Genomic DNA, 115,343 nt, shown 5'->3' with positions numbered 1-115,343 from the left:
AAAAGGTAAATTCCAATCAAGCAAAGTTGAATGGAATGAGTAAAGAAATTTCTATTTTAACCCAAATGGTTTCAGAGTTTGCAGATCTTCATTTGAAAGATACAGGAATACTAATTGGTACAAATTCAACGGTTTACCAAGAAGCAAAAGAACGTGTGGAAGGAAAAATTAAATCTAATCAAACCAAAAAATATTCCCCTCAGTTGAAGAAACCTGTGAATGAATCTGTTTATGCCAGAGTAGATCCATTTGATCCAACGAAGATTCTAAAAAGATAAAAGTAGAAGGGGAACATGATGAATAAATCGCCTGCAGTCATTCTCACTTGTCAATTTACCTTGCCCAATAAAAAATCTTTTTCAACATACATTGATTATATGACAAGAGAAAAAGCGCTGGAAGAAATGGAACGACGTACGCCTGAAGAAGAACAGGAACTGCAACGAATCAAGAATGCTTTAGAGGATTTTTATATTCCTGAAGGAGAAACTTTTTCGGAGAGTAAGACGGATAAAGAATTCAGCGAAACGTCGAATGAAGCTCAATCTTTGATGGGAAATGGAATCAACTTTGACAAGTTAGAGGAACAAGATTTTACCAAATATCTTTCTTATATGACCCGTCACTATGCGTTAGAACAAAAGAAAGAACTGACGCAAAGTGAACAAAAAGAATACCAACGCTTGAACCAAGCAATAAAAAAATATCAAACAGAGCCACACAAAAAAGCTTCAGGAAACCTTCCTGGAGTTTTTTCTATGGCTTCAGACGAAGTGAAAGGAAGTGATCTGAAGGAGATTAAGCAAATCTTCCAAAGAGGACAACAAAAAGGCTCAATCATTTATCAAGATGTTGTCTCTCATGATAATTCGTATCTTGAAAAAATAGGATTGTACGATCCCAAAACAGATACTTTAGATGAAGAAGGATTAAAAGCAGCTGGAAGAAAAATGATGGAGACATTATTCGAGAAAGAGCAACTGAACGAAACAGGCTACTGGATGGCAACGATTCACCGTAATACCAAACATATCCATATTCATTTTGCAGTTGTTGAAAAAGAAAATACGCGTAAACCTTACACGGAGGTTGAAAATGGTGTGAGTTATATCGTACCGAAAGGTAAGAGAAGACAAGCAACATTAGACGCAATGAAGACCAATTATGTACATGAGTTAGAACGTTTTTCTTATGAAAAGGATCGAATGATTGGTATGGAGAAACGAAATTTATTGACGCGGAAAAGTGATTTGCGTAACACCTTAACAAAAGTGGTAAAAGAGCCAGCGCGTTACGATCGACACGCAATGAACTTATTAAATGAAGTATATAAAACCCTACCTGACAAACGTTCAGAATGGAATTACGGGGATGAAAAACGAACCAAACTTTCACCATACACAAGAGAGAAACTCGATGAGTTAACCAAATATGTTTTAACAAAAGAACCTGAATATCAAGAATATATACAGATTTCAAAAGCATTGAAAGAAGAAGCAAAAAGTCTTTATGGGGAAAGCAAAAGAGAATCAAAGGATGCAGAAAAAAACGCCCTCTTTGATTTAAAAAAGCGCACAGGAAATGCCATCCTAACAGAACTGAAGAGACAAGATAGTCAAATAAAACCATTAATAGAAGGTGTCGATCAGATGCAATCTATTTACAATGAACGATCCTTCCGAACACTTAAACAGTTGCCAACAAATGAATACAAGTATAGTTACGAAGAATTCATGAAGCGGAGGAAACAATTCCAACAAAGAGTTGTCACGCAACGGAGTTTGCGTCAATTAAATCGAACGATTAATGCCCATGAAGAAAAATACCACGCCAGTAAAGCATACGAAGAGCAACAACGAAGAATTCAAATGGAACAAGAAAGACAGTAGGAGGAATAGCAATGAAACAATATTTAGATCAATGGAAAGTTATAGAAGGATCATTAAGAGAAGAACGAATCGAACAACTTCCCGATTGTTTAGAAAAAGAGCATTTGTTTCAGATAAGAGAAATGTTGAGAAACGAACAGTTTGATCCAAATCAATTTTTAGTCGTTGAGTACCCAGCTACTGGTGTGTACTGTTGTAATCATGTGAAGGGTGAAAAATATTTTATCATTCAAGAATATGAAGGCAAGTTAGCGCCTTATTATACTACTTGGGAAATGAATGAAGAGGGGATCAATAACTTCCCGTGTAAAAGCATTGAAGAGTCTATTTCACTCACAGAATGTTAGTTGTTAAGTGAATAAAAGAAGTAAAAGAGTCCTGAACGTAATTGTCCAGGACTCTTTTTTTCAATGAATTGTTTTCCGCCAATTCAATGAGTGGTGCGATTTCCGACTACATTATATCAAAAGAAAGAGAAGGGAGGAAGAAGAAATGGCTTATTCAACTATTGGAGTTGTTGTTGAAAAAAGCAGAGACAATCTCGTTTTTGTGACAGAAATTCAAACAGGTAGATCTTTTGTCGTCACAGACAAAGCGGCAAAAGCTTATCGAAGTGGCGATATTTTAGCGTTAAATCTGATTACAAAAACGTTCGTTGATGCAGTAGAAAATTATCCATTTGTTTAGGAGGAAACGGACATGGCAGAAGAAAAAGAACCACTAGACAATAGTCGTTTGGGAAAATCCAAAAGAAAATTAGCACGATTGCAAAATGAATTAAACGAACAAATTGAGAAGATGTTTGAACACCAGAGAAAGACAAACGGTCAGCCAATGAACGATAAGAGAAATGGGCATTCTTGGTTTAGGCAACAAGAACGTTTAGAAAACAAAATGCATAGTCTGAGAGAAGAGATCAAGCAACAAGAAAAACAGTTAGAAAAACTTGAAAGACAAGAAGAGCTAAAGGAAATGGGCTATAACAAGTACGGCGGCTTGGATATGACAATCGAAAATATTCCAAGAATCAAAGAAGAAATCGAACGCTTTGAAAAAGGTGAATCGACTTTTTCAGCCGCTACGATCCGAAAATACCAACGAAAATTGGAAACATTAGAACAGCTGAAAGAAAAATCAGAGAAAGGAAAAGAAAATATTCTTCCTGAAGTACAAGCGATCATTGACAGCGGACGAGTGACGCAATGGAAAAAGAATCCAACTATCTATTTTCTGAAAGGCTATCGAAAAGTCGCTTTAGAACTCAATGAAAACGGCGAATTTGAAGCGTCAAAAAAATACCAAGCCACGTCGGAAGAAGAAAAGGCAGCTGTTCGTGAATTACTTGAAGAGGCTAGACCAATTGATTCTGTGAAAGAGAAAGAAATCGATCATTTCTATCGAGTAGAATTCAACGAAAATGATCCAGAAAAAGGATTGAAAAGTTATGGTGGGGAGATCGTAACATTCGAATTGATTGATCAACTCAAAACGTTGGATAACCAATACGCCGCAGAAGCAGGTTATTATAAATTCTATTTTGAAGAAGTGAAGAACGGAGAAGTAGTCGATCAGATCCGAATGGATCTAGGGGATGGCGTCAACAGTAATCAACCCATCTATTTAGAGTTAGCAAAATTGTGCGAACAAGTACCTGAGAAGGAACAAAAACAATCGGTCAAAAATGAACCTGTTTCGAAAGAAGAAATGCAGTCGAAAGAAACAAAAACAAAACAAAAGGGCTATCAAAAACGAACGGCAGAAGAGATTAAACAAGAAGTTAAATCCCTTTCGCAACAGGCACTGGATGCGGTGAAAAAGCATACCCATTCTCCTGAAGACGTCAAAGAACTTTTGAACTTTATGTCTCGTTTTCCAGAACGATCCTTTAGAAATCAATTATTGATTGAGGAACAATTTCCAGGTGCAACGGCTTGTTTAGGTCGTGCCGCGTTGAAAAAAGAAGGAATCTATATCAAAAAAGGGGAACAAGGGAACAAGATCTTTGTCAGAAAAACGGTCAAAGGATTTTATGAGAAAGGACGTGGCTTTGTTCGAGAAACAGAAGCTACACCAGAAGATAAAAAACGAATCGAAAGTGGTCAAATCGAAGTGATCAAAAAACCTTACTACACGATTGAAAAAGTGTTTGATATCACACAAACACAATTGAAGCCTGAAGACTATCCGAAAATCTTCCCGAACCGCGTCTTTGATTTTCAATTGGATAAAACAGGGCAGACAGAACTTCAAGTTGGGATTCAAGCGGTAGCCAAAAATATTGGAATTCAAATTCGAGATATGACAGAAAGTGAAGTCTATCAAAGAGAATTAGGACAAGCACGTGGGGCGTACGTTCGTAACGAATTTACTGGCGAAGAAGAAATCGTCATGAATACTCGAAATACTCCTACGCAGCATTTAGCCACAAGTATTCACGAATTAGCCCATGCTAGAATGCACAAATTTTCAGAATTAGATACCGCAACTAAAGAACTACAGGCAGAAATGACCTCCTATATTGTGTGCAAGCATTTTGGGATGGACACCTCGGAGAAAGCTATTCCTTATATTGCGACATGGACGAAGAATGGTCAGACGTTGGATGATAAGGAAGCTGCGGAACGTGGGAAAATCATGAATGATGTCAGTCGTGTCGCAAATGAATTCATTCAAACCATTTCTAATGAAATCAATCAATACAGAGAAAGAGAACCAGAGATCCAGCCAGCAGAAGTGAAGCAGGAGCATAAAAATACTTTAGAAACGCCAGAGAATAAGAATATTGTGCCCGTTGGTTCACTTTGGATCGACAAGAAAGACGGGAAAGTAATGGAAGAAGATACGGGTCGAACGTTACATTTGAAGGATGCGGCGTTTATTGAAGATCCGCAGCATAATCAAGTGATTTTAAAAGGAAAAAGTTATGGAAAAGAGATCCAAACGGCGTTACCTTCAGAAGAATTTGCGCTAGGAAATCCATTCCGATTTTCACTTGAAACAGTGTCAGAAGTGGCCAAACGAAAAAATGAAATCTATTGTGAACAACAATTGTCACAAAAAGAACGTGTATAAAAAAAGTAAAAAAGACTATCTGAAAAACGGATAGTCTTTTTTCTTTTGGGAGGTTTGAAAATGACCGAGAAAAAAATGAGTCTTATTGATCGATGTAAACAGATCGATATAGTGGATTTTGCTCGAAACAATGGAATGGCTGTAGTCAATAAAGGACGAGACTATCGCTTAGAAGACCATGATTCATTTGTTTTTGATCGAAGAAAACAACGTTTTTATTGGAACAGTCAAAATATTAGTGGCGACATTATTGAATTAGCTAAACTTTTTTTCATAGACAAAGAGATTCAAGACTCTAAGCAACAATTTAAAGCAGCCACAGATTTTATTCTAAAGAATGAAGACAAAACAGAACGAGTAGAAAATCTTCATTTTGAGACAGAAAAGTACAAAGATCACCCCGTTGATTATCAACCACTCACAGAAAAAGGAAGGAATTATTTGAAGGAAGAACGAAAACTGGCCGATTGGTTGATTGATTATGCAGAAAAAGAAGGATTGATCGCCGAACTAAAGCCAAAACATGAACGGCAAAATTTCTTAGTTCGAGACGATCGTTTGGATCATGCGGTCGCCTTTTTATGGAAAGATCCACAGACAAAAGAGAGAGTAGGGGCGAGTTATCAAGGAACATTCATTGATTATGAACGTTTTGGTGAGAGAGGCACATATAAGCATATAGATAAAAATTCGACAGCGAATCATGGATTTAACCTAAAGATCGGTGACCCTAAACAGTTAAAATTTTTTGAGAGTAGTATTGATTTACTTAGCTATGCTGCACTGAATCGTGATCAGTTAAACGATACGTGGTTAGTCTCTATGGAAGGGTTAAAACACCATGTGATCAGTCACTATTTTGGTGAGGCAGTATCTGAATTGAGAAAGAAACAAGCCTTTCCTCAATCCATTGAGATTTGTGTGGATAATGACCGTGCAGGACATATTTTCTACGAAAAAGAACAATTAATGGGCGCAGTTGATCCATTTACGAATCAGAAAGTACGTTGTGAACGAGGAATCGCTAATGATTGGCAAGTGCCAAAAGAATACAAAGTCATTTATGAAGAAGTTGCAAAAGAAATGAAAGTTGAACCTGAAGCAATTATGGCCATACACAAGACAGAAAACAATCTGCAATTAACGAACCAACTGGTTTCCGCTCACAAAGTAAATGCGTCTTTTGGTCAGCAGCTTTCTGTTAACGATTCAATAGAAGCTATTAATTTGAAAGATATTTGTAGAGAAGTCGCAAAAGAATTAAAAGGTTGTGAACGCGTGGATGGTACGTACGATTTTGATCGTTTTTATCAAGAAAAAGGGGATATTAATGCTCAGATTCTTTTCTCTTATAAAGCAGAACAATACTACAAAGGCTATAAAAATCATGAACATGAATTTGTACCTGAAGTAAAAAAGGATTGGAATGATCAATTGAAGCATGAAATCCACCAACAAGAGATCAGAAAGCAAAAACGTGCGATGTTGTTTCAACAAGGCAAACAACAAGAAAGGGAGTGAAATCGTCATGATGAAAACCGTTATTTTAGCAGAAAAGCCGTCACAAGCGAAAGCTTATGCCGATAGCTTCTCTAAAGCCACCCGAAAAGACGGGTATTTTGAAATCCAAGATAGATTGTTTCCTGGTGAAACTGTGATCACGTATGGTTTTGGTCATTTAGTCGAGTTAGATTCGCCCGATATGTACGATGAAAATTGGAAACAATGGTCATTAGAGCATTTGCCTATTTTACCTACACATTATCACTATCATGTTCCTAAAGATAAGAAAAAGCAATTCAAGGTGGTGAAACAGCAACTTCAATCGGCCGACACCATTATTATTGCGACAGATAGCGATCGTGAAGGGGAACTGATAGCTTGGACGATCATTCAACAAGCAGGCGCCGATCATGGAAAGATATTTAAAAGACTTTGGATCAACTCCTTAGAAAAAGAAGCCATTTATCAGGGATTCCAGCAATTACGAGACGCAGAAGAGACCTATCCCAAATTTGAAGAAGCACAAGCACGCCAGATCGCTGATTGGTTGATCGGCATGAACGGCAGCCCACTGTATAGTTTACTCTTGCAGCAAAAAGGCATACCAGGAAGTTTTTCCTTAGGCAGAGTCCAAACCCCAACGCTTTACATGATTTATCAGCTGCAGGAAAAGATTAGAAACTTCCAAAAAGAGCCTTATTTTGAAGGAAAAGCCCAAGTAATCGCTCAAAATGGCGCATTTGATGCGAAGCTTGATCCGAATGAAACCCAAGCGACGCAAGAAGCATTTGAAGATTATTTAAAAGAAAAGGGGGTTCAATTGGGAAAACAGCCAGGTACGATCCACCAAGTTGAAACCGAGAAAAAAAGTGCGGCAAGTCCACGTCTTTTTTCTCTATCCAGCCTTCAGTCTAAAATGAATCAGCTCATGAAAGCTAGTGCCAAAGATACTTTGGAAGCCATGCAAGGGTTGTATGAAGGGAAATATCTAAGCTACCCACGAACAGATACCCCTTATATTACAGAAGGGGAGTATGCGTATCTGTTGGATCACTTAGACGAATACAAACACTTTTTAAAGGCCGAAGCCATTCCTACTCCTATTCATACACCGAATAGTCGATATGTGAATAATAAGAAAGTCCAGGAACATTACGCGATCATTCCTACAAAAACGGTCATGACGGCAGCGGCTTTTGAACAATTAAGTCCACTGCAGCAGGCCATTTATGAACAAGTGTTAAAAACAACGGTGGCCATGTTTGCGGAAAAATATACCTATGAAGAAACAACGATCTTGACGCAAGTTCAGCAGCTTCAGTTAAAAGCAATCGGAAAAGTGCCGGTAGATCTAGGTTGGAAGAAGTTATTTGGAAAAGAGAGCGACGGAAAAGAGAAGGAAGAAGAGCCGCTACTTCCTAAAGTGACAAAAGGAGAAATGGTGACGGTAGATCTACAAGTCCTTGAAAAAGAAACCAAGCCACCACAACCTTATACCGAAGGTACGTTGATCACTGCGATGAAAACAGCTGGGAAAACCGTGGATAGTGAAGAAGCGCAATCCATATTGAAAGAAGTAGAAGGAATCGGTACAGAAGCGACACGGGCAAATATTATTGAAATCTTGAAACAAAAGGAATATATCAAGGTAGAGAAAAATAAGCTCGTGGTGACGAATAAAGGGATTTTGCTTTGCCAAGCCGTGGAAAAAGAGCCGCTGCTTACGAGCGCCGAAATGACCGCCAAATGGGAAAGCTACTTATTAAAGATTGGAGAACGAAAAGGAACACAAACCACTTTTCTAGCTAATATCCAAAAATTTGTCTCTCACTTATTGGAAGTCGTACCAGGGCAAATCCAATCCACTGATTTTGGATCGACGTTACAAGAAGTGAAAGCAGCCAGTGAAAAGCAAGAAGCCGCGCGTCATTTAGGAATTTGTCCAAAATGCCAGGAACAAGAAGTCATACTTTATCAAAAGGTGGCAGCATGTACGTCTGAAGTCTGTGATTTTAAATTATGGACAACGATTGCCAAAAAGAAACTCACAGCGACACAGCTGAAGGAGATTATTCAAAATAGCCGAACAAGCCAACCAGTGAAAGGGTTAAAAGGTCAGAAGGGTTCGTTTGAAGCAACGATTGTTTTAAAAGAAGACTTCACTACAGGCTTTGAATTTTCTGAAAAGAAAAAAACGAACTTCAAGAAAAGAACACGACGCACTACAAAATAATGGAGGGTTAATCTTATGCGTAATACAACACACAAACAACAAGAAATCGAAAATCAAAAAGCCAAAATTCGTTCAGAACAGGAAAAAATGCGTGCCAGCAAACGAAGACTGCAGCAATTAAAGAACCAGCAGCGGATTCAAAAAGAAATTGAATTAGATCGATAGACATTAACCTTGTTACAAATACACTATCATGATATATTTAATGTAGTTTATTTGTAACAAAAGGGGGGAAGTAAATGCAAGAGAAACTGAAAGAATTGTTGGCTATTCGCGATGGAAATTTATCTATGAAGGAAGCCAGAAAATTAGGAATCGCAGCAACCACTGTACAAAGATTGGTGAATCAAGGAAAATTGATCAAAGTTGATCGTGGTTATTATGTAGAAGATGGTCATGGAATAGATGATTTATTTTGGCTTCAGCAACGATTTTCCAGGGGAATCTTCTCTCATGAAACGACTTTAGATATTTACCAGCTTTCTACGAATATGCCGAAATTCATTCACTTAACTTTTCCCCATGGCTATAACGTTGATCGTTCAATTACAAAAGAGCAGCAGTTACAATTTCATTTCGTGAAGAAAGAAGTTTATGAACTAGGAAAAGTAGAGGGAACTTCCTTTCAAGGAAATCCTATTACTATGTATGATAAAGAGCGTACACTTTGTGATATTTGGAATCCGAGATATGAAATTGAATATGAAATGAAATTAGAAGCATTAAAAGAGTACATGGAAGACCCATTGAGAGATCCAAGTAAATTAAGAGATTACATGACAAAACTACATGTAGAAAAAGAAATGAAATACCACATGCAAAGCTTATATTGATGGAGGAAAAAGATGACACCGACACAATTTGCAGCAAAAACAAGAAATTTAGCAAAGAGTACAGGATTAAATGCACAGTTAGTGCAACGGCATTTTATGATGGATCGTCTAATTGAACAAATTTCTGAATCAAAGTACAAAAATGACTTCATTTTGAAAGGCGGCTTTTTATTAGGATCAAAATATGGAATCGATAGAAGGACAACAATTGATATCGATACGACATTTAGAAATAGCAAATTAACTGAAGAAAAATTGAAGAGCATTTTTAATGATTTAACTAGAAAACCCACAAAAGAAGGCATTGTTTTCTCTATTCAAGGAATGAAGGAAACAAGAGAAGCCGATTTTTATCCTGGATTTCAAATTAAATTGGTGGCTAATTTAGAGAAAGTACGTGTACCGTTTAAAATGGACGTGACAACAGGAGATTCTATTTATCCTGAAGTAGATACACACTATCACCAATTAATGTTTGAAGATAAAAAAGTGGAGATTCCAGCTTATCCAACAGAACAAATTATTGCAGAAAAGCTAAGTGCTACGTTCAGCTTTGGCACAGATAATTCGAGAGCAAAAGATTACTACGACTTATTTACCATTCCGAAACTAGAAAATATTGATACGAAAGAGTTATACAAAAGTGTTCGAAATACATTTACAAAACGTGGAGATACAAAGCCTTTATCCTTTTATTATGAAAGAGAAATGGATAAGATCAGGGGAAAGACTATTTGGAAAAGCAGTGGGAAAAATATCGCTCAGTTAACACGTTTGCGAATTCCATTTCATTTGCAGATACAGTCAACGAAATTGATCACCTAATGAAAAGTGTGATCAAAATTGAAAATCAAGAAAGAAAAAGGCAGTTTAAAAGATCACAACAAATGAATCAAGAAATGGAGAGATAAAGATGATTAATAATGTAACTTTAGTAGGACGGTTAACCAAAGATCCAGATTTACGTTATACCGCAAGTGGCACAGCAGTGGCCACTTTTACCTTAGCCGTTAATCGTAATTTCACGAATCAAAACGGCAATCGAGAAGCCGATTTTGTCAACTGTGTGATTTGGCGCAAACCAGCAGAAACGATGGCGACATTAGCTAAAAAAGGCAGCTTGATTGGCGTTGTCGGACGGATTCAAACCCGAACCTACGATAACCAACAAGGACAACGTGTGTATGTGACAGAAGTTGTAGCTGATAACTTTCAACTATTAGAAAGTAAAGCAACGACAGAGAGCCGTGCGCACGCTGATCAATCGTCCAGCAGTCCAAGCCCTACCACCTTTGAACAACGGGATGTAGCTACGCCTAACAACAATGGATTGAACGCTTCACAAAATCCATTTGGCGGACAATCAATCGATATTAGTGATGATGATTTACCATTCTGATTGTAAAAGATCAATAAAGTTGTTATAATGGATACGAAAAGAGGAGTTGCGCTAACAACTCCCCTAACAGCACCGTTTAAGACGGTGACCAGCTTAATATTATTTTTGAAAAATAATCGTCGACCGGCTAAAGCTGACGGTTATTTTTTTTGATTGTTGTTTACAACTGCTAAGATTCCAAAAATGATTGTTGCGATCAAAGAACCGAAACTAATCATTAATCCTAGCGCCGTTTCAACAGGCAAAAGGCTTCTCCTTTCTGTAAGATTTTGGAAGTACGCACATACGCACCACCTCACTTTCAATCGGATAGCCACCGTCACAAACTTTACTGTCTTGATCATTATAGCATATCTAAAATCGAATAAAAATTCTCAATTTTAACTGTTTTTGCTATAATTTTAGCGAGGTGATCGTGATGAACAAATATGTTGGTTTGCTTGATAAAATCCGAGTAATAAAAACACAACCATTATTGGTTCGCTTTACTTTACAAACAATTCATGAATCGATTAATTGTGTAGTTGCAGATATTGAAATTATCGATAAATTGTTAATTATGGATGATGGAAAATACAATATTGCCGTCACAGGTCATTTCAATAAACGGAATCAATTAGTCATTGAATCGATGCAAATTAGAAACCCTGATCATTTTACGCGATCAATGGGCATATAAATAAAAGAAGAGCTGCAATCCTAATGTAGGACTGCAGCTCTTTTTGTTTTACATAGAAACAGGAAGAAAGGGAAAGGCCTGTTTAGGAAGGCACAAGCGCCTTCTCAATTGAAAAACCTTTCTCTCACTCCAACCGCCACCGCCGTTCGAGAAGAAAGGAAGTGAACGTTGCACGTTCACTAAGATAAGGGGTCTTGCTTTGTAAGACAAAATAGGAAAAGCTTCCTCTCACCAAAAGGTTCGTTCCTGTTCGCTATCTCTTTATTGATTTGCCAGACCGGCAACAAGTTGCCTTTTATCACCAAAAAGCGACAAGGACAAGGGTAAATGGCACGCTGCGCGCCCTTGTCCTTGTCGCTTTTCGTTGATTCATTCTGGCCAACAAATCAATAAAGAAAGAACTAACGAAAGGAAGTAAAACCTTTCCTAAGAGGAGGCAGAATCAATCATGCGAAAGAAATTTGATTATTGGGGTGTTCCCTTCAGCGAATTATTCCCAAACTATCATGCACCACATACTGTCGAATGCGATTGTGGAGAAAGGAAAGAAACGCTGATGAAAACACAACACAAATTATTGACTGTAAAAGAATTCGTTCAAATTTTGGTGGACAAAGAAGTCATTTCTGAAAAAGTAGCAGAAGCTTTACTTATTCCGCGGTACTGGACGATAGAAACCCCTTTAGTAGAGGATGCACCGACTATGCTATTTGAAGACCTAGTGAAGATTGCAGGATGTGAACTGCATTATCAAGAAAACTTGGAAACTTATGAAAACGAATATTGGTTAACCAAATTAGAGAACTAAAAAGGAGAAAAAAATATGGCTCAAAATTACTATGACGAATTTGTCAAATTACCTTTGGATAAAATGGCACAAAAAATGGAGGATATGACGTTCCTATACAACGAAACACGTGTTCCAAAAAAACATTATAAAGAAAAATTGTCGGTAGCTGTGGAAGAAATGATTGAATCAGGTGTCGAAATGAATCTTATTGCGACGTACTATCGAACACTGGAAGAACTGAAAAAGCAAAATGCAAAATGGTTTTTCCAAGCCTTACTATGCTTGGAAGTAGGTGTCAAACCAAGCACTATTAAACCTTCTGAATACCAAGCTTTAGAACTAACGTATGCGAAATTTATCGAAACGAAAAAAGCCAAGACTGTTTCAAGTGAATGGTTAGATTATTTTGAAAATATCAATAAGTATGGCGCATATTACACCATGAAAAAGGAAGACAATGAAAATGAATAAGGTGATTTATCAACTAACAACGGATTCCATATCAACGATTTGAAAGAAAAAAAGGTCAATAATCATTTATACCGAAAAGTGAGAATGTGTGAAATAAGGACAAAAAAAGCCTAGTAACTAAGGGGATGGTTCTTATTTCGCACCAACCGCCCCCGCCGCTTAGGTGGTGCGAAATAAACGGGCAAAGCCCGATAACTTAAGAGAAAGAAGGTGATCCATTTGAACAAGATTATTCCCTTATTGTTAGTACTGTTTGTTGGCGAAATACTTATGCGAGATAGTGCAGCTGTACAGTTAAACCTCGCTGTATTTTTGGTAATACTGGTGTTTTGTTTGATCTTTTGGCGGTTTGTATTAGTCCTCGTGAGTCTACTATTCAAGATGATTGCAGCCATATTTTTCATGGGGTTATTTCGATGAAAGGAGAGAGTACCAATGCCAATTGCAATAGGAAATAAACGGTTACCCGTGACATTAGATGAAAAGAGACAAAAAGAATTGCAGCAACTAAAGCAGAAGTACGGCAAAAGTGAATCCAGGATTATGTGTATTGCGTTAGATTTATTGATTGCCAAGAAAAAGCAGGATTTGAGGTACCAGCACTAAGAAAGTGACGTCACTTTTTATACTAAAACCTAAAAATGATATCACTTTTAGACAATGGAAAAGGTGGAAATAAGATGAAGAAAAAACAAACTAAACTATCGTTAGCAGATATTTTAACACAGTTAACCGCAACTGAAGATGGTGTTGTAGAATTTGAACGATCTGAAATTTCGGTAGTAGATGATCGTTACTTTAAAATGCCTTACTTTTTTGACCAAGCAAAGGTCATTTGCCTTTGTGGCTACGATGGGGTACGTGATTACTTTAGAATTAGAATTACTGAAGAAAAAGTCGTTTGGGTAAACAATCATACAGAATTAGGTGCGCTAGCCTTTGAAGGAACTGTATTGGACAATATCTCTATTGTATTCGAGGAAGAAAGCTTTACGCTTGAATGCGATAAGTTAACCCGATATATCGATCCAAAATTCTATGAGGATAAAAACCTGGCATGGGAACTGGCTTTATAGACAGAGTGCTAGTGCAAGTAAAGGAAGAAAGGAAGAAAGGAAGATCACCATGAAATACAATTTATTAGACCATAAGCGAATGTGGGTAGAGAAATTAGAGGAAGACTTAGAACAGTTGGAATTATTAGGTCATAATAAGACTTCAACGGTGTATAAAGAAGGACTAAAACGAACGAAAAAAAGCACAAAAAGAACTAGCAACACTGGAAAGTAGCGTTCAGAAAAAAGAAGTAGACTTAACACACACTTACCTTTAGGAGTAGAAAATGGCAGACAAGAGAAAAGAAAAGATTCAAAAATTACTGGCGCTTGCGGCGGATGTAAATGATGAGGAATCAATGAGCGCATTAGCCAAAGCCCAGCAATTGATGATGGACTATGATCTTACTGAAGATGAGATTTTCAATTATCATGAGCAGCAACGGATAGAAGCAGTAGAAACGCACGTGATCTATCGTGGACGTCCGCAAAAATGGCTGTATCGTTTATTTAGAAATTAAGATAAAAAAGGCTAGTTAACAGGTTTGTTGACTGGCCTTTTTTGATATGTTTGTACATGTTTTATTGTGTTTTAATTTTTCTCTTTTTTATAGCAAGCTCCTTTTATAATAAATATTCCGAAAAGTGAAGACCATTTTTTATTTATTAAGACTATTATTATTAGTGAGATAAAATTTGATTGATATTACAGAATATTGGTGACGATTATGACACTAAAGATACTATTTATGAAAATTTTGCAAAAATGTTCTGAAAATTACATATAATTGTTTTATTGAGTGTATCTACTTTAGGAATTACAGTAGATGCTGCAACTTATTATGGAAATGGTGTTTATTGTAATACTCAAAAATGTTGGGTAGATTGGAGTAGAGCTCGCTCTGAGATTGTTGATAGAGGAGTAAAAGCTTACGTTAATGGTTTTACGAAAGTGCTAGGTGGAGTCGGTGGAAGATAAAAAAGAAAAACTTTTTGACTTAATTGCGAATGCATATAATTCAAAGTCATATAATAATGTAGAAGTAAAAGAAGGATTTCTTCAAGATGCTAAGAAAATACGAGAGGATAAACCATATCCTGAAATTATTATATCAGTGTACAAACATTTATCTAAATTAAAAGCTGAGGAACGCATAAATATCAATGAAATTAAGTGCTTAATGGAATTTATCAAAGAAGATTACACAAAATTGAGTGCTAAAGAGTTGAGAAAATATGATATTGGTTATGGTGCCATGTCTATGCCTTATATTTTTTAATTAAAAATGAATAGTATTATCTGAGTTAACGCAAAAGAAGCTAATTTAGTAATAAAGGTTAGTTTCTTTTGCATATATGATGGTTTTAAGACCTTAAAAAATTGTGTGTGTGTAATTATTAGTTAATTTACTATCTAAATTTGATTTCTTATGAATATTATATAAAAAGTTATAAAAAAAGGTAAATATGATAAAAGAGAAATTATCATATTTATCTTTTACATTTACTTTTCTCTTTCCATAGTTCGTTTTCTTAGAACTTCAAATTGATTTTTAAAAGTATGTTGTTGTTCGTCAGTTAATGAATCGACTAAGCATACGTTATGAACTTTTTTATCGTGCATGTCTTCGTCTGTAATACCAGTTAAATCATATCTTTTTAACCGTTCCATATTTTTGATAGTAGTGCTGAAAATATTACTTTCTCCAAATACTTCTTTAGCATTTTCTAAAGTAGCAATATCAACGGGCGCTCCATTTTTTAATAATAAAAAGCTTACTTTTTTCTTTTCATAGGTTGATTTCATTTTAATATAAACTAGCTATATTTAAGCAACACATTTATTTTTTCATTTAGACAGTAATTTAGAGTTCGACAGGGTATATCCTATCAGGATTTTTGTAGACTTTCCTTAATCACTAGGGAGAGTCTGTCCAAAACTCGAAAACAAACATATTGCTTCCCTTAGCATTGCTCCTGATCGATTGCAAGTCTTTTTTTGATTTTTTAGTTAGAATTTACTTAAAATAAAACTTAAAAACTATTTAGTATCGTTATTTCAAATATGGAAGGTTAGTCGTATATCAGTTTTTCATAACAAATAAATAGAATGATTTTTTCTTGTATTTTAGTGTTTTGGATTAGAATAAAAATGGGATTAGTTTTAATAATGATTTTTTATTGCAATTATGCTTTCAAAAAAACTTTTTATGATATAATTATCAAATTTTTCTGAAAATTATTTATAATTATTTTAGAAAAAAGGAGGTATTGATTTATGAGAAAAAAATTATTTAGTTTAACTCTTATTGGAAAGTTTGGATTAGTTGTGACGAATTTTGGTACAAAAGTTGATGCAGCTACGCGTTCATATGGTAATGGTGTTTATTGTAATAATAGTAAGTGCTGGGTTAACTGGGGAGAAGCTAAAGAAAATATTGCAGGAATTGTTATTAGTGGCTGGGCTTCTGGCTTGGCAGGTATAGGACATTAATATCCTATTATGAAAAATAATAAATCCTTCAACAAAATTCTAGAATTAACTGAAACTGCATTAGCCACCCCAGAAATTAAAAAAGATAAAAATCTATGTGAAATTTTAGAAAAAATAAAAGATAGTGCTGCTAAAGGTGAATTTTATTATGATTATAAGAAAGAATTTCAACCTGCAATTAGTGGGTTCACTATTAGAAACGGCTTTTCCACACCAAAAGTTTTATTGGAGTTACTTGCTGAAGTAAAAACTCCCAAAGCATGGTCGGGACTTTGAGTTGTAATAAGTGCCATTATATTTTTTTGTAAGAGTATCTAATTGAGTTTAGGTACTCTTACTATATAGGTTCAATTATTTATTTTTGTAATATCTTTATTTTTTGCTAAGTTTATTATTTCTTTATCAGTTATTTATTTATGTCCATATAGAATAACATTTTAGGTCCAACAGGGTGTACTTTCATGGTTAAATTTGAATTAAAGGTATATTGCTAATTATATACGGGCATTTAATTTGTGCACTTAAAGTAATAATATTATATTTTGTTTGCAAATTGTAAATTTTTTGTACAAGATAAACACAAAGAAAAGTTTACTGCGAATAAACTTGTTTTTTAATTCGTTGAGTGAGACTCGGAACGTGTGGGCTAGTGACAAATTGCTTATTTCTCGTCTTTTTCATCTAGCCGATAAAAAACTAATCAAGCAAAAAGTGATGCGATAATCAGTGAAGTTATATGATAACACCCCATAACTTAGATATTAATCCAGGTTATGGGGGGCATTGCAAATTTAACTTTTTAAAATTGGTTTAAACTAATAACTCTAAGCTCTTATTATCTTTATTTAATAGAATTAAGCAGATAATTGATACAATATCAATTGGCATAAATATTAAGAGTATTTCTCCCCAGGATGAAGAAGTAGCTGCACCGTTAGCTATTGTTGGTTGAAAATCAATTAAAAAATGCAACAAAACTACGTAAGATAATCCATTAAATCGAATTCTAATGACAGAAAAGCACAATCCTAAAACAGTTGCATAAAAAATTTGTTGCATGGTTGTATTAAATGATTGCATGGTTAGATTAGATAAGTGGAGCAATCCAAACAAACAAGAGGAAGCTATGGAAGCCCAAACTAAGGTATATTTCTTCGTTTTAAACATTTTTAAAAATGCTGAGAATGTCAGTAACCTAGCAAGAGATTCTTCAAATATTCCTGTAGAAATTGCTACTATAAAAGAAATAATTAATAAGTTCGAACCACCATTGAGAATTTCTTCAACACTATTTGGAACATTTGTTACTATTAATAAAAATAATAATATTATACCCGTGGTGCTAGTTAATTTTTTCCTAGAGGAAAATGTCTAAACATGTTGGTAAATCAACAAAAAAACGCATATAGTAGTCTCAAAACTCCCAAGAAATGAGGACTACATATGCGTTCATCAAAATATACTGAACATTATACAGATACTTTTATAACATTCAAGGAAATTATGAGAACTGTTTCTAACATATACCACAATTGTGTACCAGATAAGATTAAAAACCGAAGAAATACTGATCAACTGAAGCAACGCGATACAGTGATTATTGCTTGTGTTATATGGGGCATAATTAATGGCTATACTAGCCAAAGAGCCACGTATAGAGCGGTTTGTTCCGTCTTATTTCCTAATGGTGACTTTCCTAGTAGGAGTCGATTCACTCGCTTAAGTTCAAACTTAGCTTACACTATCAAGATTATTCGATACTTTTTCATCAAGAAGCTCACCAAAGGTGAACTAGTCGGAATTATAGATAGTTTTTCTAGTCCATTATGTAAACCAGTTAGAAATAGACAAGCAAAACTATTGAATCAAATAGCCAAAGTTGGCTATAACTCAACAAAAAAATCTTATTTTTATGGTCTTAAAATTCATATGATCGTTACTAAGACTGGCTTTCCGATTACTTACTCAATCACGAATCCAGGTGTCCATGACGTGAAAGTGTTAGAGACTTTATCGGAAGAAGCGAATCTTCCCAATATCCTAGGGGACAAAGGATATATTAGCCATAAAATCCATGAAAAGCTTGCCCTTAAGGGCATTACTATATCCGTTCCGCCACGTAAAAACATGGATAAATCAGAAAAACTAGACCACAGCTTACTTGGAAAACAAAGAAAAACAGTTGAGACTGTTTGTTCTTCCTTAGAAAAATTAGGTTGTCAAAATTTCAACTCACGTTCTGTTAAAGGGCTAGAGAGTAGATTTGAAAGCATATTACTGGCTTACAGTGTTCTATTAAGTCGAGTACAACGACGTTTTGAAGGAACTTTGAGATATTCTTTAGGATATTAAAATTAACTAGCACCACGGGTGATTTATAGTATACTATGTCAAAAGGAGGAGTTAGATGAACAATCAAATCACACTAGCGTATTTAGATTATGATGATCTAGATGCTTTACAAGTTGTAAGTGTTGTCAGTTTTTATGAATCGTTTATCGATGGCGCAGATCCACTTGATATGCAAGGATATTTACAGACACAATTGACAACTGAAATATTGGCAGTAGAATTGGCACAGTCAACCAGTAAATTTATTGGTATTAAGGATCATCAAATACTCATTGGTTATATGAAAGTCAATGATGAAAAAGATGCTATAGAGATTCAACGGATCTATCTGCTCAAAGATTATCAAAACAAAGGGTTAGGGCAACGGTTACTCGATGAAGCGAATCGTTATGCTAAAACGAAACAAAAACGTTATTTACGTTTGACTGTTTATGAAAAAAATCATGCAGGTATTCGTTTTTATGAACGTCATGGATTTAAAAAAATCGGGATCAAACATTTTCCTTTAGGAAAACAAGATCGTATTTGTCCGATTTTAGAAAAAGAAATCTAAAAAAACGTCCTCACTTTTGATGCTGAGGACGTTTTTTTAGACTGGTAATGGAACCATAATTCGCTTTCCTTTTTGATAAATCGCTAATTCCGTCACACCTTTTGCTTTTAACAGAGCAAAAAGATCATCGAAATGGAAACGGAAATGTTCAAGGTAATGCCCATCTGATCCAACACTAAACAAGGTACCACCACGTGAAAGATATAAATCGATGACATATTCATATAACGCTAAATTGTCATACAAGTAAGCGCTCTTAGCATCTAATTCGAATGCCAATTTATTTTTGATTACTTGATCTAGAATCGGTAAAAACTGCGCTTCATATTGTTTAAATTCAGCAACGGATAGACCAAATACCCGAAAACCATAGTCAAAATGAGCAAAGACATCTGCTTCTATAACAACTAGTGCTTCTGAAAGTTGTGCAAAATACTGAGGAATCACAATAGCAGGATCCATATCTTTGACTTCGTCATCTAAATAATCAAATTGACCATTATGATGCACACTGAGTAATTTTAAATCGTAATCTTTATCGGCTAAATAGTCGATGATCCGATCCTTTTCAGAAGCGATGTAACCGATTTTGATGCCTTTTAAAACACGATTGCCAAAACGCTTATTTAAGCTATCGATTGTTTGACTGTACATTTCATAATCGGGGATATCATCGACTTTAGTAACAGGATTGGCTAAGTCAAAATGTTCAGTATATTTTGATGAACGCATATGTAGTCCTCATTTCTTGGGAGTTTTGAGACTACTATATGCATTTTTTTGTTGATTTACCAACATGTTTAGACATTTTCCTCTAGGAAAAAATTAACTAGCACCACGGGTATTATAGATGTATCATTGTTAGTGTATCATAAAAAAATATAAAACTGAAAATTCTAATTTTGAGCCGCAAAATTTCATTTCGTGAAAACTAGAAAAGGTAGGGGTTCGAAAATTTTAAAGTTTTTGATCTTTTTTTATTGCTTATTTTTTAGCTCCTTCAGTAGCTCAATTAATAGGTTAAGAAATATATCAATTTAAAGGACAATAGAGTATACCCTGTTGGATTTTTGGGGGCTATGGTAGAATCATAATTATATTGTTTCATGTAGGTTGGTCATTAGAATTTTAACTTGTTGGAGGTAATTTTGAATAAATTAGAAGATAAAAAGATTTTTTTTGATAGTGGAGTGAATTGTTACGAAAAAATATGGAGACAAATGGATAAAAATAATATTGATTTAGTTATATATTCGTTATCAAAGAGTATATTTGATAGAGCAAAAACAATAAATGATCTTATCTATATTGGGAGTACGGAATCACTTGGTGTACTATCTAGATCTTTGTATGAACTACACTTGTCTATACGATATATACTAGAGGATAGGGATGATTCTATAAATAGAGCTAATTCTTTCTTTTTCCAATCTAGAATAGACTATTTCAGTAATTTATTAAGTATCGCGAATTGTAAAATTAAGTTAGAAAAATAAAAAGGCATTTATGGTACACTCAAATTGTATTTCCGACGAAAGAAAACAAAGGAGTGTAACCATAAATGACCTACAAACATCTTACCATAGACGAACTGACAATGATAGAATCATATTATCTTCAACATAATAAGCCGGTTGAAATCGCTAACCGAATGGGACGTGCTATACAAACTATTTATAATGTAGTCAATAAGTTCAAGCAAGGTAAGACTGCTCTTGATTATTGGCACCAGTATAAAGAAAATAAGAAAAAATGTGGTAGAAAAGTCATTCAATTACCTGCTCATGAAGTAGATTACATTAAAGAGAAAGTCACTCTTGGTTGGACGCCTGACGTCATTATCGGGCGAAAAGAAAGGCCTGTTTCATGCGGTATGAGAACACTTTATCGTTTATTTTCTAAAGGAATATTTGATATTGACACACTACCGATGAAAGGTAAAAGAAAACCCAATGGCCATCAGGAAAAACGGGGAAAACAACAGTATCAGCGCTCAATCCATGATCGACCTGATAATTATCCTGATTTCAATTCTGAGTTTGGTCACCTTGAAGGTGATACGATCGTTGGCATTCATCATAAAAGTGCCGTCATTACTTTAGTTGAAAGATTATCTAAAGTCATTATCACGATTAAACCCAACGGCCGTAAGGCATTAGATATTGAAACTGCCCTTAATCAATGGTTTTCTCGCTTCCCTAAAAACTTCTTTAAATCTATTACGTTTGACTGTGGAAAAGAATTTTCTAACTGGAAAGCCATTAGTAACCAACATGATATTGATATATATTTTGCGGACCCTGGAACACCTTCTCAACGCCCATTAAACGAGAATTCTAACGGGATTCTGCGTCGTAATGGACTGCCGAAATCAATGGATTTTAGAGAAGTGAATCAGACATTTATTTCCAGTGTCAGCAATCAACGTAATCATATTCCAAGAAAATCATTGAATTACAGAACACCAATCGAAATATTTTTGAGCTATGTACAAGAAGCATTTTATTCTAGCTTAATTTGACAAATCATATATTGAAAAAAGTTTACCAGGTAGCTTAAATTATAATAAAGAACATTTTAATCGTGAAGTAAGTGGGGCAAAAAATTTTAATGATATAATTACGTATTACAAGAATGAACAGAAAAAATTATTTAAGTATAAAGGAACAAAAAGATGGGACAATAGGCATTGGTACGATTTAGACCAAGAAAAGAAAACAAGCATACTGAAGTTGATGAAAAGACTTAATATCGACAAATCTCTATATTTTTCTATATATGGAATTGGATCAATGGATGTTTATGGAACTGGCACTATTAATCATATTGCATCAAATCTTGGAATAGAATCAGCGTTACAAATACATGTATTGGAAAAACTATCATTTGTGATAACTTTAGATACTTTGAAAGTAATAAAAGAATTCTATAGATGTAACATCGACGATTTGGATGATAATATTATATTAATGGAGGAAGCTTTTAAAAAGATAATTGAGTAATTATATTTACATTTTACAAATTTTATATAGGAGGAAAATAATTATGGATTCGGGATTTTTATGGAATATAACAAGTACAGTGTTGGCATTATTTATACCAATTGCTACATTTTTATTTGAAAATGAGAATGCTGTTGATTGGGATAAAATGGTAGTATTTGATCAAGTTATAAAAATAAAAAAACTGTCTTTTGGACTAATATTGTTAACATTGCCTTTACTTTTCTATCAAACAAATTCGCAAGTAATGAGTTTTATAGAAAACTTAACTGTATAGTACTTCTTTTATATGTAATCGGCATAAGCTTATCTATTCTATCGTTAGTTAGGTGCTATTTTTGGATTATTAACAAGCGTACTTATTCAAAAAACAATTCTAGTGAAACCGTTAAATATAGAACAGAATGTAGGAAAAGATATATTAGTAACTTATCCAAGAATGAAGCTGTTCAGAAAGAAATATGGTCTCTCATATGGAATTCAGTGGATCAACAAGGAGAGATAGAAGAAATCGATCTGATGGATATGTATATAGATCAATGTGAAGAAAATAAAGACTATGAAAAAAAATTAAAATTTATGTCTATCTTGTTCACTAGTATAGACATGAATAAATTTGATGAAATAAATACGTACAATACTATCGATTATGATGTTTATGAGAGTTTATCCAAATTTATTTATTCCGAAATAAAATGTGTGTATCTTGAAGGAAAGAATATAGATATAAAAAAAGTAAATGATTTTTTCGATATCTATACAAAAAACTCTATTTTTAAATGGAATTCTAGTAACAGATATAATCAATTCCTATCACAATTTTTAGAAGAATTATCTGGAGAAGAATATAGATTATTCCTAAATAAGAATATTTTAAAATTAATATCTTATGCCAAGAAAGCTAATAACCTATCTTTAGTAGATAACTTAGATAATTTTTTACCCGATAAACTTATTTATGATGAGAATGAAGATAATTCACAAAAACAAATAATTATATTTGAATTGTATTTAAAGTGGCTTAGCAGCCTGTCAGTGTCACCAGAAAGCAATGATGATGATAAATATTTTGCGAACAAACTGTTTCAATTTATATTTCCAGACTATTCTTCAATGCCATTTTTTACATTAATAAATTTTATGCTGTATGTTAAAGAACACTTAGGATATGATGATTTAGTAGAAATGATAAAGGCATATGATAAAGAACCTTATCCATTCAAAGGAATCAATACTGGTTCAGATATGGCTATGATTTCAGGCGAAACTGTAGAAGAAATTCTAGCTAATTACAAAGAACAAAATATAAAAACTCTGGAATTAATTAAAAAGAATATAAAATACTATGATCCTTTTTTACTAGCGAATAAAGAAAATATTGATGAGTTATTAAATGCAATTGCTGATTCTGATGTTAGATCTTCTAGAATTGATGAGTTAAAAGAAGAAATTTTAATGTATAAAGAACTTTTTTAATTCATTTGATTACTGTTATACTCAATATCATTCTTAATTCTGTAAATAGTTTGTCTAGTAATATTGTAGTTTTTAGCAATTTTTGAAATAGCTATGCCCTCATTTAAATCCTTAACGATGTTTTCATAAACTAAACGTCGTTGAGGATTTTTTGTATCTGCACTATAGAGTTTTGGACGACCTTTATAGACGCCATTTGCTTTTGCAATTTTAATGCCTTGCGCCTGGCGTCGTTTAGATTCGGTACGCTCTTGCTCTGCAATCATGGCCAAAATTTGGATGATTAAATCTTTAATGAATTTATCCAAATGAGGATTGCCAATTGCTTCAGCCATGATCGGTAGACTGGTGATGATCAGCTGCACGTTTTTCTTCTTTAGGTAATTGACTGAAGCAATGATTTCGTCGTAATTTCTTCCAAGTCGGTCGATTGCTTCGACAATAAAAATATCTTGGTCTCGGACAAACTCTAAAGCTTCCTGGAAAATCGGTCGATGAGTAATCGTTGCTCCAGATTGTTTCTCGATGAAAATTTTTTCTGCGCCGAACTTTTTCATTTCTTCAATTTGGCGTTGCTCATTTTGATCAATCGACGAAACTCGAATATAAGCAATTTTCAAAATTTTTACCTACTTCCTCAAACTATTTAAAATACACTCAAAATTAACACTAATTTTTTTATACACTATAAAGCTGTCATTTTTCTAGATAAATGGCATAAATTTTCAGCGCTAAGTGACAAAAGCAACTAATTTTTCATGATAGATTTTTAAATATCTCAATCTATCTCCAAAATTAGTTGCTTTTGTAGCTATAGTTGACTATGAATATGACAAATAATTAGAAAAAACTGTGCCAATTAAATATCAAAATGACAAATTGATGAATCAAATTCAAATTAAGGGGGGCAACCCTGGAAGTCTTAAATTTACCCTCAATGAATGGTATTGAAGATGAAAATTTAAGGCGTTTGATTAATAGCCTTGTCATTGAATTGTACAAGTATCAAGCAGAATCAGAACGAAAAAAAACTAAGGAACGTCAGGCACAAGGAATCGAAATTGCTAAGAAAAAAGGCAAATTCAAAGGTCGGCAACTGAAATTTAAAAAAAATGATCCACGTTTAAAGCATGCTTTCGATTTGTTTTTGAATGGTTTATCCGATAAAGAAGTTGAAGAACAAACTGGGATCAATCGCCGAACGTTTAGAAGGTATCGAGCAAGATATAACGTGACAGTAGATCAAAGAAAAAACAATGAAAAGAGGGATAGTTAATGAGTACGGTTATTTTAGATGAAAAACCAAGCCAGGTATTAGCCTACGCAAGTGCTTTAAAACAAAGCACCAAAAAAGACGGTTATTTTGAGATCAAAGACCCACTATTTACAGATGAAACGTTTATCACCTTTGGTTTTGGGCATTTAGTGGAATTAGCAGAACCAGGTCATTATGACGAAAAGTGGCAAAATTGGAAACTTGAATCTTTGCCGATTTTTCCTGATCGATACGATTTTGAAGTTGCAAAAGATAAGGGAAAGCAGTTTAAAATTGTTGCAGAACTTCTCAAAAAGGCAAATACAATTATTGTTGCAACAGATAGCGACAGAGAAGGTGAAAATATCGCCTGGTCGATTATCCATAAAGCAAATGCCTTTTCAAAAGATAAAACATTTAAAAGACTATGGATCAATAGCTTAGAAAAAGATGTGATCCGAAGCGGTTTTCAAAATTTGCAACCAGGAATGAATTACTATCCCTTTTATCAAGAAGCGCAAACACGCCAAATTGCCGATTTGGTTGATCGGCATGAACGCAAGCCCTTTGTATACGTTAAATTTACAACAGAAGGGCGTACAAGGTACATTTTCACTAGGACGTGTTCAAACGCCCACCTTATACCTTATTTTTCAGCGCCAGGAAGCCATAGAGAATTTTAAAAAAGAACCTTTTTTCGAGGTGGAAGCTAGTATAAAAGTAAAACAAGGGTCATTTAAGGGCGTTCTAAGCCCCACACAGCGTTTTAAAACCCAAGAGGAGCTTTTGCTTTTGTTTCTTCTAAACAAGCTAAAATAGGCAATCAAGAGGGGATAATTGCTGATGTTCAAACCAAAGAGATGGATAGCACTATGAAGTGAGGGACGAACTGGCTACCAAAGCAATCGGAATGTTGCACACGCAAAGGAGACAAAAGTCCAAAATTTGTACAAGGATGTCCAAAATACGTGCCAAAAGTTGATTGAATAAAAGGAAACGATTTCTTAAAATGGTAATGAAAGGAGGAAAGCGATGATGAAATTGCAGTCAGTCGATAAGTCGTTAATCCAAATAGATGTAGAAGCAGAAAATTTTGAGGATGCGGTTCGAAAATCAATGGAGCCTCTTGTAGCACAAAAATATGTTAAACCAAGTTATGTGGAAAAAATTCTCTCAATTTATCGTGAAACAGGTCCGTATATCGTGATTACCACGCATATTGCCTTGCCTCATGCAGACAGTGAAGCGGGAGCATTAAAGATGGGGATGGGATTTACCAAGCTGAAACACCCAGTTGTTTCTGGTAATGTTGCGAATGATCCTGTGAAGTATCTCTTTCCATTAAGTGCAACCGATAGTACAAAACATATTCAAATGTTATCAAAGTTGGCTGAATTACTGGGTGATCCTTCATTTGTTGAAGGATTAGATACGGTGACATCCAAAGAAGAATTTATTGCATTATTAACTAAATATGAAGGGAATGAGCAACATGATGCATAAAGCATTAGTCGCATGTCGTGCTGGAGTTGGTTCCAGCTTGATGTTAAAAATAAAAGTCAACGAAGTAGTTAAAGAAAACAATCTTCAATTAGTAGTCGAACACTCTTCTTTAGATGGGCTAAATGGGTTTGATGGTGATATGGTTATCACCTTAATTGATGTGGCACAAGAGTTAGAAGAAAAGAAGGTTCCGTATGAAGTTGTGGGTATTCGTAACATTGTTGACAAAGAAGAAATTAAGACAAAGTTGTTAGAAGCATTAGCAGAGTAGGTGGAATTCTGGTGTTATTGAAAAAACTCGTTTGCAATTGATTGCAAACGAGACAAAAGAAACACTGGACCCTGCCAAACAACGCTCCTATTTTAATCACCGCAATCATGAAAATCATTCGTTTTGAACTACACGTTTGTTAGGCAATAAGTAATAAGTGAATGGTCGTTCACTATTCTTCGTCCCTGTCATTCTTTCTTTTTCTTTGCTATTCTCAGGTGGCACGGAAGAGAAAGAATATTCAACTGGTGGTTGGCCTAGTGCTAGCGCAACATCATGAAAAGGTTGTCAGCATTATCCAGTGCACAATTTCCTAAAAATAGGAAATTTAAGTAAAGGAAACCCTTACCTTTTTTGATTATACCATACTTCTGAGCCACCACAATTGGATTTTTGTTGGTTTCTCAGAGCAAAAAAATACGAGAAATGGCAGTAACGAAGAATAGCAACCATCCCTTTTTACGATAAAAATCAAACAGTATCTCAGGCGGTTGATTTAATCAAAAAGGAGGTTCTTTCTCGTGAATGAACAAGCATTACAAATTTATACAAAACATGTTGAAACTGAAGTGACAGAATTTTTAAAAAGTATTGATGAAGAACAATTAAATCGTGCGCGTCAATTGATTGGTGCTGCCAAGGAACAACAAGGTCGTCTCCATATCACTGGAATCGGAAAACCAAGCCATGTCGCGGAATATATGTGTGCACTGTTTTCTTCCACCGGAACGCCGTGTTATTTTTTAGATGGTACTGAAGCAGTCCACGGTTCAGCTGGCCAAGTATTGCCAGAAGACGTAGTGATTGCTATCTCAAATAGTGGGAATACCATTGAATTACAAAATACCGTTGAAGCCTTACAACGGATGGGAGTAAAAATCATTTCGGTCACAGGTAATCTTTCTTCTTGGTTAGCAAAAAATGCAGAAGCTGTTTTATTTGCTGGTGTGCAAAATGAAGGTGATGACACAAATAAACCACCACGCCTTTCAATTGTTGCAGAAATCATTGTTCTACAATGCCTGTCCATTCTTTTGCAAGAAGACACAGCATTTACGATGGAAAAATATGCAATGTGGCATCCGGGTGGTGCGCTAGGTGCTCAAGCACGTGAAGAAGTTGGACATGACTAAGGAGGGAAAAGACGTGAGATTAAAAGGAATTATTACCGCAATGGCTACGCCTCTTGATGAAAATGGAGATATCTCTGAAGAAAGAGTGAGATTATTAGCCAATCACTTGATTGAAAATGGCGTAGCTGGCCTCTTTGTTCTTGGAACAAACGGGGAATTTTACAGCCTAACCAAAGAACAAAAACTAAGCTTAGCAGAGTATGCAGTCAAAGCTGCTGCTGGTCGGGTACCAGTATATGCAGGTGTTGGCGGTATCAGTACGAATGAAGTTGTAGATCTGGCCAAGGAAATGACGGCAAAAGGCGTGGATGCATTATCTGTTATTACTCCTTACTTGATTCATATAACACAAGAAGAATTGATTCAACACTATGAAGCAATTGCCGATGCAAGTCCATTACCAATTATTTTATATAATATTCCTGCCAATACGCAATTAAATATCGAACCAACAACCGTTGCGCGGTTAGCAAAACATCGCAACATTATTGGTATGAAAGATAGTAGCGGACATTTAGACCAAATGGAAACGTATCTTGAATTAGTCAAAGAAGAAGCATTTGACGTCTTAGTCGGATCGGATTCTCGTATTTTGAAAGCCTTACAATTAGGTGCAACCGGTGCAGTAGCTGCAACATCTAATGTATTGACGAAAACCGATGTGGGCATTTATGAAGCCTTTTTAGCTGGCGATATTGAAAAAGCGGAAATGCAGCAAGAAAGCATCAACGCTTTCCGCAGTGTATTGAAACTTGGCAGTGTACCTGCTGTTTTGAAACAATCATTAAACATGATTCAACTGCCTGTGGGTAAACCATGTCTACCTGTTCAACCGGTAACCAACACTGAGGCTCTTGCCAAAATCAGAGCAGCTTTGGGCTCTTATCAAGAAGCGGAAGGATTTGAGGTGAAATAATAATGGAAAAATTAACAACACTGAATCGCATTCATAAAGAAAAAATTATGGCCGTTGTGCGAGTAGAAACGGTTGAACGTGGAGCAGAAATCGTGGAAGGATGTCTAGCAGGTGGAGTTAGCATTCTAGAAATTAGCTATACGAACGCTAATGCGGGTGAAATCATTCAACAATTGACCCAAGCTTATGGAGATAAAGTGTTATTAGGGGCAGGGACCGTCTTGGATGCACCCACTGCACGCGATGCTATTTTACGAGGAGCAAAATTTGTGATTGCACCAACCTTTAGTGTAGAAGTTGCTCGGCTTTGCAATCGGTATCAAATACCTTACATGCCAGGATGTACGACCATGACGGAATTGGTTGAAGCACTAGAAGCAGGTGCCGATATGATTAAGGCTTTCCCAATCTCCAACTATTATGGTCCATCTTTAGTCAAAACCATTAAAACGCCACTACCTTATGTTTCAATTCTCTCATCAGGAGGCGTAACATTGGAAAATGTTGACGAATGGGTTGAAAATGGGGTAGATTGCATGGGTGTGGGAAGTCTTTTGACAAAAGGTTCCAGAGAAACAATTGCAGCCAATGCGAAAGCTTTGCGCATGGCTGTTGAGAAAGCAAAGTAACAATAACGAAAGGAAGTGGAAACGATGCTTGATCGAAAATCGGTCTATATCATGAAAAAATGTGTTGAAGAAAAGGAAGTTCCCCTAAATCAGCTCATACAAATGATGGGATTGTCAAAACGACAAGTGTTGTATGCCATTGAAAAAGCCAATGAATTTTTAATTGATGCATCCGTTGCCCCGCTTCATTTAGAAGGACGATTTCTTTCACTATCAACTGAAACCAAAGACTATATTGTCCAATGCTTTTTGAATCAAACTATCTACCATTCTTATTTGCTAGATGGCTCTGAAAGAGAAACGTATATTTTCTTAATGTTGCTGTATCGTCATGAATCCTATATATCTGTTCCGCATTTTTTGGATACTCTTGAAGTTGGAAAAACGACATTTCTTCAAGACATGAAGCATTTAGAAGAAACACTCGCAAATGAGAACATTGCCGTATTGAATAATCGAACCATCGGCTATTATTTGGCAGGTGATGAATGGCAAATTCGGGCGTTACTGATGCGCAACATTTTGATTGATTTTAATCAACCAACGGGCAGTTTTTTGTATGACTACTTCTTATTTCATGAAAATATTGCCGACTTTGATGGTCTGCAAAAAAATGTGGCCGATTTGCTAAAAAAATACCATATTCAACTGGTAGAAAACCGCCTGCGTGAGTTTTGTTATACCTTTCAACTATTGCTTCCACGTTTAGGAATTACCAATCAAATCTCAAATAAAACGTACCATCTTGAATTTTTTCATCAAATGAAAGAATACGATTTGGCAACCGAATTATTAGCCACGTATCAAATTGAAAATGAAGAAGCCAAAAAATACATTTGTTCATGGATTTTGAGTTTATCTGTAGGAAACGTTCACGAACAAACCTTTGATCGTTCAATTATTTTGGAAATTGTCTCAAGAATGACCAATCGTTTCGAATTATTATCAGGTATTCGTTTTACGGATGCAGAGAAAGTGATTGAAAAATTATATGGGCATTTTCGTTCCGTATATTATCGCTTGTTTTTCCGTATCCCGATTATCAATTATTTTACAGAACGTATTCAAGAAACCTACCCTGATATGACAAAAATTGTCGAGGAAGTGTTGAAACCAATCTCGGCACTTTTCGAAGATCCGATACCAGAAGAAGAAATTGCCTTTTTGACCATGCACTTTGTTGCGGCCATTCATCAGTTTGAAGAAAAGAAGACAGTCGGCAAAAATGTAGGAATCGTTGTCTGTCCGAGTGGTATTGGAAGCTCAGCAATTGTTTTAAATGAACTGAAATCGCTCTTTCCAGAGTTCATTTTCTTAGGTCCTTTTGATACGCACATTTTAGAAACAATTCATGAAGAGTATGACTACATTTTTTCAACAGAGCCCAATGTGCGTTTGTATACGGCCAACAAACCAGTCTTTGTTGTCAATCCAATTTTGACACCGACCGAACGTTACCATCTATTGCGAAGCGTCTATGCAACAACACAAACCGCCATGCTTAATTTTCCAAAAATCTCGGACTTGATGTCGATTATTGAAAAATATGCAACAATCAAAAATCACAATCATCTCGAAAAGGAACTATCAGAGTTGCTGATTAATGAACCCGTTCAAAAAGATGTTGTGTACGAAAAAGACGAGTTGAACCTTTCAGATATTTTAAAGAAAGCATTCATTCAATTTCATTTACCAGCAACGACCTATGCACAAGCGGTTCAACAAAGTGCTGCTCCTTTACTTGCTGAAAGGGTTTTAACGGAGAATTATTTAGCTGAAATTATTCATTCAGCAGCAGAGCGCAAAAGCTGGATGATGATTACCGATGGAGTAGCATTGCCTCATACAAAACCAATGTATGGAGCCAATGCAATAGGGTTGAGCTTAGGGGTTCTTGAAACACCGATTCTTTTAGAAAATGGTCGTGAAATGCGCTATATTATGGTGCTATCTGCCATTGATAATCACCAGCATTTGAAAGCTATTGCACAATTGGTTCATTTTTTAGAAGATGGCGCATTCTTTGAGTTATTGCAAACAACAGATAGTCAAGAAAAAGTATTTGCCTATATAGTAAAGCACGAAAAAGGGGTAGGTGAAGAAGAGTGATTCAATTGGTCGTATTTGATATGGATGGTGTCTTAGTAGATTCAGAGCGAGTCCATTATGAACGACGTAAACGTTTTTTTCAGCAGCATCATTTTCAACTAACTGATCAGCAACTAGATAAAATGGTTGGTTCTAATGCAAATGATATTTGGCAAGCCCTGATTCCAACTGATACAGAAAAACGAGAACAGTGGTTAGCTATTTATCGCGAAGATGTCCGAGCTAATTTGATGGACTATCAGGCAATCTGTGATGTTAAAATGATTCAGTTTGTAAAATGGTTACACAAAAAAAATATTGCTTGTGCATTGGCCTCCTCAGCACCGCGGTTATTAATCAAAAATTGGCTAATAGATATTGGCTTGGATCAAGAGTTCACCGTCATCTTGTCTGGTGAGAAAGTGGCATTTAATAAGCCGAATCCTGATATTTATTTGAAGACCATTGAAAAATTTCCACAGATTCATAAACGCGATATTTTAGTGATAGAAGATTCAGCTATTGGCATTGAAGCCGCAAAAAATGCAGGTCTAACCGTAGCCGCAAAAGAAACATCTTTTATTAAAAAAGTTAACATGGATCAATCACAGGCTGACATTAGATTTATTCAGTCAGAAAAATTGATTCACCGTTATTTCCAAGAAATTAATCTGCGAAAAGCAAGAATAAAAGTAACCAAAAGATGTACCGACCCCCAAAAGTTAGACCAAAAAATCTAACTTTTGGAGGTCGGTATTTTTTATGGCTAAGTATACTTTTGAACTTAAATTAAAGATCGTTCATGATTATTTGGATGGTAAAGGCGGAAGTGATTATCTGGCAAAGAAGTATTCCATTAAGGCTCCGTCACAAGTGAAGCGCTGGATCAATGCCTATCAAGTATTTGGTGAAGTGGGTCTAGTAAGAAAGCGACAAAAGAAAAAATATTCTGTTCAATTTAAGCTGGATGCGATAGAGTTATATCTAACAAGTGAGCTGTCCTATCGTGAAGTTGCCAACACACTTAACATGAACAACCCTAATTTGATCGCTAGTTGGATGCGTCAATTCCGTGATGGTGGGATCGATGGACTCTCAAAAACGAAAGGATGTCCACCTATCTTGTCTAAGAAAAATGAACCCAAAAATAAGAAAAAATCTACAACTAAAGCAACGTCTGAAGAACGTGAACGCATCGAGGAGTTGGAGAAACGAGTACGTTCCCTTCAAATTGAAAATGCCTTTTTAAAAGAATTGAGAAAGCTGCGAAAACAGGAAGCCCAACAACGACGAATGAAGCAATCGCACGAATCATCGCAAGCCTCCGAGGACCGTTTAAATTAGTTGAGCTTCTAGAAACTTTAAAGTTCCCTAAGGCAACCTTTATGTACTGGCAAAAACGATTGGACCGTAAAAATCCAGATCAAGAGATTGAAGCGGAAATGCTTAAAATTCGGGAGAAGCACAAGGATTATGGCTGTTTACGGATGACCAATGAACTAAGAAACCGCGGTTTCTCTATCAATAAAAAGAAAGTTCAGCGTCTGATCAAGAAGCTAGGAATAAAAGTAACGGCATACACGCGTAAATCACGTCGCTACAATTCTTATCGAGGGCAAGTCGGAGCAACAGCCAAAAATCGAATCCATCGTCGTTTCTACACTAGTATCTGCCATCAGAAAATCACGATGGATACAACTGAATTTAAATACCATGAAGTGGATGCCAAAGGCATTATCCGTCAAAAGAAATTGTATCTAGATCCTTTTATGGATATGTTCAATAGTGAGATTTTATCCTATCGTATCTCTGAAAAGCCCAATGCATTAGCAATAATGGAAGGTTTGGAGGAAGCGATCCAGATTACTAATGATTGTCCCTATCGTCGTACATTTCACTCGGATCAAGGTTGGGCGTATCAAATGAACGCTTATAGAAACAAATTGAAGGAGTACAAAATTTTTCAAAGCATGTCTCGGAAAGGGAACTGCTTAGATAATTCACTTATGGAGAATTTTTTTGGCTTATTAAAACAAGAGATTTTTTATGGGAAAACTTATAACTGTTTCGAGGAATTAAAATCAGCCATCGATAGCTATATCTATTACTACAATAATGAACGGATAAAACAGAAATTAAACTGGCAAAGTCCCGTCCAATTTCGTAAAACAGCCGTAACGGTTGCGTAAAAATATCATTTTAGAGCATGAAAAAAGGAGTGGATTTCTCCACTCCAAAAAAGTCTAACTTTTGGGGGTCACTACAAGATCATGGAAATATAGTCTTTTTTTATATTAAGCAGATAGATGAAGTTTTTTTATTTAAAGAAATAACAAATGGAATTCACATAAAAATGAGTGGAAATTGACAGTAGTTTTCTACACTTCTGGTGAAAGGGAGGGATAAAAAAGCAATGACGATGATTACTGCATACTCTGGGAGCGACGGGACTCCAGAAAATAGTTTCGAATTTGTTCGTCTTTTTCTAATAAACCGGTTGAAGCAATTGAAGTCGATTTATGATCACAGCTATTCGAAGTTTTCAAACAAGTGGAACCAGGTCAATTACATGGGCTATTCATCTGTATTTTTTGACCGATAAACCCCAATTGGGAAATCTGATTTTTACTTTGAAAATCGTTGTAATTACTGTTGTTTTAGCGCTAGTTTTTGATTATCTACTCGATCTTTAACTTTGATTTAGCCAATCAAATTTTGCAAAAATTGTGGCAATATTGAATATCATTCCGCGGTTTATTCTTGGACGGGTAGAGAGTATATTCTGTTATCATGGTCATTTGCGATTTAGGAGTACTAAATCGAATTAGTCGTCTGTAATGAGACACTGGTTTTTGAACGATTAATCAGATTTAATCAAAAGAAAACACAACGTATTATGACTAGGTCTGTATATGTACGGATTGAGATATATGGGAAAGTGGAGAAAAGCAAATAGATCAATCAGCGCTTATGCATCCTAAATCCAATTTATATTTGCTAAATACCTTCAATAATCCACTAAAAGAAATAGTAATGCTTCTTTTAGTGGATTATTTTGAATCAAACGGTTCGTATGTTAGTTGTTTGATGATTGATGTTTTCATCCAAGTTTGAAATAGGGCAAGCCAGGAAGCTACTTCAGGCTGATCTCAGATTCATTTCATGATGCTTTTTTTCTTCTGTGGACAATGAAAGACCATATGAACCATGGATAAATATGAATCTCAAAGGGAACATTTTTTTGTCGCAATGCCACAGCAAAGAGAAATGCATTTTCAACGGGAGCAACAGCATCTTCAACTGTATGGCAGATAAAGCATGATGGAACCTCGGCATTTACTTGCTCTGTAGGAGAGATTAAAGGGCGCCGCTCCTTATGATCACCCAACAGATGTTTCATTAAATACTGATGTTGTCAAGACCGCATAGGACAACAATAAACCTTTTGGATGCCAATCTTCAAGATTTCCTCCGAGATGAGTTAGTAATAGTAATAATTTTTTTAGCCCGCAAGTACTTAGATGAGCAGATAATTGAACACCGGCTGAAAACCAGTGACAATGATCTTGTTTAGATTAACAGAAAATTCTGTTGCATGTTTGCGTACGTAACGGACTAAATGATCCAATTGAAGCAGCTGCTTTGGAAAAAAAGATTCAGCATCAGTGCTATATAGCAAAAGGAATACTTGATACCCTAATGTAATCAGCTCTATAGCCACGTGTTCTGACTCACGTGGCGATAACCGATGCTAACCACCTCCTAGATAAATAATTATAGTCGGGCGTCTGCGATTAGTATCAATTTCTGGGATGGTATCCCTCACGTACCCCTTCGCATGAACGGTGAGTTTAGTTTGGGCATTGATAGGGAAAATGTTCATTGCAGTTGTCTCCACTTGAAAGAAAAAAAGGAAAAGAAGCGAGATGCACTTCTTTTCCTAGAATCCATTGTTGGAAAAATTAACCGCCAATATGGAATATATTTAGAATACCATTTAATAAGTTACCGATGACGTTGTAGTCGATGTTAGGGAAAGTTGATCCTTGAATACCAAGTGAACCGTACACTGGGTAAAGAAGAACTGGTAAGAATGCTAATAATAAACCAACAACAAACGATCCTGCGACAGCACCACGCCAACCACCAGTTGAATTACCAAACACGCCCGCTGTACCACCTGAGAAGAAGCAAATATGAGCTGCTGGAATGATGACTACTGGGAATTTGAAAAGAACCATTATTAATACACCTAACAAGCCCGCTGTGTAAGATGAGATGAAACCAACGATAACAGCAGTTGGAGCGTAAGGAAATACAGTTGGTACGTCTAGCGCTGGACGAGAATTTGGAATGAATTTTTCAGAAACAGCTACGAAAGCAGAAGTGATTTCTGATAAGAACATCCGAACTCCTGTCATCAAAATAGACATGCCGGCTGTGAACGTAAAGGCTTGAATTAGAGGGAACACTAACCAATGAGTGCTACCTGCTAGCTTTTTCACTTCAACAGGACCAGCTTTAAGTGCGGATACATAGAAAAGAATTAACATAACAATTGCTACGCCCATTAAGAAATCACGGAAGACAGATAACCAACCAGGGAAATTAATATGTTCTGTTGTTTTGTCTTTATGTTTTTTGAAAATTTTGCCAGTGTAACCAGACAATGCATAACCAACCATGTTAAAGTGTCCTATTGCTTGTGCATCCCCACCAGTTATTTCTCGCATGAATGGTTGACAAAGTTGTGGAAGTGCAGCTGATACGAACCCTAAAATTAAGCCACCAATGATAATTGCAGGAATATCAGCAATTTTGTGTGCTTTTAAGATCAATGAAAGTACACACGCAAAGAATAAACTATGCCCAGTTGTGAAGAAAATATTCTTAAATGGTGTAATACGAGCAAATACTAAGTTCATCACAAACCCTAAAATTAACGTACAACTTGTAACAAATGCAAATTGTGATTGAGCTAGCGCCGTCGCAGCTTCAGGAGAAGCAACAACCCCAACAATATGAAATCCTTTTTGGAACATTGTATTGAAGTTTTGTAGTGTGCCAGTCATGATGGATCCACCAGAACTAAAAATCATAAAACCAATAATTGTTTTAAATGTCCCAGTCATTACTTCAGTGCCTTTTTTCTTTTGGGAAATTAGCCCAATGAAGGCCACTAATCCGAGTAAAACTGCGGGAGTGCTTAAAAAACTAATTGTAAAAGCCATGAATAATTACTCCTTTCTTTGATCAACCCTGTAATGCAGAATCTAATTTTTCTTTGATCTCTTTTTTGTCCATTATATTACGAATCCCAATAATTTTTTGTGGAATTCCTTTTTGGTCTAATTCTTCTGCCACATCAATTAAAGTAATGACCATGTCTCCATCAAACCCATTTAATCCATCTAAAGAAGAATGTTCCACCTGAATTGGGTAATTGTTTTCTTTGACAACTTCATTTACTTTAATCTTTAACATCAAACTTGATCCCACACCTGCTCGGCAGGCTACCAACGCTTTATGCATTTCTTTTTCCTCCTTTCTCAGGTATTCGTTAGAGGATGTAACTTCTTCCTCGCACCTTTATTGTAGAGAATGCGTTTTCAATTCACAATGGATATTTGGTGCTTATTTTGAAAAGAATAAAACAAAAAGTGAACTTAAGGAGAAATAGAGAAAGGCGTATTCAAAGTAAAATGATAGTAATGAAAATCTTGAAGAAAATCTAGTAGCTGTGTGATCTAATTATTATAAGTAAAAGGGAGTTAGAAAATTTTAATCGATAAAAATATGGATTGTAAGAAAAAAATTTTTTAGAGTCTTCAGAAACTTAAAAATTTTTGATTCTAATTTTTTATAATTTTATTTGTCAAATTAAGTTAGACAAATCATCTGGTTACCCGTGGTGCTAGTTAATTTTAATATCCTAAAGAATATCTCAAAGTTCCTTCAAAACGTCGTTGTGCTCGACTTAATAGAGAATACTGTAAGCCAGTAATATGCTTTCAAATCTACTCTCTAGCCCTTTAACAGAACGTGAGTTGAAATTTTGACAACCTAATTTTTCTAAGGAAGAAAAAACAGTCTCAACTGTTTTTCTTTGTTTTACAAGTAAGCTGTGGTCTAGTTTTTCTGATTTATCCATGTTTTTACGTGGCGGAACGGATATAGTAATGCCCTTAAGGGCAAGCTTTTCATGGATTTTATGGCTAATATATCCTTTGTCCCCTAGGATATTGGGAAGATTCGCTTCTTCCGATAAAGTCTCTAACACTTTCACGTCATGGACACCTGGATTCGTGATTGAGTAAGTAATCGGAAAGCCAGTCTTAGTAACGATCATATGAATTTTAAGACCATAAAAATAAGATTTTTTTGTTGAGTTATAGCCAACTTTGGCTATTTGATTCAATAGTTTTGCTTGTCTATTTCTAACTGGTTTACATAATGGACTAGGAAAACTATCTATAATTCCGACTAGTTCACCTTTGGTGAGCTTCTTGATGAAAAAGTATCGAATAATCTTGATAGTGTAAGCTAAGTTTGAACTTAAGCGAGTGAATCGACTCCTACTAGGAAAGTCACCATTAGGAAATAAGACGGAACAAACCGCTCTATACGTGGCTCTTTGGCTAGTATAGCCATTAATTATGCCCCATATAACACAAGCAATAATCACTGTATCGCGTTGCTTCAGTTGATCAGTATTTCTTCGGTTTTTAATCTTATCTGGTACACAATTGTGGTATATGTTAGAAACAGTTCTCATAATTTCCTTGAATGTTATAAAAGTATCTGTATAATGTTCAGTATATTTTGATGAACGCATATGTAGTCCTCATTTTTTGGGAGTTTTGAGACTACTATATGCGTTTTTTTGTTGATTTACCAACATGTTTAGACGTTTTCCTCTAGGAAAAAATTAACTAGTACCACGGGTTCTGGTTTTATATTTCTCAAAAATATTTCCATCGGTGTTTGATACTTTAGAGATTTTCTTGGGTTGTGATTTCGTTTGGAAGCAACAGCTTGAATAAATGATTCTGATACTTCATTGAAGTCCATGGCTTTAACTAATCCATCACGACGTAATAATCCATTTGAATGTTCATTTAGAGCGCGTTGTGACGGGGTGTCTGGATCCGCAAAATAAATATCAATATCATTTTGATTTCCCATAGCTTTCCAATTTGAAAATTCTTTCCCACAGTCAAACGTAATTGATTTAAACAGATGTTTAGGAACCGTTTGAAACCAATGATTAATTCGATTTCCAATGTCCATTGCCTGTCTACCGGCTGGCTTCAATGTAATAATCACTTTTGACAAACGTTCCACCAATGTAATAACAGCACTTTTGTGTTTTCGACCGACAATAGTGTCTCCTTCAAGATGGCCAAACTCGTTTTCAAATTCTGGGTGCTCCTTGATTCGCTCATGTATACTGCGCTGAAAAGCTTGTTTCCCACGTTTTTCTTGGTGTCCATTTGGTTTTCGTTTGCCTTTCATAGGCAAATCACGCACATTAAATGCGCCAGTTTGAAACATTCGATACAGTGTACGGACTGAACAATCAAGTTTCATTTCCGAGCGGCCGACAATCACATCCGGTGTCCACCCTTGAATAACCCTCTTTTGAACATATTCTTTTTGTTCCTCTGGTAAAGCAATAGAGCGTCTACCGCAGCGTTTTTTGTCTTCTTTGTATTGTTGATAGTAGTTCAGTATCGTAGCACCAGTTTTCAAAAGTTGATACACGTTATGAATCGTTTGTCGCGCACGTCCTAAGCATTGCGCAGTTTTGGCAACGGATTGATTATTTTTGAAATAAGACTCTATGATTACTAGTTCGTCTGTTGTAAGATGGGTGTAGGTCATTTGTACTCACTTCTTAATAATTCTTTGGTCGGAACTATTTTGAGTGTAGCACAAATGATCTTTTTAGTTGTCTAGCTTAATTTTACAATCGACGTATTTAAAAATATACAATACAAGGGGGGCAGAAACTTATCAGTATTTGAACAAAAAACAATTTTTTAAAGGTCGTGTAATTTATTTCGTAACTAGCGTTCAAAAAACTAAAGATTTGTCAAAAAAGAAGGTATACTTAATAAAATGGTACCTGTGGATAGGACACTTGTAAAAAAGAGTGTCCAACCTACAGGTATTTTTTGTATACTTGAATTAAGAATATGAGAGTGAGGGGATATTATGAGTAAAATAACTTTTTCAACTAAAGAGATAAACACTCTTCAAAATAATCCAAATGTGCAGCGTGTTAGCGAAAAGGCCATTACTTATACAGACGAATTTAAAAATAGATTTATCGATGACTACCAAGCTGGCAAACTCCCTCGTCAGATTTTTGAGGAGAACGACTTTGATGTGGATGTCATTGGCATAAAGCGAATTGAACAATCAGCTTTCAGATGGAAAAAAGCTTATGAAAAGAATGGCTTGATTGGACTGACAGGTTCGAGAAAAACATCTTCTGGTAGACCCTTAAATCGTACGCTTACACCGTCTGAAATAATTGAGAGGCAAAAGGATAGGATTGAGTGGTTCTGTTGCAAAGTTTTAAATAAAGAATAAAATCCCTTACGGTATCTATGATTTAAGCTGGGATTCCCAATAATACCTTGATTTCAGTACAGACCGAAAACCCGAAGAGAGTGCCTTCTTTTCGGGTTTTCTTATATAATCCTCGAATGGCCTCCATGCCTTTAATCGTGGTAGAGGCAGTGCGTAAACTTCGATAGAATTTATTGCGTCTCTTTACTGGACGATGGTCTTGTTCAATCAAATTATTCAGGTATTTAATGGTACGATGTTCTGTCCCTTGATAAAAGCCGTATTCTTTTAGTTTCTTAAAGGCACTTGTAATAGAGGGGGCTTTATCTGTGACTACAACCTTCGGTTCATCAAACTGCTTCACTAACCGCTTAAGAAAAGCATAGGCTGCTTGTGTGTCCCGTTTTTTACGTAACCAAATATCCAAGGTTAAACCATCTGCATCGATGGCTCGATACAAATAATGCCATTTTCCTTTAATTTTGATGTACGTTTCATCCATTTTCCATGAATAAAAGGATTTTTTATTTTTCTTTTTCCAAATTTGATAGAGTAGTTTGCCATATTCTTGCACCCAACGATAAATCGTCGTATGAGAAACGTTAATGCCACGATCATATAAGATTTCTCGAACTTCACGATAGCTAAGGTTATAACGAAGATAGTAGCCCACGGCTACAATAATCACATCCTGCTGAAATTGCTTTCCTTTAAAATGATTCATCGTCATTCCTCCTGCTATCTTTTTCTATTATTCTACCTTATTTGATAGTAGATTTAAAACTTTGCAACAGAACCTTTTATAGGTACCTCACTAGTAGGAATATACGTTTGAGTTACACATCTTAACACTAATCATATCGCTTTTTCCGATAGTGACTAGGAGAAATTCCATACTTCTTCTTAAACACTTTGGAAAAATAGGAAAGGCTGTTGAAGCCTACTTTTCTAGCTATTTCTTCAATCGACCAACTGGTAGAATAAAGCAATTCTTGGCACATAGATACCCTAAAATCATTAATATATTCCTTCAAACTCGTGCCCACTTGTTTTTTGAAAAGTTGAGATAAATAGGACCGATTGATAGAGAGCTCCAGTGCGAGGTTATTAACGGATAAATCTTCTGTATATCTTTCCTTGATAATAGCAATACACATTTCCACGTATTTTGATTGGTTTGTTAAGTGGTGTTCAAAAGCTGATAATGAACGAACGTCTTCAACATAATTATCTGATTGAATGAATCCTAAAATTGTTAATAGTTGTCCATTTTTCATTAATTCATTCATCTCAGGTTGAGTGTTCATTTTTTCTAAAATAAGATCAATTTCAGAAAGAACCCTACTGGAAAGCGATCGAACAACTATTGGATGACTCAAGCCAATTGACTGTAAAAGCTGCCTGCAATTTTCCCCATCAATCCCTATCCAAACATAGGCCCAAGGATCTATTTGATCGGCTTGATAGAAAACCATTTGATTAGGTTCAATTAGGAAAACATCTCCTCTACTCAACGAATAACTTGCATTTCCTATCTTAAAAATACCTTTTCCATGAAGTACAAAATGAATAATAAAATAGGGTTTTGTTCCGGGGCCATAATAATGTAAGGGTTGACATTCTGACCGTCCAAAGAATTTAAACTGGAAATCCTTCCAAATCGTTAGATCCATCCGATTCATTTCAATTTTTTCCAAAAAGAACCACTCCTTTCAAACAAGTTTACAAAAAACAGGAACATTATTACAAATAATATATAACAAAAGTACAAATAGTGTCAACAATCGCAGATAGCGCTTTCAAAAAACTGGCTTTACAATGTGTATAGAAATTAATTTCAAGAAAAAATGAAAGAGGTTAAAAAATGGAAGACATCAAAATTTTAGAAAAATCATTAACTGAGAGAATAACGATCCCTGCTGTATCAAATGAATACTGGTATGGCGGCTGTGTCATGGATGGTCCCCAATATCCCTTCTCAGTGGAGTCAGGATACACCTTAGAAATGATCACTTTAGATACAGTGAACCAATTTGCTCCAACTTTTGTATCCACAAAAGGTAGAGCAATCTGGAGCGAAAAAGCCTTTAATCTATATTCAGTCGGTAACAATTTTGAAATTTCAGCAACTGCGGATGTCTATTTGTACGAAGGTGGCTCATGCTTAAAAGATGCTCAAAAAGTAATAAGTAAAGAGGTCTACACACTTGGAGAGATGCCTCCAAAAGAATTCTTTGAAATGCCCCAATGGAATTCTTGGATCGAACTACTTTATAAGCAAAATGAAGAAGATATTCTAAAATATGCAAAAGGAATCATAGACAACGGCTTACCTGCTGGAATCATCATGATTGATGATTTATGGGCGGACTATTACGGACGCTGGAAATTCTCAGAAAGAAAATTTCCTCATGCAAAAGAGTTGATTAGCACATTACACGAAATGGGCTTCAAAGTAATGGTTTGGGTGTGTCCATTTGTTACACCCGATACGCCAGAATATCACCAATTAAGAGACGATAATATGCTAATCAAAAATAAAGACGGTAAACCTGTTATTCGAGAATGGTGGAACGGTTACAGTGCCGTACTTGATTTGAGTAATCCTGAGACCTACGCGTGGCTTAAAAATGAATTAATGAGTCTGCAAGACGACTTTGGTGTTGATGGATTTAAGTTTGACGCTGGCGACCCGCGTTTTTACAGTAATGATGATATTTCTTACATGGGTTTAAGCTCTCTTGAGCAGGTTGAACTATGGTCTAGATTCGGATTAGAATTTCCTTTTAATGAATACCGAATGAATTATAAAAATCAAGGTGCACCATTAGTGAATCGTTTACAAGATAAGGAATTTGAATGGGGAAAGAATGGTCTGTCAGAATTGATTCCCTCAACGTTGGCTCAAGGGATGCTGGGGTATCATTTTAGTTGTCCCGACATGATTGGCGGGGGTGAATATCTAAGCTTTTTAGGAAAAACAGAACTCGATCAGGAATTGATTGTTCGTTCCGCACAATGCTCAGCGTTAATGCCTATGATGCAATTTTCTGTTGCTCCATGGCGTGTACTGGATCAAGAGCATCTAGATCTTTGTAAAGCAGCAGCCAATAAGCATGTTGAATACTCTGAATATATCATTGAATTAGCAGAAAATGCTGCTGAAACAGGTGAACCAATTGTGCGTCCTGTGGCTTATGACTATCCTGAAGCGGATCTTCGATATTCAAATACACAATTTATGCTAGGCTCAAAAGTCTTAGTTGCACCTGTATTGGAAAAGTCTGCACAATTTAAAGAAGTTTATTTGCCAAGCGGAAAATGGAAAAATGTTCTGAATCAAGAGGTGTTTTCAGGTCCTACCATTGAAAAAATTGTCGTGGACTTAAAAACAATTCCTGTTTTCGAAAAAGTCGAAGAATAAAGGAGATAGTAATTGTGTCAGAGAAAAAACAATCAATAATGACCAAATTAGCGGTCCTTTCAATCTCGTTAATTTTAATGAGTGGACCAGCGATCAATGGCAGCCTGCCTTTAATGAAAGAATCGCTAGGCGTAAGTCAATCTCAAGTAGAGCTGTTATCAACAATTCCTAACTTTGCTGTGATTATTTTCATCACTCTTTCAAGTTTTATCGCCAATAGGATCGGTCTGAAGAGAACGGTTACCATCGGACTGCTCATCGCAGGTATTGGTGGGGCAATGCCTCTATTATTTCCTACTTACCAGGTCATATTTCTTTCGAGGTTTTTATTAGGTGCGGGGTATGGTTTATTCAATTCGCTAGCCGTAAGTGTCATCAGTACACTATTTAGTGGGGATACTCGTGCAACGTTACTCGGAATCAGAAACTCCACTGAGAGTATAGGGCAAGCAATTTTTACTGCCTTAGCCGGACTGTTGCTCATACTTGGTTGGCGTTACAGTTTTGCAATTTATTTGATCGCTTTCCCGATTTTATTGTTCTTCATCATTTTTGTACCAGATGTGAAAGATGAAAAAGTAGTATCAGAAGAAAAGCAGGTTAAAGAAAAATTACCTGCCTCAGTATATTTCTTCGTATTGTTTGCAATAGTTTTGGTGATGAATAGCTATGCAATTACTGTTAGATTTCCTTCTTTGGCGGCCGAAATAAATGGCATGAATTATAATGCTAGCGGATATTTAGCATTGATGCCAATTATGGGAATTGTTACTGGATTTATATTTGGAGCAGTGAACAAAGTTTTAAAGAAAAATACTGTGATTCTTGGATTGTTGTTAAATATCATAGTCAATCTTCTCATAGGGTTTGCCAGCGGAAATTATGCGATACTTTTAATCGGTTTATTTCTATCAGGCGTTCCCAATGCCTTTTGTTTTCCATATATTTACAATAGCCTTGGCACAATTACCAACAGTAAAAAAAGTCTTAATCTATCCACTTCATTAGTATTAATCGGCTGCAATATTGGAGGATTCATTTCTCCAGTAGCGATGGAAGTCATTCAAAAAGTCACAGGGAGCAATGACTTAGCGGCTCCATTTCCGATTTTTATTGGTTTGATCCTATTGATTTTACTAGGTGTACTATACTTGAATTATGCTCCAAAAAAAATCCTATAAGTAAGCTAAGTAAATAGCAAAGTAAACCGTATGAATAAATGAGGCTGTGACATAAGTCGTAATCCTTAATCGAACAAAAATTGGCTCCCAGAAATCATCTACTGATTTCTGGGAGCCAATTTTTATGTACTCAAGGTGCCAAACCGTTTCATTGCGGCTAACTTTCTCATATTTAATGCGGTTCTGTTGCAAAGTTTTAAATCTACTATCAGATAAGGTAGAATAATAGAAAAAGATAGCAGGAGGAATGACGATGAGTCATTTTAAAGGAAAGCAATTTCAGCAGGATGTGATTATTGTAGCCGTGGGCTACTATCTTCGTTATAACCTTAGCTATCGTGAAGTTCAAGAAATCTTATATGATCGTGGCATTAACGTTTCTCATACGACGATTTATCGTTGGGTGCAAGAATATGGCAAACTACTCTATCAAATTTGGAAAAAGAAAAATAAAAAATCCTTTTATTCATGGAAAATGGATGAAACGTACATCAAAATTAAAGGAAAATGGCATTATTTGTATCGAGCCATCGATGCAGATGGTTTAACCTGGATATTTGGTTACGTAAAAAACGGGACACACAAGCAGCCTATGCTTTTCTTAAGCGGTTAGTGAAGCAGTTTGATGAACCGAAGGTTGTAGTCACAGATAAAGCCCCCTCTATTACAAGTGCCTTTAAGAAACTAAAAGAATACGGCTTTTATCAAGGGACAGAACATCGTACCATTAAATACCTGAATAATTTGATTGAACAAGACCATCGTCCAGTAAAGAGACGCAATAAATTCTATCGAAGTTTACGCACTGCCTCTACCACGATTAAAGGCATGGAAGCCATTCGAGGATTATATAAGAAAACCCGAAAAGAAGGCACTCTCTTCGGGTTTTCGGTCTGTACTGAAATCAAGGTATTATTGGGAATCCCAGCTTAAATCATAGATACTGTAAGGGATTTTATTCTTTATTTAAAACTTTGCAACAGAACCGTTTTTTTCTATGGCTAAAATTGGATATGCTCGAGTAAGCAGTATTGATCAAAATTTAGATAGACAGCTAGAATTGTTATCAAAGTGTGATAAAATTTTTACTGATAAGGCAAGCGGGAAAGATACCAATCGTGAAGGATTTCAAAAAATGATGGAATTCATACGTGAAGGTGATATTGTCGTTGTGACAGAATTAAAACGTCTTGGGCGAAATAATAAAGAGCTAACAGAAACGATGAATTTGATTCAGCTGAAGAAAGCGACTCTGGAAGTTTTGAATTTACCAGCGTTAACAGGGATAACTGATGATAATTTGCGTCGATTACTTAATAACTTAATTATTGAACTATACAAGTACCAGGCGGAAGAAGAACGTCGATATATTCGTGAAACGCAGCAACAAGGTATTGCGCTTGCTAAAGCAAAAGGAAAGTATAAGGGTGGAAAGCCTAAATATCGAGAAAACGATCCACGACTTCAACTAGCATTCAAATTATTCTTGGAAGGATCTACTGATAAAGAAGTTGAAGAACAGACAGGTATAAATCGAAGGACGTTTAGAAGATATAGAATGAAATATGGAATTACGAAAAATTCCAGGATAAGCAAAGAAGAAATTTAGTGTTATTAAATTTTTACTGGAGGTATTTATTGGGTGGAAACGGAATATGTAATTACTAATCCTAAATTTGAAACGGATTTAACGCAATTTAAAAATAGAATTAATGAACTTATGTTAATAACTGATCCATCTATTTTTGAAGTACTAGAAATGTATGAAGCTAGTTCTTTTATAAAAAAAACTATTGATAAATTTTTAAAGGACAATAAAGGAAAATATCTTAGCGTATTTCATAAAAATATATCACTTTTTCAGAATAATTTGACAGATACTAATTTAAAAAGATTTTTTACTATGATATATGATCAAAAACAGCAGTTTTCTTCATTTTTAGTTTTCTTTGAAAAAAATGATTTATCAAAAAAAATGTCCGAAAATTCTTTTCAAGATATAGTCTTTGGTAACGAAATTCCTATCCAATGTTTTCTTAAATCAGAATTTTGGATAGATAAATATCCAAATGCTATTAAAGATTACTTTCTTTCTAAAGATATTAATATAAAGATCTTGTTACAGAATTTTATGGATAGAGGTTCTACTCTTTATATCCCTAAAAATATAACTAAAGATGAATTTTATCAGTTAGCAACTTCATATGTTGAAAATCTAGTAGAGTTTGATGATAAAATTATTGAACCAGATTATAATTTTTTGAATTTTATGAGCAAAAAAATACAAGGACTTGAAGAATACTTAATCGTTGATAAAAATTTGTATAAGAAAATATTAGATCAAGTTGATCATTTGACTGAGAAATTCATGTCTGATAAGCGAACTAAAATTTGTAATACTAAAGTAAAGATTTATACTGACCTAGACGAGTTTAAAAAAAGTACAAATGTTAAAGGATTTGTAGATACTGATTTCTTGAGAAAATATGGAGACTTTGAAACTATTTTGAATGAAATTAAGTATTTAACAGGTTTTTTTACTAACAATGGAATTTTAAATCTATTAAGTTTTAACAATATTGAGAAAGGTTTATTCGATTTTCTTTTGTTTATCAAATCTAAAAGATATTATGAAGAGAATGAGGTATTTGATTTAAAACAAGTAGTTATATTAAGTGAATTGGATATGTTTGGAAAAGTTTTGATGGAAGAACATAATATTCTATTCGAGGATGTAATAGAATATTTTTTTCATGAATATTCGAATGATAATTTTAATCTGAAATGGTTTAAATTAGATATGTCAAGAGATTCAAGTTTAAAAGTACGTACAAAAATTAATTTTACTATTGAAGAATTTATAAGAAAACAATGGAAATTTTTATTAGATGATGGGTATATCGACCCCAAATTATTTAATTTTTCTAATACCCCATCTTTTAGAGAATTAGGTAGTTATTTATCAAATAAATACATTTATTCCAATTCGGATGAGCTTGATCAGTTGCTTATATACTTATTTACAGATCAACATGTTATGGGGATTTATAATGAATTAATTGAGGAGGATAATTTTGTCAATTTAGTTAGCAAACATAAAGTTAAGTATAGTGTATTTTTAGAGTACCAGCAGAAAATAATAGATATTTTGTTAAAAAATAATTTAGTATCAATAAATAAGGACATTCTCTATTTTAATAAAGATCAATTAATTGAGTTAGGTATTTACAAACAAATTTGGATATATGGTGTAATAAATTATTACAACTATCCTAAAATATTACTAATAGAAGATGATAAGAGAAGATATCAAGATAAAATTAATGAATTATTAGATCGTAAAATACTCAGAAGTGAATCAACATTGTTTTCAATTCCTGAAATGAACTATCTAAATTATCTCCTTAATAATAGGCAATATGATAATTCAATAGGATTAAGAAATAAATATGAACATGATTTCATTGCTGAAGATGAAAGTGAGTACAAAAAAGATTATTTATATTCAATAATGGTTTTACTCTTTTACATTGTCAAAATAAATGAAGAGTTTCATTTTAAATTTTTACTTGATAATAGGGAAGGGCTAATAACTGAAGTTTATTCGTTAGAGGATATTTTACCCTCCTAAATAGTAACAGTTAGAATATTAAATTGACAGAAAAATTATTATATAGTTGATTATAAAACTAAGTTTTTAATATAAAAGTTAGTTTTTTGTATGCTTAGGGGGTTCTGTTGCGAAGTTTGAAAATCAAACGCGCCCACTCTGAACTCCAAATATCTTAGGCTGTTATTCCCATTAATACCTTGATTTCAGTAGACACCGAAAAGCCGAAGAGCGTTCCATTTCTTCGGTTCTTTTTATATATTCCTCGAATGGTCTCCATGCCCTTAATCGTGGAAGAGGCTGTACGGAGACTTTGATAAAATTTATTTCGTCGTTTAATAGGTCGATGGTCTTGTTCTATTAAATTGTTAAGATACTTCACAGTTCGGTGCTCTGTCTTAGTATATAAACCCACACTCTGTAACTTTCTAAAGGCGGAGCCAAGAGAAGGTGCTTTATCGGTCACAATTGCTTTCGGCTCACCAAACTGTTTATGGAGTCGTTTTAAGAAAGCATAGGCTGCTTGCGTATCCCGTTTCTTTCGTAACCAGATATCTAAGGTTAAGCCGTCCGCATCAATTGCACGATAAAGATAATGCCAACGTCCTTTAATTTTGATATAGGTTTCGTCCATTTTCCATGAATAGAAGGATTGTCTATTTTTCTTCTTCCAAAGATAATAGAGGACTTTGCTGTACTCTTGCACCCAACGATAAATCGTAGTATGACAAACATTTATTCCACGATCATATAACAATTCCTGAACTTCACGATAGCTTAGATTGTAACGCAGGTGGTAATATGGCAAATTTCTACGGAAATGATCCTTTTTTCAACAATGATATGGATGATGTTTTCAATCAATTATTTCGGCGCATGGATAATCAAAATTCGGAGCGTGCACGGTATTTAGTTAATGGACAATCGTTGACACCGGATGAGTTTGCTCAATACCGAGCAACTGGTAAGCTACCCCAAAATAATAAAACAATAGAAGTATCTAAAGATGGTAAACAGGCTGTTAAAAAAGGAGGGATTTTAGAAAAGTTAGGGACTAATTTGACGGAACAGGCTCGTGATGGATTACTAGATCCAGTGATTGGACGTGAGAAAGAGATTCAAGAAACTGCAGAAATTTTGAGTCGTAGAACGAAAAATAATGCAATCTTAGTTGGTGATGCCGGTGTAGGTAAAACTGCAGTCGTCGAAGGTCTGGCACAAGCAATTGTGGCTGGTAAAGTTCCAGAAACGATTCAAGATAAAGAAATCTATTCGATTGATTTATCGTCTTTGGAAGCGGGAACTCAATATCGCGGTTCTTTTGAAGAAAATATTAAACAGCTGGTAGAGGAAGTTAAAGCAGCTGGTAATATTATTCTATTCTTCGATGAAATTCATCAGATTCTCGGCACGGGTGCCACTGGTGGTGAAGATGGTGGCAAAGGATTGGCTGATATCATTAAACCTGCTTTGTCACGTGGCGAGCTGAGTGTAATCGGGGCTACGACTCAAGATGAATATCGCAATACTATTTTGAAAAATGCGGCTTTGGCACGGCGATTCAATGATGTTGTGATTAATGAACCGACGGCCGCTGACACTTTACGTATATTACAAGGTGTTAAAGAGCTGTACGAAAAACATCATCATGTTGTATTACCAGATGATGTTTTGAAGGCGGCTGTGGATTATTCAATCCAATATATACCACAACGCACTTTGCCAGATAAAGCTATCGATTTGATCGACATGACTGCGGCTCATTTAGCGGCTAAAAATTCGCAAACTGATGTTGAGACATTGGATCAACGCCTTAAAAAATTAGAGGCAGCTAAGGAGGCCGCCATTAAAGCGGAGGACTTTACAAAAGCCGCTGATATCAAGAAGTCGATCGAGGAAACCAAGCAAAAAATTAAAGAAACGGATCAAAAAGAAAAAATCACTGCCACGATTGATGATGTGGCACAATCGGTTGAACGTTTAACTGGTATACCAGTTTCTGATATGGGCGCTAATGATATTGAGCGCTTGAAAAATCTTGATAAGCGTCTGAAAAGTAAGGTAATCGGTCAAGATGAAGCGGTTGAAATGGTAGCAAAAGCAATTCGGCGTAACCGTGCGGGCTTTTCAGAGGGTGATCAGCCGATTGGAAGTTTTCTGTTTGTGGGCCCAACTGGCGTAGGAAAGACTGAATTAGCTAAGCAATTAGCCTTAGATATGTTTGGAAATGAAAATGCGATTATTCGGCTAGATATGAGTGAATATGCTGATCGTACAGCTGTGTCGAAATTAATTGGTACCTCGGCTGGATACGTAGGCTATGAAGATAATGCTAATACTCTAACTGAACGGGTTCGGCGTAATCCATATTCCATTGTATTATTAGATGAAATTGAAAAGGCTCATCCACAAGTATTAACGTTACTGTTACAAGTGATGGATGATGGGCGCTTAACGGATGGACAAGGCAATGTCATTAATTTCAAAAATACGATTATTATTGCTACTTCTAATGCTGGCTTTGGTAATGAATCATTAAGTGGTGACGAGCAACGAGATCAGTCATTAATGGATAAGTTAGCACCATTTTTCCGCCCAGAATTTCTGAACCGTTTTAATGGAATCGTGGAATTTTCACATCTGACTAAGCAAGACTTAAGTCAAATTGTCGATTTGATGTTGGCGGATGTACAAAAAACTTTAGCCAAAAAATCCATCAAACTTGAGGTAACTAAAGCGGCTAAAGATTGGCTGATGGAACAAGGCTATGATGAAGCAATGGGTGCGCGGCCATTACGGCGAGTAATTGAACAACAAATTCGTGATAAGGTAACGGATTTCTACCTTGACCACTTAGATGTCAAAAACTTGAAGGTTGATTTAGTGGATGATGAGATTGTGATATCGGCAGCTTAGCTTAAATCAGTGTTCATAAATAACTTTATATAAGAGGAGATTTATTGGGAAGGAGATTGCTTGATAAATCTCCTTTTTTCGTTGATTTTCACCATTTGATATTAATCTATTGAGTAATATGGGTAGCGTCAAGAATCTTGTGTAAATGAAATGCCTCCGTACATATAATATGTAGTTAATTTAAATAAAGGATGATTCTAGGGTGTCCTGAAGTCCTTTGAATCCGCGATGGATTCGCTTCATGGACTTCTCGTTGTAGACATTAAACTGAGAAACCAGGAATCGATCCAGTGAATCTTCCGTTGGAAATTGTTCTTTGTGGTTGGTGTTGCGTTTGAGATGCTTGTTAAAGTTCTCAATCAAGTTGGTTGAATACAATGAACCGCGAATAGCTGGTGGGAAATCCATGAAAGTGAGCAGATTCGGCATTTTAAGCAGATTTTTGATTAACTTGGGATAGGTCTGATACCAGTTGTTGGCGAAGTCATTCAATTTTCGTACCTGGCATGACATTTAGTGGGACTTCTGAACGAAATGAAGTTGATTACTGATGAATATAACTAGGAAATGACGCAATTGATTGGGGATATGGACCTTGAAGATGCCAAAATTAGCATAGAAGATCTAAGTGTTTATACGAACGATGATCAAACCTATTTCGTCGTTTTTGATCTCAAATATGAAGGATTGGATTCAAATCAAGTCCTTGTTTATGTAGCATCCGATCACGTCAGTTATTCCAATATAATCGATCATTATGAGCTAATCGCAACAAATACCAAATTAAAAAAGTGGAATAGATGATGGCTATTTTCGAAAAAGTCTCTTACTTTATTTCTATCGATCATCGGTAAAGTATCGTCGGTCGGTCACAAATCAAGTCAAACACCTGGAACGGGTGACGAGCAATGAATTTGATCAATTCAAAAATAAAGTAGCTTTTGAAAAGCTGCAGCGTGAAATCGAACAAGCAAAAATGAGTCAAGAGTCAGACCTATTCAATTAGGAGAAAGAGGAAAGTCATGGAAAATTATTACTTTATCAATAGCGTGGATCCAGAGAACCAAATGATGCGTATTCAAGAAGTGGGTGCTGGCGAAATGAGTGCGCAACAGGTACGTATCACGAAAGAGGATGCCGATGTTTATTCTTTAATGTTGGATGAAGCAACGCAAGAAGGGGAGCCGCTGATCGTTCAGCTGGATCTAAAATAAAGTCAAAATCAGCCGTAGAAAAAATTTTTTCGACCAGTACAAATAAAAACCGATTTTCTTTTTTTAGAAAGTCGGCTTTTAATAACGAAGCTAATTTAGTTGAAGTAGTTGCTCAATAATCGAAGAGCTGCCTGGTAAAAATAAAAGTAGACTACCTATGACTAACAAGATCCCTAAAACAAAACAGGCTATTACGAATTTGGTTGATCTAGATACTTCTTTATTTGAAACACTTATGATCAACAAAGTTATACCGACAGCTAACGTTAAAAAATACCAAAATCCCATTGTTATCGCCCACTTTCTTTGAATAGTTTTTACTTTCAAACTGTTTAATAAATTTTATCATAGACAAGAAGAACTAATCCTTGTACAAGAAAAATATATGTAAAGTTTAAACTTTCTTATACTATATAGGTTGAATTAAATACTTTACATCCGCACGCACAGTCGGTCAATCACTACCAAGCCAGGTAAAAGCAAAGGGGCTATTTTTGCGTATCGCTCAAAATCAAGCATGATTGGCGGACGTGGCGTTGTTCTGACTTCCGAAGAAGCGATTCACGAAAACAAAGATACATTTACGCATTGGACACCCAACGTTTATCGTTATGGAACATATGCAGACGAAAATCGCTCATATACTAAAGGGCATTCTGAAAATAATTTAAGACAAATCAATACATTCTTTATTGATTTTGATATTCACACGGCAAAAGAAACTATTTCAGCAAGTGATATTTTAACAACAGCTATTGATTTAGGTTTTATGCCTACAATGATTATCAAATCTGATAAAGGTTATCAAGCATATTTTGTTTTAGAAACTCCAGTCTATGTGACTTCAAAATCAGAATTTAAATCTGTCAAAGCAGCCAAAATAATCTCGCAAAATATCCGAGAATATTTTGGAAAGTCTTTGCCAGTTGATCTAACGTGCAATCATTTTGGGACTGCTCGCATACCAAGAACGGACAATGTAGAATTTTTTGATCCCAATTACCGTTATTCTTTCAAAGAATGGCAAGATTGGTCTTTCAAACAAACAGATAATAAGGGCTTTACTCGTAAGTCTAACGGTTTTAAGCGGTACAAAAGGCAAAAAACAAGTAGATGAACCCTGGTTTAATCTCTTATTGCACGAAACGAAATTTTTAGGAGAAAAGGGTTTAGTAGGGCGCAATAGCGTTATGTTTGCTCTCTCTTTAGCTTACTTTAGTTCAGGCTATTCAATCGAAACGTGCGAATATAATATGTTTGAGTTTAATAATCGATTAGATCAACCCTTAGAAGAAAAAGAAGTAATCAAAATTGTTAGAAGTGCCTATTCAGAAAACTATCAAGGGGCTAATAGGGAATACATTACCATTCTTTGCAAAGCTTGGGTATCAAGTGATTTAACCAGTAAAGATTTATTTGTCCGTCAAGGGTGGTTTAAATTCAAGAAAAAAAGAAGCGAACGTCAACGTGTTCATTTGTCAGAATGGAAAAAAGATTTAATGGCTTATATTAGCGAAAAAAGCGATGTATACAAGCCTTATTTGGTGACGACTAAAAAAGAGATTAGAGAAACGCTAGGCATTCCTGAGCGGACATTAGATAAATTGCTGAAGGTACTGAAAGCGAACCAGGAAATTTTCTTTAAGATTAAATCAGGAAGAAATGGTGGTATTCAACTTGCTAGTGTTAAATCATTGTTGCTATCGATCATTAAAGTAAAAAAAGAAGAAAAAGAAAGCTATATAAAGGCGCTGACAAATTCTTTTGACTTAGAGCATACATTCATTCAAAAGACTTTAAACAAGCTAGCAGAACGCCCCAAAACGGACACACAACTCGATTTGTTTAGCTACGATACAGGCTGAAAATAAAACCCGCACTATGCCATTACATTTATATCTATGATACGTGTTTGAAAGAGAAGACGAAAACGGAGATAAAAAATATTTTATCGGTACATTTCAAAGCGATAAGTTGAAACGACTCACTCCATATAAAGATGATAAAGAGGAATTGGCTCAACAGCTTAAAAAACAGTAAGACCAACATAGAGAACAAAAGCAAGAACAAACAATAGCTTTACAAAGAGAAGAAGAAAAATAAAGGAGAATGAGCTATGAATTTTCTACAAAATAATTTCCAAACTTTATATTTAGGTGCAGCTGCAGGAGATATTCAAGGAAGAATTTCCGGAGCATTAACAACAGTTCAATCCGTATTGACAGGTATACAAGATCGTCAAAAAGCATTTAGATGAAGCGGAAACAATCGTGATTGCGACCGACAGCGACCGAGAAGGTGAAGCAATCGCCCGCTTGATTATCAACCTTTCGGGAAATAGCCGGAAAACCATTAAACGTTTATGGATCAACTCGCTTGAAACTAGCGAAATCAAAAAAGGATTTCAAAATCTGAAGGACGGACAGGCGTTTTATTCCACTTACAAAGAAGCAGAAACCCGACAAATCGCTGATTGGCTGGTAGGAATCAATCTCACCCGTCTTTACACGCTTTATATGCAGAAAAACGGCATGAGAGGCGTGTTTAGCGTTGGACGCGTCCAACCCCCGACTTTGTTCTTGATTTACAACGCAACGAAGAAATCAAACATTTCGTCAGCAAGCCATTTTATGAGTTGTATGCCACTTTCACACACTCGAATGGTAAGTACAAAGGGAAATACAAAGAGCGGTTTGATACACTCGAAAACCTTGACGGGTTCAAAGAAACCAATCAGCTAGAGCAAGCGGAGAATGCCGAAGTAACAAATGTCAAAGTGGAAGAAAAACGGCAGTATGCGCCGAAACTCTTTAGCTTGTCTGATTTACAATCTTTCGCGAACAAACGCTTTAAGTACAGTGCCGACAAAACGCTTTCGATCGCTCAAAAACTCTATGAAAAAAAGGTGCTTTCTTATCCAAGAAGCGATACCAATTATATTGGTAGCCCCGAATTTGACTACCTGAAAAGCAACCTCAGTCGGTATCTCGAACTAGCAGGAGTGGGCATTTCCGAACCGCAGCTAAACGAAAATAAACGGTATGTAGATGGAAGCAAAGTACAAGAACACTATGCGATTATTCCAACGAAGACATTGCCGAAGCTCAGTGATGTAACGAAAGACGAAAAAAACATTTATCTTCTGGTCTTGTATCGTACCCTCGCAATTTTTGAAAAGCCGTATATCTATGACGAAACCACCATTGATACAGCGATCAATCAGGTTCTGTTCCAATCAAAAGGGAAGACAGAAAAAGAGCGTGGATGGAAACGACTATATAAACAGGAAGAAAAAGACAAGGACGACCCACTTTTACCAGAAGTAACCGTCAATGATTCAGTGGCTTTCGCCCTTGAAACAAAGGAAGGGAAAAACCAACCCCCCAATTACTATACAGAGGGCACACTGCTAACCGCCATGAAACATGTCGGACGGGCAATGGACGATAAAGACAGCAAAGACATTCTTAAAGAAACCGAAGGGATTGGAACCGAGGCCACTAGAGCCAGTATCATTGAAACCTTGAAGAAACAGGACTACATCACGATCAGTAAGAGTAAAATCTATGTGACAGAAAAAGGCGAATTGTTGTGCCGCATAATTGCAGAGGACGAAATCGACAATGCCGGCATGACTGCCCAATGGGAACGCTATTTGAAAAAGATCCGAAGCCAACAAGGCACACAAGAAGCTTTTTTAGGCAGTATCGAGCGGTTTGTGCAGCACCTCATTGAAAAAGTGCCACAAAACTTCCAAGACAAAAAAGAAAACATTGCAGATGTAGCCGGTCATATGGAACAATAAAATGTGATGGGTACGTGTCCGAAATGTCAAAACAGCGTAGTAGACAAAGGAAAATTTTATGGCTGTTCGGGCTACAAAGACGGTTGCAAATTTACGCTTCCTAAAAGATGGAGCCAAAAAGCACTCACAAAGAAAAATGTCCAAGATTTATTAAGCAAAAGAGAAACGAGTTTAATCAAAGGGTTCAAAAGTAAAAAAGGAAGCAATTTCTCGGCAAAGTTAACACTGAATGACGAAATGAAATTAGCTTTTGAATTTCCAAAAAATAAAAACACAAGATCTAGACCTTGCCCCTTTTGGAAAAAAGGGGCAAGCCCCCAAAATCGTCTCAGTCACCCAGTTGTAATAGCCTAAAACTGAATAACACTTAAATAAGTCAAGGAACGGGTAAGTATTTTTTGGCAGACCACCAAAAAATCTCCACCCTCACAGTCCTTGACTTCTTTATTTTTGGCTGTGGGCTGTCGTCGCCGACAGTCAAACCAGTTGTAAAAAATATTTGCTAGCTTGCCTGTCGCTAAAATAGTGTACCGCCAAAAAACGCTTGAAAGGAATTTTTCTTTTGCTCGCTTGTTGCTTTGTAAGAATAAGTAGCTATTCTGCAAATAACCCTAATATTTCGTATTTCTCTAAAAAACCAGTGTTTGAGAGGGAAGTTCTACGCTCATTTCAGATTGATCTATGGGTAACTATCCATGAAAATACCTGTAAACCGCTCTTTTTTCAGTTTTTTTAAAGAGAGAGAAAATAAAAATAAAATACCAACTTTTTACGTATATTAATAACGAAGGACTTAAATATAGGATGATCAAAGGAGGCGTTCTTATGTATGAAGACGAATGGAGAGAATACTATGCAACCAAAAATGAGAGCATACATATTACGAGAAACAAACTCATTTTCCAATGCAATGAAGGAATCGCTCTGTCTACTCATAAAACGGAAATTGAAAGAATCATGCATGCATTGGCACTTAAACTCTTATTACTGGAGTTAAATTCATATGATTTTTAATCTGCAAAAAAGTTTATAGCACCGTCGCTTATACCAGAAAATATAACAAACGCCGCATTGTTTTTTTGTGCACTTTAATAATCTATTCAACTAAGGAATTAAGCTGGCTGTCAAGAGAGTAATATCGTATTGAATCTCAGGTGGAAATTTTCTGCGGTATCTTTTTTGACTGAAATGACATTAGTGTCTTTTGGGGATTGTGTATGTAAGTATTTTTTAAAATCATTTTAACAAGTTTTGGACAAAAATTCTCATGAAAAAACAGAATTTAAATAGCATGATAAATTAGAGAAGATAGTTTAATGTGCTTATAGGAACACACCACTTTTACAGTCACAATCAATAACCTTGCTACTTTCTTTCGAAATTGATAAGAGTCTAAAGGATTGACAACGCTTGATAGTGAGCATAAACTTAATGTACGCTAGTTAGTTTACAAGTGTAAACTAAAAAAGTATGATGTGTCGTCTCTGAAATTCTCCCTGATTCAAGTCATAACCAGAGTACATATCGGTTATTTTTTGATTCCATATTTTTTCCTTTATGTGCTGAGGATTAAGGGGTACCAATTGTAATTGCGCGTTATATGGTCTTTGTTTAGAATCGCTCTCCAAAAAGCCAATTTTTTGCATAGAATTTTTAGATGTGGTACCATTAATTAGAATTATTATAAATAAGAAGTAGGTATCATTGTTTCAGTACAAAGACTAGGAGGAATGGAAGATGGAAATAGACTACAAGGATCATGGGAAGAAGCCGTATATCATTAATATTGAAGACGCCACCACAGGAAATGATAATTACCGGACGACCATTTGGACAGGCAGTAAACTGCAAGTCACCGTAATGTCCATTCAACCGGGCGATGACATCGGTTTGGAAGTGCACGAAGGCATTGACCAATTTATCCGTATTGAAGAAGGAGAAGGCGTGTGTAAAATGGGGCCTTCTAAAGATAACTTACATGTTCAACAAAAAGTGATGGATGATGACGCCGTATTTGTTCCGGCGGACATGTGGCACAACATCGAAAACACCGGTGATAAGCCGCTCAGACTGTATACCATTTATGCTGGTCCAGATCACCTTGAAGGAACGGTTCACCCTACTCATGAAGACGCCAAAAACGATCCAAACGAACACTGAGGTACACTAGGATGAAACAAAAGCCCTGCACCCGTATGGATGGTCCACTGGTGCAGGGCTTTTTTATAAAGGAGAGAAGTGGTATGAGTGATTCATTGTTTCAATTAGAGAAGGTTGGTTTTCAGGCAAACGGAAACCAAATCCTTCAAGATATCTCTTTTACAGTAAACAAAGGGGAAGTGATTGTTTTTTCTGGTCCTTCTGGAAGTGGGAAAAGTACCCTTTTGAAATTAATTGGTACGCTGCTTTCCCCAACTTCCGGAAAAATTTATTATCGAGGTACGGATCTGCAAAAAATCGATCCTGTGGAGTATAGAAAAGAAGTCTCTTATTTCTTTCAAAACGCTTCTCTATTCGATGAGACAGTTCAAGAGAACTTGTCTTTTCCTGCCCGCATAAGAGAAGAAGGATTTGATCGGGAACGTGCAAAAAAATTGTTAGAACGAGTTCAAATACCTGAAACTTACTTATCGAAAGAGGTCAAGGAACTATCAGGAGGGGAAAAACAACGGGTTGCATTGGTCCGAAATTTGATGTATCAACCGAAAGTGTTGCTCCTGGATGAAGTTACCAGTTCATTGGACCAAGAAAACAGAGCGATTGTCCTTGATTTAGTCCGAGACATGATGAAAGACCAACAAACTACGGTGTTGGCCGTCACTCACAACCAGGAAGAAATCGACCAAGCTTCTCGTCTGATTACTATCAAAGGTGGAAAAATGGAGGAATCGAAATGACAAACAATTTGGAAATCAGTAATCTTTCTTTGCTTTTATCTTCTGTCCTCTTGATAGTTGCCTTGTTGATTGATTACAAAGAGAAATTGGGATTAGGAAACGACATTTTTATTGCGGGAATTCGCGCTGTCGTTCAATTATTCCTTATTGGATATGTATTGAGCTACGTATTACGAGTGGATAACAACTTTCTCACTTTAGCGATGGTTTTGTTCATTGTGTTCAACGCTTCTTATAACGCCCATACACGCAGTGAGGGGATCAACCGCTCTTTTAAAATTTCAACGACGGCTATTGGAGTAGGAACAGCCTTGTCCTTACTCATTCTTGTTTTTTCAGGAGTCATTGACTGGACCCCTTCCCAAATCGTTCCAATTACAGGCATGATTGCCAGCAACGCCATGACTGCGATTGGAGTGACCTATCGGTCTTTGAATTCAAAATTTACGGACCAACGCCAACAGGTATTGGAAAAATTGGCATTGGGAGCCAATAAAAAACAAGCGTCCATGAGTATTGTAAGAGAAAGCGTCAAAACGGGCATGGCTCCTTCTATTGACCGAACAAAAACGGTTGGACTTGTCAGCCTACCAGGTATGATGTCAGGGTTGATTTTTGCGGGAATTGATCCTGTTCAAGCGATTCGTTACCAAATTGTTGTGATGTTTATGTTGATTTCAGTTACTGCGATTTCTTCATTTATTGCTAGTTATATGGCTTACCGTGAGTTTTATAACAATCGCAGTCAATTAATTATATGATTTGGGATGATACACTACTCTTAAAACCAGTGGTTACAATTTTATGTAGTTAAAAGAAGACCTCACGAGAATAATTGCAAAAAGAACTTCATTTTTTAAGGAAGAAGGATATTTTTGTCATCGAATCTTTGGAACGACTAGGGCGAAACTATGATGAAATTTTTTATATAGTGCAGTAACTGGATTAAAAGGATATCGGACTGATTGTTTTGAACATGCCTATCCTCAACCAATGAGAACTTACGACGAAATCATGTTCTAGAAAGAAATTTCTATCCAATAAGAATTCCAAATCATGGACACTATTATCAAAGAAGCCTTAATAGATAAAATATTCAAAGCAGATTCTAAAAAAGTCGATTCCACAAAATATACATGTGGAATGGCAACAGTTTTTTTGACAAATTTTATAAGGTGCAGAACTTCTTTCCGTATGCTATTCCGATTGTCCTTGACAATGAGCCTCCTCGGATGTGACGATCTTCGGCAGGAGCTAACAGTTAAAGTTAGACTGCCTCGCTAGCGATAGCACATCCGAGCTCATTATCAAGGATTCGCTGCGCCAATCTCTGGTTACGGTAACCAACCGGTGTCTCGTAGCCAAGTGTACCGTGCAACCGAAGGTGGTTCCACCAATTGACATAGTCAAATAACTCCAAATCCAATTGTTGTAAGGTTTCAAATGTGTATTGATAGACAAATTCTACTTTCAACGACTTATAAGTTGATTCAGCTACGGCATTATCAAAAGGACAGCCTTTATGACTCAATGATCGATTGATGTCAAAAGTTGTTAATAATTCATCAATAACTTGGTTATCAAACTCTTTTCCACGATCAGTATGAAAAATCTCAACCTCTGTCAGAGGTTGTTTGATACGGCTAAATGCTTTTTTTACTAGAACGGCATCTTTATGTTCTCCACAAGAATAGCCGAGAATTTCTCGATTGAACAGATCCAAAATGAAACAGACATAATTCCATTTTTTCCCGACTCGTACATAAGTCAAGTCTGTTACGATCGCTTCTAATGGGTTGTCTCTTAAGAATTTACGATTCAATACGTTTGTCGTTTTGGCTTCATTGCAAGTAGAATGATGTACTTTAAAATAAGCAACAGTATAGCTCGATTTTAATCCTCTATTTTTCATGATTCTACTAATTTTTCGTCGGCTGATCTGAATGCCTCGTTTTGATAAGGCTTTTTTTATTTTTCTTGAGCCATAGGCCTTTCGGCTGCGGATAAATTCTTCAGCGACTGCTTCTTCAAGTTCTGATTCGTCTTTCTTTGGTTTTGATTGTATGATTTGTCAAATTAAGCTAGAATAAAATGCTTCTTGTACATAGCTCAAAAATATTTCGATTGGTGTTCTGTAATTCAATGATTTTCTTGGAATATGATTACGTTGATTGCTGACACTGGAAATAAATGTCTGATTCACTTCTCTAAAATCCATTGATTTCGGCAGTCCATTACGACGCAGAATCCCGTTAGAATTCTCGTTTAATGGGCGTTGAGAAGGTGTTCCAGGGTCCGCAAAATATATATCAATATCATGTTGGTTACTAATGGCTTTCCAGTTAGAAAATTCTTTTCCACAGTCAAACGTAATAGATTTAAAGAAGTTTTTAGGGAAGCGAGAAAACCATTGATTAAGGGCAGTTTCAATATCTAATGCCTTACGGCCGTTGGGTTTAATCGTGATAATGACTTTAGATAATCTTTCAACTAAAGTAATGACGGCACTTTTATGATGAATGCCAACGATCGTATCACCTTCAAGGTGACCAAACTCAGAATTGAAATCAGGATAATTATCAGGTCGATCATGGATTGAGCGCTGATACTGTTGTTTTCCCCGTTTTTCCTGATGGCCATTGGGTTTTCTTTTACCTTTCATCGGTAGTGTGTCAATATCAAATATTCCTTTAGAAAATAAACGATAAAGTGTTCTCATACCGCATGAAACAGGCCTTTCTTTTCGCCCGATAATGACGTCAGGCGTCCAACCAAGAGTGACTTTCTCTTTAATGTAATCTACTTCATGAGCAGGTAATTGAATGACTTTTCTACCACATTTTTTCTTATTTTCTTTATACTGGTGCCAATAATCAAGAGCAGTCTTACCTTGCTTGAACTTATTGACTACATTATAAATAGTTTGTATAGCACGTCCCATTCGGTTAGCGATTTCAACCGGCTTATTATGTTGAAGATAATATGATTCTATCATTGTCAGTTCGTCTATGGTAAGATGTTTGTAGGTCATTTATGGTTACACTCCTTTGTTTTCTTTCGTCGGAAATACAATTTGAGTGTACCATAAATGCCTTTTTATTTTTCTAACTTAATTTTACAATTCGCGTTGATAATAATAGGACTGACGTGATAGACCTAATATTCTGCACATCGCTGATATAGGGTAAAGATGCTTATTCGCATCGATTACTTGTCTCTTCGTCCGAATATCAGCGCTGCTTGCTTTAAAATATCATTTTCCATTTCTAATTGCTGGTTTCTTTTACGTAGTTCTAACAATTCTTTTTGTTCAGGCGTAAGATTATCTTTTTCTTTGAATGAACCACTCGTTTTAGATTGCTTTACCCATTTGTCAAATGCTGAAGCCGTTAGTTCATATTCTCGAATGATTTCTACACGTGGCTTTCCAGCTAAGTAAAGATTGACGATTTGTTGCTTGAATTCTTGTGAAAAAGTTCTTCGTGTTCTCTTAGACATAAAAATTCCTCCTGGTATGTTTTCTTCTAGTCTACACACCCTAATTTTTCTGTCTAGTTAATTGTAGCCTATCCAGTTTATTATTGGTACTAAGTAGTATTTTTCTTTTAGGTGGGTGCTCAAATTCTTCTCAATCAAAGCTTGCAGACCTTTTCGAAGAAGAGCAGTCATATTATTTGTCGAATTCTCCTTCTGATGATCCAGAATTCAAAATAGAAAAAATGAAAGATGGTTCTCTTACTGTTTCCAATATTGATAAGGGAATTTCTGAAACAATGGAATATTCTGTAGAAGAAAAAGAGAACGGCTTGTATCATTACCGAATCGCAAATAGCGAAGATTACGGTATATTCGATGTACTAGATAGTTTTACTTCGGATACCAAAGATTTCAATGTTTTTTTTGATGAAAAGAACAATGGTTATGCGTTTGTACCTGTTTCAAAAAATTTCTCTAAAATAGACTCTACGTTAGAAGAGGTAAAAGAAATTTACGATGAAGATCCTCAGTATTTTGTAGCAGAATATAAACAATAGAATGTTAGTAAAGGGAGCCTTTTCAAGGCTCCTTTTTTATACGATTGGAAGGTGAGTAACACGGAAAAAGCAACGGAATTTCTACAGAAATTTAGTGAATGGATCCAAGATGCTAACTTGTTTAGCTATATATTTAAGTGGATTAGCAGTAATTGGATTAAAGGATTGTACAAGTTGGCTTCCGGAGTGGAAGATATCCTGGATCAAGTATTTAAGGTCTTTAGTTTTCTTGATAATGGGACGATAGGTAAAATTTATACAAGCATGCGGGTAGTCTCCCTAACGGTTTTGATTATCATGATTATTGTTATTGCCTATAAATATATTTTAAACGAGCGAGTCGATCTAAAGGCAGGCCTTTTCAGGGCTGTCCTTTTTGTTTGTTTGGGTGTTCAACTTCCTGGGGTGATTACATCTAGTGCGGAATTTGCACAAAAAGTTTATGGAGAAACAAAAAATCTAGACACGACTGAGAAAAGCACTCTTTCTTATAGTATTGTGAAAGAGAATTTAGCAGATTTACAATATGCTTCTAAGAATGGATTTTCTCGTCTTAATAGTGAAACAGGAACACCAAAAAACAATCTATCAGAACAAGCTTTTAAAATGACAGATCTTACGGAAGTGATAACATCTGATAAATTGTCGAGAATGGCAGAAAATGCACAAAATAAAGACGAAGTCTCTTATTTAGAGTATAAAACTAAAACAGATGAGGATGGAAAAATTACTGCAGAAAAAATTGAGTCCGGTATGTTTGACTTTTATAAAGAGGGAAAATTTCGCTTTACGTATAAGACAGGCACGATAACATTGTCGTTATTGACAGTGTCTTTTGCTTTTGTATGTTCTGCGTTCATCATAGCAACGTCTTTGATTGAGCTACTATTTGCAAAGTTGATGTTTCCAGTTCTTTCTGTTTCTGATATTGAAACCGGTCAACGAACAAAAAAAATCCTTTTGGATATTGGGAACAGCTTGTTAGCAATTATGTTGACAGGGTTTAGCTTGAGTATCTTTAAGTTATACTTTTCATTTATAGGTAATCTTGATGTCGATTTTCTTCCATATTTAGTACTTTGTATTGTTGGTGTCCGAATTACGATCGACGGCCCAAATTTCTTTGGGAAATTTCTGGGGTTGGATATTGGGCTTCGCTCAGGATGGCAAGCTATGGGTTGGTACAGCAGTTGCTGCGAAAGCTGCGACAAGCGCTGTAAAAGGTGGAGTGAATGCTGGTAGTAGTATTAAAGAGCACGCCGGAAATGCAGTCAGCCGTATGAGAGTCAATAATGGTGTACACGAAAATAACAATGATAAATCGATTCAGAATCGGTCTACTATTCCAGGAAACAATGGATCTTCCACAAAAAGTATAAAAGAATTTGCAGCGAACATGCGACAGTCGTTTGGCATGCAAGACCAACAAGAGCCGGTGACACAAACGCAAGGATCGAATCGATCAGCGGTTCCAAATGATCAGATAAATCCATCGGTTCAAGACAAGGATCAGGTTTCTGCTAATGGAGAGCTGCCTTCAGGAACCAATCTTTCACCAGAAACAACGCATCAACCAATGAACGCTTCTGCTTCTTCCAGCACTGTTTCTGAAGGAAAAGAACCAGATGGAAAAAGCATTGGCAATGTTTCAGCTGAAGCGTTGAAACATATGGGTGAAAGTGGCAATCGAACCGAATCACCGATCGATCCTATCAACGGCAATCGTGCGAATGGTTTGGCAACGGGGAAAACGACCGATTCACAAAAAGTCCAACGAACGACCATTCCGCCGCTTCAGACGCCAAGTAGAAAAGCCGCCATCCAAGCAGCGACTGACAAAGTCAATCAGAACAACAATATGCAACAGTCAAACAATCCGAGTGCATCTGAAGGAAATCCGACTAACACTCAGAGAGCTAACGATCAGGAAGTGAAACGATCCGCACCAGAAACGTCTTACGGCACTTCTGCAGCAGCGCCAAGTCAATCTATTCAATCGACTGAACAAGCGCCTGAAGGAGCTTCTGTGGCATTTGAACGGACTACAAGTGTGAGTCCTTCTACAGCTGCGATCGTACAACGAAGCAATCCATCGTCTACCAGTGCTGGCACTCAAATAGTGCAACAATCACCTAGTAGAGGAATTGATCGATCAACGGTAACACCTGCTAGACGGAGTGAGCCAAAATCAGGTTCGATCAAACAATCAGTACAACCAACGAACCATCGATCGGTGACTAGCCAGAAACCTGCAGAAAAATCAACGGCACCAACGTATCATATTCCAACGGTTGAATCAAAAACGAAGGAGCTTTCTACACCAAAAGAATTGGCCACCAAATACTTGAAAGAGTCGAGTGTGACACCAGAAAATGATTACTATGATATCTATCAATCCATGAATAAAGTAAATGCCGATGATTATATTTAGGAGGAGATCTTGTGTTAAATGTCCATTGTATTGAAGGCCGACTGGCTGAAAGTCCCATCTTAAAGAAAACGGAAAGTGGCACGTGTTATACACGTGTCTTGCTAATATCAAAAAGAAACTTCAAGACAAAAAGGACCTGGGACAAAAATCCAAAGTCCAACCAAAAAACCGGCGTAGGAAATTTTGATTTCCTGCGCCGGTTTTATCTTATCTTTTGAAACAAAAGAACCCCTTCTGATACAACATAAGCGACAAAACGAATACGTAAAGGAGAGGTTCTTATGTACAAAAATTATACCACAGATCAACTAGTTTTACCTTTAGATTTAACGCAGACAATCCCCAAAAATGATATTGCTTATCCTGTTCATCATTTGGTTGAAAGCATTCCAGAAGAAGCCTTTGAACACTTGAAACACCAACGAGGTGCATCAAGCTATCACCCACGAATGATGTTAAAGATAATTCTATGTGCTTACACGCAATCGGTTTTTTCTGGCCGCAGGATTGAAGCACTCCTTCAAGATAGTCTTCGCATGATGTGGTTAGCTCAAGGTTACCAGCCAAGTTATCGAACCATCAATCGTTTTCGAGTGGATGAAGCTGTACAGCCTTTATTAAGAGAGTGTTTCGTTCAATTTCGTTCGCAATTAATTGCGGAAAATGAAATTGATGAAGAAGCTATTTTTATTGATGGAACAAAAATTGAAGCCAATGCGAATAAATTTACTTTTGTTTGGCGAAAGTCTGTCGAGCGATACCATCAGAAATTAGAGGAAAAATCTTTGGCTGCGTATCACGAGTTAGTTGAAGAAAAGATTATTCCTGCCCTGCAAACAGAAGTTGAAGGAAATTTGTCCAAAGAAAACATCCAGACTATCTTAACCTCATTGGAACAAACGATTGAAGAACTCAATCAAAAAATGGCGGATGAGCCATGTGGTGCGATTCGTAAAGATCTCCGATTTGAAAGAAAAGCACCAAAATTATTCTATAATCATTTTACATCTCATCAAGAACGTGTGCTTACGTATGAGAAGCACTATCAAATTTTAGGGAAAAGAAATAGCTATTCAAAAACAGATACTGATGCGACGTTTATGCGAATGAAAGATGATTCCATGATGAACGGTCAATTGAAAGCTGGCTATAATTTACAAATTGCCACCAACAATCAATATATTCTTGGCTATGATGTGTTTCCAAACCCAACTGACACTCGAACACTGACTCCTTTTTTGAGCACTTTAAAAAAGGAGTATTTCCCGTTGCCTGAATTTATTGTCGCAGATGCAGGCTATGGCAGCGAAGAGAATTACATGAACGTTCTAGAAAAATTTCAATCCACACCGTTAATCACTTATGGCATGTACGAAAAGGAACAAAAGAAAAAATACAAAAACAATCCATTTCAAGTAAATAATTGGGACTATGATGAAATGAGTAACCAATTCATTTGCCCAGAAGGACGGAAATTGAACTTCAAATACAATGGAATTAGAAATGACAAGTATGGATTCACCCGTCATATTAGTTATTATGAATGTGAAGATTGTTCAAATTGTCCAGTTCGATCACTATGCACAAAAGCCCAAGAAGGATTCAACCGGAGGATTCAAAAAAATTGGACTTGGGAATCCTATAAAACAGTGGTCAAAAAATTATTGCAAGAAAAAGAAACCCAAAAGATTTATGGTCGTAGAAAAATTGATGTGGAAACTGCCTTTGGACACCTGAAGGCTATTTTGTCGTTCACTCGATTATCAGTTCGAGGAAAAGAAAAGGTCAAAAATGAACTCGGATTTGCATTAATGGCAACGAATTTGAGGAAATACCACCTCAAATTCGTCAAACAAAGAGAAGAACAATGCAAAAAAAGCATACACAAAATCATTTTTCAGATTTTTGTGTATGCTTTTTTGTTTTAAAGAACCTTTTTGTCCCAGGTCCTTTTATTTTTTTAGATGCTCAGTCCTCCGCGGTCTCTGCTTTGGAAATCATTTTAAACCAAGCTACAGAATTTGTTGTTCGAGTAAACCGATTTAATTGTTTATTAAATTCTTCAATGTTATTCTGCTTGAACTTGACCAGAATTACTTACAAAATATTTATACACTTGATCAGTTCCATCGGCCATATAATAAAAATAATAGCCATCTGCTGTAGTTTCAGTTCCAGCATCAGTCGCATTAGGTCTACCTAACTCATTGTGTTTAGCTATTGCAAGTTGCGCAGCTTCTAACTCTGAAATAGATGCTTGATTAGGTGCAGAGGCACTATTATTTGCTGCTTCATTTGGCACAGTTTTAAAATAATCATCTTGGATAATTTCACCATTATTATTCACTGTAATGATGTTCCAAGTGATACCTTCTGGCCCTCCGTGTAGTTGATAATGAAAAGTAAATGAGCCGTCAGAATTTTGTTGCCCATTTTCAAACGCACCTGCACCGCCCGATTGCGGAAGTTTTTGTCCCAGATATTGAGCAGCTTCTTCAATAGAATTTAATAAATGAGTTTGTACTACTTGTAGTTCTTCAGAAGCATTCTCTTGCAAAGTAGTTACCTCACTACTTTCTGTTGTAGGTTCTGTTGATTTAGCCTCTTGATTATCAATTTTTATTTTTTCTAGTTGATTTTTATATGTTGTAATTGTATCGTCAATTTTTTTAATTAATGAATCGAGTTCTGCTTTACTATATATATCAGTACTCTCTTTTTGCATCCATTTTTTGAGTTCATCTAGCGTAGTGATCTTTTTAGAAAGATCTTTTTCAGTTGATTCTTCAAGATTATCCAATGTATTCTCTTTTAAATCTTTATCGTCTTGTTCTTTAAAATTCGTTTGGATCTTCTTCATGGAGTCTGTATAGATCTTAGTGATTTTCTCCTCTTTCTTATCTAACTTAGAGTAAGTATTAGCTTCAGTAACAAATTTTTTGTACTCCGATAATTTTTTATCTTTGTCTTTTTCAGCTAAAATTGTTTCTACGTTTTTTTCTATTTTTTTCGTTTTGCTTTTTACCACTTCAGCAGCTTTTGATTCTGATGCTGCAGTTTTACTTTTATCTGTTTTAGTTGAACAACCTGCGAAAATAAAAATAAACCCTATCACAACAATCATAAATAACTTTGTTTTCCAATTCTTTGAGTACATATGCTTTCTCCCAATTATTTTTTTATTTAATTATAACATCCCTCACTAAAAATGATAGCGTAAAATATTTTGTGTAAATAGATATTTAGGGTAGAAAAAAAGAAAGTCCATTCTGTAAAATTAAAGTTACCACAACCGAAATTTTATAGGAGGACTTTCTCATGCCCAATTTTACTACAGAAATTATGGAAACACTAATCAATAAAGGTGATTTAGATGAATTATTTCGATGTCATTTAGAATTAGCTGTTAATTCATTATTGCAGGCTGAATTAACAGCTTTTCTTGATTATGAAAAATATGATCGTGCTGGGTTCAATTCAGGTAATTCCCGTAATGGGAATTATTCACGTTCATTCAGAACAGAGTATGGAGAATTAAATTTGGTGATTCCTAGAGATAGAAATGGTAAGTTTTCTCAACAAACTTTACCTGCTTATAAAAGAACCAATGACTCTTTAGAAATCACTATTATTCAGCTATTTCAAAAAGGAATTACTATGTCTGAAATCTCTGAATTGATTGAAAAAATGTACGGGCATCACTATACGCCACAAACCATTTCAAATATGACTAAAATAGTTTCTGAAGATATTATTGCCTTTAAAGAAAGGTCCTTAGAATCCAGATACTCTGTCATTTTTATGGATGCTACTCACATTCCTTTAAAAAGACAAACTGTTTCAAAAGAAGCAGTTTATATTGTAATTGGCATTCGATTAGATGGAACCAAAGAGGTTCTTGGGTTTAGTCTTGCTCCAACTGAATCTGCTTATGTTTGGAAAGAGATTCTTCAAGACCTAAAAGACCGTGGTTTAAAAGAGGTTTTATTAGTCGTAACTGATGGTTTAAGTGGCATTAACGATAGTATTCATAGTGTTTATCCAAATGCTCAATTTCAACAATGTTGTGTCCATATATCTAGAAATATCGCTCATAAGGTTCGTGTTAGTGATCGACAAGAAATCTGTAGCGATTTCAAATTAGTTTATCAAGCAAGTTCAAAAGAAGAAGCAAATAATCAAATAAGGTTTATGATAGATAAATGGAAAAAGCAGTATCCACGAGTGGTTAAATTGCTCATGAATCCTGCTATATTAACCTTTTATAATTTCCCTCCGTCAATCAGAAGAACTATTTATTCAACTAATTTGATTGAAGGTTTTAACAAACAATTAAAGAAATATACCAAAAGAAAAGAGCAATTTCCTAATGAAGAATCTCTGGAGAGATTTCTAGTATCTCAATTCAACAACTATAATCAAAAGTTTCTATGCCGAGTTCATAAAGGTTTTAAAGAAATACATGATACATTAGAATCAATGTTTTAACTTGATCAACAGAATGGGCTTTTCCATTTACACATAATTCTTGACGCAACCCTATCCACACCTGACTAAAGAATTTGGTCATCTCGAAGGCGACACCATTGTGGGAGTTAAACACAAGAGCGCTGTTATTACATTGGTTGAGTGTTTATCCAAGGTTATTATTACTTTGAAACCGACAGGCAGACGAGCCGAAGATATCGAAAACAGGTTAAATGATTGGTTCAAATCCATGCCTAAACACTTGTTTAAATCCATGACATTTGATTGTGGAAAAGAATTTTCCAACTGGCGATCTATAAGTAACTCGAACGATATTGCCATCTTTTTCGCAGATCCAGGAACACCTTCGCAAAGAGGGCTAAATGAGCACTCAAACGGCTTGCTTAGACGAGATGGCTTACCTAAAACAATGGACTTTAGGGACACGGATGAAACCTTTATTCAATCCGTTGCCTCGAAAAGAAACCATATTCCAAGAAAATCATTAAATTATCGAACACCATTGGAAGTATTTTTGAGCTGCATAGATAAAGACATATTGTCTAGCTTAATTTGACAAATCAGAAAAGAAAAAATGTATCAAGTTTTTGAAGAAATGGGTTATCCAATTAAAACGGTCACCAGAAAACTAGAAGTAATCAAAGCGGATGATACGATCAGCGATTTGTTAGATGTGGAAGAAGGAGATCCAATGTTCTATTTCCATACACAGGGTTTTTCGCTAGAACGTCTGCCCGTTGAGTATTCGATTTCGAAATATCGAGGAGACATTAACTACTTTGTTTTTGAACTTGCACAATAACTTCAGATTAAATAAAATGATTTATTAAAGATAAAAGTCGAATGAACAAGGCTGTCACTATGACAGTCATGCTCGTTCGGTTTTATTTTTTAGAATAGCAGCTTGCAAATTCTGAAAAATTTTGCTTTCCTTCCTGCAGAAGGCTTCTTAAGAAAACTTGTTCTAGCACTTTTCTTAAGAATTTGATAGTCTTAAAAAGAAAAGAGGCGATGAAATGTTAAAAACGGATCGATTCCAAGCGATCATGTCGTTATTAGAGGTTAACGGTACAGTACGAGTCAGCGATATTATGGAGAAGTTTTCGGTTTCGGATATGACAGTCCGACGTGATTTGGACGAAATGGAGAAACAAGGATTATTAGAACGCGTCCATGGCGGAGCGAAATTGAAGGATTTTTATCGGCATGTGGAGCTTTCTCATAGAGAAAAACAGATTATGCTGCAAGAAGAAAAGCAGCGGATTGTGGAAAAGGCGAATGAAATGATCAATGATGGTGATACGATATTTCTTGGACCAGGAACTACAATCGAGCTCATGTCAAAAATCATTCAAGGGGATTCACTGCGGATTGTTACAAACTGTTTGCCTGTTTTTGAAGAATTAAATAAGCGAAAAGGGAATCGAAAAATCTATCTATTAGGTGGCGAGATGCGGGAAACGACTCAATGCTTTGTTGGTGAAATCACGAATAAATCGCTACAGGATATGAATTTTCATAAAGCATTTTTCAGCTGTAATGCTTTAAATGAACAGAAAATTATGACTTCGACTTTTGAAGAGGGCCAAACTCAACAGATCGCTCTGAATAATTCTGTTGAACGCTTTTTATTGATTGATCATTCGAAAATTGGGAAAAGAGATTTTTCAGTATATTATAATCTGAATGATGTAACAGTAGTTATAACGGATGATGATGAACAAAAGCACTATGAAAAAATCGAAAAAGAAGAAAAATATGTTGTGTAAATGAGAAACTGCCAAACTCTAGATAATTAGAACTTGGTAGTTTTTTGGTAGCCTTGAATTTAAGCGAATTATGTTATTTTTAGGGTGCATCATTACTAATTCCTCCGAATACTTGAATACACCATTTGAAAAAAGATAGTCGATTTTTTTGGGATGTTATGTTTATGTGAAGGAAAAAATAGCAGTATCAATCACCGCTTTATTAAGGAGGAAAAGGGATATCAAAACAACCATGGACACTAAGTCAGCTGAAGCTCTTTGACATGAAACGAGTTAGATCAGAAAAAGCAATGATGAAATCGCACGCATAACCGCGGGATGCGAAGCGATTCAGGAAAAAAGAAATCAAGGAATTCGCAATTAAACAACAAAAAGTCAAAAAGCACAAAACAAACAAGAACACAAAAAGAATCGTTGAGGAATACCAACAAAGGCAAGCTTAAAGGAGTTAAAAAAAGCATAAACGTTGATAATTTCTTTATTGGGTGTGGCAAGAGATGGGCTATGCTTTTTGAAATGGATTTTACATCTATTTATTTTTTATAGGTAAAATAATACCCCGAAGTCTAAAGACATTCGGGGTGTTTTTAGCTTATTTAGCTTCGGCTGCATAAGTCATATTATGCGCCGTTGCCGGAGATGCATTCTCTTCTTTTTCAGCTGCGTATGCAGCGTTGCGTTTTTTCATTTGACGAGCGTACCAAATGAAGATTAAAAGGTATGCACCTAATGCTAAGGCAGCGTATATCACAAATTCGATTTGTCCTTGAGAAGCATTACCGACTAAATAACCTAGGAATTTTTCAATCGGGCCTTCCATCGTTGTATGAGAGATCATGGCGGACCCGTTCAAGCCGGCTGGAAAGGCTCCGACTGCTTTAGCTGTTTGAGTAACGAACGGGGCGATCAAGGTGCCGGACCATAAGAATAATGGTAATTCGATCGCGCCGATTACGATCATACGGATTAATTTTCCACGAGTTACGACCAATAGTGCTGGGGTAACACCCATTGCGATGATTCCGCCTAGTGGCAATAATTTATTTCCTGGTAAGATGATGGCTTCTAGCAACATGATTGGTGCTAATACGTTAGCGGCAGCCCAGATTTCAGCGCGGCCTGCTATGAAAGGCCAGTCTAAACCTATGTTGATGGTACGTCCTTTTAGTCGTTTATTGGCAAAATCGGTAATCCCTTGTGATAACGGTTCTACGGCTGCGATGAACCAAGCGCCTATCAAAGAGAACAATTCCAAACAGACGGCAGCGGTAAAGGCTAGCGAGAAAATTTGCGTTGGTGTTTGTCCTGCTAGTAATCCAACAAAAGTCCCCAAATAAATTCCAATCGCGAATTTTGATCCCCAGAAGCCAATTTTACTATTCAATTTGGCAGCATCGAAATCATATTTATCCAACCAAGGGAAGATTTTGTCGAAAATTTTATCGAAAACCATAATAATCGGATTCATCATGTAGTTCATATGAGTCGTGGTCATCGGGTTGCTGTCTGGCGCATTTAACAAGTCATTGAAGGTTGGTTTCATTAAGTCGGAGTTCCAAATTTTTAATACACCAATGAAAATAACTAATGCAGAAGCAATAAACAGATTAGCACCGCAGAAGATCGCGAACAAACCAACAATTGCTAAATGCCAAATATCGAAAATATCCACATCTAATGTGTTGGTTTTTTTCATTGCTAACATGACAATATTGACGATCACCATAATTAGTAAAAAATAAAGCGTGTATGGCGACCCCCATGTGATGGTTGCTAGTGGGGCCCAACCGACATCTGTAATGTTTAATGAAATACCTGTGCGTTCAACAAAAGCTGTCATAGCGTCTGAAAAAGCAGTAGTTAAAATTCCAATAATAGCTCCGATCCCAGTCAGGGCGATCCCTAATTTGAGCCCGCCTTCAAGAGCGCGTGACGGTTTTACTTTAAAAAATAAAGCAATAACAGTTAATACGATGGTCATTAACGGTGCCGCACCTAAATTAATTAGGGGGGTAAATACTTTATTGGCAATATCAATAATTGTATTCATATGCTTTTCCTTTCTTTAGTCCTATTTGTTTAATGATTGGATTGCGCTTTCCATACTTTGGTAAACAGGCTCAGCCATAGCAGGAATACGATAAAGAATAGCACCTGCATCAACGACAGGGATGTTAATGTCAAAACCCAAGTCGGTGTTGGCAATTTGTGCGAAAATGTCATAATGAGACAGCATTTCTTCATTGATATCTTTGATCATAACGGCGTCACAGGTGACTTGATAGCCACGATTTTTCAATTCAGTTTCCAAAGCGCTTTTGATTTGATGGCTTGAATTAACGCCTGCTCCACATGCTGCTAAAATTTTGATCATAATAATTCTCCCCTTAAAATAAGTTTATTTTTTATCCTGCGGTTAGGCAGAGACTTCTATATATAAAAATGTTCTTCTAAAAAATGATAAATCGCTTCTGTGTCCTCTAATTTGAAAAACGAAAACAGTTTTTCTTCGTCAACAGAATTAATGAAATCCATGATATTAGCCAACATGCCAGCCTGTGCTTCACCATTTTCGTTCAAGATCATGAAAAGAAATGAAGCGGAAATCTGATCGCTTGGCGAGATCATGTTGTAGAAAGGGATTTCATTTTTTACTTTGATTGGAATGATACGGGTGGTTCGCACAAACTCACTTTCGGTATGAGGGATAGCGATATCTGGCAATATTTTAGAGACAGGTGAGAGATCTAATCCCGTCGGATAATTACGCTCCCGTTCTAAAAGGTTCTCCAAAAAATCTTCGGTTACCAATTCTTTCTTTAACAGATCTTGATAGACTTCCTCGAACACTTCTTCCTGCGACTGCTTGTCAGAAACATAGACAGTGTCTTTGAAAAAGAATTCATTCACACAAAACAGCTCCTTTATTAGTTCGTTTATGTTTATTTATCTGTTTACAAGTTGAGTATAACCGCTTACAAAATCATTCTCAACGCATAAACGAAAATAAACGAACAATATGTGTTGAAAAATGTTCGTAAATGTTTTATTATAAGGTCGTGGAGGTACAGAATATGCTGAAAACAGAACGACAGCGTTCGATCTTAGCGATGTGTGATCGCTATGGGACGATAACAGTCAAATTTATTCAGGAAGTACTGAATGTTTCAGATATGACGATCCGCCGAGATCTAGAGGAACTCGCGCAGAAGAAAAAGCTTTTACGCGTTCATGGCGGTGCACAAAAAATCGATTATCTGGAAATGTCGACTTCTATAGAAGCAAATGAGCTTTCTCATACTGAAAAAAAGAAGCTGCATACAAAAGAGAAGGAATACATCGCTAAAAATGCGGCAGCTCATATCAATCAAGAAGACGACACGATTTTTCTTGGATCGGGTACAACGATCGAATTAATGACACGATACATCAAGCCGTCATCTCTCCGAATCGTTACCAATAGTCTGCCGGTTTTCAATCTATTAAGTGAAATAAAAAGATTTGAACTGTATTTGATCGGTGGGCTATATCGGGAAAAGACTGGAGCCTTTGTCGGTTCAATTGCCAATGAAGCTGTTCAAAAAATCGGTATTAAGAAGGCTTTTGTCGGAGTGAATGGATTGAAGGGTTCGGAGGTTTCGAATTTCAGTATTGAAGAAGGTACCTTGCAAAAAATTGTTTTAGATAATGCGGCAGAAAAATGTTTGGTTTCAGATGCAAACAAATTCGACCATAGCGATTTTTATAATTTCTATGATTTGCGCAAGATCGACAAATTATTTACGGATTCTACTCTTTCAGCCGAGCTGAAGAGTTATTATCAGCAATTCACTAAAATCATTCAGTAAAAAATAGGAGGAAACAAAAATGCGTGTAGTAATTGGTTCAGACAGTGACGGCATGGAATTAAAGGAATTAATCAAGAAAAAATTGATCAAAGAAGGTATTACAGTAGTAGATAAGAGTGAAACGGCTTCAGAAGATTTTGTGGAATCAACTTTGGCGATCGCAAATGATCTGAATGAAAACGAAGGTAGTTTAGGAATCGCGGTTGATGGCTACGGCGCTGGCAGCTTTATCACGGCAACAAAGGTTAAAGGAATGGTAGCAGCAGAAGTTTCGGATGAGCGCAGTGCGTATATGACCCGTGAACATAATAATTCTCGGATGATCACACTTGGATCAAAAATTGTTGGCGATGAGTTGGCGTTGAATATTGTTAAGGAATTTCTACAAGCAAATTATGATGGCGGTCGTCATCAAGTACGTGTCGACATGTTAAATAAAATGGCGTAATTAGGAAGGATGAATGAAATGAAAATCGCAATTGGCTGTGACCACATCGTCACAGATACAAAAATGGCAGTATCAGATTTCTTAAAATCAAAAGGACATGAAGTGTTGGATATGGGGACCTATGACTTTACCAGAACCCATTATCCGATCTACGGAAAAAAAGTCGGAGAGGCCGTGACTAGCGGAGAAGCAGATCTAGGAGTTTGTTTGTGTGGAACAGGTGTTGGGATTAACAACGCTGTCAATAAAGTACCTGGTATCCGCAGTGCGCTGGTTCGCGATATGACGACTGCTATCTATGCGAAGGAACAACTAAATGCCAATGTGATCGGCTTTGGCGCTCGGATTACGGGAGAATTTTTGATCTGTGACATATTAGAGGCCTTCATCAATGCCGATTATCAAGAAACTGAAGAAAACAAAAAATTGATCGCCAAAATCGATCACGTCGAAAAAGCCAGTGACAAGCAGTCTGATCCGCATTTCTTCGATGAATTTATCGAGAAATGGGATCGTGGCGAATACCACGATTAAGCGGGTGGACAAATGATTTTAACAATAACGATGAATCCATCGATTGATATTTCTTATCCATTAGAAACCTTCAAGCTCGACACAGTCAATCGAGTAAGAAATGTTCGCAAAACAGCTGGCGGTAAGGGCCTAAATGTGACACGTATCTTGAAGCAATTAGATACGGAGGTGATTGCTAGTGGTTTAATCGGCGGTTTTTTAGGTGAAGAGATTAAAAAGGACCTGACTCAAAATGAGATTGCTCATGACTTTTTACCTATCAGCGGAGAGACACGTAATTGCATCGCTGTTTTACATGACGGAAAACAGACGGAAATCCTAGAAAACGGACCTGTTATTACTGAACAAGAAGCAAGGGCGTTCTTGCAACATTTCGAAAAATTAGCTGTTAAAGCCGAAATCATTTCTTTTTCAGGAAGCTTGCCAGAAGGATTGCCTGCTGATTTTTATCGACAAATGCTGCAAGTTTGTCAGCCAAAGCCTGTCGTTTTAGATTGTTCAGGTACAGCATTAAGGGAAGTGTTGCGAGGCAGTGTAAAGCCTAAGCTAATAAAACCCAATACCGAAGAGCTGGCTGGTCTGCTAGGACGAGAAATCTCAACAGAATTATCAGATTTAAAAGCCGCCTTGTCAGATTCGATGTTTGATGAAATTGAATGGATAGTGGTTTCAATGGGGGGCGACGGAGCCTTTGCCAAACATCACGAGACTTTTTATTGCGTGACAATTCCAAAGATTGATGTCGTCAATCCAGTTGGCTCTGGTGATGCGACCGTTGCCGGATTGACCGCTGCGATTCAACAAGGTCTTTCGGATGAAGCCGTGTTAAAACAGGGTAATGTTTTAGGAATGCTGAATGCTCAGGAAGCGACGACTGGCTATGTCCAATTAGCCAATTATCAAAAACTATATGATCAAATCTTAGTGGAGAAAGTGTAGGAGGATACGGAAATGAACGAAGAAAAACGTCAATATATCAAGCAACTATGCAATGAAGATGGAGTGATTGGGGCCTTAGCAATTGATCAACGCGGGGCTTTGAAGAAGATGATCACAAAATTCAAGGGCAGCGAAGCAGAAGAATCAGAAATCGTTGAATTTAAAGAAATTGTTTCTTCACAATTAACGAAATATGCCTCATCGATTTTATTAGATCCCGAATATGGCTTGCCAGCAGCTGACGTTAGAGCAAAAAATGCCGGCTTGCTGTTAGCTTATGAAAAAACTGGTTACGATGCGTCAACTCCCGGCCGTTTACCAGATTTATTATCGATCTGGTCAGTTAAACGTTTAAAAGAAGCAGGCGCCGATGCTTGTAAGTTCCTACTTTACTATGATGTCGATGAAGCAGAAGAAATCAATAATCAAAAACATGCCTTTATTGAACGAATCGGCTCAGAATGTCAGGCTGAAAACTTACCCTTCTTCTTGGAGCTTGTTTCTTATGACGCGAACATCTCTGATGCGACTTCGAAAGAATACGCCATTAAGAAACCTCATAAAGTCAACGATATGATGAAGGAATTTTCTGATCCACGTTATGGCGTAGATGTGTTAAAGGTGGAAGTACCCGTCAATATGAATTATGTGGAAGGCTATGGGACAGACGAAGTCGTGTACACAAAGGCACAAGCGGCTAACTTCTTCAAGGAACAGGCTGAAGCCACTAACCTGCCATTTATTTTCCTAAGCGCCGGTGTAAAAGCAGAGTTGTTCCAAGAAACACTGCGCTTCGCGAAAAATGCCGGCTCAACCTTCAATGGTGTACTTTGCGGCCGTGCGACTTGGGCAGATGGTGTAGAAAGCTATATCGTTGATGGAAAAGAAGCAGCGATGGAGTGGATGAATACGCAAGGGCGTAAAAATATTGAAGAATTAAATGCCGTATTGAAAGAAACTGCTACACCGGTGGAAGTGTTAACAAGCTCACTATCATAAGAAATCAGACTGTGAAGCACAATTGCTTGCAGTCTTTTTTTATACATAAAGCGTAAAATCATGCTGCATTATTAGGGGAACGAATTCTAAAATAGTAAGTGAGTTAAAACGAAGGAGTTTTTCTTTAGAGAGATTTTCTTACATGTGGTACTTAATGACTTGATGGCAATTTTCAGTATTCTAACGAGGCTTATTGGTCATAAACCAACGAACTTTGAAAAGTATATACAAGAAAACCAAGCAAATAGAAAGTAGTGAGACTGGAGGAAAGGTTCCAGTCTTTTTCTATTCTAGGTATTTTCAAACAGTAAAATCATTCTTAATTATGTGTTTTTTAACAGAATGTATGAATTTCTTCAAATCTTCACAAAAAGAACGTGGACTTTGAAGAAGAGCGTGTACTATGCTAAAAAGCATAAGTGTAATTACTAAATCCGTATGAGGAGTGAATATACATGCGTGTACTGGTGGTTGAGGACAATCGTGAGCTGGTTTTATCCGTAAAAAAGGGCCTAGAGCAGGAGAATATTTCTGTAGATGTAGCTTATGATGGCGAGTCAGGAGAAGAGAAGGCCTTCATCAATTCATACGATGGGATACTACTAGATTTAAATCTGCCTAAAAAAGATGGATTATCTGTTTTACAAAGTCTCCGTGCTGAAGAAGTCGAAAGTCCAGTTATCATTATTACTGCACGTGATGAGATTGAAGAACGAGCAAAAGGCTTGGATTTTGGAGCAGATGATTATTTAGTCAAACCCTTTGAGTTACTAGAATTAAAAGCACGAATACGCGCGGTTATTCGTCGTTATCATGGACGTGCGCTGCCGCAGATTTCAATTGGTGCTTTGAAGATTGATCCATTAGGTCGAAGGGTCAGCTATCAAAAGACAGAGGTGGTCCTGAAACCCAAGGAATTTGATATCTTACTGTGCATCGCTCAGCGTCATCCAGCGGTTGTTTCGTCTGAGGAAATTTCTGAACATGTCTACGATGAAGATTTTGATCCTTTTTCGTCGGTTCTGCGAGTGCATCTGGCTCGTCTAAAAAAGAAACTGGCTGAAGCAGCTGAAAAAGAGGTCTTAAAAACCATTCGAGCAAAGGGGTACCAGCTATGCTATTAAATTTTAAAATGACGTTAACGATGCTGGCTTTTTCACTGTTGGTGACAGGCGTGATTTTAGTGAGTTTCTTCTTTCTGAGAAATAATTTGGAGGGAATCAGTATCGCATCTACCTTAGGTGAAGATGTTTATTTTATGGAAGAGGGTAAGACGGTTCAAGCAGAGACGCAGATGGAAGCTTCGAAATCTTCCAACAATCAATTTATGACTATTTCGATGATAGATAAAGCTTACCAGGACGAACTATTTAAATATTTACCAGCGATGGTGCTGGTTATTTGTTCTGCCGTCATGTTATTAACGTTTATTCTTTGGTTGGTTTTACGCAAAATTTACAGTAATCAAATCTTAGCGATTACGCGTGATTTAACGTTTATTGATCAAGTTCCTAAAAATACTGTGAAGGACGAGGCATTAAATGCGGCTTTTAATAAGCTAAAGGATAAGTTCGATGGTCATTTGGAGGATTATCGACGATTAAATAGTTATCTGACCCACGAGCAGAAAAATGCCATCGCTATTTTGCGTACGAATCTGGAAATAGAACGGCAACATGCCGATCAAGGAAATTTAATGCTTTTAGATCGGATGACCGACAGTATTGACGATATTTTGACATTATCCAATAACTCAGAGGATCTTAGCACGGAAGTCGTAGACGTTTCACTGATCTGTGCGGAAGTTTGTGATGCCTACAAAATGAATTATCCGAATCTTTTGTTTGCGTTTACTGAAGATCAACCAACCCTGATTCATGGACGAGATCGTTGGATTTATCGGGCGGTTTCGAATTTAGTTGACAATGCAATCAAATATGGTGAAGGAAAACTGGTAATTGTCACCATTTCAAACCAAAAGGGTAGCGTGATTATTGAAGTAAAAGATCAGGGAATTGGCATTCCTCAGGAGAAACAGGCATCAATTTTTTCTCATCAGTACCGAGTGCATGGGCTCAAGCAGGATGGCTTACCTAAAACAATGGACTTTAGGGACACGGATGAAACCTTTATTCAATCCGTTGCCTCGAAAAGAAACCATATTCCAAGAAAATCATTAAATTATCGAACACCATTGGAAGTATTTTTGAGCTGCATAGATAAAGACATATTGTCTAGCTTAATTTGACAAATCAGAGGATATAAAACGTATATGGTGCCTCCTAGATGGCTATTCTTAAAAATCGAAACGGATGAAGGTATTGCCGGTTGGGGCGAACCCGTTATTGAAGGAAAAGCGGCAAGTGTCGAAACAGCAGTTCATGAGTTTATGGATCAGTTGCTAGGTGATGATCCATCTGCTATTGAAGGCTGTTGGTCAAAAATGTACCGCAGCAGTTTTTACCGAGGTGGTCCCATATTGATGAGTGCTATTGCGGGTATTGACCAAGCGCTTTGGGATATCAAAGGGAAAACAATGGGACAGCCGGTCTTTCAATTACTGGGTGGTGCAGTCCGAAATAAAATCAAAGTGTATTCTTGGGTAGGAGGTGATCGTCCTCACGATGTAGGGGCAGCGGCACTAGAAAGAAAAAATTCAGGATTCAAAGCAATTAAAATGAATGCAACAGAAGAAATGCAGATTATAGACAGCTATGAAAAAATCGATGAAGTAGTGCATCGCATTGAGGCGGTCCGGGATGCTTGTGGTCCGTATTTCGGTATAGCAGTTGACTTTCATGGTCGAATCCACAAACCGATGGCAAAAGTGTTAGCGAAAGCTATAGCACGCTTTAATCTGTTGTTCATTGAAGAACCGGTATTGTCAGAAAACAATAAAGCACTAAGTGCGATTACACAACTGGTGGAGACCCCAATTGCGACTGGCGAACGGATGTTTAGCCGCTGGGATTTTAAAAATATTTTAGAGAGCAACAATGTTGAAATTATTCAACCGGATTTATCACATGCTGGAGGGATTACTGAGTGTAAAAAGATCGCAAACATGGCAGAAGCGTATGATGTTGCTGTAGCCTTCCATTGTCCGCTAGGCCCGATCGCTTTAGCTGCGTGTCTGCAGCTAGATGCTGTTGTTCAAAATGCATTTATTCAAGAACAAAGTCTTGGAATCCATTACAATGATGGCAATGATCTGATGGACTACATTAAGAATCCAGAAATTTTCGAGTATGAAGACGGTTATGTAAAAATCCCACAGTTACCAGGATTGGGTGTTATCGTGGATGAGGAGTTGGTGATTGAAAAATCAAAAATCCCTAATAATTGGCATAACCCCGTTTGGCGACATGAAGACGGAAGTATCGCGGAGTGGTAGATGAATATATGATAAAAGATATTATTACTATTGATGTAGGAACAACAAATACTAGAGTTAGCTTGTGGCGAGATGAAGAATTACAGGAAGTTTTTGTCTATTCACAAGGTGTTCAGAAAGCATCATTGGCGGGGAATAATGATACGGTGAAAAAAATTTTGGAGTGTTCAATCAAAAAATTGTTCAAAAAATATAATATTTTGGCGGAGAAAACAGTGATTATCGCTTCAGGAATGATAACTTCTGCTTTTGGACTTGTTGAGATTCCTCATTTGAATGCACCAGTAGGAATTCAAGAATTAGCAATATCGATGAAGCAATTTTCATTTCCCGAGGTTTGCCCGCAGCCTATCTGGTTCATTCCTGGTGTAAAAACTCAATGTCAAGACAAGTCACGGCTTTCTTCGATTCAATATGATGTGATGCGGGGAGAAGAAACAGAGGCGATGGCAGTATTTTCATTGCTGAAACCGACGATTTCTGATGAGCATATCTTTGTAATGCCTGGAACACATACCAAGTTTATCAAACTGGATAAGAACGGTAGGATTGTTAAATCAAAAACTGCTACCACAGGGGAGATACTTTCATTATTGACCAAGAAATCGTTGATAGCTACAGATGTTCATCATCGTTTCTATGATGAATTAGATGAGTCATATTTGTTATCAGAATTTCATTCTGCTAGGAGTAACGGTATTGGCAGTGCTGTATTTGATGTACGCATATTGGGGCAAACTCATAATGCTTCGCGGAATCAGCGAGCAAATTATTTGTTGGGGGCCGTACTTTCTTCGGATATCCAACTATTAGAAAATTTTTTAGAACCCAATGAAACAGTAGTACTGACTGGCAAAAAGGAGCTTAGAGAGGCGATACATGTCATTCTCAATGACTTAGATAATTTTAGCCATCCTATCATAATCATTGAAGCTAACGATTTAGCTGGTCGAGGTGCATTATTGGCTGGAAAAAAAGGGGATTGTTAAGAAAAGAGGGATAAATTAATGGAATTGGAAAATTACCCAAAAGCGACCGCTATCCTGCGTGGATATACTTATGAAGAGGCAATGCTAGTTATTCGTGTTCTAAGTGAGTTTAAGCATTTTATAGGAGTCGAAGTTACAACAAATAATAGTGACCACTTAAAAATTATCCATGATGGAAAAAATAGATTTGGGGATAAAATTTCGATTGGTGTTGGAACAGTCGTAACTGTCGAACAAGCAGAGGAAGCAATAGAAGCGGGTGCTGAGTTTATGTTAGGCCCGCAAAAATTTAATGACAAAATTTTTAAACTAGCTAAAAGAAAGGGTGTTCTAACAATTCCTGGGGCCATGTCGCCCACAGAGATATTCAAAATGTTTGAGATGGGTGCTGATATTGTTAAGGTGTTCCCCGCCAACTGTCTTGGACCGGAATATTTCAATCAAGTGCAAGCCCCTTTAGGAAGTTTACCTTTGATGGCTGTAGGAGGGGTAGATCAGACTAATGCACAAAACTATTTGAACAATGGAGCCTCTTATGTAGGAATTGGTTCAAAATTTTTTGAAAAAAGTGCTGTTCACCAACTAAATTACGAGAGGCTAATGGAGTTGGCTGAATCTTTTATAGATAGTTTAAGAGTTGAATAGAACCCATTTGCGGAATACAACTTGTTTTATAATATGGCGTTATCTGTATAAAACATAGTATCACAGTGAATGAGATTGAACTGGTAGATTGATTTTTCGACCAGTTCTTTTTGCGCGCTCTGATGCTTGATATATTCCCAACGAGATAAAAAATCCCCCAAGATACTAAGATGAAGCGTTTATCCAACCTCATACTTAGATAAAAAGGAGGAAATGTTCTGAATGATAAACAAAAATTAGCGCGCACAATTTGGCGATGAAAAAATCATATTGTATTTACGTCAAAATATCACCATCAAATTATTTATGGAAAACATAATAGGCATAAACCCGATTGCTCGGCTACTATGTGGACACAATTATAGTTTTAAAGATAAGTTTCAATTACTTATTTTACACCTCTTCTTTAGGGATAAAACTTTTCCTAACGGTCAATTTTGCGCCGATTAATGTTTTCTTTGATATGTCCCGCGAATATACCAGTTGATCACTTAATAAATCTACACAGGTTTTAGCTATCTCTTCGATATCTATCTTAAAAGTTGTAAGTGGTGGTGCAACGAATTTTGCGATGTCGTCATCATTAATACTTATTACTGCCATATCTTTAGGGATGTTAATACCCAATTCATGGCAGCCCTGAAGAACGCCGGCAGCTATAGTGTCAGATGGTATGAAACATGCCTCGGGCATATCTTCATTTAACTCAGCTTTCATTTTAAGAGTTAATTGATACCCTTCGTCAACAGTAAATGATCCTTGGGAGAAAATATACTTTTCATTGAGTAGTCCGCTCTTTTCTAAATGATATCGGAAGGCATATTCACGGCTATCAATCTCTTCTTTACCCGTTTCTAGGTTAAAGAAATTTCCTCCAATAAATCCAATTTTTGTGAAACCTTCATTAATAAAGTAGTTAATTGCTTGTCTGGCCATTTCGTGGAAATCAGGTTCTACAGTATCGAAGTGTTCAGGTAATGGGTTTATTCCTCGGATTACCCCCTTATACCCTTTTTGATTTAAGTAGTACAATTCCTTTTTTGTCAATTGTCCTATTGCGATAAATCCAGTAATATCGTCAGGAATGCTTTTTACACCATCGTTTTTAGAGATGAAAATCAAATCTAGATTAGCTTTTTTACTATAATTTTTCAAATCATCTTTGACATGTTGATAGTAGACATCCTTTTTTAACTGTTCCTCTGAGATCCAAAAAAGAATGGCAATCTTGTACAGAGTAGTCTTAATTTTTGTCAGATCATATCCTAAAGATTTGGCTGTAACGATTATTTTGTTTTTAGTATCAGATGTAATAGAGAGTGACTCATCACCTTTAAAAAGTCTTGATATAGTAGCCGTTGAGTAACCAGATTTTTTTGCAATATCTCTAATAGTAACCATTGTTCATCCTCCTAGGGATATAATAATCCTTTTCTTTGTTAAAGTAAATCGAAACTGCTCTTTTAGTAACTTAAATTACTTTTTCTAGCAGGAAACGAAACTCTGATATCAGCAGAGAGCCTAATCCATTAACAGAGAAGATTGAATCGATAATGGATAGCCACTTGGAGAATGATTAGTAGGTGGGATTGATTTTAGTGGGAATCAGTCCGTTTTCTTGTTTCGTGTAAATTAAATTAGTAAAAAAGATAAATTTATTTTACGAAAAAACGTTTACAAAACGGTTTTTGAATGGTATATTTATTTTACATCAAGGGATATAAGTGCTTGTATATCGCAATAAAATAGATATTCGAGGTCGGTTTTTCGTTGTGTAAAAAAATTTACTTATACATGTTAAAATTATGCTGAGGTGATTTATGGATTATTGGCATATTGATCAAACTAATTTTCAAGGAGAGATTAAAATGAATTATAAAACTTTACCAGAAGACTTTATTATGGGAGGAGCTACGGCAGCTTATCAAGCAGAAGGCTCTACAAAAGAAGGTGGAAAAGGGCAAGTAGCGTGGGATACTTTCCTTGTAGAAAAGGGACGCTATACTGCTGATCCAGCTAGTGATTTTTATAATCAATATCCAGTTGATGCTGAATTATGCAAAAAATTTAAAATTGATAGTATTAGGATGTCTATTGCATGGAGCCGTATTTTTCCAAAAGGCTATGGGGAAGTGAACCAAACAGGAGTGGAATATTATCATAAGGTATTTGCTGAATTGAATAAGCATGGTATTATTCCTTTTGTAACTCTTCATCATTTTGATACCCCTAAAGAACTATTTGATAATGGAGATTTTTTAAATCGAGAAAATGTTGAACATTTCGTAAACTATGCACAGTTCTGTTTCGATGAATTTTCTGAGGTTCATTATTGGAGTACATTTAATGAGATTTATCCAGTTGCTTCAAATCAATATTTGATCGGATCGTTTCCTCCAGAAGTTCAATTTGATATAGAGAAGACTGTAACTTGTTTACACAACATGATGTATGCGCACGCAAAGACAGTAAACATTTTTAAAGATGGTGGATATAAAGGGGAAATTGGTGTTGTTCACTCGCTAGAGACAAAATATCCAGCAAGTGACAAAGAAGAAGATAAGCATGCTGCGAAATTAGATGATGCGTTATCAATTAAGTTCTTATTAGATGCTACTTATTTAGGGTATTACTCAGATGAAACAATGGCACATATTAATGAGATTTTAGCAGCAAATGGGCAATCTGCAGATATTGATTCTAATGATTTTAGAGAGATGAAAAAAGCAGCAAATCGAAATGATTTTCTTGGTATCAATAACTATGGTAGCCATTGGGTTAAAGAGTACAAAGGAGAAAGCACACTTCACTACAACACTACCGGAGAAAAAGGTAGCCAAGTCTATTGCATTAAAGGGATTGGCGAGAGAATCGTGCGTGAGGATCTTCCGAAAACCGATTGGGATTGGATCATTTATCCAAAAGGGTTATATGATTTACTTGTACGAATCCAAGACGAATATCCAAATTATAATAAAATATACATTACTGAAAACGGGCTAGGGTATAAGGATAATTTTGAAGATGGGATTATTCTAGATGATGATCGAATCGATTATTTACGCCAGCATTTTAATGCGATTTCCGATGCTATCAAAATGGGAGTTAATGTAAAGGGGTATTTCATTTGGTCATTAATGGATGTTTTCTCTTGGGTTAATGGATACACTAAGCGTTATGGACTATTCTATGTAGATTTCGATACACAAAAAAGATATCCGAAAGAGTCTGCATATTGGTATAAATTTGTTAGCGAAACAAAAACGATAATATAAAAATAGTTAGGAGGGCAAGGAAATGGATAGGAAAGAATTGCAATTATTAGGATTTGAAATTGTTGCTTATGCAGGAGATGCCAGAAGTTCATTATTAACAGTGTTGAAGGAAGTGAGAAAAGGTAATTTTGATAATGTTGAACGATTATTAGCGGATGCTGATGAAAATTTAACCTTAGCGCATAACTCACAAACGAAATGTTTAGCTGAAGAAGCGTCAGGGAACGAAATGGAAGTAGGCGTAATTTTTATTCATGGGCAAGACCATTTAATGACAACGATTCTATTAAGAGAACTTATTAATGATTTTGTTGAATTGTACAAAGAAAAATTTGCTAAAGCAGAGGAGAAGAAAAATGAATACGATTATTAAGCAAATTGAGAAGGGAAAACCGTTTTTTGAAAAAATCTCACGTAATATTTATTTAGGGGCAATTCGCGATGGCTTTTTAACTGCTATGCCAGCTATTCTATTTTCAAGTATTTTTATTATGATTGCGGCTGTTCCAGAAGTATTTAACGTGACGTTACCAGAGGCATTCTCGACGTGGCTTTGGAAAGTTTATGGTTATTCAATGGGATTAGTTGGTCTTTTGGTTGCTGCTACAACAGCTCGATGTTTAGCTAATTCAATGAACCGTCAATTATCTGATTCAGGTAAGCAGATTAATGAAGTTTCTGTTATGTTAGCGTCAATTTGTGGTTTTGTAATGATGGCAGCTGATCAAATTGATGGTGGGATAGCTACTGATTATTTAGGGACAAAGGGATTATTAGCAGCTTTCGTTTCTGCGTTTGTTACTGTAAATGTGTATAAATTCTGTGTTAAAAGAGATTTGACGATCCGTATGCCAAAAGAAGTTCCCGGAACAATCACACAGATGTTTAGAGATATTATCCCCTTTTCAATTGCAGTATTTATTGCCGTTTTGATTGATACGGGAGTTCGTCAATTTTTTGGAACATCATTTGCAGCAGGTGTAATTCAATTATTGCAGCCATTATTTGGTGCTGCTGATGGATATGTCGGTATTGCAATCATTTGGGGAGCCATGGCAATGTTCTGGTTTGTTGGTGTTCATGGACCATCGATTGTTGAACCAGCGATTGCTGCAATTATTTATGCGAACGTAGAAACTAACTTTGAATTATTTAAAAACGGTGCACAAGCCTCAAAAGTATTAACAGTTGGTCTAGGAAACTTTGTTGGAACGATGGGTGGTACTGGAGCGACACTAGTTGTTCCTTTTCTGTTCATGTTGTTCGCTAAATCAAAACAATTGAAAGCAGTTGGTAAAGCTTCATTTATTCCAGTTTCGTTTGCGGTAAATGAACCGTTACTATTTGCTACTCCTATTATTTTGAATCCGTACTTTCTAATTCCATTTTTATTAGCACCAATCGCTAACGTATGGATATTCAAACTTTTTGTCGATGTCTTGGGGATGAATAGCTTTATATCCGTATTGCCTTGGGCGACGCCCGCACCGATTGGCTTGGTTTTAGGAACCGGGTTTAGTGTGTTGGCGATTGTATTAGCGGTAGTATTGATTGTTGTCGATGCGATTATTTATTTACCTTTTGTTAAGGCCTATGATTCTGAATTAGTAGAACAAGAGTTAAAAAACATTGCTGCAGAAGAAGTAAAAGAAGAATTGGTCGAAGAAATCCAAGAAGTTGGTGCAACTGCGGCAGTTATAGTTGATGAAGCAAAAGCATCGGTTGGTGAAGGAAAGCGCGTTTTAGTACTTTGTGCTGGTGCCGGAACGAGTGCAATGTTGGCTAATGCATTAGAAGAGGGCGCAAAAGAGACAGGTGTTAATCTTTCTGCTAAAGCAGGAGCTTATGGTTCTCATTATGATATGATGAAAAATTTTGATTTAATCGTTCTAGCACCTCAAGTGAATTCCTATTTGGATGATCTCCGTAAAGATGCAGACAAATTAGGGATAAAAGTAATTGCAACTAAAGGTGCAGAATATATCAATTTAACACGTGATCCTAAAGGAGCAGTTGATTTTGTATTGAAGCAATTTTAGAGCTTGCTTAGATTAATAAAGCGCTAGCCAACTTAGCTAACGTTTTATCTTAAACACAATGGTAAGCGCTATCTTTTTTTGCTGTTTAAATTTCGGGTATTCTTTTTGAGGATAAAAAAATTAAAGTGGTGGTGCCTATAATAGAAATGTCGTAGATTGGAATGGCAACAGTTTTTTTGACAAATTTTATAAGGTGCAGAACTTCTTTCCGTATGCTATTCCGATTGTCCTTGACAATGAGCCTCCTCGGATGTGACGATCTTCGGCAGGAGCTAACAGTTAAAGTTAGACTGCCTCGCTAGCGTTAGCACATCCGAGCTCATTATCAAGGATTCGCTGCGCCAATCTCTGGTTACGGTAACCAACCGGTGTCTCGTAGCCAAGTGTACCGTGCAACCGAAGGTGGTTCCACCAATTGACATAGTCAAATAACTCCAAATCCAATTGTTGTAAGGTTTCAAATGTGTATTGATAGACAAATTCTACTTTCAACGACTTATAAGTTGATTCAGCTGCGGCATTATCAAAAGGACAGCCTTTATGACTCAATGATCGATTGATGTCAAAAGTTGTTAATAATTCATCAATAGCTTGGTTATCAAACTCTTTTCCACGATCAGTATGAAAAATCTCAACCTCTGTCAGAGGTTGTTTGATACGGCTAAATGCTTTTTTTACTAGAACGGCATCTTTATGTTCTCCACAAGAATGGCCGAGAATTTCTCGATTGAACAGATCCAAAATGAAACAGACATAATTCCATTTTTTCCCGACTCGTACATAAGTCAAGTCTGTTACGATCGCTTCTAATGGGTTGTCTCTTAAGAATTCACGATTCAATACGTTTGTCGTTTTGGCTTCATTGCAAGTAGAATGATGTACTTTAAAATAAGCAACAGTATAGCTCGATTTTAATCCTCTATTTTTCATGATTCTACTAATTTTTCGTCGGCTGATCTGAATGCCTCGTTTTGATAAGGCTTTTTTTATTTTTCTTGAGCCATAGGCCTTTCGGCTGCGGATAAATTCTTCAGCGACTACTTCTTCAAGTTCTGATTCGTCTTTCTTTGGTTTTGATTGATAATAATAGGACTGACGTGATAGACCTAATATTCTGCACATCGCTGATATAGGGTAAAGATGCTTATTCGCATCGATTACTTGTCTCTTCGTCCGAATATCAGCGCTGCTTGCTTTAAAATATCATTTTCCATTTCTAATTGCTGGTTTCTTTTACGTAGTTCTAACAATTCTTTTTGTTCAGGCGTAAGATTATCTTTTTCTTTGAATGAACCACTCGTTTTAGATTGCTTTACCCATTTGTTAAATGCTGAAGCCGTTAGTTCATATTCTCGAATGATTTCTACACGTGGCTTTCCAGCTAAGTAAAGATTGACGATTTGTTGCTTGAATTCTTGTGAAAAAGTTCTTCGTGTTCTCTTAGACATAAAAATTCCTCCTGGTATGTTTTCTTCTAGTCTACACACCTTAATTTTTCTGTCTAGTTAATTGTAGCCTATCCACATTGACACTCAAAGAACCAGAATAAGTCATCAGAAAGCAAGGGGGTGCGGACATAATCCTGGACGAAAAAATAAACTTAGGAGGAATGTCCGTGTGTTTTCCCACAAAGAGCGTGTAAGGGCAATTCAGTTATTTTTAAAATACGATTGCTCTTATGCTGCAACCATTCGAGAATTAGGGTATCCGTCGATTGGTGCACTACGGAAATGGTATAAAGAGTATTTGGAATCCGGAGAGCTCCATCAGGAGCACCGAAAAAAATCAAAGTATTCTGAAGAACAAAAACGAATAGCGGTGAATCATTATTTTGAATATGGTCAATGTTATGCACGAACCATTCGCATGCTTGGTTATCCTAATAGAGAGTCCTTGCGGCAGTGGTGTGAAGAACTTGCACCAGGAGCTAGAAAACTCCGAAAAAGTGCGGTAAAGTTAACACAAGATCAAAAAGAAGCTGTGTTGAAAAAATTCTATAAACCGCAAACTAATAGGAAAAATTTAGCCGAATCTGAAGGAATTAGTAGAGTTACTCTATATCAATGGAAAAACACGGTTCTTGGAAAGGATTTTCCATTGCGTATGACTTTAAAAAATCAGGAAAAACAAAAAGAGCTACTTTTAAAGGAAGTAGAAGACTTACAAAAACAAGTACACCAATTACAGCTCGAAAAAGCATTACTCGAAGGAGCGGCTGAACTGCTAAAAAAAGAAAAAGGCGTCAATCTTCTTTGTCTATCAAATCAAGAAAAAACGATATTGATTGATGCCTTACGAAATCAGTTCACCTTGAAAGAGCTTCTTCAACAGCTCCAGTTGCCTAAAAGCAGCTATTTTTATCAAAAACAAGCACTTGAGAAACCAGATAAGTATTACAAAGAACGTCAATTAATTATCACGATTTTCAATCATAACTTCTGTGCGTATGGTTACCGTAGAATTCACCAAGCTTTAAAAAATATGGGTAAAAAGCTTTCTGAAAAAGTTGTACGTAGATTGATGACTGAGGAAAATCTATTTGTTAAATTTTCTAGACGAAAAAAGTATTCTTCGTATGCTGGGGAAATTTCTCCTGCACACCCCAATTTATTAAATCGGAATTTTAAAGCAAGGAAGCCAAATGAAAAATGGTTAACAGATATTACTGAATTTAGAATTCCCGCAGGGAAAATCTACTTATCACCACTTGTCGATTGTTACGATGGTGCTATTGTTAGTTGGACTATTGGAACAAAGCCAACTTGCTTCACTCTATGTCTAAAAAGGGTTATTCACCAGATAATTCAGCGTGCGAAGGTTTCTTTGGACGATTAAAAAACGAGATGTTTTATCAACGTGACTGGAAGAATACAACAATCAATCAGTTTATAAACAAATTGGATGATTATATTCATTGGTATAATAATCAACGAATTAAGTTATCTTTAGGAGGGCTAAGCCCTCTTCAATATCGGAAGAAGCAAAGATATATTTGTTAAAAAGGTCCAAAAAAATATCCGCACCCCCTTTTTTTTGTAAAAAACTATTGCACAATACAAGTGGCCTACGGCTATCGAAATTTCCATAACTTTCGAGCAAGAATTTATCTCATTCAAGGCTTGATCTTCCAAGTAAAACAAAAACCAGTTAAGCACTCTGCCTAACTGGTTATGACTAAATTTTCAGTTGTATCTTTCTCTACCAACACTAAATGTCGAAGAGCCTTTTTTCGTTTATGAATGTAAGACCGCTTCTCGAGCCAATGCCAAACAACCGAGCGTTCCAGCGTTGTCTTCTAATGCTGGGGTCACGATATATTTGCTTAACTCAGGTGTTTCGACATACCCATTGACCAATTTTGCAAATGCGTCGTGGACGTTTTGCAGCATATGGCGTTGTTTCATCACACCACCGCCAAAAATGATCACATCTGGAGAAAACATCAAGGTTGTATTGTAGGCACATTGAGCAATATAGGAGGCTTCGATTTCCCAATAAGGATCATCTTCTGCAACCTCTTGTCCTTTTTTCCCTAAGCGTTTTTCGATGGCGGGTCCAGCGGCCATCCCTTCTAAACAGTTGCCATGAAATGGACAGCTGCCAGCAAAGTCATCTTTTGGATGAGGGACGACGAGCATATGCCCCATTTCTGGATGACTAAACCCTTCGATAAAGCGCCCTTCTTGTAAGGCACCGCCGCCAACACCCGTACCGATCGTATAGTAAACGACACTGCTCAATCCTTTGCCACTGCCGAAGACATACTCACCATAGGCAGCCGCATTGACATCTGTTGTCCAAGAAATCGGGATCGGAAATTCTTTTTTCATGGTACCGATGAAATCAAAATTTTGCCATGCCAATTTCGGGGTCGAGGTAATGTACCCATAAGTGGCGGAATCGCGATGGATATCGATAGGCCCAAATGAGCCAATCCCAATCCCTGCTAAATCTGCTTGGTATTGTTTGAAGAAGTCAATGACTAAAGGCATTGTTTCCTCAGGTGTCGTTGTCGGAAAGCTCACTCTTTCCTTGATCGTCATTTCTTCATCGCCAATGGCACACACAAATTTTGTGCCGCCTGCTTCAATTGCACCGTATAGCATAGACATTTCTCCCTTTATTTTAGAATGAAATCACTAAATAAATGACTATATATCATATTTAAATTATTTTTTTATTTAGTAACATGATAAGTAAATAACTACTATTTTTTCTTTTTGAATTTTTATCATTTTTTAAAATTCTAATAATTTTTCATACAATTGATATATGAAAAGATTAAATAAAATGTTATTCTCAAATATTTGATTAATCTATATTATTTGATTTTGGAAAGAAAATTCCATCTTTACTCAGGAAAATATATTTATTTGATTTCAAGTAAATCAGTACCCTCAGTGACTGTATTTTCAGCTACTATATTTACTTCTGAATAATCCGAAGTATTGGTCACAATAATCATTGTTGTATCATCAAGACCTTCTTTCTCAATCATTGAACGGTCAAATGTTCCAAGAATATCGCCTTTTCTAACTTTTTGATTAGTAGTAACTTTTTGTGTAAATCCTTTTCCTCCCATTGATACAGTATCAATACCAATATGAATTAGAACTTCAGCACCATTATTTGATTTAATACCATAAGCATGTCCAGTTTCAAACGTGAGTTGAATAGTACCATCTACTGGAGAATGGACCGTGTTTCCATTTGGTTTAATGGCAATCCCTTTTCCCATAGCTTCTGATGAAAAGACTGGATCATTTACTGAAGAAAGACTAATCACTTTACCAGAAATGGGACTAACAATTGTTTCTGATGAAACTTTTGTTTGTGTTGATTCAACATCAGTAGATATTGGATCTGTTGTTGCTACTTTTGAATAATTAACTGGTGTTTGTTCAGCAATTGCTTCTGCTTCAAAGATACCAGCAGCTTTTGTTTTACCGTAGAAGTAAGTAATTGCAAAAGCAACTGCAAAGCTAATTAATTCACACATTACGTAAAATGGAATAGATGTTGCATTAATTGAAAGAAATCCCAGGAAACCTGCTGAACCAAGTGAAACAGCAACTACTTTAAGTAATCCTGCTACTGCTGCAGCAATTCCTGAACCAATTAAAGCACAAAAGAATGGAAAGCGGTATTTTAAGTTAACTCCGAACAAGGCAGGCTCTGTAATTCCAAGAAGTGCTGAGACACCCGCAGAGGAAGCAAGACTTTTTGTCTTAAAATTTTTAGTTAAGAACCAAATGGCAAATGTTGCAGCACCTTGAGCAACGTTTGCCATAGATGCAACTACAAAGATAAAGTCTCCATGTCCGATACCATTTGTCCACGCTGAAAGTAATTGAGTTTCAATAGCTGGAAATGATTGATGTAAACCAGTCATGACTATAAGTGAATATGTTCCTCCAAAAATACCCATTCCAATAAATCCAGTAGTGTTATATAGCCAAACAATAATGTCTGTAATTCCATTAGACAACAATAACATTACAGGGCCAATAACTGTGAAAGTCAAAAATCCAGTAATCATTACTGATAATAATGGCGTGAATGTAAAGTCAATAGATGATGGCAATTTTTTATGAAAGAATTTTTCTAATATAGATAATATCCAAACAGCTGCTAAAACTGGAATAACTTGATAAGCATAGTTTGTTTGTGAAACATGATAACCAAAAATATTCCAATATTCAGTTGAACCACCAAGATCTGGTGTTGTCATGATCATACCAATTACAGCACCAAGAAATTGGTTTGCTCCAAAACGTTTAGCAGCTGAAATACCTACTAAAATTGGTAAGAACATGAATGGTGCAGCTGACATAAGTTGAATCATAGAGGAGAGACCCTTGATAATAGGATACATTTCTTCAATTGATTTAGGTCCAAAAAGTCCAGCTGATGTCAAAAAGTTTCGCAATGCCATCAACAAACCACCTGCAACAAGGGCAGGAATGATTGGTACAAAAATATCTGATAGCAATTTAATCAATGCCACAATTGGATTAAATTTTTTACCGTTACTAACGATTTGTTTTAAATCATCTGTTGAAATTTCTGAAAGACCAGTTTTTTTTATAAGTTCATCATAAACAAAGTTAACATCACCAGCTCCAATAATAACTTGATATTGACCATCAATTTTAAATGTACCTTTTATATCCGGATTTTTATCTAATGCTTTTTGGTCAACTTTCGTATCATCCTTTAGTACGAGACGAAGACGTGTTGCACAGTGTGCGGCTGCAACAAGGTTATCTTTTCCGACTGCTTGTATTACGTCGGAAGCTACCTTACTATAATTCATTACATTAACTCCTTTTATACTTTTTTAGCATCTAGCGAAAACGCTTCGATTGAATTCACTTACATTTTAGCACATTTTATAAATGTGTCAAACGTTTACCATATTTTTGAATTTTTACTTAAAAATAATTGATTTTTAAGCGGAAAACGTTTACCATGCTAGTTGTAGACAGATAAACTAAAGGAGGAGAAGACTATGAATTTACCTCAAGAAACTCGATACCGCGCTTATTCTGATTGGAGCAAGGAAGAGATTGCAAAAATCAACGAAAATGTAAATCAATCACCTTGGCATGCTAGTTATCATATTGAGCCTAGAACAGGATTATTAAACGATCCCAATGGTTTTTCTTTTTTTAATGGAAAATATAATCTCTTCTATCAAAATTGGCCATTTGGAGCTGCTCATGGTTTAAAGGAATGGATACACACTGAATCAGATGATTTAGTTCATTTTTATGTAACGGGAGCAGAGCTCCGTCCTGATACCGAACATGATAGTCACGGCGCTTATTCTGGTTCTGCTTATGAAGTAGATGGTAAGTTATTTTTATTCTATACAGGAAACGTTCGTGATAAAAAATGGATACGTGATACGCTTCAAATCGGGGCGTGGATGGATAAAGACCACAATATTACGAAATGTGAGAATATTCTTATTCATAAACCTGCTGATGTAACAGAACACTTTCGTGATCCACAAATTTTTAATTATAAAGGACAATTATATACAATTGTTGGAGCACAAAATCTAGAAAAATCAGGATTTATCAAGGTTTATAAAGCTACTGACAATAATGTTGAAACCTGGGAAGAAGTTGGTAACCTTGATTTTGGCAGCACTGGTTCAGAATACATGATTGAGTGTCCAAATCTTTTATTTGTAGATGAAAAACCTGTTATAATTTATTGTCCTCAAGGACTGGATAAATCTGAACTTAATTATGATAATATCTATCCAAATACTTTTAAAATATGTCAATCGTTTGATACAGAAAATATAAAACTTGTGGGTGCTTCTGAAATTCAAAACCTTGATTATGGATTTGAAGCATACGCTACTCAAGGATTTAATACTCCCGACGGACGTACGCTAATTGTTAGTTGGATTGGTCTTCCCGACATTGATTATCCAACTGACAAGTATAATTATCAGGGAGCAATGAGTCTTGTAAAAGAACTTTCAATAAAAGATGGTAAACTTTACCAATATCCAGTAGAAGCTATTACATCATTACGTGCTAGTTCTGAACAATTTACAGCAAAAGCAGAAACAAATAATACTTATGAGCTTGAACTAACTTTTCCTCCAAATCAGAAATCGGAGTTACTTCTTTTCTCTGATAGTAAAGGAAATGGACTTAGCTTGATTGTAGATACCAAAGAAGGAAAAATCATTTTAGATCGCAGCAAAGCAGGCATTCAATATGCCACTGACTTTGGTACGATTCGTGAATGCTCAATTGATACTAAAGAAACAACTGCTAACATTTTTGTAGATAACTCAATCATTGAGATTTTTATTAATAAAGGAGAAAAAGTGTTTACTAGTCGTGTATTCCCTGAAAATCACCAAAATGGTATTCAAATCAAATCAGGCGAACCGACTGGAAAATACTTTGAATTAAAATATCAAAATGGTAGCAAAATTAACTGATGTCGCTGAATTAGCTGGAGTTAGCCCAACAACCGTTTCACGCGTCATTAATAATAAGGGATATTTATCAGAAAAAACAAAACAAAAAGTTCATGAAGCTATGAAAACTCTTGGTTATAAACCAAATAATTTAGCACGTGGACTTCAAGGAAAGTCACCTCAGCTTATTGGTCTTATTTTTCCTAATATTAGTAATATCTTTTACTCTGAACTCATTGAGTATCTTGAAATCGAGTTATTTAAACATGGATATAAAACGATTATTTGCAATAGTCAAAATGATCCTGCTAAAGAGAGAGAATACATTGAAATGCTTGAAGCCAACCAAGTTGATGGCATAATCTCATCAAGCCATAATCTTGGAATTGCTGATTATGAGCGTGTGAGAGCACCTATTGTTGCTTTTGATAGAAATTTAGCTCCTAATGTTTCCATTGTTTCTTCAGATAACTTTGAAGGGGGAAAACTTGCAGCTAAGACTTTACAAAAAAATGGTTGTCAAAATACCATTATGATTACAGGAAATGATAACACGGATTCTCCCACAGAATTACGTGTACTAGGTTTTTCTTTTCAAAATCCAAATGGAAAAATTTTCAAAATTCCTAATAATCTGTCTACTATCCGTCGTGAAATGGAAATAAAGTCAACTATTATAAATCACAAACCAGATGGTATTTTTGTTTCTGATGATTTAACAGCCATTCTCACTATGAAAATTGCTCATCAACTTAAACTTAATATCCCAGAAGATTTAAAAATTATTGGATACGATGGTACCTCTTTCATTGAGAAATTTTTCCCACAATTGACAACAATAAGACAACCAATTGATGAAATTGCAAGTCTTATTGTGGATATTCTTCTGAAAAAAATTAAAGGCGAAAAGACAAATAAGGATTATATTTTACCAATCTCAATACTTTCTGGAGGAAGTATTTAACGTCAAATTAATTTTTTAATGTCTATAAAATTCGTTAGAAAATACAATTTATAGATATCCAATTGATTTGTAAACAAAAAGGAGTTGTCAACTAAGCCACTCCTTTTTGTTGTAATTTTTCCCAATAAGAAAGTCTACTACTTTAGGAAGATAATAGTAAGATAGAAATGTTGCCCCCAAAATTATTATCCAGCTGGATATAATTAATCAAATAAAAAGGATCAAAAATGTAGTGACCCCCAAAAGTTAGACTTTTTTGGAGTGGAGAAATCCACTCTTTTTTTCATGCTCTAAAATGATATTTTTACACAACCGTAACGGTTGTTTTACGAAATTGGACGGGACTTTGCCAGTTTAATTTCTGTTTTATCCGTTCATTATTGTAGTAATAGATATAGCTATCGATGGCTGATTTTAATTCCTCGAAACAGTTATAAACTTTCCCGTGAAAAATCTCTTGTTTTAATAAGCCAAAAAAATTCTCCATAAGTGAATTATCTAAGCAGTTCCCTTTCCGAGACATGCTTTGAAAGATTTTGTACTCCTTCAATTTGTTTCTATAAGCTTTCATTTGATACGCCCAACCTTGATCTGAGTGAAACGTACGACGATAGGGACAATCGTTAGTGGTCTGGATAGCTTCCTCCAAACCTTCCATTACCGCACGTGTTTCTGAATGGTGGTAGCGACCGATTTGAACGGCTAGGGCGGAAATACGGTGCAAATGCACGGTGGTTTCATGCAATGCTTACAGGGCGTATTTTGTAAGGGTATGTAACGGAGATAATCCCGACGGTAATGGATGTGAGAGGCCAAGCCGACGCTGACGGTAGGGCAAACAAACATAGTTGCACTCTAGCGATCGTTATTTATTTTTAACGGTCAAACTAGGGTACAACTATGCTTAAAACACTTCGCCTCAACTTCTGGTAGCAAAAGTGATTTTGAAAGTCAAAATATTTTTTATGAGTTATTTATAATTCGCCGTTTGTATAATTAAGCGAGACAAATAAAAAAGCCATTTATGTTACACTCAAATTGTAATACCCGCTAAAGCATACAAGGAGAGTGAACATAAATGACTTATACCCATCTTACACCAAACGAGCTTGTAATGATAGAAGCATATTTTCATCAAGAAACTCCGGTTGCTATCGTTGCGAAGCAGCTTAAACGTGGACGCCAAACAATTTACAATGTCTATAACTTTCTCAAATGTGGTGGAACAGCACTTGAATACTTTGAACAATACAAAGAAAATAAGCGACGTTGTGGGAGAACCGAAATCATTTTTCCTGCTGAGGAAAAAGAATACATTGCAAAAAGATCAACTGAAGGTTGGACCCCAGACGTCATTATTGGCCGTGCAGAGCGAACCTTCTCTTGTTCAGTAAGTACCCCTCTATCGCCGGTTTAAGACGGGAGAATTCAATGTTTTACATTTACCGATGCAAGGAAAACGAAAACCAAATGGTTATAAGGAAAAACGTGGAAAACAGACATTCAAAAGAAATATTTCTGAACGTAAAAAAGATTATGTCGTTTTCGAAGAAGAATTTGGACATTTAGAGGGTGATACGATTGTCGGCATCCACCATAAAAGTGTCGTCATCACACTCGTTGAGCGACTTTCAAAAGCCATTATCGCCTTGAAACCAGAAGGCCGTAAGGCAGTTGATATTGAAAATTCGATTAATGAATGGCTTCAATCCGTACCCAAAAATCTTTTCAAATCAATTACCTTTGATTGTGGAAAAGAATTCTCTAATTGGAAAAGTATTAGTAATACGAATGATATTGATATTTATTTCGCAGACCCAGGAACGCCTTCCCAACGGGGATTAAATGAACATTCAAACGGACTCCTCCGAAAAGATGGACTACCAAAAGAAATGGACTTCAACCAAGTCAATCAAGGATTCATCTCATCCGTTGCGTCCAAAAGAAACCATATCCCTAGAAAATCACTAAATTACCAAACACCATTAGAAGTTTTTTTGAGTTACGTAAATGGAAAGTTTTGTCTCGCTTAATTTGACAAATAATAGTATTATAAGAAAAGCTAAGAATGATAATTAATCGATTTTCAAAATATATAATAAAAAGATACAATGAGTTAACTATACAAATCAAAAGAAGAAGTAGGGGGATAGCATACCTATGCTTCTTTTTTTATGTATTTAGCTATTTCTTCTTTACAATATCGAACATATGTTTGTATAATGTGAAAGAATGGAGTGTTATTTATGATGGATTATTCAAAAGAGCCAGTAAATGATTACTTTTTAATCGATATGAAAAGCTTTTACGCAAGTGTCGAATGTATAGAAAGAAATTTAGATCCATTAACAACAGAACTTGTTGTTATGAGTCGATCTGATAATACTGGTTCAGGATTGATATTAGCTTCTTCTCCTGAAGCAAAAAAGCGGTATGGTATTACAAATGTGAGTAGACCACGTGACTTACCACAACCATTTCCTAAAACACTACACGTTGTTCCACCACGTATGAACCTATATATCAAGCGAAATATGCAGGTAAATAATATTTTCAGAAGATATGTGGCTGATGAAGATCTACTGATTTACTCGATCGATGAATCAATCTTAAAAGTGACCCGATCACTGAATCTTTTTACGACTGAAGGAACACGAAGTCAGCGAAGGAAGAAGCTCGCTCAAATGATCCAAGAACGTATTAAAGAAGAGTTAGGTTTGATTGCTACGGTAGGCGTCGGCGATAATCCCCTTTTGGCTAAACTAGCCTTAGACAATGAAGCAAAGCATAATGAAGGATTTATTGCGGAATGGACGTACGAAAACGTTCCTGAAAAAGTATGGAATATTCCTGAAATGACGGACTTTTGGGGCATTGGCTCTCGAATGAAGAAAAGACTCAATCAGATGGGAATTATGAGCATTAGAGATCTTGCTAACTGGAATCCATACACCATTAAGAGCCGTTTAGGTGTGATTGGCTTACAGCTATACTTTCATGCAAATGGTATTGATCGAACTGATATAGCAATCCCACCAGAACCGACAAAAGAAAAGTCCTATGGTAATTCACAAGTGTTGCCACGTGATTATACTAGAAGAAATGAAATCGAGCTGGTTGTAAAAGAAATGGCGGAACAAGTAGCCATTCGTATCAGACAGCATAATTGTAAAACAGGATGTGTCCATTTAAACATTGGTACATCGATCTTAGAAACGAGACCAGGGTTCTCACACCAGATGAAAATCCCTATCACAGACAATACAAAGGAATTGCAGAATTATTGTCTTTTCTTGTTTGATAAGTATTATGAAGGACAAGAAGTCCGCCACGTCGGAATCACTTACAGCAAGCTATTTTATACTGATTCGCTTCAGCTGGATTTATTTAGTGATCCACAAAAGCAAATTGACGAAGAAAATTTAGATAAAATTATTGACAAGATTCGGCAAAAATATGGTTTTACGTCGATTGTACATGCTTCTTCAATGTTAGAAGGCGCTAGAAGCATTACTAGAAGCACACTTGTTGGTGGTCATGCGGGCGGAAATGGGGGAATTAAAAATGATTGATTACAATGATCGTGGTCGTTTAAAGTGGGCAGGGTTTTATTTATCTGATCATACTGAAGAGATCGATGCGGACAATGAGCAACGTACCAATCATAATTTGGCAAAAGAACAAATGACGACTGAAGATATTGTGAAAGTATTGAACGCTGCAGTCATAAAAAATAGATCAGTATGTATCCAAAAAGAAGAACGAAACGCTGAAGGATACTATCCATACGATATTGTTGGAAAGATCTTAGGTAGTGATGAGCTGGGAATCTACGTTGGAAAAGACAAAATTCACTACGACGAAATACGGCACATTGAATTTTACCAGGATAATAAGTGGAGTCGACTAGAATGAACATTATCCAGCAATATGAGCTAAAGTATATAACATGTATAGTTATATACAAATATTTAGCTTCGGTTGGTATAAACTTAATAAGTGACTTTTTGAGCCAAAAGTAAGGAATTACAAAAAGAGAAAGAAGAGAAGGAAGAATGAAAAAGGTATTATTTGCGGTTAGTTTAGTTGTTAATATAGCACTAGCAGGAGGATTATTTTATACCATTACAGAAATGAATAAGCTTGATGACCAACGGGAAAGCTTAGCAATCAGTAACGAACAATACAAAAGGAAGCTAGATGAAGCTAGCAGCACCAACGTGGACACTCAAGAAGCCGTAGAATCCTCTACAATTGTTTATAGCAATGAATCCAGTGAAACCCTAACAAATTCGGAAAGAAGCACAGCTCCAGCTACAGAAACTGTTTCTCAAAAAGCTACTATAACAATAGGAAGTAAAGTATTCACGTTTATAGTAAATGGCTTGACAATAGAACACGATTCTAGCAGAACAGGAAAAATGACCGAGCTTTCTCATGAGTTTCCAGTGATTGTTACTACTCCTAGTGCTACCCTTAACGGTATATTGGTGCAAGACAACAATGATAATAATTGCTATATAATGGTAGACGGTCAAACTCTATACAGAGGAACATACCAATAAATTTTGAGTCTTAATATGACTGATATTTATAAAAAATTCCTGATATTAGAACAAGAATACGCTGTCTTCAAATGTATAATATTACAATAGCACGATATAGCAATATTGTTATATCGTGTTTCATAATAATTAAGAGCTTTAAAATTAGTATTTATTAGATACTTAAAAGCTATTTTAGTATTGATAAATTGTTACCAGCAACAAAAAAGAAGTTACTTAGTGCTAACTTTTGAGCAACTGCTAGAGGAGGTAGGATATGGCTAATTATCCTGTAATTTTTATTGTATTTTCTAGAAATGTAATTATTCTCTTAAACATTCCAGCATATCCAAGTATATAGAAAATTTACGTTTTCTGTATAGTTGGATTTGAATTATAGCTATTTGTAATTTACTTCAATTATTTCGCTATAGCAGCTAATAACACTATAAAGACACATACAGCAACTCCTTAAATGGGTTTCGTATGTGTCTTTATAGTGTTGATCACTTCATATTTTAGTTGGTCAAAATCCTTATCATATGTAGCAATATATACCACTAAATTTACAGCATCTTTTTGATCAATAGCTAAAAGCTGTCCATTGATTTTCAAAAAGACAAAAGTAGCTAAGAAAGCAGTACGTTTATTTGCATTATGAAAAGGATGTTTCTTTATCAATTGTATAAGTAGGATAGCTGCTTTTTCATAAATCGAAGGATAAACCTCTTCACCAAAAGCTGAGGCTCGAAGTTGCCCTACACACATTTCTAAAGCATTCGCATCCTTTACACCAAGGGGTTCATTAGGAGAGTATTTTTTTATTTGGATTACATTCATTTTTATAATATCTTTGGCTTCTAGGTAATGAATACTCATTTATCGACAAGCTCTCTAAAAGTAGTATCATATTCAGTTAATGCTTGAGATATTGCTAAATCAATTTCATCAGATAAGGCTTGTTTTTTTGTAATTGCCGCTCGAAGTTTTTCTTCATCTAAAAAAACCGTATCTCCGGGATTTAACCCATTTTCTTTAAGAAACTCCTTTGAAATAGTTAATACTACTGAGTTCCCCACTTCCCTAAATTTTCTTTCTTTAATTGCCATAGTCTTCTCCCTCCTTTTTCTTTGTATATACAGTATATACGCTTGTTGATTTTAAATCAAGCATAGTCCCTCTCATGTCTAACTCTATAGAAAGATTGTTCTTTCTATATAATTAATTAAGAAAATTCAAAAAATTTAGATTGCTCCCTTCTATTTCCTTCCCTATTTATGTATACCATTTATTTTAAATTATTAAACGTATACCTGTTTATATGCTTTTTTTGAAACAAATTAATAAATTTTAGAGCATACCAATTGACAAAACATTCTATAATTGGTATAGTCCAATTATAGAGATACTCTTCTCCCCTACTTATTGAAAGGATGAATGACATGAAAAATACAGAAATATATCAAAAAATAGATACAATCATACTTCATATGCCCGATTATATAAAAGATTTTGTTCAAGATCGTGAGGATAAAGATCAATCACCTCGAACCACTTTAGAATATCTAAAAAATTATAAGCTCTTTTATGAATGGCTTCTGAGTGAGTCTATCGTTCCTGATACTTCTATCACCTCGATAAGACAGTTAACTGCCTATGACCTAAACTTGTACAAATCTCATTTGAAACGTCGCACAAAAGAAAATGTAAAAAAAGAGACAACAAAAACTAAGCTCAAAGATAATAATAACTTAGGTCTATCTACTTCTACTATCAATAGAAATATCACGGCATTAAAGGTTCTATTTAAATATCTTTCGAAAAGTTCCAATAATCCTCTAGGAAAACCATACTTAGACAATAATCCTATGGATCAAGTAGCAACCATCACAGATAAAACTACGTTAGCTGCACGTGCCAATGCCATTGAGAAAAAATTATTTCTAGATAAGGATACACAAAATTATCTAGATTATATTGCCAATGAATATAAAAATACTTTGAGTAAACGAGCTTTGATCTATTATCAACGAGATGTAGAAAGAGACCTGGCGATCAATGCACTGATTTTAGGATCTGGATTGAGACTCTCCGAGGTTATAAATATTAATTTAGATGACCTATCTTTAGATAAGAATAATGTGGTAGTAACTAGAAAAGGAAATAAGAGAGATGCGGTCAATATAGCAGCGTTCGCAATGGAATATTTAGCTAATTATCTAGCTATTCGGAAAGAACGATATAAAGTAACAGAAAACGAAAAAGCTTTATTTCTAGCAATTTACCAAGGAGAAGCCAAGCGTATATCCGGTATTGCAATCGAACGGATGGTAGCAAAATATTCAAAAGGCTTTAGAATTCAAGTCAGCCCTCACAAACTGCGTCATACATTAGCTACTAGACTCTACCAACAGACAAATTCATTGGTATTAACTGCCCAACAATTGGGACATTCAAGTACCAATACAACAACTTTATATACCCATATAGACAATGCGGCTACGATCGATGCATTAAATGCTTTATGAGTATAATGTATAAATAGGCGGAAATAAGAAACAACACGCTAGAAAAGCCTGTATTATAGTTTTTCTAGTGTGTTTCTTTTGGTGTGATCCTACTTTTGTTTATCATTTATTTTTTATTATCGTAAATAGGTGTCGGTTTGATTTTAGAAAAATTAGTTTGGATATAATCTGTGGGATCATTTGTTATCTCTCTCAATGAATTTAGATACAAATGACCATAAGTTCCTAAAGTCGTTTGTACATCAGCATGTTTTAACCTTTCTTTAATTCGAAGTGCATCTTTTTATTGTGATATAAGCAAAGAAGCATGACTATGCCTTAATCCGTGTATGCGGATTATATGAACACCAACGATCGTTGCATGTCTTCTCATAATATGACGGATTGTATATTTCTGGGTTCTGTTGCAAAGTTTTAAATAAAGAATAAAATCCCTTACGGTATCTATGATTTAAGCTGGGATTCCCAATAATACCTTGATTTCAGTATAGACCGAAAACCCGAAGAGAGTGCCTTCTTTTCGGGTTTTCTTATATAATCCTCGGATGGCTTCCATGCCTTTAATCGTGGTAGAGGCAGTGCGTAAACTTCGATAGAATTTATTGCGTCTCTTTACTGGACGATGGTCTTGTTCAATCAAATTATTCAGGTATTTAATGGTACGATGTTCTGTCCCTTGATAAAAGCCGTATTCTTTTAGTTTCTTAAAGGCACTTGTAATAGAGGGGGCTTTATCTGTGACTACAACCTTCGGTTCATCAAACTGCTTCACTAACCGCTTAAGAAAAGCATAGGCTGCTTGTGTGTCCCGTTTTTTACGTAACCAAATATCCAAGGTTAAACCATCTGCATCGATGGCTCGATACAAATAATGCCATTTTCCTTTAATTTTGATGTACGTTTCATCCATTTTCCATGAATAAAAGGATTTTTTATTTTTCTTTTTCCAAATTTGATAGAGTAGTTTGCCATATTCTTGCACCCAACGATAAATCGTCGTATGAGAAACGTTAATGCCACGATCATATAAGATTTCTCGAACTTCACGATAGCTAAGGTTATAACGAAGATAGTAGCCCACGGCTACAATAATCACATCCTGCTGAAATTGCTTTCCTTTAAAATGATTCATCGTCATTCCTCCTGCTATCTTTTTCTATTATTCTACCTTATTTGATAGTAGATTTAAAACTTTGCAACAGAACCACCGATTTTTATATGTTCTTTCTTCTACTTTCCCTTGATAATAAGGTAGGAATAATTTATAAAAAAACTCCTCAAACAACATAGTACTTTGAGAAGTTTCTGCTTCTTTTCCATAATTAGAAACAAGTTCGGTATACGCTTTTTTTCTTCTTTAACTGTTTTAACCCCTCTACGTTTTTTTGTACTCTTTTCCCTGTTCGTTTGTCGAATCCCAAACTAGCAGTAAAATGATATTTCCCATTTTTATCTTTTTTAAAATTAACCATGATTCTGAAAATCCTCCTCTACCTCTATCTTCATATCTAAAACTTCTTCTACAGATTCAACAGGTACTAGTCCTAATCTTCTATTTTCGTAATAGGTATAGCTTTTTGAAACCATAATTGCTTTTGCCTGTCGTATGATTCTCTCAGACTGATACTTCCCATAACCTAATTTCATTAATTCATTTTTTGTTATAACCACCATTTAACCACCACATTTTTTATTCAAATATAAAAAAGAACACTACTAAAAATAGTAGCGTTCCTGCATATTTTTATTCAAATTTAATCAGCTTTATAAATCTTTGTATACTTGCTCCTTAATACTCAAAAAATGCACATTAGAAATCTAATTCTAAAAAATATCACTAGTGTTGCATAAAACATTTTAGAATATTCTGAAAACTATTTACTCTGAAAATAAGTCAAAAAAAACTGTGCTGACGCAGAGGATGACTTTTTCCAGAAAATTTTTTATCTGTTATTCAACTGAAAACCAAAAGTAACGAGCCAAATTTCTTTTTTCTCATGTGGGAATTAATTTTTCTACCCAACATTCAAAAGGCTGAAACAGTAAATAACGAAAGAATCGTTTGATTTGGAACACTGATTTTTCCGTTTTCGTCTCCAATTTGATGAGAAACGTGAGGAGAGCGGAAATCATCGTTAAAATCAATTGATTCTGCACGCCTTTTTCACTTTGAGAAAAGAAGGTTTTAATGGTCATGTGTTGTTTGATGTGCTTGAAAAACAATTCGATTTGCCAACGAGCGTGATACATATCAGAAATTTCTTTTGAAGAGACGTCCATTCGATTGGTGATAAATTGAAACACACGTCCGTTCTTATCTTGAACAGTGACTAGTCGGAAATTGGCGGTTAGATAGGTTTTAGATCCTAAACGAACCAGCTCGTCTCGTAGAATTTCTGTTTCTGGCGATGTTTCCAGAGTATCTATCACGTGAACTTTGGTGTTTTTTTTAATCCGAGTGACGAAGAAATAGCCATCCCAATGCATCTGATCCATCTTTTCAAAGTCCTAATACCCACGATCAAACACGTAAGTTGCCTCTGGTTGATTCACCAATACTGGTAGTTGATTGAGATCATGTTCATGGGCATTTGTTAAGGTAAAATCAGTCGGATACATCGTGGTATCGTCCATATAACAATAGTTTAAGTGTAACTTGACACCTGATTTTGTTTGACGGAAAGTCGCCCACTTATGACGTTTTAAACTAAGCGAAAACGTACTGGAATCAATCAGATACAGATGATTTCGCTTGGTTGGTTTGATTTGATGTTGAACTTTTTCTAACAGTTGTTGAAAAATTTCTTCTAACACTTTAGGTTCAAGTGCATTAAATGCTCGAGACAATTGGGTATGACTAATCGATGACACATCGGTTTCTAGTTGGAGCGATCGGTCGATAAGAGCTGTACTCAAATCACGCAAACTTTCTTTTTCTTCATTAACTGCGTAGAGAAAGAGCTTGAGCACAGCTTCAAAAGACAGTTTTTTACGATACGAATTGTAATCAAAAATACATTTTTGGGAGTTGACAGAAAGTTTTCCTAATTTTATGGCAGAAAACCATTTATTAAATGCTGTATTTGTTTTATACTTATCCATGTATGAGTCCTTTTTATTGGTCTTGGATAAGTCATCCAAGTGCTAGTATAAAGGATTTTTTGTTCTATGGAATAGGTTAAAATTTTAATGCAACACTAGTGAAAATTTTTATATCTTTAGACTCAATGATAAATTCTTTCGTATCCAAGTTAGCCGTTAATGTTGCACTATCACTACCGTTTTTATTTTTACGTGTAATCACTATTTCTGATTCTGATGGCGTTGCTACTTCAATCGTTCCATCCAAATCAAACGCCGCAGATTCATTTCTAAATTTTAAAAGTGCAAATAATTGTTGAATCACTGGCCGTTGCACTTCTTCTTCAATTTCGGCTAAATCATAGTAATGACGATTAATATTACGCCCTTCTTTCGTTGCTTCCAACAGTTCAATATCATTTTTTCCTGCTAATAACCCAACGTAATAAATTTGTGGAATCCCTGGCGCAAATACTTGAATCGCACGTGCTAACAGATAGCTACGGTCATTATCGCCTAATGCACTATAATAGGTGCTGTTAATTTGATAAATATCTAAATTATTGTAATTGGCACTTGAATAGACCTTCTTCACATTCGCCCCGACTTTATACAATTCCTCAGAGGTGTAATCCAATTCTTCATCTGTTAATAAATCACGAGCGTCCACAACACCAATTCCATCATGCGTATCCAATGTTGTAAACTGCTTCATCGGACTCATTTTCAACCAATTGGCTAAACGTTCTGATTTTCCACTATAAAGTGAATACAGAGTGACCATTGGCAAGGCGAAGTCATAGATATAATAATCATGATTGGCAATTTTCATTTGAATGGAATAATGCTCATGGATTTCTGGTAATAATTCGACGTCATATTTCGCTGCTTCTTGACGCACTTCGTCTAAAAGTTCCCAAATATCTGGTTCCACGAAGAAATCATTGGTATCTAATTTTTTAATCGCATAAGCAAACGCATCTAATCGAATTAAAGAACAGCCATGGTTCGCCATATCTTTGATGGTTTCTCGAATAAATTCTTTCACAACTTCTTTGGTCACATCTAAATCAATTTGTTCTTCCCCAAAGGTATTCCAAACCTCTTCTGTCGTACCATCCGCAAATTCTACCGTTTGAAACGGCGCTTTGTCTTTACGCTTGTAGATTAAATCAATATCTTCTTGTGTTGGTCGATTTTCTGGGAAAAATTCATGAATACGGATAAACATTTCTTTGTATGGTGACTGCTCATGGTTTTTTTTGAAATCTTGGAAAAATTTTGATTCACGAGAAATGTGATTAATCATAAAATCAAACATCAAATAATAATCTTCACCTAATGCTTCCACATCTTCCCATGTTCCAAGAGCTGGATCAACTGTCGTATAATCACTCGGCGCAAAGCCTCGATCACCTGTCGATGGAAAAAAAGGCAACAGATGTACACCACCAATAACACCTTGTAAATGTTTGTCTAAGACTTGTTTTAATTCGCCCATGTTTTTTCCTAAACTATCTGCATAGGTGATGAGCATTGCTTCGTTTTTAATTTTCATAATTGTCCTCCATAATTAGCTAATACAATACTTTCAAACGGTCGTAAACGCAATTTTCGACTTTGATCTAATAAAACATCTTCATAATTATTGATTAATACTTGTTGGTACTGTTCATCTACATAATATTCTTGTTCTGTTGCTGTAACGTTTAAGATAACTAATACGATTTTATCTTCTAATTGGCGTTCATAAAGCAAAATATGTTCATTTTTATCTTTCACTGGTAGAAATTGTCCGTAGATTAGCACGTCTTTGTATACACTATTTTTTCTTAATTTAATTAATTGATGATAATAATTGAATACCGACTGTTGATTGGTTAACTGAGCTTCTGCATTGAGTTCTGGATAATTAGGATTTACTTTTAACCATACATTATCAGAAGTTGAGAATCTGGCATTTTTTTGCGTATTCCATTGCATAGGTGTGCGAGAATTATCCCGACTTCGTTTATTGACAGCTTTCAATGCTTGCTCTGGTGCCAATCCATATTCTAATGCCCGTTTATACTGAGAATGCGTAGCTACATCATCAAAATCTTCTAATGATGCCATTTCTATGTTGGTCATTCCTAGTTTTTGTCCTTGATAAATAAAAGGGGTACCTCTTAGTAACATAAAAAGCGTCGCCAACATTTTTTTACTATAATCATTGATCCATTCTTCTGGAATATATTTATTAATTGAACGTGGTTGATCGTGGTTTTCTAAATATAAGGCGCCCCAACCTTTATCTTGCGTAACTAATTGATTCGTAAAAATATTGGTACGCATATCCGTCCATGTCCATTGGCTATCTTTAAACCATTCACCAGTTTCAGGTACATCAATATCCGTATAACTAAAATCAAAAACCATCGAATAATAGCCATCTTCACCAATATATTCATCTAAACGTTCATTAGGAACATCGGCTTCTGCTACCGTCATACTATTATGTGGTTTAAATGTCCGCTCTCTCATTTCTTTTAACCACACTTCAATGCCCGACTGATTAAGAATCCAGGGCCCAATGAAGGCTAACCCATCTTCTCCATCAGATTCAAAGATGCCATACTCTAGTTTTTTTTTGATGTTTAATATCGCATCGATTCTAAATCCGCCTAGTCCTTTATCTAACCAATAGTTAATCATTGCATAGATTTCTTCACGTACTTCTTCATTTTCCCAATTCAAATCAGGCTGCTTTTTAGTAAATGCGTGTAAATAAAACATATTTTCTTCGTTTGGAATGAGTCTCTTTTGGTGTTGCACTTATATTGTAAATTCAAGCTACTATATCTGTTTCAAATAAAAGCGTTGTGTCGCATAATCACCATGTAGTTCTGAGTCAATATAAAAACCGAGATTCATCAATTCATCGCCAGCAAATGTTACATCTTCCATTTGATAAGTTGCTTCTTCTGCTAATCCTGCTAATTTCAATGTGACTAATGGATGCGCAGCTTCTGCTAATACTCGGAAATAAAAGACCATGGCTTCTGTTTGGTCTTTTGAGACAAACATCCATGCAGTATCATTGCCTTCAAACGGACTTTCCAAGCGATAAAAAGTTCCATATTGCAAAAGTTGGCGATGCTTTTTATAAAAGGCAACTTGTTCTTTAATTTCTGCTTTTTCTTCAGAAGTTAATTGCGTTAGATCTAGCTCATAACCAAAAACACCAGCCATCGCAGCATTGCCACGAATAGTTAAACTCGTTTCTCTTCCTGTTTGATGATTTGGGACTGCTGAAACATGCGCACCCATACTTGAAATTGGATACACTAAGCTGGTTCCATATTGAATTTTCAGACGAGCCACGGCATCGGTATTGTCGCTCGTCCAAGTTTGTGGCATGTAATACAAGAAACCTGCATCAAAACGACCGCCTCCACCCGAACAACTTTCAAATAAAATAGTTGGATAATTCGTTGTTAACTTTTCTAAAAATTCATATAACCCTAACATATAACGATGAGCCACTTCACCTTGCATCGTTGAGTCCAACAAGACAGAATAGACTTCTGTCATATTTCGATTCATATCCCACTTCACATAATCAATCGGTACACGATCAAAAATCGCCGTCATTTGTTGATAGATATTATCACGAACATCTTGTCTTGAAAAATCAAGAACATATTGATTTCGACTAATTGAGCGGTCACGACCTGGAATACCCAATGCCCAATCTGGATGTGCTCGAAATAGTTCACTATCTTCAGAAATCATTTCCGGTTCAAACCAAATCCCAAATTTCATCCCGTTATCATGCACTTGCTTGGCTAAATTTTCCAAACCACAAGCAAGTTTGCCTTCTGTTTCAACCCAATCACCTAATGAAGTGAAGTCATTTTCACGACCGCCAAACCAACCATCATCTAAAACAAACATTTCAATGCCCAAGTTCTTCGCATCATCGACAATATTCATGATTTTTTCTTCGTTAAAATCAAAATACGTTGCTTCCCAGTTGTTGATTAACGTGGGACGTTCTTGTAAACGATAGTTTCCACGAATTAAACGGTGATTATACAATTCATGATACGTCTGTGATAACGTATTCAGACCTTCATTACTATAAACCATCACGACTTCTGGCGTTTGAAATGAGTCGCCAGTTTTTAGTTGCCAACCAAAATTAAATGAATTAATTCCCATAATGACCCGTGTTTGGTCAAATGGATCTTTTTGAATCACCGTTTCGTGATTACCGCTATAAACTAAATTAAATCCATATGCCTCTCCTTGAAATTCATCTGTTTTGGCATCTACTAAAGCAACAAACGGATTTTGTTGATGGCTGCTTGATCCGCGTTTACTATCTAATACTTTTATCCCTGTATGAATTTTTTCTCTAGTCATTTGACGTTCTCTTGCCCAGGTACCATTTAAATGAATTAACTCGAGTGGACGATTTGGAAAATCAATTGATTGACTAGCTAAGCGGTTAATCTCCACTGTTTCATCACTATTATTTACTAATTGCGTAGAACGAATAATTACACTGTGATTTTGATAAATTGTGTAGAACAACTGTAAAGTCAATCCACTAATCGCGTCTTTCAATTGAATAATCAGCGTTTCAGCTTCATCATCATCTTCCGTATATAAGGCTGGCAATCCCGCTAAGCTGGGCTTTCCTTTTTGAATTTCGTAGCTATCATAACGAAAATCATTTACACGACTACCGTTTCCTAATTTAATATTATGCGCCGGTTCTCTAAAATCACCATGTCCATATCCTGGAAATTCTAATGGTAATGTATCTAAAGATAATAAACGATCTTGCGCATTTGCATTGTTGGGTGAGAAGGAACGATCTGTTCGGGGGTAGCGATACCCACCAGAATAGTGCGTAATCTTTTTTCCAAAATAAAGATGCGTTAAATAATTATTTTCTTCGATTCCTAATAGATAGCTAATTTTTTTATTTTGTAAATGAAATGTTTGTGTGTGATTGTCAAATATAATCATAAGTTTATGAACTCCTTTATAATGAGAATAATTTATTGGTTATTTCACTGCTCCATTGCTCATTCCAGCTATAATACTTCTTTGGAAAGCAAGATAAACTAGTGTAATCGTGACAATTCCTACTGTATAGGAAGCAAAACTTGGACCATAGTCGTTAAAATATTGTCCCGTATAATTATATTGAAACAATGGTAGTGTCCACATATTAGAATCACGATTTAAAATTAATAATGGTAGCATGAAATCATTCCAAAACCATAGAGCATTAAGAATAATAGTCGTCGCATGCATTGGTTTTAACATTGGGAAAACAATTTTGAAATAAGTTGTAAAGTGACTAGCCCCATCAATTTCAGCAGCCTCATCCAGACTGATAGGCACATTTAGTTTAATAAAACCAACATATAAAAATAGTGTCTGTGGTACGGCATAAGTGAGATAGAGTAAGATTAATCCCCACATATTTGCTAAACCAATTTTACTCATCATAACGGTAATCGGAATCATAATTACTTGGAAAGGAACAAAAATTCCTAAAATTAAAAATAAATACATCAATCCGTATGCTTTCCCACGAGTCATTTTTCTTGCTAGTGAATAAGCAGCCATAGGAATAATTGCTGTCACAGCAACTACTGCAATGATTGTGATGATTGCCGAATTCCAAAAGTAATGACCAATTCCATCCGCTAACAATCTTCGGAAATTTTCCAAAGTCGCTGGATTAGGAAAACGAAAGAAATTATTCATAATATCGGGTGTTGTTTTAAATGAACCGAATAGCGTTGAAACTAAGGGAACTAAAATCATGAAGCCCCCTAATAATAAAAGCAAGTATTTAGAAATATTTTTTTCTTTTGATGTTTTCATTGGGAAACCTCCTAGATTTCAAATTTTTTCGATAATTTTAATTGTGCCAGTGAAACAATCCCAATTAAGATAAATAAGACTAAAGCAATAGCATTCGCATAACCAAACTGATTGTTTTTAAAAGCATAATTATAAACAAGTAACCCCAAAGATGTTGTGGCATCGCTTGGTCCACCACCAGTTAAAGCAAAAATTTGATCAAATGCTGTTAAGCCACCTTTTAATGCCATAATAAATACCATTGAAATACTTGGTAATAAGTAGGTGATTTCAATATTCCAAAAAATTTGCTTATCATTCGCCCCATCCATTCTAGCAGCTTCAATAATTTCTTGTGGAATACTTTGAAAACCCGCTAAGAAAATGATGACTGGCATGGCAATTCCTTGCCAAAGTAAAACAAAAATTACTGCAAAAATCGCTCCCCATGTTGTTCCTAAAAGACTGGTTTGTAAAAATTCAATGCCTAACATACTACCAATTTTTGGTAAACCATAGTTAAAAATTTGTTTAAATACTAAAGAAACAACCACGCCCGATAAGACCGCTGGAAAAAAGAACCATGCTCTAAAGAATGTTTTCCCTTTAATATTTGCGTTCAACGCCCGCGCAATCAAAATACCAAAACCAATTTGTCCAGCAATCATGCAAAGCGTCACAATTAAAGTGAAGCCAATCGATTTGATAAACTTCGGATCAGAAAAAAGAATCTTATAATTGTTCAAACCCACAAAATCAAAATTATAAGTCAGACCAGTCCAATTAGTTAAACTGTAAAAAGCACCTTGAACCATTGGAAAGTAGAAAAAAATCATCTGCAAAATAATTGGAATTGCTACAAAAATGATTGCCCAGTAACGATTTAAAATTTCTTTTATTTTCATTTTATTTTCCTACCTTCCGTCAGCTTTCATTGGATTAAAGAAAGCATTTAATGCGTTAATCATGGCTTTTTGATTGCCATTGTGTAAATAATTTGTTGTTAAGGTATAAAAATCATTTTCACTATTCCAATCTTTGGCTAACCAAACTAAATGACGATCAGTAAAAGCAAGTTCAGTTAAACCACTTAATGGTGAATCCTGAGTATTCTCGATAACGCCCTCAACAGCACACGGTGCACCATCTACATCATAATATTTCTGCATCGCTTCAGGTGTTGTCATATATTCTACAAAACGTTTGGCTTCTTCTTTATGTTGAGAAGTTGCAGAAACTGATAAGGCTAGGTCTCCTGCGCCAATCGTTAGACTTTGACCTGCTTCATCTGCTGGAAAAGGAAAAGTTCCTACTTCAAAATCTGGATTTTGTGAATGAATCATCGGCATTGCCCA

The 115,343-nt window shown here is 35.9% G+C and carries 113 protein-coding genes and 16 pseudogenes (2 of these 129 running past the window's edge); 88 read left to right on the top strand and 41 right to left on the bottom strand.

Annotation, left to right across the window (positions count from 1 at the left end):
- From AC1F25_RS13570 to ssb, 11 genes and pseudogenes are all read left to right on the top strand, one after another.
- Window positions 1-278: the 3' portion of a hypothetical protein gene (locus AC1F25_RS13570; RefSeq protein WP_081185852.1), read on the top strand. Its footprint begins 145 nt before the window's first position; only the last 278 of its 423 coding nucleotides appear in the window; the start codon falls outside the window, past its left edge; its stop codon occupies window positions 276-278.
- 18 nt (window positions 279-296) lie between these two features.
- On the top strand, window positions 297-1,889 hold the full coding sequence (gene mobP2 / locus AC1F25_RS13565; protein ID WP_021109222.1) for a MobP2 family relaxase: 1,593 nt from the start codon (window positions 297-299) through the stop codon (window positions 1,887-1,889).
- Window positions 1,890-1,900: 11 nt separating this feature from the next.
- Window positions 1,901-2,236, top strand: coding sequence for a hypothetical protein (locus AC1F25_RS13560; protein WP_002310991.1), 336 nt, complete (start codon window positions 1,901-1,903; stop codon window positions 2,234-2,236).
- Window positions 2,237-2,381: 145 nt separating this feature from the next.
- Window positions 2,382-2,576 carry a hypothetical protein gene (locus tag AC1F25_RS13555; protein ID WP_002293517.1) on the top strand — a complete coding sequence of 65 codons (195 nt, stop codon included), beginning with the start codon at window positions 2,382-2,384 and terminating at the stop codon, window positions 2,574-2,576.
- 12 nt (window positions 2,577-2,588) lie between these two features.
- Window positions 2,589-4,961, top strand: coding sequence for an ArdC-like ssDNA-binding domain-containing protein (locus AC1F25_RS13550; protein WP_479994362.1), 2,373 nt, complete (start codon window positions 2,589-2,591; stop codon window positions 4,959-4,961).
- Between the two features lie 60 nt (window positions 4,962-5,021).
- Complete coding sequence (locus AC1F25_RS13545; protein ID WP_479994361.1) at window positions 5,022-6,482, top strand: toprim domain-containing protein; 1,461 nt, start codon at window positions 5,022-5,024, stop codon at window positions 6,480-6,482.
- Window positions 6,483-6,492: 10 nt separating this feature from the next.
- Window positions 6,493-8,697: a type IA DNA topoisomerase gene (locus AC1F25_RS13540; protein ID WP_479994386.1), complete on the top strand. Its 2,205-nt coding sequence runs from the start codon at window positions 6,493-6,495 to the stop codon at window positions 8,695-8,697.
- 15 nt (window positions 8,698-8,712) lie between these two features.
- Window positions 8,713-8,862 (top strand): hypothetical protein, encoded by a 150-nt coding sequence (locus tag AC1F25_RS13535; protein WP_002295632.1) that lies wholly within the window; start codon window positions 8,713-8,715, stop codon window positions 8,860-8,862.
- Window positions 8,863-8,936: 74 nt separating this feature from the next.
- Window positions 8,937-9,530, top strand: a complete 594-nt coding sequence (locus AC1F25_RS13530) for a type IV toxin-antitoxin system AbiEi family antitoxin domain-containing protein (RefSeq protein ID WP_002296244.1) — start codon at window positions 8,937-8,939, stop codon at window positions 9,528-9,530.
- 12 nt (window positions 9,531-9,542) lie between these two features.
- Window positions 9,543-10,441 (top strand): annotated as a pseudogene (locus AC1F25_RS13525) (nucleotidyl transferase AbiEii/AbiGii toxin family protein).
- 2 nt (window positions 10,442-10,443) lie between these two features.
- Complete coding sequence (ssb, locus tag AC1F25_RS13520) at window positions 10,444-10,929, top strand: single-stranded DNA-binding protein (protein WP_002310999.1); 486 nt, start codon at window positions 10,444-10,446, stop codon at window positions 10,927-10,929.
- Between the two features lie 140 nt (window positions 10,930-11,069).
- Here the strand turns inward: ssb and comI are convergent, their stop codons facing one another.
- A complete protein-coding gene (comI, locus tag AC1F25_RS13515; RefSeq protein WP_008274030.1) occupies window positions 11,070-11,174 on the bottom strand; it encodes a competence inhibitor ComI in 105 nt (34 codons plus the stop codon).
- Window positions 11,175-11,347: 173 nt separating this feature from the next.
- On the opposite strand from comI, the gene AC1F25_RS13510 reads away from it, so the two are divergent.
- The 4 genes and pseudogenes from AC1F25_RS13510 to AC1F25_RS13495 all read left to right on the top strand — a co-directional run bounded on the left by AC1F25_RS13510 (window position 11,348) and on the right by AC1F25_RS13495 (window position 12,869).
- Window positions 11,348-11,608, top strand: coding sequence for a hypothetical protein (locus tag AC1F25_RS13510; RefSeq protein WP_002295623.1), 261 nt, complete (start codon window positions 11,348-11,350; stop codon window positions 11,606-11,608).
- Between the two features lie 448 nt (window positions 11,609-12,056).
- A pseudogene (locus AC1F25_RS13505) lies at window positions 12,057-12,164 on the top strand (DNA helicase UvrA); the annotation flags it as partial.
- Window positions 12,165-12,416 carry a hypothetical protein gene (locus AC1F25_RS13500; RefSeq protein ID WP_081185863.1) on the top strand — a complete coding sequence of 84 codons (252 nt, stop codon included), beginning with the start codon at window positions 12,165-12,167 and terminating at the stop codon, window positions 12,414-12,416.
- 15 nt (window positions 12,417-12,431) lie between these two features.
- Window positions 12,432-12,869 carry a hypothetical protein gene (locus AC1F25_RS13495; protein WP_002287515.1) on the top strand — a complete coding sequence of 146 codons (438 nt, stop codon included), beginning with the start codon at window positions 12,432-12,434 and terminating at the stop codon, window positions 12,867-12,869.
- Window positions 12,870-12,979: 110 nt separating this feature from the next.
- Here AC1F25_RS13495 and AC1F25_RS13490 read toward each other — a convergent pair whose 3' ends face one another.
- Window positions 12,980-13,207 carry a hypothetical protein gene (locus AC1F25_RS13490; protein WP_479994385.1) on the bottom strand — a complete coding sequence of 76 codons (228 nt, stop codon included), beginning with the start codon at window positions 13,205-13,207 and terminating at the stop codon, window positions 12,980-12,982.
- A 97-nt stretch (window positions 13,208-13,304) separates the two neighbouring features.
- Here AC1F25_RS13490 and AC1F25_RS13485 point away from each other — a divergent pair, with 97 nt between their 5' ends.
- The 6 genes and pseudogenes from AC1F25_RS13485 (at window position 13,305) to AC1F25_RS13460 (ending at window position 15,204) form a co-directional block, all read left to right on the top strand.
- Window positions 13,305-13,475 carry a hypothetical protein gene (locus AC1F25_RS13485; protein WP_002293544.1) on the top strand — a complete coding sequence of 57 codons (171 nt, stop codon included), beginning with the start codon at window positions 13,305-13,307 and terminating at the stop codon, window positions 13,473-13,475.
- A gap of 74 nt (window positions 13,476-13,549) precedes the next feature.
- Window positions 13,550-13,945, top strand: coding sequence for a hypothetical protein (locus tag AC1F25_RS13480; protein ID WP_104674711.1), 396 nt, complete (start codon window positions 13,550-13,552; stop codon window positions 13,943-13,945).
- 49 nt (window positions 13,946-13,994) lie between these two features.
- Window positions 13,995-14,159, top strand: a complete 165-nt coding sequence (locus AC1F25_RS13475) for a hypothetical protein (protein WP_258076445.1) — start codon at window positions 13,995-13,997, stop codon at window positions 14,157-14,159.
- A gap of 52 nt (window positions 14,160-14,211) precedes the next feature.
- Window positions 14,212-14,433: pseudogene (locus tag AC1F25_RS13470) on the top strand (DUF2786 domain-containing protein); the annotation flags it as partial.
- A 275-nt stretch (window positions 14,434-14,708) separates the two neighbouring features.
- Window positions 14,709-14,903, top strand: a complete 195-nt coding sequence (locus tag AC1F25_RS13465; RefSeq protein ID WP_193743355.1) for a leucocin A/sakacin P family class II bacteriocin — start codon at window positions 14,709-14,711, stop codon at window positions 14,901-14,903.
- The gene (locus tag AC1F25_RS13460; protein WP_002293551.1) at window positions 14,893-15,204 is read left to right on the top strand and encodes a hypothetical protein; all 312 of its coding nucleotides are present in this window, start codon (window positions 14,893-14,895) and stop codon (window positions 15,202-15,204) included. The genes AC1F25_RS13465 and AC1F25_RS13460 overlap by 11 nt, the downstream gene beginning before the upstream one ends.
- A gap of 224 nt (window positions 15,205-15,428) precedes the next feature.
- Here AC1F25_RS13460 and AC1F25_RS13455 read toward each other — a convergent pair whose 3' ends face one another.
- Complete coding sequence (locus AC1F25_RS13455; RefSeq protein ID WP_010733279.1) at window positions 15,429-15,731, bottom strand: hypothetical protein; 303 nt, start codon at window positions 15,729-15,731, stop codon at window positions 15,429-15,431.
- A gap of 522 nt (window positions 15,732-16,253) precedes the next feature.
- On the opposite strand from AC1F25_RS13455, the gene AC1F25_RS13450 reads away from it, so the two are divergent.
- Window positions 16,254-16,418, top strand: coding sequence for a leucocin A/sakacin P family class II bacteriocin (locus tag AC1F25_RS13450; protein ID WP_025481423.1), 165 nt, complete (start codon window positions 16,254-16,256; stop codon window positions 16,416-16,418).
- Window positions 16,419-16,427: 9 nt separating this feature from the next.
- Window positions 16,428-16,694 (top strand): hypothetical protein, encoded by a 267-nt coding sequence (locus AC1F25_RS13445; protein WP_002298902.1) that lies wholly within the window; start codon window positions 16,428-16,430, stop codon window positions 16,692-16,694.
- 534 nt (window positions 16,695-17,228) lie between these two features.
- Here the strand turns inward: AC1F25_RS13445 and AC1F25_RS13440 are convergent.
- Complete coding sequence (locus AC1F25_RS13440) at window positions 17,229-17,636, bottom strand: CPBP family intramembrane glutamic endopeptidase (RefSeq protein WP_479994384.1); 408 nt, start codon at window positions 17,634-17,636, stop codon at window positions 17,229-17,231.
- A gap of 225 nt (window positions 17,637-17,861) precedes the next feature.
- Here AC1F25_RS13440 and AC1F25_RS13435 point away from each other — a divergent pair, with 225 nt between their 5' ends.
- Both AC1F25_RS13435 and AC1F25_RS13430 read left to right on the top strand, forming a co-directional pair.
- The gene (locus AC1F25_RS13435) at window positions 17,862-18,770 is read left to right on the top strand and encodes an IS982-like element ISEfm1 family transposase (protein WP_479994360.1); all 909 of its coding nucleotides are present in this window, start codon (window positions 17,862-17,864) and stop codon (window positions 18,768-18,770) included.
- Window positions 18,771-18,825: 55 nt separating this feature from the next.
- Window positions 18,826-19,323 (top strand): GNAT family N-acetyltransferase, encoded by a 498-nt coding sequence (locus AC1F25_RS13430; protein WP_002316138.1) that lies wholly within the window; start codon window positions 18,826-18,828, stop codon window positions 19,321-19,323.
- 36 nt (window positions 19,324-19,359) lie between these two features.
- On the opposite strand, the gene AC1F25_RS13425 is transcribed toward AC1F25_RS13430, so the two are convergent.
- On the bottom strand, window positions 19,360-20,055 hold the full coding sequence (locus tag AC1F25_RS13425) for a PHP domain-containing protein (RefSeq protein WP_479994359.1): 696 nt from the start codon (window positions 20,053-20,055) through the stop codon (window positions 19,360-19,362).
- A gap of 416 nt (window positions 20,056-20,471) precedes the next feature.
- Between AC1F25_RS13425 and AC1F25_RS13420 the strand changes: the two genes are divergently transcribed.
- From AC1F25_RS13420 to AC1F25_RS13400, 5 genes are all read left to right on the top strand, one after another.
- Window positions 20,472-20,819: a DUF5677 domain-containing protein gene (locus AC1F25_RS13420; protein WP_047929228.1), complete on the top strand. Its 348-nt coding sequence runs from the start codon at window positions 20,472-20,474 to the stop codon at window positions 20,817-20,819.
- Window positions 20,820-20,884: 65 nt separating this feature from the next.
- Window positions 20,885-21,844, top strand: coding sequence for an IS30-like element IS6770 family transposase (locus tag AC1F25_RS13415; protein WP_002293280.1), 960 nt, complete (start codon window positions 20,885-20,887; stop codon window positions 21,842-21,844).
- Between the two features lie 214 nt (window positions 21,845-22,058).
- The gene (locus AC1F25_RS13410) at window positions 22,059-22,325 is read left to right on the top strand and encodes a hypothetical protein (protein WP_479994358.1); all 267 of its coding nucleotides are present in this window, start codon (window positions 22,059-22,061) and stop codon (window positions 22,323-22,325) included.
- Window positions 22,326-22,368: 43 nt separating this feature from the next.
- Window positions 22,369-22,602, top strand: coding sequence for a hypothetical protein (locus AC1F25_RS13405; protein ID WP_479994357.1), 234 nt, complete (start codon window positions 22,369-22,371; stop codon window positions 22,600-22,602).
- Window positions 22,603-22,808: 206 nt separating this feature from the next.
- Window positions 22,809-23,801, top strand: a complete 993-nt coding sequence (locus AC1F25_RS13400) for a hypothetical protein (protein ID WP_256924622.1) — start codon at window positions 22,809-22,811, stop codon at window positions 23,799-23,801.
- On the opposite strand, the gene AC1F25_RS13395 is transcribed toward AC1F25_RS13400, so the two are convergent.
- On the bottom strand, window positions 23,798-24,421 hold the full coding sequence (locus AC1F25_RS13395) for a recombinase family protein (protein ID WP_070676932.1): 624 nt from the start codon (window positions 24,419-24,421) through the stop codon (window positions 23,798-23,800). The genes AC1F25_RS13400 and AC1F25_RS13395 overlap by 4 nt on opposite strands.
- Window positions 24,422-24,677: 256 nt before the next feature.
- Between AC1F25_RS13395 and AC1F25_RS13390 the strand changes: the two are divergent.
- From AC1F25_RS13390 to AC1F25_RS13345, 10 genes and pseudogenes are all read left to right on the top strand, one after another.
- A pseudogene (locus tag AC1F25_RS13390) lies at window positions 24,678-25,077 on the top strand (recombinase family protein); the annotation flags it as partial.
- A pseudogene (locus tag AC1F25_RS13385) lies at window positions 25,077-25,916 on the top strand (DNA topoisomerase); the annotation flags it as partial. The pseudogenes AC1F25_RS13390 and AC1F25_RS13385, both read left to right, overlap by 1 nt.
- Before the next feature lie 175 nt (window positions 25,917-26,091).
- Window positions 26,092-26,559, top strand: coding sequence for a PTS sugar transporter subunit IIA (locus AC1F25_RS13380; protein ID WP_002344666.1), 468 nt, complete (start codon window positions 26,092-26,094; stop codon window positions 26,557-26,559).
- Complete coding sequence (locus tag AC1F25_RS13375) at window positions 26,549-26,830, top strand: PTS sugar transporter subunit IIB (RefSeq protein WP_002343698.1); 282 nt, start codon at window positions 26,549-26,551, stop codon at window positions 26,828-26,830. Before AC1F25_RS13380 ends, AC1F25_RS13375 begins: the two co-directional genes overlap by 11 nt.
- 521 nt (window positions 26,831-27,351) lie before the next feature.
- Complete coding sequence (locus AC1F25_RS13370; protein WP_002344665.1) at window positions 27,352-27,963, top strand: SIS domain-containing protein; 612 nt, start codon at window positions 27,352-27,354, stop codon at window positions 27,961-27,963.
- A 13-nt stretch (window positions 27,964-27,976) separates the two neighbouring features.
- Window positions 27,977-28,879 (top strand): dihydrodipicolinate synthase family protein, encoded by a 903-nt coding sequence (locus tag AC1F25_RS13365; RefSeq protein WP_002343700.1) that lies wholly within the window; start codon window positions 27,977-27,979, stop codon window positions 28,877-28,879.
- A 2-nt stretch (window positions 28,880-28,881) separates the two neighbouring features.
- Entirely contained in the window at window positions 28,882-29,508 is a 627-nt protein-coding gene (locus AC1F25_RS13360) for a bifunctional 2-keto-4-hydroxyglutarate aldolase/2-keto-3-deoxy-6-phosphogluconate aldolase (RefSeq protein WP_002343701.1), read from the top strand.
- A 51-nt stretch (window positions 29,509-29,559) separates the two neighbouring features.
- Window positions 29,560-31,617, top strand: a complete 2,058-nt coding sequence (locus AC1F25_RS13355) for a BglG family transcription antiterminator (RefSeq protein WP_241655718.1) — start codon at window positions 29,560-29,562, stop codon at window positions 31,615-31,617.
- Entirely contained in the window at window positions 31,614-32,336 is a 723-nt protein-coding gene (locus tag AC1F25_RS13350) for an HAD family hydrolase (RefSeq protein WP_002344663.1), read from the top strand. Before AC1F25_RS13355 ends, AC1F25_RS13350 begins: the two co-directional genes overlap by 4 nt.
- Before the next feature lie 22 nt (window positions 32,337-32,358).
- A pseudogene (locus AC1F25_RS13345) lies at window positions 32,359-33,785 on the top strand (IS3 family transposase).
- A 971-nt stretch (window positions 33,786-34,756) separates the two neighbouring features.
- On the opposite strand, the gene AC1F25_RS13340 reads toward AC1F25_RS13345, so the two are convergent.
- The 6 genes from AC1F25_RS13340 to AC1F25_RS13315 all read right to left on the bottom strand — a co-directional run bounded on the left by AC1F25_RS13340 (window position 34,757) and on the right by AC1F25_RS13315 (window position 39,480).
- On the bottom strand, window positions 34,757-34,996 hold the full coding sequence (locus tag AC1F25_RS13340) for a prolyl oligopeptidase family serine peptidase (RefSeq protein ID WP_219842464.1): 240 nt from the start codon (window positions 34,994-34,996) through the stop codon (window positions 34,757-34,759).
- A gap of 117 nt (window positions 34,997-35,113) precedes the next feature.
- Window positions 35,114-35,317, bottom strand: a complete 204-nt coding sequence (locus tag AC1F25_RS13335; protein ID WP_053002112.1) for a hypothetical protein — start codon at window positions 35,315-35,317, stop codon at window positions 35,114-35,116.
- Between the two features lie 241 nt (window positions 35,318-35,558).
- Window positions 35,559-36,827 carry a PTS ascorbate transporter subunit IIC gene (locus tag AC1F25_RS13330; RefSeq protein ID WP_104674743.1) on the bottom strand — a complete coding sequence of 423 codons (1,269 nt, stop codon included), beginning with the start codon at window positions 36,825-36,827 and terminating at the stop codon, window positions 35,559-35,561.
- 22 nt (window positions 36,828-36,849) lie between these two features.
- Entirely contained in the window at window positions 36,850-37,128 is a 279-nt protein-coding gene (locus tag AC1F25_RS13325) for a PTS sugar transporter subunit IIB (protein ID WP_002343706.1), read from the bottom strand.
- Between the two features lie 392 nt (window positions 37,129-37,520).
- Window positions 37,521-38,431, bottom strand: a protein-coding gene (locus AC1F25_RS13320; RefSeq protein ID WP_301725858.1) for an IS982-like element ISEfm1 family transposase whose coding sequence is annotated in 2 segments (ribosomal slippage) — window positions 37,521-37,580 and window positions 37,583-38,431 — 909 coding nt in all. Because the reading frame shifts where the segments join, the coding sequence is not laid out codon by codon here.
- 68 nt (window positions 38,432-38,499) lie between these two features.
- The gene (locus tag AC1F25_RS13315) at window positions 38,500-39,480 is read right to left on the bottom strand and encodes an IS30 family transposase (RefSeq protein WP_479994356.1); all 981 of its coding nucleotides are present in this window, start codon (window positions 39,478-39,480) and stop codon (window positions 38,500-38,502) included.
- A gap of 333 nt (window positions 39,481-39,813) precedes the next feature.
- Between AC1F25_RS13315 and AC1F25_RS13310 the strand changes: the two genes are divergently transcribed.
- Window positions 39,814-40,194 carry an HTH domain-containing protein gene (locus AC1F25_RS13310; RefSeq protein WP_479994355.1) on the top strand — a complete coding sequence of 127 codons (381 nt, stop codon included), beginning with the start codon at window positions 39,814-39,816 and terminating at the stop codon, window positions 40,192-40,194.
- A 22-nt stretch (window positions 40,195-40,216) separates the two neighbouring features.
- Here AC1F25_RS13310 and AC1F25_RS13305 read toward each other — a convergent pair whose 3' ends face one another.
- The gene (locus AC1F25_RS13305; protein WP_179189013.1) at window positions 40,217-40,897 is read right to left on the bottom strand and encodes an IS6-like element IS1216 family transposase; all 681 of its coding nucleotides are present in this window, start codon (window positions 40,895-40,897) and stop codon (window positions 40,217-40,219) included.
- 127 nt (window positions 40,898-41,024) lie between these two features.
- Window positions 41,025-41,870 (bottom strand): AraC family transcriptional regulator, encoded by an 846-nt coding sequence (locus AC1F25_RS13300; RefSeq protein ID WP_058140288.1) that lies wholly within the window; start codon window positions 41,868-41,870, stop codon window positions 41,025-41,027.
- 167 nt (window positions 41,871-42,037) lie between these two features.
- Here AC1F25_RS13300 and AC1F25_RS13295 point away from each other — a divergent pair, with 167 nt between their 5' ends.
- The 5 genes from AC1F25_RS13295 (at window position 42,038) to AC1F25_RS13275 (ending at window position 48,409) form a co-directional block, all read left to right on the top strand.
- Window positions 42,038-43,597 carry a glycoside hydrolase family 31 protein gene (locus AC1F25_RS13295; protein WP_002340712.1) on the top strand — a complete coding sequence of 520 codons (1,560 nt, stop codon included), beginning with the start codon at window positions 42,038-42,040 and terminating at the stop codon, window positions 43,595-43,597.
- A 14-nt stretch (window positions 43,598-43,611) separates the two neighbouring features.
- Entirely contained in the window at window positions 43,612-44,778 is a 1,167-nt protein-coding gene (locus tag AC1F25_RS13290) for an MFS transporter (protein WP_308705975.1), read from the top strand.
- Between the two features lie 253 nt (window positions 44,779-45,031).
- A protein-coding gene (locus tag AC1F25_RS13285) for an IS6-like element IS1216 family transposase (protein ID WP_002331383.1) occupies window positions 45,032-45,711 on the top strand; the annotation gives its coding sequence in 2 pieces (ribosomal slippage) (window positions 45,032-45,329 and window positions 45,329-45,711; 681 coding nt in all).
- 64 nt (window positions 45,712-45,775) lie between these two features.
- The gene (locus AC1F25_RS13280; protein ID WP_104885047.1) at window positions 45,776-46,387 is read left to right on the top strand and encodes a recombinase family protein; all 612 of its coding nucleotides are present in this window, start codon (window positions 45,776-45,778) and stop codon (window positions 46,385-46,387) included.
- Window positions 46,388-46,420: 33 nt separating this feature from the next.
- The gene (locus AC1F25_RS13275) at window positions 46,421-48,409 is read left to right on the top strand and encodes a hypothetical protein (RefSeq protein ID WP_479994354.1); all 1,989 of its coding nucleotides are present in this window, start codon (window positions 46,421-46,423) and stop codon (window positions 48,407-48,409) included.
- A 154-nt stretch (window positions 48,410-48,563) separates the two neighbouring features.
- Here the strand turns inward: AC1F25_RS13275 and AC1F25_RS13270 are convergent, their stop codons facing one another.
- Entirely contained in the window at window positions 48,564-49,196 is a 633-nt protein-coding gene (locus AC1F25_RS13270) for an IS6 family transposase (protein WP_479994353.1), read from the bottom strand.
- Between AC1F25_RS13270 and clpL the strand changes: the two genes are divergently transcribed.
- On the top strand, window positions 49,190-51,304 hold the full coding sequence (gene clpL / locus AC1F25_RS13265) for an ATP-dependent protease ClpL (protein WP_479994352.1): 2,115 nt from the start codon (window positions 49,190-49,192) through the stop codon (window positions 51,302-51,304). The two genes, AC1F25_RS13270 and clpL, sit on opposite strands and share 7 nt — an antisense overlap.
- Before the next feature lie 180 nt (window positions 51,305-51,484).
- Here clpL and AC1F25_RS13260 read toward each other — a convergent pair.
- Window positions 51,485-51,799 (bottom strand): annotated as a pseudogene (locus AC1F25_RS13260) (transposase); the annotation flags it as partial.
- A gap of 81 nt (window positions 51,800-51,880) precedes the next feature.
- On the opposite strand from AC1F25_RS13260, the gene AC1F25_RS13255 reads away from it, so the two are divergent.
- The 11 genes and pseudogenes from AC1F25_RS13255 (at window position 51,881) to AC1F25_RS13205 (ending at window position 59,981) form a co-directional block, all read left to right on the top strand.
- On the top strand, window positions 51,881-52,108 hold the full coding sequence (locus AC1F25_RS13255) for a hypothetical protein (protein WP_002330418.1): 228 nt from the start codon (window positions 51,881-51,883) through the stop codon (window positions 52,106-52,108).
- A gap of 218 nt (window positions 52,109-52,326) precedes the next feature.
- Entirely contained in the window at window positions 52,327-52,518 is a 192-nt protein-coding gene (locus tag AC1F25_RS13250; protein ID WP_002314345.1) for a hypothetical protein, read from the top strand.
- Between the two features lie 517 nt (window positions 52,519-53,035).
- Window positions 53,036-53,635 carry a hypothetical protein gene (locus AC1F25_RS13245; RefSeq protein ID WP_010723880.1) on the top strand — a complete coding sequence of 200 codons (600 nt, stop codon included), beginning with the start codon at window positions 53,036-53,038 and terminating at the stop codon, window positions 53,633-53,635.
- A 73-nt stretch (window positions 53,636-53,708) separates the two neighbouring features.
- Entirely contained in the window at window positions 53,709-54,383 is a 675-nt protein-coding gene (locus AC1F25_RS13240) for a primase C-terminal domain-containing protein (RefSeq protein WP_258076451.1), read from the top strand.
- 251 nt (window positions 54,384-54,634) lie between these two features.
- Entirely contained in the window at window positions 54,635-54,775 is a 141-nt protein-coding gene (locus tag AC1F25_RS13235) for a hypothetical protein (protein WP_002316998.1), read from the top strand.
- Between the two features lie 13 nt (window positions 54,776-54,788).
- Window positions 54,789-56,323, top strand: a pseudogene (locus AC1F25_RS13230) (DNA topoisomerase).
- A 6-nt stretch (window positions 56,324-56,329) separates the two neighbouring features.
- A complete protein-coding gene (locus tag AC1F25_RS13225; RefSeq protein ID WP_479994383.1) occupies window positions 56,330-56,677 on the top strand; it encodes a topoisomerase C-terminal repeat-containing protein in 348 nt (115 codons plus the stop codon).
- Between the two features lie 471 nt (window positions 56,678-57,148).
- Entirely contained in the window at window positions 57,149-57,337 is a 189-nt protein-coding gene (locus AC1F25_RS13220) for a hypothetical protein (protein ID WP_002311028.1), read from the top strand.
- A gap of 723 nt (window positions 57,338-58,060) precedes the next feature.
- Window positions 58,061-58,483, top strand: a complete 423-nt coding sequence (locus tag AC1F25_RS13215; protein WP_002307506.1) for a cupin domain-containing protein — start codon at window positions 58,061-58,063, stop codon at window positions 58,481-58,483.
- 83 nt (window positions 58,484-58,566) lie between these two features.
- The gene (locus tag AC1F25_RS13210) at window positions 58,567-59,220 is read left to right on the top strand and encodes an ABC transporter ATP-binding protein (protein WP_002307505.1); all 654 of its coding nucleotides are present in this window, start codon (window positions 58,567-58,569) and stop codon (window positions 59,218-59,220) included.
- Window positions 59,217-59,981, top strand: a complete 765-nt coding sequence (locus tag AC1F25_RS13205) for an ABC transporter permease (protein ID WP_002311027.1) — start codon at window positions 59,217-59,219, stop codon at window positions 59,979-59,981. Before AC1F25_RS13210 ends, AC1F25_RS13205 begins: the two co-directional genes overlap by 4 nt.
- A gap of 506 nt (window positions 59,982-60,487) precedes the next feature.
- Here AC1F25_RS13205 and AC1F25_RS13200 read toward each other — a convergent pair.
- The 3 genes and pseudogenes from AC1F25_RS13200 to AC1F25_RS13190 all read right to left on the bottom strand — a co-directional run.
- Window positions 60,488-61,282 (bottom strand): annotated as a pseudogene (locus AC1F25_RS13200) (IS3-like element IS1485 family transposase); the annotation flags it as partial.
- Between the two features lie 9 nt (window positions 61,283-61,291).
- The gene (locus tag AC1F25_RS13195) at window positions 61,292-62,251 is read right to left on the bottom strand and encodes an IS30-like element IS6770 family transposase (RefSeq protein WP_002293280.1); all 960 of its coding nucleotides are present in this window, start codon (window positions 62,249-62,251) and stop codon (window positions 61,292-61,294) included.
- Window positions 62,252-62,347: 96 nt separating this feature from the next.
- Window positions 62,348-62,718, bottom strand: a pseudogene (locus AC1F25_RS13190) (transposase); the annotation flags it as partial.
- A 176-nt stretch (window positions 62,719-62,894) separates the two neighbouring features.
- Here AC1F25_RS13190 and AC1F25_RS13185 point away from each other — a divergent pair.
- From AC1F25_RS13185 to AC1F25_RS13170, 4 genes are all read left to right on the top strand, one after another.
- Window positions 62,895-63,254 (top strand): hypothetical protein, encoded by a 360-nt coding sequence (locus AC1F25_RS13185; protein ID WP_002342413.1) that lies wholly within the window; start codon window positions 62,895-62,897, stop codon window positions 63,252-63,254.
- Between the two features lie 51 nt (window positions 63,255-63,305).
- On the top strand, window positions 63,306-64,496 hold the full coding sequence (locus AC1F25_RS13180; RefSeq protein ID WP_341871823.1) for a pLS20_p028 family conjugation system transmembrane protein: 1,191 nt from the start codon (window positions 63,306-63,308) through the stop codon (window positions 64,494-64,496).
- Complete coding sequence (locus AC1F25_RS13175) at window positions 64,402-65,685, top strand: hypothetical protein (RefSeq protein ID WP_239658577.1); 1,284 nt, start codon at window positions 64,402-64,404, stop codon at window positions 65,683-65,685. The genes AC1F25_RS13180 and AC1F25_RS13175 overlap by 95 nt, the downstream gene beginning before the upstream one ends.
- A 281-nt stretch (window positions 65,686-65,966) precedes the next feature.
- Window positions 65,967-67,613 carry an IS1182 family transposase gene (locus tag AC1F25_RS13170; protein WP_047927870.1) on the top strand — a complete coding sequence of 549 codons (1,647 nt, stop codon included), beginning with the start codon at window positions 65,967-65,969 and terminating at the stop codon, window positions 67,611-67,613.
- Between the two features lie 140 nt (window positions 67,614-67,753).
- Here AC1F25_RS13170 and AC1F25_RS13165 read toward each other — a convergent pair whose 3' ends face one another.
- Window positions 67,754-68,842, bottom strand: a complete 1,089-nt coding sequence (locus AC1F25_RS13165; protein WP_002342409.1) for a hypothetical protein — start codon at window positions 68,840-68,842, stop codon at window positions 67,754-67,756.
- 161 nt (window positions 68,843-69,003) lie between these two features.
- Here AC1F25_RS13165 and AC1F25_RS13160 point away from each other — a divergent pair, with 161 nt between their 5' ends.
- From AC1F25_RS13160 to AC1F25_RS13140, 5 genes and pseudogenes are all read left to right on the top strand, one after another.
- Window positions 69,004-70,173: an IS256 family transposase gene (locus AC1F25_RS13160; protein WP_113795280.1), complete on the top strand. Its 1,170-nt coding sequence runs from the start codon at window positions 69,004-69,006 to the stop codon at window positions 70,171-70,173.
- Window positions 70,174-70,240: 67 nt separating this feature from the next.
- Window positions 70,241-70,729, top strand: a pseudogene (locus tag AC1F25_RS13155) (IS30 family transposase); the annotation flags it as partial.
- Between the two features lie 18 nt (window positions 70,730-70,747).
- Window positions 70,748-70,975, top strand: coding sequence for a UTRA domain-containing protein (locus AC1F25_RS13150; RefSeq protein WP_002350443.1), 228 nt, complete (start codon window positions 70,748-70,750; stop codon window positions 70,973-70,975).
- A gap of 214 nt (window positions 70,976-71,189) precedes the next feature.
- Window positions 71,190-71,942 carry a DeoR/GlpR family DNA-binding transcription regulator gene (locus AC1F25_RS13145; RefSeq protein WP_002350442.1) on the top strand — a complete coding sequence of 251 codons (753 nt, stop codon included), beginning with the start codon at window positions 71,190-71,192 and terminating at the stop codon, window positions 71,940-71,942.
- 318 nt (window positions 71,943-72,260) lie between these two features.
- Window positions 72,261-72,488 carry a hypothetical protein gene (locus AC1F25_RS13140; protein ID WP_002350441.1) on the top strand — a complete coding sequence of 76 codons (228 nt, stop codon included), beginning with the start codon at window positions 72,261-72,263 and terminating at the stop codon, window positions 72,486-72,488.
- 46 nt (window positions 72,489-72,534) lie between these two features.
- Here AC1F25_RS13140 and AC1F25_RS13135 read toward each other — a convergent pair whose 3' ends face one another.
- From AC1F25_RS13135 to AC1F25_RS13125, 3 genes are read right to left on the bottom strand one after another with little or no spacing between them, the layout of a single operon-like run.
- Window positions 72,535-73,992, bottom strand: a complete 1,458-nt coding sequence (locus AC1F25_RS13135; RefSeq protein ID WP_049142583.1) for a PTS galactitol transporter subunit IIC — start codon at window positions 73,990-73,992, stop codon at window positions 72,535-72,537.
- A 21-nt stretch (window positions 73,993-74,013) separates the two neighbouring features.
- A complete protein-coding gene (locus AC1F25_RS13130; protein ID WP_002350439.1) occupies window positions 74,014-74,316 on the bottom strand; it encodes a PTS sugar transporter subunit IIB in 303 nt (100 codons plus the stop codon).
- A 56-nt stretch (window positions 74,317-74,372) separates the two neighbouring features.
- Window positions 74,373-74,852: a PTS sugar transporter subunit IIA gene (locus AC1F25_RS13125; protein ID WP_002350438.1), complete on the bottom strand. Its 480-nt coding sequence runs from the start codon at window positions 74,850-74,852 to the stop codon at window positions 74,373-74,375.
- Window positions 74,853-75,016: 164 nt separating this feature from the next.
- On the opposite strand from AC1F25_RS13125, the gene AC1F25_RS13120 reads away from it, so the two are divergent.
- The 10 genes from AC1F25_RS13120 (at window position 75,017) to AC1F25_RS13075 (ending at window position 83,738) form a co-directional block, all read left to right on the top strand.
- Window positions 75,017-75,790 (top strand): DeoR/GlpR family DNA-binding transcription regulator, encoded by a 774-nt coding sequence (locus AC1F25_RS13120; protein ID WP_010731480.1) that lies wholly within the window; start codon window positions 75,017-75,019, stop codon window positions 75,788-75,790.
- Window positions 75,791-75,809: 19 nt separating this feature from the next.
- Window positions 75,810-76,238, top strand: a complete 429-nt coding sequence (gene lacA / locus AC1F25_RS13115) for a galactose-6-phosphate isomerase subunit LacA (protein WP_049142584.1) — start codon at window positions 75,810-75,812, stop codon at window positions 76,236-76,238.
- Between the two features lie 18 nt (window positions 76,239-76,256).
- Window positions 76,257-76,772: a galactose-6-phosphate isomerase subunit LacB gene (lacB, locus tag AC1F25_RS13110; protein ID WP_010731482.1), complete on the top strand. Its 516-nt coding sequence runs from the start codon at window positions 76,257-76,259 to the stop codon at window positions 76,770-76,772.
- A 12-nt stretch (window positions 76,773-76,784) separates the two neighbouring features.
- Entirely contained in the window at window positions 76,785-77,711 is a 927-nt protein-coding gene (gene lacC, locus AC1F25_RS13105) for a tagatose-6-phosphate kinase (RefSeq protein WP_002350433.1), read from the top strand.
- 12 nt (window positions 77,712-77,723) lie between these two features.
- Entirely contained in the window at window positions 77,724-78,710 is a 987-nt protein-coding gene (lacD, locus tag AC1F25_RS13100; protein ID WP_002350432.1) for a tagatose-bisphosphate aldolase, read from the top strand.
- Window positions 78,711-79,165: 455 nt separating this feature from the next.
- Entirely contained in the window at window positions 79,166-79,834 is a 669-nt protein-coding gene (locus AC1F25_RS13095; protein WP_002350430.1) for a response regulator transcription factor, read from the top strand.
- Window positions 79,825-80,958: a sensor histidine kinase gene (locus AC1F25_RS13090; RefSeq protein ID WP_010731484.1), complete on the top strand. Its 1,134-nt coding sequence runs from the start codon at window positions 79,825-79,827 to the stop codon at window positions 80,956-80,958. The genes AC1F25_RS13095 and AC1F25_RS13090 overlap by 10 nt, the downstream gene beginning before the upstream one ends.
- A 24-nt stretch (window positions 80,959-80,982) precedes the next feature.
- Entirely contained in the window at window positions 80,983-82,104 is a 1,122-nt protein-coding gene (gene dgoD, locus AC1F25_RS13085) for a galactonate dehydratase (RefSeq protein WP_479994351.1), read from the top strand.
- Entirely contained in the window at window positions 82,098-83,093 is a 996-nt protein-coding gene (locus AC1F25_RS13080; RefSeq protein WP_226816347.1) for a 2-dehydro-3-deoxygalactonokinase, read from the top strand. The genes dgoD and AC1F25_RS13080 overlap by 7 nt, the downstream gene beginning before the upstream one ends.
- Before the next feature lie 18 nt (window positions 83,094-83,111).
- Window positions 83,112-83,738 (top strand): bifunctional 4-hydroxy-2-oxoglutarate aldolase/2-dehydro-3-deoxy-phosphogluconate aldolase, encoded by a 627-nt coding sequence (locus tag AC1F25_RS13075; protein ID WP_049142559.1) that lies wholly within the window; start codon window positions 83,112-83,114, stop codon window positions 83,736-83,738.
- Window positions 83,739-84,131: 393 nt separating this feature from the next.
- On the opposite strand, the gene AC1F25_RS13070 is transcribed toward AC1F25_RS13075, so the two are convergent.
- Window positions 84,132-85,139 carry a LacI family DNA-binding transcriptional regulator gene (locus AC1F25_RS13070; RefSeq protein WP_002350449.1) on the bottom strand — a complete coding sequence of 336 codons (1,008 nt, stop codon included), beginning with the start codon at window positions 85,137-85,139 and terminating at the stop codon, window positions 84,132-84,134.
- Between the two features lie 467 nt (window positions 85,140-85,606).
- On the opposite strand from AC1F25_RS13070, the gene lacG reads away from it, so the two are divergent.
- The 3 genes from lacG to AC1F25_RS13055 are packed head-to-tail and all read left to right on the top strand — an operon-like array spanning window position 85,607 to window position 89,052.
- Window positions 85,607-87,013: a 6-phospho-beta-galactosidase gene (gene lacG, locus AC1F25_RS13065; protein WP_016922317.1), complete on the top strand. Its 1,407-nt coding sequence runs from the start codon at window positions 85,607-85,609 to the stop codon at window positions 87,011-87,013.
- Between the two features lie 22 nt (window positions 87,014-87,035).
- Complete coding sequence (locus tag AC1F25_RS13060) at window positions 87,036-87,386, top strand: PTS lactose/cellobiose transporter subunit IIA (RefSeq protein ID WP_049142560.1); 351 nt, start codon at window positions 87,036-87,038, stop codon at window positions 87,384-87,386.
- Window positions 87,370-89,052 carry a PTS lactose transporter subunit IIBC gene (locus AC1F25_RS13055; protein ID WP_010780435.1) on the top strand — a complete coding sequence of 561 codons (1,683 nt, stop codon included), beginning with the start codon at window positions 87,370-87,372 and terminating at the stop codon, window positions 89,050-89,052. The genes AC1F25_RS13060 and AC1F25_RS13055 overlap by 17 nt, the downstream gene beginning before the upstream one ends.
- A gap of 285 nt (window positions 89,053-89,337) precedes the next feature.
- Here AC1F25_RS13055 and AC1F25_RS13050 read toward each other — a convergent pair.
- Window positions 89,338-90,500, bottom strand: a protein-coding gene (locus AC1F25_RS13050) for an IS3 family transposase (RefSeq protein WP_113846331.1) whose coding sequence is annotated in 2 segments (ribosomal slippage) — window positions 89,338-90,224 and window positions 90,224-90,500 — 1,164 coding nt in all. Because the reading frame shifts where the segments join, the coding sequence is not laid out codon by codon here.
- A gap of 169 nt (window positions 90,501-90,669) precedes the next feature.
- On the opposite strand from AC1F25_RS13050, the pseudogene AC1F25_RS13045 reads away from it, so the two are divergent.
- Window positions 90,670-92,051 (top strand): annotated as a pseudogene (locus tag AC1F25_RS13045) (IS3 family transposase).
- A gap of 234 nt (window positions 92,052-92,285) precedes the next feature.
- Here the strand turns inward: AC1F25_RS13045 and scrK are convergent.
- Together scrK and AC1F25_RS13035 are read right to left on the bottom strand one after the other, a co-directional pair.
- Window positions 92,286-93,158, bottom strand: coding sequence for a fructokinase ScrK (gene scrK / locus AC1F25_RS13040; protein WP_002292418.1), 873 nt, complete (start codon window positions 93,156-93,158; stop codon window positions 92,286-92,288).
- A gap of 263 nt (window positions 93,159-93,421) precedes the next feature.
- On the bottom strand, window positions 93,422-95,368 hold the full coding sequence (locus AC1F25_RS13035; protein WP_113795282.1) for a sucrose-specific PTS transporter subunit IIBC: 1,947 nt from the start codon (window positions 95,366-95,368) through the stop codon (window positions 93,422-93,424).
- 195 nt (window positions 95,369-95,563) lie between these two features.
- Here AC1F25_RS13035 and AC1F25_RS13030 point away from each other — a divergent pair, with 195 nt between their 5' ends.
- Together AC1F25_RS13030 and AC1F25_RS13025 are read left to right on the top strand one after the other, a co-directional pair.
- Complete coding sequence (locus AC1F25_RS13030; RefSeq protein WP_047936809.1) at window positions 95,564-97,024, top strand: sucrose-6-phosphate hydrolase; 1,461 nt, start codon at window positions 95,564-95,566, stop codon at window positions 97,022-97,024.
- Complete coding sequence (locus tag AC1F25_RS13025; RefSeq protein ID WP_047936808.1) at window positions 97,005-97,967, top strand: LacI family DNA-binding transcriptional regulator; 963 nt, start codon at window positions 97,005-97,007, stop codon at window positions 97,965-97,967. The genes AC1F25_RS13030 and AC1F25_RS13025 overlap by 20 nt, the downstream gene beginning before the upstream one ends.
- A gap of 304 nt (window positions 97,968-98,271) precedes the next feature.
- Here AC1F25_RS13025 and AC1F25_RS13020 read toward each other — a convergent pair.
- Window positions 98,272-98,652 (bottom strand): annotated as a pseudogene (locus tag AC1F25_RS13020) (transposase); the annotation flags it as partial.
- A 393-nt stretch (window positions 98,653-99,045) separates the two neighbouring features.
- Here AC1F25_RS13020 and AC1F25_RS13015 point away from each other — a divergent pair.
- From AC1F25_RS13015 to AC1F25_RS13000, 4 genes and pseudogenes are all read left to right on the top strand, one after another.
- Window positions 99,046-100,000, top strand: a pseudogene (locus tag AC1F25_RS13015) (IS30 family transposase).
- Between the two features lie 213 nt (window positions 100,001-100,213).
- The gene (locus AC1F25_RS13010) at window positions 100,214-101,539 is read left to right on the top strand and encodes a Y-family DNA polymerase (RefSeq protein WP_002330091.1); all 1,326 of its coding nucleotides are present in this window, start codon (window positions 100,214-100,216) and stop codon (window positions 101,537-101,539) included.
- A complete protein-coding gene (locus AC1F25_RS13005) occupies window positions 101,532-101,882 on the top strand; it encodes a hypothetical protein (RefSeq protein WP_002290348.1) in 351 nt (116 codons plus the stop codon). Before AC1F25_RS13010 ends, AC1F25_RS13005 begins: the two co-directional genes overlap by 8 nt.
- A gap of 140 nt (window positions 101,883-102,022) precedes the next feature.
- Window positions 102,023-102,532 (top strand): hypothetical protein, encoded by a 510-nt coding sequence (locus tag AC1F25_RS13000; RefSeq protein WP_002295345.1) that lies wholly within the window; start codon window positions 102,023-102,025, stop codon window positions 102,530-102,532.
- A 450-nt stretch (window positions 102,533-102,982) separates the two neighbouring features.
- Here the strand turns inward: AC1F25_RS13000 and AC1F25_RS12995 are convergent, their stop codons facing one another.
- On the bottom strand, window positions 102,983-103,390 hold the full coding sequence (locus tag AC1F25_RS12995) for a type II toxin-antitoxin system death-on-curing family toxin (protein WP_002297442.1): 408 nt from the start codon (window positions 103,388-103,390) through the stop codon (window positions 102,983-102,985).
- A complete protein-coding gene (locus tag AC1F25_RS12990; RefSeq protein WP_002290351.1) occupies window positions 103,387-103,620 on the bottom strand; it encodes an AbrB/MazE/SpoVT family DNA-binding domain-containing protein in 234 nt (77 codons plus the stop codon). Before AC1F25_RS12990 ends, AC1F25_RS12995 begins: the two co-directional genes overlap by 4 nt.
- Window positions 103,621-103,953: 333 nt before the next feature.
- Here AC1F25_RS12990 and xerS point away from each other — a divergent pair, with 333 nt between their 5' ends.
- A complete protein-coding gene (gene xerS, locus AC1F25_RS12985; RefSeq protein WP_002290352.1) occupies window positions 103,954-105,039 on the top strand; it encodes a tyrosine recombinase XerS in 1,086 nt (361 codons plus the stop codon).
- Window positions 105,040-105,145: 106 nt separating this feature from the next.
- Here the strand turns inward: xerS and AC1F25_RS12980 are convergent.
- The 11 genes and pseudogenes from AC1F25_RS12980 to AC1F25_RS12930 form a co-directional block, all read right to left on the bottom strand.
- Window positions 105,146-105,439 (bottom strand): annotated as a pseudogene (locus AC1F25_RS12980) (site-specific integrase); the annotation flags it as partial.
- Window positions 105,440-105,490: 51 nt separating this feature from the next.
- Window positions 105,491-106,171 (bottom strand): IS6-like element IS1216 family transposase, encoded by a 681-nt coding sequence (locus AC1F25_RS12975; protein ID WP_181824928.1) that lies wholly within the window; start codon window positions 106,169-106,171, stop codon window positions 105,491-105,493.
- A 190-nt stretch (window positions 106,172-106,361) separates the two neighbouring features.
- Complete coding sequence (locus AC1F25_RS12970; RefSeq protein WP_002290356.1) at window positions 106,362-106,511, bottom strand: hypothetical protein; 150 nt, start codon at window positions 106,509-106,511, stop codon at window positions 106,362-106,364.
- Window positions 106,504-106,713, bottom strand: coding sequence for a DUF3173 domain-containing protein (locus AC1F25_RS12965; protein WP_049142164.1), 210 nt, complete (start codon window positions 106,711-106,713; stop codon window positions 106,504-106,506). The genes AC1F25_RS12970 and AC1F25_RS12965 overlap by 8 nt, the downstream gene beginning before the upstream one ends.
- A gap of 321 nt (window positions 106,714-107,034) precedes the next feature.
- A pseudogene (locus AC1F25_RS12960) lies at window positions 107,035-108,141 on the bottom strand (IS4 family transposase).
- Window positions 108,142-108,217: 76 nt separating this feature from the next.
- Window positions 108,218-109,678, bottom strand: coding sequence for a sucrose phosphorylase (gene gtfA / locus AC1F25_RS12955; protein WP_002335326.1), 1,461 nt, complete (start codon window positions 109,676-109,678; stop codon window positions 108,218-108,220).
- Window positions 109,675-110,895 carry an alpha-amylase family glycosyl hydrolase gene (locus AC1F25_RS12950; protein ID WP_002341307.1) on the bottom strand — a complete coding sequence of 407 codons (1,221 nt, stop codon included), beginning with the start codon at window positions 110,893-110,895 and terminating at the stop codon, window positions 109,675-109,677. The genes gtfA and AC1F25_RS12950 overlap by 4 nt, the downstream gene beginning before the upstream one ends.
- Before the next feature lie 60 nt (window positions 110,896-110,955).
- A complete protein-coding gene (locus AC1F25_RS12945) occupies window positions 110,956-113,139 on the bottom strand; it encodes an alpha-galactosidase (RefSeq protein ID WP_002324534.1) in 2,184 nt (727 codons plus the stop codon).
- 39 nt (window positions 113,140-113,178) lie between these two features.
- Complete coding sequence (locus AC1F25_RS12940) at window positions 113,179-114,009, bottom strand: carbohydrate ABC transporter permease (RefSeq protein ID WP_002290368.1); 831 nt, start codon at window positions 114,007-114,009, stop codon at window positions 113,179-113,181.
- 11 nt (window positions 114,010-114,020) lie between these two features.
- A complete protein-coding gene (locus AC1F25_RS12935; RefSeq protein ID WP_002290370.1) occupies window positions 114,021-114,893 on the bottom strand; it encodes a carbohydrate ABC transporter permease in 873 nt (290 codons plus the stop codon).
- A gap of 9 nt (window positions 114,894-114,902) precedes the next feature.
- On the bottom strand, window positions 114,903-115,343 hold the end of the coding sequence (locus AC1F25_RS12930) for an extracellular solute-binding protein (protein WP_002290371.1). 819 nt of this gene lie beyond the right edge of the window; the window shows 441 of its 1,260 coding nt (coding positions 820-1,260); its start codon lies beyond the right edge, outside the window; its stop codon occupies window positions 114,903-114,905.

This window comes from Enterococcus sp. M-BR2, from assembly GCF_056612775.1.
Note: the sequence above shows the minus strand (reverse complement) of the source record. Positions and strands in the feature narration are given on the sequence as shown.

What these genes read in the sequence shown, in the direction of transcription:
- mobP2 (WP_021109222.1), top strand. Translation starts at nt 297, where the DNA reads ATGAATAAATCGCCTGCAGTCATTCTCACTTGTCAATTTACCTTGCCC.
- AC1F25_RS13560 (WP_002310991.1), top strand. Translation starts at nt 1,901, where the DNA reads ATGAAACAATATTTAGATCAATGGAAAGTTATAGAAGGATCATTAAGA.
- AC1F25_RS13555 (WP_002293517.1), top strand. Translation starts at nt 2,382, where the DNA reads ATGGCTTATTCAACTATTGGAGTTGTTGTTGAAAAAAGCAGAGACAAT.
- AC1F25_RS13550 (WP_479994362.1), top strand. Translation starts at nt 2,589, where the DNA reads ATGGCAGAAGAAAAAGAACCACTAGACAATAGTCGTTTGGGAAAATCC.
- AC1F25_RS13545 (WP_479994361.1), top strand. Translation starts at nt 5,022, where the DNA reads ATGACCGAGAAAAAAATGAGTCTTATTGATCGATGTAAACAGATCGAT.
- AC1F25_RS13540 (WP_479994386.1), top strand. Translation starts at nt 6,493, where the DNA reads ATGAAAACCGTTATTTTAGCAGAAAAGCCGTCACAAGCGAAAGCTTAT.
- AC1F25_RS13535 (WP_002295632.1), top strand. Translation starts at nt 8,713, where the DNA reads ATGCGTAATACAACACACAAACAACAAGAAATCGAAAATCAAAAAGCC.
- AC1F25_RS13530 (WP_002296244.1), top strand. Translation starts at nt 8,937, where the DNA reads ATGCAAGAGAAACTGAAAGAATTGTTGGCTATTCGCGATGGAAATTTA.
- ssb (WP_002310999.1), top strand. Translation starts at nt 10,444, where the DNA reads ATGATTAATAATGTAACTTTAGTAGGACGGTTAACCAAAGATCCAGAT.
- AC1F25_RS13510 (WP_002295623.1), top strand. Translation starts at nt 11,348, where the DNA reads ATGAACAAATATGTTGGTTTGCTTGATAAAATCCGAGTAATAAAAACA.
- AC1F25_RS13500 (WP_081185863.1), top strand. Translation starts at nt 12,165, where the DNA reads ATGAAAACACAACACAAATTATTGACTGTAAAAGAATTCGTTCAAATT.
- AC1F25_RS13495 (WP_002287515.1), top strand. Translation starts at nt 12,432, where the DNA reads ATGGCTCAAAATTACTATGACGAATTTGTCAAATTACCTTTGGATAAA.
- AC1F25_RS13485 (WP_002293544.1), top strand. Translation starts at nt 13,305, where the DNA reads ATGCCAATTGCAATAGGAAATAAACGGTTACCCGTGACATTAGATGAA.
- AC1F25_RS13480 (WP_104674711.1), top strand. Translation starts at nt 13,550, where the DNA reads ATGAAGAAAAAACAAACTAAACTATCGTTAGCAGATATTTTAACACAG.
- AC1F25_RS13475 (WP_258076445.1), top strand. Translation starts at nt 13,995, where the DNA reads ATGAAATACAATTTATTAGACCATAAGCGAATGTGGGTAGAGAAATTA.
- AC1F25_RS13455 (WP_010733279.1), bottom strand. Translation starts at nt 15,731, where the DNA reads ATGAAATCAACCTATGAAAAGAAAAAAGTAAGCTTTTTATTATTAAAA.
- AC1F25_RS13445 (WP_002298902.1), top strand. Translation starts at nt 16,428, where the DNA reads ATGAAAAATAATAAATCCTTCAACAAAATTCTAGAATTAACTGAAACT.
- AC1F25_RS13435 (WP_479994360.1), top strand. Translation starts at nt 17,862, where the DNA reads ATGCGTTCATCAAAATATACTGAACATTATACAGATACTTTTATAACA.
- AC1F25_RS13430 (WP_002316138.1), top strand. Translation starts at nt 18,826, where the DNA reads ATGAACAATCAAATCACACTAGCGTATTTAGATTATGATGATCTAGAT.
- AC1F25_RS13425 (WP_479994359.1), bottom strand. Translation starts at nt 20,055, where the DNA reads ATGCGTTCATCAAAATATACTGAACATTTTGACTTAGCCAATCCTGTT.
- AC1F25_RS13415 (WP_002293280.1), top strand. Translation starts at nt 20,885, where the DNA reads ATGACCTACAAACATCTTACCATAGACGAACTGACAATGATAGAATCA.
- AC1F25_RS13410 (WP_479994358.1), top strand. Translation starts at nt 22,059, where the DNA reads ATGAAAAGACTTAATATCGACAAATCTCTATATTTTTCTATATATGGA.
- AC1F25_RS13405 (WP_479994357.1), top strand. Translation starts at nt 22,369, where the DNA reads ATGGATTCGGGATTTTTATGGAATATAACAAGTACAGTGTTGGCATTA.
- AC1F25_RS13380 (WP_002344666.1), top strand. Translation starts at nt 26,092, where the DNA reads ATGAAATTGCAGTCAGTCGATAAGTCGTTAATCCAAATAGATGTAGAA.
- AC1F25_RS13375 (WP_002343698.1), top strand. Translation starts at nt 26,549, where the DNA reads ATGATGCATAAAGCATTAGTCGCATGTCGTGCTGGAGTTGGTTCCAGC.
- AC1F25_RS13360 (WP_002343701.1), top strand. Translation starts at nt 28,882, where the DNA reads ATGGAAAAATTAACAACACTGAATCGCATTCATAAAGAAAAAATTATG.
- AC1F25_RS13355 (WP_241655718.1), top strand. Translation starts at nt 29,560, where the DNA reads ATGAAAAAATGTGTTGAAGAAAAGGAAGTTCCCCTAAATCAGCTCATA.
- AC1F25_RS13340 (WP_219842464.1), bottom strand. Translation starts at nt 34,996, where the DNA reads ATGAAACATCTGTTGGGTGATCATAAGGAGCGGCGCCCTTTAATCTCT.
- AC1F25_RS13330 (WP_104674743.1), bottom strand. Translation starts at nt 36,827, where the DNA reads ATGGCTTTTACAATTAGTTTTTTAAGCACTCCCGCAGTTTTACTCGGA.
- AC1F25_RS13325 (WP_002343706.1), bottom strand. Translation starts at nt 37,128, where the DNA reads ATGCATAAAGCGTTGGTAGCCTGCCGAGCAGGTGTGGGATCAAGTTTG.
- AC1F25_RS13315 (WP_479994356.1), bottom strand. Translation starts at nt 39,480, where the DNA reads ATGACCTACACCCATCTTACAACAGACGAACTAGTAATCATAGAGTCT.
- AC1F25_RS13310 (WP_479994355.1), top strand. Translation starts at nt 39,814, where the DNA reads ATGAGTAAAATAACTTTTTCAACTAAAGAGATAAACACTCTTCAAAAT.
- AC1F25_RS13305 (WP_179189013.1), bottom strand. Translation starts at nt 40,897, where the DNA reads ATGAATCATTTTAAAGGAAAGCAATTTCAGCAGGATGTGATTATTGTA.
- AC1F25_RS13295 (WP_002340712.1), top strand. Translation starts at nt 42,038, where the DNA reads ATGGAAGACATCAAAATTTTAGAAAAATCATTAACTGAGAGAATAACG.
- AC1F25_RS13280 (WP_104885047.1), top strand. Translation starts at nt 45,776, where the DNA reads ATGGCTAAAATTGGATATGCTCGAGTAAGCAGTATTGATCAAAATTTA.
- clpL (WP_479994352.1), top strand. Translation starts at nt 49,190, where the DNA reads ATGGCAAATTTCTACGGAAATGATCCTTTTTTCAACAATGATATGGAT.
- AC1F25_RS13250 (WP_002314345.1), top strand. Translation starts at nt 52,327, where the DNA reads ATGGAAAATTATTACTTTATCAATAGCGTGGATCCAGAGAACCAAATG.
- AC1F25_RS13245 (WP_010723880.1), top strand. Translation starts at nt 53,036, where the DNA reads ATGATTGGCGGACGTGGCGTTGTTCTGACTTCCGAAGAAGCGATTCAC.
- AC1F25_RS13240 (WP_258076451.1), top strand. Translation starts at nt 53,709, where the DNA reads ATGTTTGCTCTCTCTTTAGCTTACTTTAGTTCAGGCTATTCAATCGAA.
- AC1F25_RS13235 (WP_002316998.1), top strand. Translation starts at nt 54,635, where the DNA reads ATGAATTTTCTACAAAATAATTTCCAAACTTTATATTTAGGTGCAGCT.
- AC1F25_RS13225 (WP_479994383.1), top strand. Translation starts at nt 56,330, where the DNA reads ATGGGTACGTGTCCGAAATGTCAAAACAGCGTAGTAGACAAAGGAAAA.
- AC1F25_RS13220 (WP_002311028.1), top strand. Translation starts at nt 57,149, where the DNA reads ATGTATGAAGACGAATGGAGAGAATACTATGCAACCAAAAATGAGAGC.
- AC1F25_RS13215 (WP_002307506.1), top strand. Translation starts at nt 58,061, where the DNA reads ATGGAAATAGACTACAAGGATCATGGGAAGAAGCCGTATATCATTAAT.
- AC1F25_RS13210 (WP_002307505.1), top strand. Translation starts at nt 58,567, where the DNA reads ATGAGTGATTCATTGTTTCAATTAGAGAAGGTTGGTTTTCAGGCAAAC.
- AC1F25_RS13205 (WP_002311027.1), top strand. Translation starts at nt 59,217, where the DNA reads ATGACAAACAATTTGGAAATCAGTAATCTTTCTTTGCTTTTATCTTCT.
- AC1F25_RS13195 (WP_002293280.1), bottom strand. Translation starts at nt 62,251, where the DNA reads ATGACCTACAAACATCTTACCATAGACGAACTGACAATGATAGAATCA.
- AC1F25_RS13170 (WP_047927870.1), top strand. Translation starts at nt 65,967, where the DNA reads ATGTACAAAAATTATACCACAGATCAACTAGTTTTACCTTTAGATTTA.
- AC1F25_RS13165 (WP_002342409.1), bottom strand. Translation starts at nt 68,842, where the DNA reads ATGTACTCAAAGAATTGGAAAACAAAGTTATTTATGATTGTTGTGATA.
- AC1F25_RS13160 (WP_113795280.1), top strand. Translation starts at nt 69,004, where the DNA reads ATGCCCAATTTTACTACAGAAATTATGGAAACACTAATCAATAAAGGT.
- AC1F25_RS13150 (WP_002350443.1), top strand. Translation starts at nt 70,748, where the DNA reads ATGTATCAAGTTTTTGAAGAAATGGGTTATCCAATTAAAACGGTCACC.
- AC1F25_RS13145 (WP_002350442.1), top strand. Translation starts at nt 71,190, where the DNA reads ATGTTAAAAACGGATCGATTCCAAGCGATCATGTCGTTATTAGAGGTT.
- AC1F25_RS13140 (WP_002350441.1), top strand. Translation starts at nt 72,261, where the DNA reads ATGCGAAGCGATTCAGGAAAAAAGAAATCAAGGAATTCGCAATTAAAC.
- AC1F25_RS13135 (WP_049142583.1), bottom strand. Translation starts at nt 73,992, where the DNA reads ATGAATACAATTATTGATATTGCCAATAAAGTATTTACCCCCCTAATT.
- AC1F25_RS13130 (WP_002350439.1), bottom strand. Translation starts at nt 74,316, where the DNA reads ATGATCAAAATTTTAGCAGCATGTGGAGCAGGCGTTAATTCAAGCCAT.
- AC1F25_RS13120 (WP_010731480.1), top strand. Translation starts at nt 75,017, where the DNA reads ATGCTGAAAACAGAACGACAGCGTTCGATCTTAGCGATGTGTGATCGC.
- lacA (WP_049142584.1), top strand. Translation starts at nt 75,810, where the DNA reads ATGCGTGTAGTAATTGGTTCAGACAGTGACGGCATGGAATTAAAGGAA.
- lacB (WP_010731482.1), top strand. Translation starts at nt 76,257, where the DNA reads ATGAAAATCGCAATTGGCTGTGACCACATCGTCACAGATACAAAAATG.
- lacC (WP_002350433.1), top strand. Translation starts at nt 76,785, where the DNA reads ATGATTTTAACAATAACGATGAATCCATCGATTGATATTTCTTATCCA.
- lacD (WP_002350432.1), top strand. Translation starts at nt 77,724, where the DNA reads ATGAACGAAGAAAAACGTCAATATATCAAGCAACTATGCAATGAAGAT.
- AC1F25_RS13095 (WP_002350430.1), top strand. Translation starts at nt 79,166, where the DNA reads ATGCGTGTACTGGTGGTTGAGGACAATCGTGAGCTGGTTTTATCCGTA.
- AC1F25_RS13090 (WP_010731484.1), top strand. Translation starts at nt 79,825, where the DNA reads ATGCTATTAAATTTTAAAATGACGTTAACGATGCTGGCTTTTTCACTG.
- dgoD (WP_479994351.1), top strand. Translation starts at nt 80,983, where the DNA reads ATGGTGCCTCCTAGATGGCTATTCTTAAAAATCGAAACGGATGAAGGT.
- AC1F25_RS13075 (WP_049142559.1), top strand. Translation starts at nt 83,112, where the DNA reads ATGGAATTGGAAAATTACCCAAAAGCGACCGCTATCCTGCGTGGATAT.
- AC1F25_RS13070 (WP_002350449.1), bottom strand. Translation starts at nt 85,139, where the DNA reads ATGGTTACTATTAGAGATATTGCAAAAAAATCTGGTTACTCAACGGCT.
- lacG (WP_016922317.1), top strand. Translation starts at nt 85,607, where the DNA reads ATGAATTATAAAACTTTACCAGAAGACTTTATTATGGGAGGAGCTACG.
- AC1F25_RS13060 (WP_049142560.1), top strand. Translation starts at nt 87,036, where the DNA reads ATGGATAGGAAAGAATTGCAATTATTAGGATTTGAAATTGTTGCTTAT.
- AC1F25_RS13055 (WP_010780435.1), top strand. Translation starts at nt 87,370, where the DNA reads ATGAATACGATTATTAAGCAAATTGAGAAGGGAAAACCGTTTTTTGAA.
- scrK (WP_002292418.1), bottom strand. Translation starts at nt 93,158, where the DNA reads ATGCTATACGGTGCAATTGAAGCAGGCGGCACAAAATTTGTGTGTGCC.
- AC1F25_RS13035 (WP_113795282.1), bottom strand. Translation starts at nt 95,368, where the DNA reads ATGAATTATAGTAAGGTAGCTTCCGACGTAATACAAGCAGTCGGAAAA.
- AC1F25_RS13030 (WP_047936809.1), top strand. Translation starts at nt 95,564, where the DNA reads ATGAATTTACCTCAAGAAACTCGATACCGCGCTTATTCTGATTGGAGC.
- AC1F25_RS13025 (WP_047936808.1), top strand. Translation starts at nt 97,005, where the DNA reads ATGGTAGCAAAATTAACTGATGTCGCTGAATTAGCTGGAGTTAGCCCA.
- AC1F25_RS13010 (WP_002330091.1), top strand. Translation starts at nt 100,214, where the DNA reads ATGATGGATTATTCAAAAGAGCCAGTAAATGATTACTTTTTAATCGAT.
- AC1F25_RS13005 (WP_002290348.1), top strand. Translation starts at nt 101,532, where the DNA reads ATGATTGATTACAATGATCGTGGTCGTTTAAAGTGGGCAGGGTTTTAT.
- AC1F25_RS13000 (WP_002295345.1), top strand. Translation starts at nt 102,023, where the DNA reads ATGAAAAAGGTATTATTTGCGGTTAGTTTAGTTGTTAATATAGCACTA.
- AC1F25_RS12995 (WP_002297442.1), bottom strand. Translation starts at nt 103,390, where the DNA reads ATGAGTATTCATTACCTAGAAGCCAAAGATATTATAAAAATGAATGTA.
- AC1F25_RS12990 (WP_002290351.1), bottom strand. Translation starts at nt 103,620, where the DNA reads ATGGCAATTAAAGAAAGAAAATTTAGGGAAGTGGGGAACTCAGTAGTA.
- xerS (WP_002290352.1), top strand. Translation starts at nt 103,954, where the DNA reads ATGAAAAATACAGAAATATATCAAAAAATAGATACAATCATACTTCAT.
- AC1F25_RS12975 (WP_181824928.1), bottom strand. Translation starts at nt 106,171, where the DNA reads ATGAATCATTTTAAAGGAAAGCAATTTCAGCAGGATGTGATTATTGTA.
- AC1F25_RS12970 (WP_002290356.1), bottom strand. Translation starts at nt 106,511, where the DNA reads ATGGTTAATTTTAAAAAAGATAAAAATGGGAAATATCATTTTACTGCT.
- AC1F25_RS12965 (WP_049142164.1), bottom strand. Translation starts at nt 106,713, where the DNA reads ATGGTGGTTATAACAAAAAATGAATTAATGAAATTAGGTTATGGGAAG.
- gtfA (WP_002335326.1), bottom strand. Translation starts at nt 109,678, where the DNA reads ATGAAAATTAAAAACGAAGCAATGCTCATCACCTATGCAGATAGTTTA.
- AC1F25_RS12950 (WP_002341307.1), bottom strand. Translation starts at nt 110,895, where the DNA reads ATGTTTTATTTACACGCATTTACTAAAAAGCAGCCTGATTTGAATTGG.
- AC1F25_RS12945 (WP_002324534.1), bottom strand. Translation starts at nt 113,139, where the DNA reads ATGATTATATTTGACAATCACACACAAACATTTCATTTACAAAATAAA.
- AC1F25_RS12940 (WP_002290368.1), bottom strand. Translation starts at nt 114,009, where the DNA reads ATGAAAACATCAAAAGAAAAAAATATTTCTAAATACTTGCTTTTATTA.
- AC1F25_RS12935 (WP_002290370.1), bottom strand. Translation starts at nt 114,893, where the DNA reads ATGAAAATAAAAGAAATTTTAAATCGTTACTGGGCAATCATTTTTGTA.